Annotated in this window: 107 protein-coding genes (2 of these 107 cut by a window edge); 36 read left to right on the top strand and 71 right to left on the bottom strand. The window is 68.5% G+C overall.

What is annotated here, in order from left to right; genetic code table 11:
* The 5 genes from ACAM58_RS16250 to ACAM58_RS16270 all read right to left on the bottom strand — a co-directional run.
* On the bottom strand, window positions 1-1,139 hold the 5' portion of the coding sequence (locus ACAM58_RS16250) for an MFS transporter (protein ID WP_012748455.1). Its footprint begins 52 nt before the window's first position; 1,139 of the gene's 1,191 nt are visible here — the first part of the coding sequence; the start codon lies at window positions 1,137-1,139; the stop codon falls past the left edge of the window.
* Window positions 1,139-2,251: a chorismate synthase gene (aroC, locus tag ACAM58_RS16255; protein WP_012748456.1), complete on the bottom strand. Its 1,113-nt coding sequence runs from the start codon at window positions 2,249-2,251 to the stop codon at window positions 1,139-1,141. Before aroC ends, ACAM58_RS16250 begins: the two co-directional genes overlap by 1 nt.
* Window positions 2,252-2,283: 32 nt before the next feature.
* Window positions 2,284-2,469, bottom strand: coding sequence for a hypothetical protein (locus ACAM58_RS16260; protein ID WP_012748457.1), 186 nt, complete (start codon window positions 2,467-2,469; stop codon window positions 2,284-2,286).
* Window positions 2,470-2,548: 79 nt separating this feature from the next.
* A complete protein-coding gene (locus tag ACAM58_RS16265; protein WP_012748458.1) occupies window positions 2,549-3,019 on the bottom strand; it encodes an SRPBCC domain-containing protein in 471 nt (156 codons plus the stop codon).
* Complete coding sequence (locus tag ACAM58_RS16270; protein WP_018905554.1) at window positions 2,908-3,354, bottom strand: helix-turn-helix transcriptional regulator; 447 nt, start codon at window positions 3,352-3,354, stop codon at window positions 2,908-2,910. The genes ACAM58_RS16265 and ACAM58_RS16270 overlap by 112 nt, the downstream gene beginning before the upstream one ends.
* A gap of 128 nt (window positions 3,355-3,482) precedes the next feature.
* Here ACAM58_RS16270 and ACAM58_RS16275 point away from each other — a divergent pair, with 128 nt between their 5' ends.
* On the top strand, window positions 3,483-3,905 hold the full coding sequence (locus ACAM58_RS16275) for a cupin domain-containing protein (RefSeq protein WP_012748460.1): 423 nt from the start codon (window positions 3,483-3,485) through the stop codon (window positions 3,903-3,905).
* Window positions 3,906-4,083: 178 nt separating this feature from the next.
* On the top strand, window positions 4,084-4,665 hold the full coding sequence (locus ACAM58_RS16280) for a GbsR/MarR family transcriptional regulator (protein ID WP_012748461.1): 582 nt from the start codon (window positions 4,084-4,086) through the stop codon (window positions 4,663-4,665).
* Window positions 4,666-4,676: 11 nt separating this feature from the next.
* Here the strand turns inward: ACAM58_RS16280 and cydX are convergent, their stop codons facing one another.
* The 12 genes from cydX to ACAM58_RS16340 form a co-directional block, all read right to left on the bottom strand.
* Window positions 4,677-4,826: a cytochrome bd-I oxidase subunit CydX gene (gene cydX, locus ACAM58_RS16285; RefSeq protein ID WP_012748462.1), complete on the bottom strand. Its 150-nt coding sequence runs from the start codon at window positions 4,824-4,826 to the stop codon at window positions 4,677-4,679.
* Between the two features lie 14 nt (window positions 4,827-4,840).
* Window positions 4,841-5,995, bottom strand: coding sequence for a cytochrome d ubiquinol oxidase subunit II (gene cydB / locus ACAM58_RS16290; RefSeq protein WP_012748463.1), 1,155 nt, complete (start codon window positions 5,993-5,995; stop codon window positions 4,841-4,843).
* Window positions 5,992-7,596, bottom strand: coding sequence for a cytochrome ubiquinol oxidase subunit I (locus tag ACAM58_RS16295; protein ID WP_012748464.1), 1,605 nt, complete (start codon window positions 7,594-7,596; stop codon window positions 5,992-5,994). The genes cydB and ACAM58_RS16295 overlap by 4 nt, the downstream gene beginning before the upstream one ends.
* Window positions 7,597-7,646: 50 nt before the next feature.
* On the bottom strand, window positions 7,647-9,353 hold the full coding sequence (locus tag ACAM58_RS16300; protein WP_012748465.1) for an ATP-binding cassette domain-containing protein: 1,707 nt from the start codon (window positions 9,351-9,353) through the stop codon (window positions 7,647-7,649).
* Complete coding sequence (gene cydD, locus ACAM58_RS16305; protein WP_369663095.1) at window positions 9,350-11,056, bottom strand: thiol reductant ABC exporter subunit CydD; 1,707 nt, start codon at window positions 11,054-11,056, stop codon at window positions 9,350-9,352. The genes ACAM58_RS16300 and cydD overlap by 4 nt, the downstream gene beginning before the upstream one ends.
* 161 nt (window positions 11,057-11,217) lie before the next feature.
* Window positions 11,218-12,330 (bottom strand): acyltransferase, encoded by a 1,113-nt coding sequence (locus ACAM58_RS16310; protein WP_012748467.1) that lies wholly within the window; start codon window positions 12,328-12,330, stop codon window positions 11,218-11,220.
* A 50-nt stretch (window positions 12,331-12,380) separates the two neighbouring features.
* On the bottom strand, window positions 12,381-13,343 hold the full coding sequence (locus ACAM58_RS16315; RefSeq protein WP_012748468.1) for a nitronate monooxygenase family protein: 963 nt from the start codon (window positions 13,341-13,343) through the stop codon (window positions 12,381-12,383).
* Window positions 13,344-13,424: 81 nt separating this feature from the next.
* Window positions 13,425-15,215, bottom strand: coding sequence for an acyl-CoA dehydrogenase (locus tag ACAM58_RS16320; RefSeq protein WP_012748469.1), 1,791 nt, complete (start codon window positions 15,213-15,215; stop codon window positions 13,425-13,427).
* A gap of 74 nt (window positions 15,216-15,289) precedes the next feature.
* Entirely contained in the window at window positions 15,290-16,222 is a 933-nt protein-coding gene (locus ACAM58_RS16325) for an electron transfer flavoprotein subunit alpha/FixB family protein (RefSeq protein ID WP_012748470.1), read from the bottom strand.
* A gap of 13 nt (window positions 16,223-16,235) precedes the next feature.
* Entirely contained in the window at window positions 16,236-16,985 is a 750-nt protein-coding gene (locus ACAM58_RS16330) for an electron transfer flavoprotein subunit beta/FixA family protein (protein WP_062361769.1), read from the bottom strand.
* 139 nt (window positions 16,986-17,124) lie between these two features.
* Complete coding sequence (locus ACAM58_RS16335) at window positions 17,125-18,405, bottom strand: mechanosensitive ion channel family protein (protein ID WP_012748472.1); 1,281 nt, start codon at window positions 18,403-18,405, stop codon at window positions 17,125-17,127.
* 39 nt (window positions 18,406-18,444) lie between these two features.
* Window positions 18,445-19,398, bottom strand: coding sequence for a histone deacetylase family protein (locus ACAM58_RS16340; protein WP_012748473.1), 954 nt, complete (start codon window positions 19,396-19,398; stop codon window positions 18,445-18,447).
* A gap of 86 nt (window positions 19,399-19,484) precedes the next feature.
* Here ACAM58_RS16340 and ACAM58_RS16345 point away from each other — a divergent pair, with 86 nt between their 5' ends.
* Genes ACAM58_RS16345 through ACAM58_RS16365 form a run of 5 tightly spaced genes read left to right on the top strand, consistent with a single transcriptional unit; the run spans window position 19,485 to window position 25,245 of the window.
* The gene (locus ACAM58_RS16345; protein ID WP_012748474.1) at window positions 19,485-20,405 is read left to right on the top strand and encodes a MoxR family ATPase; all 921 of its coding nucleotides are present in this window, start codon (window positions 19,485-19,487) and stop codon (window positions 20,403-20,405) included.
* Window positions 20,406-20,430: 25 nt separating this feature from the next.
* Entirely contained in the window at window positions 20,431-21,402 is a 972-nt protein-coding gene (locus tag ACAM58_RS16350) for a DUF58 domain-containing protein (RefSeq protein ID WP_012748475.1), read from the top strand.
* Between the two features lie 46 nt (window positions 21,403-21,448).
* On the top strand, window positions 21,449-23,470 hold the full coding sequence (locus ACAM58_RS16355; protein WP_012748476.1) for a transglutaminaseTgpA domain-containing protein: 2,022 nt from the start codon (window positions 21,449-21,451) through the stop codon (window positions 23,468-23,470).
* 52 nt (window positions 23,471-23,522) lie between these two features.
* Complete coding sequence (gene mltB, locus ACAM58_RS16360) at window positions 23,523-24,614, top strand: lytic murein transglycosylase B (protein WP_012748477.1); 1,092 nt, start codon at window positions 23,523-23,525, stop codon at window positions 24,612-24,614.
* 4 nt (window positions 24,615-24,618) lie between these two features.
* Window positions 24,619-25,245 (top strand): hypothetical protein, encoded by a 627-nt coding sequence (locus ACAM58_RS16365; protein ID WP_012748478.1) that lies wholly within the window; start codon window positions 24,619-24,621, stop codon window positions 25,243-25,245.
* 31 nt (window positions 25,246-25,276) lie between these two features.
* On the opposite strand, the gene ACAM58_RS16370 is transcribed toward ACAM58_RS16365, so the two are convergent.
* The 16 genes from ACAM58_RS16370 to glpD all read right to left on the bottom strand — a co-directional run bounded on the left by ACAM58_RS16370 (window position 25,277) and on the right by glpD (window position 41,351).
* Entirely contained in the window at window positions 25,277-25,780 is a 504-nt protein-coding gene (locus ACAM58_RS16370; protein WP_012748479.1) for a hypothetical protein, read from the bottom strand.
* Complete coding sequence (locus tag ACAM58_RS16375; RefSeq protein WP_012748480.1) at window positions 25,777-26,856, bottom strand: beta-ketoacyl synthase N-terminal-like domain-containing protein; 1,080 nt, start codon at window positions 26,854-26,856, stop codon at window positions 25,777-25,779. Before ACAM58_RS16375 ends, ACAM58_RS16370 begins: the two co-directional genes overlap by 4 nt.
* Window positions 26,853-27,131, bottom strand: coding sequence for an acyl carrier protein (locus ACAM58_RS16380; protein WP_012748481.1), 279 nt, complete (start codon window positions 27,129-27,131; stop codon window positions 26,853-26,855). The genes ACAM58_RS16375 and ACAM58_RS16380 overlap by 4 nt, the downstream gene beginning before the upstream one ends.
* The gene (locus ACAM58_RS16385) at window positions 27,128-28,285 is read right to left on the bottom strand and encodes an ABC transporter permease (protein ID WP_012748482.1); all 1,158 of its coding nucleotides are present in this window, start codon (window positions 28,283-28,285) and stop codon (window positions 27,128-27,130) included. Before ACAM58_RS16385 ends, ACAM58_RS16380 begins: the two co-directional genes overlap by 4 nt.
* A gap of 9 nt (window positions 28,286-28,294) precedes the next feature.
* On the bottom strand, window positions 28,295-29,203 hold the full coding sequence (locus tag ACAM58_RS16390; protein WP_012748483.1) for an ABC transporter ATP-binding protein: 909 nt from the start codon (window positions 29,201-29,203) through the stop codon (window positions 28,295-28,297).
* Between the two features lie 338 nt (window positions 29,204-29,541).
* Complete coding sequence (locus ACAM58_RS16395; RefSeq protein WP_012748484.1) at window positions 29,542-30,522, bottom strand: BtrH N-terminal domain-containing protein; 981 nt, start codon at window positions 30,520-30,522, stop codon at window positions 29,542-29,544.
* Window positions 30,519-30,914, bottom strand: a complete 396-nt coding sequence (locus tag ACAM58_RS16400; RefSeq protein ID WP_012748485.1) for a hypothetical protein — start codon at window positions 30,912-30,914, stop codon at window positions 30,519-30,521. Before ACAM58_RS16400 ends, ACAM58_RS16395 begins: the two co-directional genes overlap by 4 nt.
* 2 nt (window positions 30,915-30,916) lie before the next feature.
* Window positions 30,917-32,050 (bottom strand): beta-ketoacyl-ACP synthase III, encoded by a 1,134-nt coding sequence (locus tag ACAM58_RS16405; protein WP_012748486.1) that lies wholly within the window; start codon window positions 32,048-32,050, stop codon window positions 30,917-30,919.
* Window positions 32,040-33,020 (bottom strand): dialkylrecorsinol condensing enzyme, encoded by a 981-nt coding sequence (locus tag ACAM58_RS16410; RefSeq protein WP_150106791.1) that lies wholly within the window; start codon window positions 33,018-33,020, stop codon window positions 32,040-32,042. The genes ACAM58_RS16405 and ACAM58_RS16410 overlap by 11 nt, the downstream gene beginning before the upstream one ends.
* 163 nt (window positions 33,021-33,183) lie before the next feature.
* Window positions 33,184-34,917, bottom strand: a complete 1,734-nt coding sequence (locus tag ACAM58_RS16415) for an ABC transporter substrate-binding protein (RefSeq protein ID WP_012748488.1) — start codon at window positions 34,915-34,917, stop codon at window positions 33,184-33,186.
* Between the two features lie 114 nt (window positions 34,918-35,031).
* A complete protein-coding gene (locus ACAM58_RS16420) occupies window positions 35,032-35,340 on the bottom strand; it encodes a DUF2160 domain-containing protein (protein ID WP_012748489.1) in 309 nt (102 codons plus the stop codon).
* Between the two features lie 15 nt (window positions 35,341-35,355).
* Complete coding sequence (locus tag ACAM58_RS16425) at window positions 35,356-36,168, bottom strand: carbohydrate ABC transporter permease (RefSeq protein ID WP_018907388.1); 813 nt, start codon at window positions 36,166-36,168, stop codon at window positions 35,356-35,358.
* A 328-nt stretch (window positions 36,169-36,496) separates the two neighbouring features.
* Window positions 36,497-37,387, bottom strand: coding sequence for a carbohydrate ABC transporter permease (locus tag ACAM58_RS16430; protein ID WP_018907389.1), 891 nt, complete (start codon window positions 37,385-37,387; stop codon window positions 36,497-36,499).
* 145 nt (window positions 37,388-37,532) lie between these two features.
* Entirely contained in the window at window positions 37,533-38,603 is a 1,071-nt protein-coding gene (locus ACAM58_RS16435) for an ABC transporter ATP-binding protein (RefSeq protein ID WP_062366553.1), read from the bottom strand.
* 1 nt (window position 38,604) lies between these two features.
* Window positions 38,605-39,678, bottom strand: a complete 1,074-nt coding sequence (locus tag ACAM58_RS16440) for an ABC transporter ATP-binding protein (protein WP_369663096.1) — start codon at window positions 39,676-39,678, stop codon at window positions 38,605-38,607.
* Complete coding sequence (gene glpD, locus ACAM58_RS16445) at window positions 39,678-41,351, bottom strand: glycerol-3-phosphate dehydrogenase (RefSeq protein WP_369663097.1); 1,674 nt, start codon at window positions 41,349-41,351, stop codon at window positions 39,678-39,680. Before glpD ends, ACAM58_RS16440 begins: the two co-directional genes overlap by 1 nt.
* A 121-nt stretch (window positions 41,352-41,472) precedes the next feature.
* Between glpD and ACAM58_RS16450 the strand changes: the two genes are divergently transcribed.
* Together ACAM58_RS16450 and glpK are read left to right on the top strand one after the other, a co-directional pair.
* Entirely contained in the window at window positions 41,473-42,240 is a 768-nt protein-coding gene (locus ACAM58_RS16450) for a DeoR/GlpR family DNA-binding transcription regulator (protein ID WP_012748495.1), read from the top strand.
* Between the two features lie 365 nt (window positions 42,241-42,605).
* Window positions 42,606-44,099, top strand: a complete 1,494-nt coding sequence (gene glpK, locus ACAM58_RS16455) for a glycerol kinase GlpK (protein WP_369663098.1) — start codon at window positions 42,606-42,608, stop codon at window positions 44,097-44,099.
* 3 nt (window positions 44,100-44,102) lie between these two features.
* On the opposite strand, the gene ACAM58_RS16460 is transcribed toward glpK, so the two are convergent.
* On the bottom strand, window positions 44,103-44,564 hold the full coding sequence (locus ACAM58_RS16460) for an SH3 domain-containing protein (RefSeq protein ID WP_369663099.1): 462 nt from the start codon (window positions 44,562-44,564) through the stop codon (window positions 44,103-44,105).
* A gap of 35 nt (window positions 44,565-44,599) precedes the next feature.
* Between ACAM58_RS16460 and ACAM58_RS16465 the strand changes: the two genes are divergently transcribed.
* A complete protein-coding gene (locus ACAM58_RS16465; RefSeq protein WP_369663100.1) occupies window positions 44,600-46,444 on the top strand; it encodes a phosphoethanolamine transferase in 1,845 nt (614 codons plus the stop codon).
* A gap of 24 nt (window positions 46,445-46,468) precedes the next feature.
* On the opposite strand, the gene ACAM58_RS16470 is transcribed toward ACAM58_RS16465, so the two are convergent.
* The 3 genes from ACAM58_RS16470 to ACAM58_RS16480 form a co-directional block, all read right to left on the bottom strand.
* Window positions 46,469-47,425 (bottom strand): alpha-E domain-containing protein, encoded by a 957-nt coding sequence (locus ACAM58_RS16470; RefSeq protein ID WP_012748499.1) that lies wholly within the window; start codon window positions 47,423-47,425, stop codon window positions 46,469-46,471.
* Window positions 47,426-47,436: 11 nt separating this feature from the next.
* On the bottom strand, window positions 47,437-48,930 hold the full coding sequence (locus ACAM58_RS16475; RefSeq protein WP_012748500.1) for a circularly permuted type 2 ATP-grasp protein: 1,494 nt from the start codon (window positions 48,928-48,930) through the stop codon (window positions 47,437-47,439).
* A gap of 91 nt (window positions 48,931-49,021) precedes the next feature.
* Window positions 49,022-51,475, bottom strand: a complete 2,454-nt coding sequence (locus ACAM58_RS16480; RefSeq protein WP_369663101.1) for a DNA internalization-related competence protein ComEC/Rec2 — start codon at window positions 51,473-51,475, stop codon at window positions 49,022-49,024.
* 140 nt (window positions 51,476-51,615) lie between these two features.
* Between ACAM58_RS16480 and ACAM58_RS16485 the strand changes: the two genes are divergently transcribed.
* The 4 genes from ACAM58_RS16485 (at window position 51,616) to ACAM58_RS16500 (ending at window position 59,461) form a co-directional block, all read left to right on the top strand.
* Window positions 51,616-55,158 carry a DUF2126 domain-containing protein gene (locus ACAM58_RS16485; RefSeq protein WP_369663102.1) on the top strand — a complete coding sequence of 1,181 codons (3,543 nt, stop codon included), beginning with the start codon at window positions 51,616-51,618 and terminating at the stop codon, window positions 55,156-55,158.
* 84 nt (window positions 55,159-55,242) lie between these two features.
* The gene (locus ACAM58_RS16490; protein WP_369663103.1) at window positions 55,243-57,978 is read left to right on the top strand and encodes a circularly permuted type 2 ATP-grasp protein; all 2,736 of its coding nucleotides are present in this window, start codon (window positions 55,243-55,245) and stop codon (window positions 57,976-57,978) included.
* Window positions 57,979-58,025: 47 nt separating this feature from the next.
* Entirely contained in the window at window positions 58,026-59,006 is a 981-nt protein-coding gene (locus tag ACAM58_RS16495; protein ID WP_012748504.1) for a transglutaminase family protein, read from the top strand.
* The gene (locus ACAM58_RS16500; RefSeq protein ID WP_012748505.1) at window positions 59,003-59,461 is read left to right on the top strand and encodes a RidA family protein; all 459 of its coding nucleotides are present in this window, start codon (window positions 59,003-59,005) and stop codon (window positions 59,459-59,461) included. Before ACAM58_RS16495 ends, ACAM58_RS16500 begins: the two co-directional genes overlap by 4 nt.
* Before the next feature lie 25 nt (window positions 59,462-59,486).
* Here the strand turns inward: ACAM58_RS16500 and ACAM58_RS16505 are convergent, their stop codons facing one another.
* The 11 genes from ACAM58_RS16505 to ACAM58_RS16555 all read right to left on the bottom strand — a co-directional run bounded on the left by ACAM58_RS16505 (window position 59,487) and on the right by ACAM58_RS16555 (window position 69,589).
* Window positions 59,487-60,146, bottom strand: coding sequence for an aspartate/glutamate racemase family protein (locus ACAM58_RS16505; protein ID WP_369663104.1), 660 nt, complete (start codon window positions 60,144-60,146; stop codon window positions 59,487-59,489).
* Between the two features lie 44 nt (window positions 60,147-60,190).
* A complete protein-coding gene (locus ACAM58_RS16510) occupies window positions 60,191-61,645 on the bottom strand; it encodes an MFS transporter (RefSeq protein ID WP_369663105.1) in 1,455 nt (484 codons plus the stop codon).
* A gap of 208 nt (window positions 61,646-61,853) precedes the next feature.
* Window positions 61,854-62,690 (bottom strand): MurR/RpiR family transcriptional regulator, encoded by an 837-nt coding sequence (locus ACAM58_RS16515; RefSeq protein WP_012748508.1) that lies wholly within the window; start codon window positions 62,688-62,690, stop codon window positions 61,854-61,856.
* A gap of 50 nt (window positions 62,691-62,740) precedes the next feature.
* Window positions 62,741-63,769 (bottom strand): LacI family DNA-binding transcriptional regulator, encoded by a 1,029-nt coding sequence (locus ACAM58_RS16520; protein ID WP_012748509.1) that lies wholly within the window; start codon window positions 63,767-63,769, stop codon window positions 62,741-62,743.
* Window positions 63,770-63,893: 124 nt separating this feature from the next.
* Window positions 63,894-64,880: a 2-hydroxyacid dehydrogenase gene (locus ACAM58_RS16525; protein ID WP_369663106.1), complete on the bottom strand. Its 987-nt coding sequence runs from the start codon at window positions 64,878-64,880 to the stop codon at window positions 63,894-63,896.
* A gap of 2 nt (window positions 64,881-64,882) precedes the next feature.
* Window positions 64,883-65,836 carry a sugar kinase gene (locus tag ACAM58_RS16530; RefSeq protein ID WP_369663107.1) on the bottom strand — a complete coding sequence of 318 codons (954 nt, stop codon included), beginning with the start codon at window positions 65,834-65,836 and terminating at the stop codon, window positions 64,883-64,885.
* 10 nt (window positions 65,837-65,846) lie between these two features.
* Complete coding sequence (locus ACAM58_RS16535; protein ID WP_369663108.1) at window positions 65,847-66,590, bottom strand: sugar phosphate isomerase/epimerase family protein; 744 nt, start codon at window positions 66,588-66,590, stop codon at window positions 65,847-65,849.
* A complete protein-coding gene (locus ACAM58_RS16540) occupies window positions 66,590-67,345 on the bottom strand; it encodes an amino acid ABC transporter ATP-binding protein (protein WP_369663109.1) in 756 nt (251 codons plus the stop codon). Before ACAM58_RS16540 ends, ACAM58_RS16535 begins: the two co-directional genes overlap by 1 nt.
* A 32-nt stretch (window positions 67,346-67,377) precedes the next feature.
* Window positions 67,378-68,184 (bottom strand): transporter substrate-binding domain-containing protein, encoded by an 807-nt coding sequence (locus ACAM58_RS16545; protein WP_012748514.1) that lies wholly within the window; start codon window positions 68,182-68,184, stop codon window positions 67,378-67,380.
* A gap of 50 nt (window positions 68,185-68,234) precedes the next feature.
* Entirely contained in the window at window positions 68,235-68,888 is a 654-nt protein-coding gene (locus ACAM58_RS16550; RefSeq protein ID WP_307596546.1) for an amino acid ABC transporter permease, read from the bottom strand.
* Window positions 68,889-68,917: 29 nt separating this feature from the next.
* Complete coding sequence (locus tag ACAM58_RS16555) at window positions 68,918-69,589, bottom strand: amino acid ABC transporter permease (protein WP_012748516.1); 672 nt, start codon at window positions 69,587-69,589, stop codon at window positions 68,918-68,920.
* Between the two features lie 135 nt (window positions 69,590-69,724).
* Between ACAM58_RS16555 and ACAM58_RS16560 the strand changes: the two genes are divergently transcribed.
* Window positions 69,725-71,425, top strand: coding sequence for a hypothetical protein (locus tag ACAM58_RS16560; protein WP_369663110.1), 1,701 nt, complete (start codon window positions 69,725-69,727; stop codon window positions 71,423-71,425).
* Between the two features lie 4 nt (window positions 71,426-71,429).
* On the opposite strand, the gene ACAM58_RS16565 is transcribed toward ACAM58_RS16560, so the two are convergent.
* Together ACAM58_RS16565 and ACAM58_RS16570 are read right to left on the bottom strand one after the other, a co-directional pair.
* Entirely contained in the window at window positions 71,430-71,960 is a 531-nt protein-coding gene (locus ACAM58_RS16565) for a cysteine hydrolase family protein (protein ID WP_307596548.1), read from the bottom strand.
* 72 nt (window positions 71,961-72,032) lie between these two features.
* A complete protein-coding gene (locus tag ACAM58_RS16570; protein WP_012748519.1) occupies window positions 72,033-73,625 on the bottom strand; it encodes a triacylglycerol lipase in 1,593 nt (530 codons plus the stop codon).
* Between the two features lie 198 nt (window positions 73,626-73,823).
* Here ACAM58_RS16570 and ACAM58_RS16575 point away from each other — a divergent pair, with 198 nt between their 5' ends.
* On the top strand, window positions 73,824-74,927 hold the full coding sequence (locus ACAM58_RS16575) for an MBL fold metallo-hydrolase (RefSeq protein ID WP_369663111.1): 1,104 nt from the start codon (window positions 73,824-73,826) through the stop codon (window positions 74,925-74,927).
* A 12-nt stretch (window positions 74,928-74,939) separates the two neighbouring features.
* On the opposite strand, the gene ACAM58_RS16580 is transcribed toward ACAM58_RS16575, so the two are convergent.
* From ACAM58_RS16580 to ACAM58_RS16600, 5 genes are read right to left on the bottom strand one after another with little or no spacing between them, the layout of a single operon-like run.
* On the bottom strand, window positions 74,940-75,128 hold the full coding sequence (locus tag ACAM58_RS16580) for a hypothetical protein (RefSeq protein WP_012748521.1): 189 nt from the start codon (window positions 75,126-75,128) through the stop codon (window positions 74,940-74,942).
* Window positions 75,128-77,533 (bottom strand): DNA topoisomerase IV subunit A, encoded by a 2,406-nt coding sequence (gene parC / locus ACAM58_RS16585; protein ID WP_028256241.1) that lies wholly within the window; start codon window positions 77,531-77,533, stop codon window positions 75,128-75,130. The genes ACAM58_RS16580 and parC overlap by 1 nt, the downstream gene beginning before the upstream one ends.
* Window positions 77,534-77,579: 46 nt before the next feature.
* Complete coding sequence (locus ACAM58_RS16590) at window positions 77,580-78,701, bottom strand: kelch repeat-containing protein (protein ID WP_028256240.1); 1,122 nt, start codon at window positions 78,699-78,701, stop codon at window positions 77,580-77,582.
* Between the two features lie 43 nt (window positions 78,702-78,744).
* Window positions 78,745-79,632 carry a transglycosylase SLT domain-containing protein gene (locus ACAM58_RS16595; protein WP_049809385.1) on the bottom strand — a complete coding sequence of 296 codons (888 nt, stop codon included), beginning with the start codon at window positions 79,630-79,632 and terminating at the stop codon, window positions 78,745-78,747.
* A 26-nt stretch (window positions 79,633-79,658) separates the two neighbouring features.
* On the bottom strand, window positions 79,659-81,656 hold the full coding sequence (locus ACAM58_RS16600; protein WP_369663112.1) for a DNA topoisomerase IV subunit B: 1,998 nt from the start codon (window positions 81,654-81,656) through the stop codon (window positions 79,659-79,661).
* Window positions 81,657-81,834: 178 nt separating this feature from the next.
* Between ACAM58_RS16600 and ACAM58_RS16605 the strand changes: the two genes are divergently transcribed.
* From ACAM58_RS16605 to ACAM58_RS16630, 6 genes are all read left to right on the top strand, one after another.
* On the top strand, window positions 81,835-83,058 hold the full coding sequence (locus ACAM58_RS16605; protein ID WP_012748526.1) for an MFS transporter: 1,224 nt from the start codon (window positions 81,835-81,837) through the stop codon (window positions 83,056-83,058).
* 23 nt (window positions 83,059-83,081) lie between these two features.
* Complete coding sequence (locus ACAM58_RS16610; protein ID WP_012748527.1) at window positions 83,082-83,222, top strand: hypothetical protein; 141 nt, start codon at window positions 83,082-83,084, stop codon at window positions 83,220-83,222.
* A 5-nt stretch (window positions 83,223-83,227) separates the two neighbouring features.
* Complete coding sequence (locus ACAM58_RS16615) at window positions 83,228-83,797, top strand: class I SAM-dependent methyltransferase (RefSeq protein ID WP_012748528.1); 570 nt, start codon at window positions 83,228-83,230, stop codon at window positions 83,795-83,797.
* A 79-nt stretch (window positions 83,798-83,876) separates the two neighbouring features.
* Complete coding sequence (gene dapA / locus ACAM58_RS16620) at window positions 83,877-84,767, top strand: 4-hydroxy-tetrahydrodipicolinate synthase (protein WP_012748529.1); 891 nt, start codon at window positions 83,877-83,879, stop codon at window positions 84,765-84,767.
* A 145-nt stretch (window positions 84,768-84,912) separates the two neighbouring features.
* Window positions 84,913-86,007 carry an outer membrane protein assembly factor BamC gene (gene bamC / locus ACAM58_RS16625; RefSeq protein ID WP_012748530.1) on the top strand — a complete coding sequence of 365 codons (1,095 nt, stop codon included), beginning with the start codon at window positions 84,913-84,915 and terminating at the stop codon, window positions 86,005-86,007.
* A gap of 5 nt (window positions 86,008-86,012) precedes the next feature.
* Window positions 86,013-86,789 (top strand): MBL fold metallo-hydrolase, encoded by a 777-nt coding sequence (locus ACAM58_RS16630; protein ID WP_012748531.1) that lies wholly within the window; start codon window positions 86,013-86,015, stop codon window positions 86,787-86,789.
* A gap of 81 nt (window positions 86,790-86,870) precedes the next feature.
* On the opposite strand, the gene ACAM58_RS16635 is transcribed toward ACAM58_RS16630, so the two are convergent.
* From ACAM58_RS16635 to ACAM58_RS16645, 3 genes are all read right to left on the bottom strand, one after another.
* Window positions 86,871-87,146 carry a hypothetical protein gene (locus tag ACAM58_RS16635; RefSeq protein WP_012748532.1) on the bottom strand — a complete coding sequence of 92 codons (276 nt, stop codon included), beginning with the start codon at window positions 87,144-87,146 and terminating at the stop codon, window positions 86,871-86,873.
* Between the two features lie 93 nt (window positions 87,147-87,239).
* Window positions 87,240-87,755 (bottom strand): hypothetical protein, encoded by a 516-nt coding sequence (locus ACAM58_RS16640; RefSeq protein WP_012748533.1) that lies wholly within the window; start codon window positions 87,753-87,755, stop codon window positions 87,240-87,242.
* Window positions 87,745-88,890, bottom strand: a complete 1,146-nt coding sequence (locus tag ACAM58_RS16645; protein WP_012748534.1) for a cupin domain-containing protein — start codon at window positions 88,888-88,890, stop codon at window positions 87,745-87,747. Before ACAM58_RS16645 ends, ACAM58_RS16640 begins: the two co-directional genes overlap by 11 nt.
* A gap of 14 nt (window positions 88,891-88,904) precedes the next feature.
* Here ACAM58_RS16645 and ACAM58_RS16650 point away from each other — a divergent pair, with 14 nt between their 5' ends.
* The gene (locus ACAM58_RS16650) at window positions 88,905-89,429 is read left to right on the top strand and encodes a peptidylprolyl isomerase (protein WP_012748535.1); all 525 of its coding nucleotides are present in this window, start codon (window positions 88,905-88,907) and stop codon (window positions 89,427-89,429) included.
* 78 nt (window positions 89,430-89,507) lie between these two features.
* On the opposite strand, the gene ACAM58_RS16655 is transcribed toward ACAM58_RS16650, so the two are convergent.
* The 4 genes from ACAM58_RS16655 to coaBC form a co-directional block, all read right to left on the bottom strand.
* Window positions 89,508-90,008, bottom strand: a complete 501-nt coding sequence (locus ACAM58_RS16655; protein ID WP_012748536.1) for a glycine zipper 2TM domain-containing protein — start codon at window positions 90,006-90,008, stop codon at window positions 89,508-89,510.
* A 174-nt stretch (window positions 90,009-90,182) separates the two neighbouring features.
* A complete protein-coding gene (dut, locus tag ACAM58_RS16660; RefSeq protein ID WP_012748537.1) occupies window positions 90,183-90,629 on the bottom strand; it encodes a dUTP diphosphatase in 447 nt (148 codons plus the stop codon).
* A gap of 2 nt (window positions 90,630-90,631) precedes the next feature.
* On the bottom strand, window positions 90,632-91,081 hold the full coding sequence (locus tag ACAM58_RS16665; RefSeq protein ID WP_018905901.1) for a hypothetical protein: 450 nt from the start codon (window positions 91,079-91,081) through the stop codon (window positions 90,632-90,634).
* Window positions 91,081-92,304 (bottom strand): bifunctional phosphopantothenoylcysteine decarboxylase/phosphopantothenate--cysteine ligase CoaBC, encoded by a 1,224-nt coding sequence (coaBC, locus tag ACAM58_RS16670; protein ID WP_028256232.1) that lies wholly within the window; start codon window positions 92,302-92,304, stop codon window positions 91,081-91,083. Before coaBC ends, ACAM58_RS16665 begins: the two co-directional genes overlap by 1 nt.
* Window positions 92,305-92,427: 123 nt before the next feature.
* On the opposite strand from coaBC, the gene ACAM58_RS16675 reads away from it, so the two are divergent.
* From ACAM58_RS16675 to ACAM58_RS16710, 8 genes are all read left to right on the top strand, one after another.
* On the top strand, window positions 92,428-94,107 hold the full coding sequence (locus ACAM58_RS16675; protein WP_012748540.1) for a CTP synthase: 1,680 nt from the start codon (window positions 92,428-92,430) through the stop codon (window positions 94,105-94,107).
* Window positions 94,104-94,961, top strand: a complete 858-nt coding sequence (gene kdsA, locus ACAM58_RS16680; protein ID WP_012748541.1) for a 3-deoxy-8-phosphooctulonate synthase — start codon at window positions 94,104-94,106, stop codon at window positions 94,959-94,961. The genes ACAM58_RS16675 and kdsA overlap by 4 nt, the downstream gene beginning before the upstream one ends.
* Window positions 94,958-95,248 carry a DUF1330 domain-containing protein gene (locus ACAM58_RS16685; protein ID WP_012748542.1) on the top strand — a complete coding sequence of 97 codons (291 nt, stop codon included), beginning with the start codon at window positions 94,958-94,960 and terminating at the stop codon, window positions 95,246-95,248. Before kdsA ends, ACAM58_RS16685 begins: the two co-directional genes overlap by 4 nt.
* Before the next feature lie 34 nt (window positions 95,249-95,282).
* On the top strand, window positions 95,283-96,566 hold the full coding sequence (gene eno / locus ACAM58_RS16690) for a phosphopyruvate hydratase (RefSeq protein ID WP_012748543.1): 1,284 nt from the start codon (window positions 95,283-95,285) through the stop codon (window positions 96,564-96,566).
* A 17-nt stretch (window positions 96,567-96,583) separates the two neighbouring features.
* A complete protein-coding gene (gene ftsB, locus ACAM58_RS16695; protein WP_012748544.1) occupies window positions 96,584-96,862 on the top strand; it encodes a cell division protein FtsB in 279 nt (92 codons plus the stop codon).
* Window positions 96,863-96,961: 99 nt separating this feature from the next.
* Window positions 96,962-97,588 (top strand): nicotinamide riboside transporter PnuC, encoded by a 627-nt coding sequence (pnuC, locus tag ACAM58_RS16700; protein WP_369663113.1) that lies wholly within the window; start codon window positions 96,962-96,964, stop codon window positions 97,586-97,588.
* Window positions 97,585-98,286, top strand: coding sequence for an AAA family ATPase (locus ACAM58_RS16705; protein WP_369663114.1), 702 nt, complete (start codon window positions 97,585-97,587; stop codon window positions 98,284-98,286). Before pnuC ends, ACAM58_RS16705 begins: the two co-directional genes overlap by 4 nt.
* A gap of 3 nt (window positions 98,287-98,289) precedes the next feature.
* A complete protein-coding gene (locus ACAM58_RS16710; RefSeq protein WP_062366497.1) occupies window positions 98,290-99,255 on the top strand; it encodes a hypothetical protein in 966 nt (321 codons plus the stop codon).
* Window positions 99,256-99,309: 54 nt separating this feature from the next.
* Here the strand turns inward: ACAM58_RS16710 and ACAM58_RS16715 are convergent, their stop codons facing one another.
* Both ACAM58_RS16715 and ACAM58_RS16720 read right to left on the bottom strand, forming a co-directional pair.
* Window positions 99,310-100,317, bottom strand: a complete 1,008-nt coding sequence (locus ACAM58_RS16715; protein ID WP_012748548.1) for an Hsp33 family molecular chaperone HslO — start codon at window positions 100,315-100,317, stop codon at window positions 99,310-99,312.
* A 123-nt stretch (window positions 100,318-100,440) separates the two neighbouring features.
* On the bottom strand, window positions 100,441-100,965 hold the full coding sequence (locus ACAM58_RS16720) for a gamma carbonic anhydrase family protein (protein ID WP_278876574.1): 525 nt from the start codon (window positions 100,963-100,965) through the stop codon (window positions 100,441-100,443).
* A gap of 37 nt (window positions 100,966-101,002) precedes the next feature.
* Between ACAM58_RS16720 and ACAM58_RS16725 the strand changes: the two genes are divergently transcribed.
* Window positions 101,003-101,815 (top strand): ferritin-like domain-containing protein, encoded by an 813-nt coding sequence (locus tag ACAM58_RS16725; protein WP_369663115.1) that lies wholly within the window; start codon window positions 101,003-101,005, stop codon window positions 101,813-101,815.
* A gap of 9 nt (window positions 101,816-101,824) precedes the next feature.
* On the opposite strand, the gene ACAM58_RS16730 is transcribed toward ACAM58_RS16725, so the two are convergent.
* From ACAM58_RS16730 to ACAM58_RS16755, 6 genes are all read right to left on the bottom strand, one after another.
* Window positions 101,825-102,301: a MaoC family dehydratase gene (locus tag ACAM58_RS16730; RefSeq protein WP_012748551.1), complete on the bottom strand. Its 477-nt coding sequence runs from the start codon at window positions 102,299-102,301 to the stop codon at window positions 101,825-101,827.
* Window positions 102,302-102,340: 39 nt separating this feature from the next.
* Entirely contained in the window at window positions 102,341-103,474 is a 1,134-nt protein-coding gene (locus ACAM58_RS16735; RefSeq protein WP_369663116.1) for an acetyl-CoA C-acyltransferase, read from the bottom strand.
* A 93-nt stretch (window positions 103,475-103,567) separates the two neighbouring features.
* Window positions 103,568-104,158, bottom strand: a complete 591-nt coding sequence (locus ACAM58_RS16740) for a TetR/AcrR family transcriptional regulator (protein ID WP_028256225.1) — start codon at window positions 104,156-104,158, stop codon at window positions 103,568-103,570.
* Between the two features lie 44 nt (window positions 104,159-104,202).
* Window positions 104,203-105,159 carry a tripartite tricarboxylate transporter substrate binding protein gene (locus tag ACAM58_RS16745; protein WP_028256224.1) on the bottom strand — a complete coding sequence of 319 codons (957 nt, stop codon included), beginning with the start codon at window positions 105,157-105,159 and terminating at the stop codon, window positions 104,203-104,205.
* Window positions 105,160-105,205: 46 nt separating this feature from the next.
* Window positions 105,206-106,117, bottom strand: coding sequence for a site-specific tyrosine recombinase XerD (gene xerD / locus ACAM58_RS16750; protein WP_062366489.1), 912 nt, complete (start codon window positions 106,115-106,117; stop codon window positions 105,206-105,208).
* Window positions 106,118-106,186: 69 nt separating this feature from the next.
* A complete protein-coding gene (locus ACAM58_RS16755; RefSeq protein WP_012748556.1) occupies window positions 106,187-107,161 on the bottom strand; it encodes a tripartite tricarboxylate transporter substrate binding protein BugE in 975 nt (324 codons plus the stop codon).
* Between the two features lie 106 nt (window positions 107,162-107,267).
* Here ACAM58_RS16755 and ACAM58_RS16760 point away from each other — a divergent pair, with 106 nt between their 5' ends.
* Window positions 107,268-108,185, top strand: a complete 918-nt coding sequence (locus ACAM58_RS16760) for an AEC family transporter (protein ID WP_369663117.1) — start codon at window positions 107,268-107,270, stop codon at window positions 108,183-108,185.
* Here ACAM58_RS16760 and queG read toward each other — a convergent pair.
* Window positions 108,182-109,270 (bottom strand): tRNA epoxyqueuosine(34) reductase QueG, encoded by a 1,089-nt coding sequence (queG, locus tag ACAM58_RS16765; RefSeq protein WP_018905885.1) that lies wholly within the window; start codon window positions 109,268-109,270, stop codon window positions 108,182-108,184. The genes ACAM58_RS16760 and queG overlap by 4 nt on opposite strands.
* On the opposite strand from queG, the gene tsaE reads away from it, so the two are divergent.
* The 3 genes from tsaE to ACAM58_RS16780 all read left to right on the top strand — a co-directional run.
* Window positions 109,256-109,765, top strand: a complete 510-nt coding sequence (tsaE, locus tag ACAM58_RS16770; RefSeq protein ID WP_369663118.1) for a tRNA (adenosine(37)-N6)-threonylcarbamoyltransferase complex ATPase subunit type 1 TsaE — start codon at window positions 109,256-109,258, stop codon at window positions 109,763-109,765. The two genes, queG and tsaE, sit on opposite strands and share 15 nt — an antisense overlap.
* The gene (locus ACAM58_RS16775) at window positions 109,762-111,318 is read left to right on the top strand and encodes an N-acetylmuramoyl-L-alanine amidase (protein WP_369663119.1); all 1,557 of its coding nucleotides are present in this window, start codon (window positions 109,762-109,764) and stop codon (window positions 111,316-111,318) included. Before tsaE ends, ACAM58_RS16775 begins: the two co-directional genes overlap by 4 nt.
* A 130-nt stretch (window positions 111,319-111,448) precedes the next feature.
* Window positions 111,449-111,595: the 5' portion of a glycine zipper domain-containing protein gene (locus tag ACAM58_RS16780; protein WP_018905882.1), read on the top strand. It continues 147 nt past the right edge of the window; only the first 147 of its 294 coding nucleotides appear in the window; its start codon is at window positions 111,449-111,451; its stop codon lies beyond the right edge, outside the window.

Genomic DNA, 111,595 nt, shown 5'->3' on the forward strand with positions numbered 1-111,595 from the left:
AGGCTCCCCACCGCCGCCAGCACAGCCGCCAGCGCGAACATGGTCCGGTACCCCAGCTCCTGCGCCACCGCACCACCGAGCAGCACGCCCAGCACACCACCGAACCCGTAGCCGATCACGGTGAAGAGCGCCTGCCCCCGCCCGCGCAGCCGGCCTGGAAAGCGGCGCGACACCACGGCGATACACGTCGTGTGGTGCGCCGCAAAGCTCAGCGCATGCAGCCATTGCGCGACGACGAGCGCCGCGATCGAGCCGCCCAGCCCGGCCGTGAGGCCCAGCCGCGCCACGGCGGCAATGCCGCACACCAGCATCCAGCGCGGCATCGGCAAGAGGCCGATGAGCCGCCCCTGCAGGAAGAACCAGACGATCTCGGCCACCACCGACAGCGCCCACAGCAGGCCGATGACGCTCTTGCCGTAGCCCAGCGAATCGAGGTACAGCGAGAAGAAGGCATAGACCGAGAAGTGCGACATCACCTGGAAGAACAGCGATGCGAAGAACCACCGCACCGCCGGAATGCGCAGCACCGGGCCGATCGGCTCCCTGGCCGCGTCGTGCGCCGCCACCGGCTCGCGGATGTCGGGCAGCTTCATGGTCGCGATCAGCACGACAGCCAGCGTGCCCGCGGCCCAGGCCGGAAAGTGCTTCATGCCGAAGCGCTCGAACCATTCGCCCGCAAAGAACACGGTCACCAGGAAGCCGGCCGAGCCGCAGAGCCGGATGCGCCCGTAGCGCCCCCAGTCGCCCGCCACCAGCTGCGCCATGGCGGCTTCGGTGAGCGACATCATCGAGCTTGTGTGGGTGAACATCACCAGCAGCACCAGCGCCAGCCACCAGGCGCCGCCATGCCACCAGAGCCCGAAGGAGCTGGCGAGCGCCACCGCGGCGCTGAAGCGCAGCAGCTTCACGCGCTGCCCCGTGTGGTCGCTGAGCGCGCCCCAGGCATAGGGCGCGAACACGCGCGTGATCGACTGCACCGAGGCCAGCAGGCTGATCGTGAAGATCGGCAGCCCCAGGTCCTTGAGCCACAGCGGCAGGTACGGGTTGAAGAAACCGATGTGCGCGAAATAGCTGGCCGACAGACCAGCGAACGCCAGCAGGTGGCCGCGCCCGGCGGCCACAGGCGGCGCGGTAGACACTAGAGAAAGGACGCCTGCGGCGAGGCGGATTCCGGCTTCTCGGCTTGCGTTTGCACATCGCCGCACTGCGCGCGGTTGCGCAGCACGTGCTCCATGACCACCAGCGCAAGCATGGCCTCGGCGATGGGCGTCGCGCGAATGCCGACGCACGGATCGTGGCGGCCCTTGGTGACCACCTCGACCGGGTTGTTGTGGATGTCGATGGACTGGCGCGGGCTGATGATCGAGCTGGTGGGCTTGATCGCGATGCTCACTTCGAGGTCTTGCCCCGAGCTGATGCCGCCCAGGATGCCACCCGCGTTGTTGGTGACGAAGCCCGTGGGCGTGATCGAATCGCCGTGCGTGGTGCCGCGCTGCGTGATGCTCTCGAAGCCGGCGCCGATCTCCACCGCCTTCACGGCGTTGATGCCCATCATCGCGTAGGCGATCTCGGCGTCGAGCTTGTCGAACAGCGGTTCGCCCAAACCGATGGGCACGTTGCCGGCCGTGACGCGGATGCGCGCGCCGCAGGAGTCGCCGGCCTTGCGCAGGCGGTCCATGTAGGCCTCGAGCTCGCTCACGTCGGCCATCGGCGCGAAGAAGGGGTTGGCGGGCACGTGGTCCCAGCTCTCGAACGGAATGGCGATCTCGCCGATCTGTGTCATGCAGCCGCGAAACACCATGCCGTATTTTTCGGCCAGCCACTTCTTGGCGACCGCGCCCGCCGCCACCATGGGCGCCGTGAGCCGCGCCGAAGAGCGCCCGCCGCCGCGCGGATCGCGGATGCCGTATTTCTTCCAGTAGGTGAAGTCGGCGTGGCCGGGGCGGAACTGCTGGGCGATCTGGCCGTAGTCCTTGCTGCGCTGGTCGGTGTTCTGGATCAGCAGCGCAATCGGGGTGCCGGTGGTCTTGCCTTCGTAGACGCCGGAAAGGATCTGCACCGCGTCGGGCTCGTTGCGCTGGGTGACGTGGCGGCTGGTGCCGGGGCGGCGGCGGTCGAGGTCGCCCTGGATGTCGGCCTCGCTCAGTTCCATGCCCGGCGGGCAGCCGTCGATGACGCAGCCGATGGCCGGGCCGTGCGACTCGCCGAAATTGGTGACCGCGAAGAGAGTTCCGAAGGTGTTGCCGCTCATGGTGGGGATTATCCCTACAAAGCGGCGGCCACTCAGTCCGTCGTGTTTTCCGTGCGCCTGATGAGCGTGCCCAGCTGCAGTTCGATGGCAAAGAGCCGTTCGTTCAGCACGGCAGTCTGCAGCCGTATGGCCTCGACGATGGCCTTGGTCTGCGGGTCCGAGGTGTTGTCGGCCAGTTCCGCCAGGTCGTGCAGCTTCTTGCGAAGTTCGTTGCTCATGGGAGGCTCCGTTCGTCGTCTCGTCGTGGAGGCCCCAGTATGGGTCTTCGCCAGCGCGCCGGCAATGCGTGAAAGCCGCTCAGGCGCCCTGCTGCTGCCCTGCCAGCCACTTCCCGAGCTTGCCCATGGCGCCGGTCCAGCCATGGCTGTGCCCGTCGCGCGCGGCCTCGTCGAAGAACTGCTCGTGCAGCAGGACCAGTTCGCAGCCATTGCCGTCGGGCTCGATGCGCACCGTGACGCGCGACTCGCGCTCCGGCGTGCTGCGCCAGGCCCAGCTGAAGACCAGCTTGCGGTTGGGCACGAGCTCCAGGTAGGTGCCGCTCACGTCGTGCGTCTGGCCGTCGGCCGCGCGCATGGCCACCCGAAAGCGCCCGCCCACGCGCAGGTCGACTTCGGCCAGCGGCACGGCAACGATTTCCTCAGGGCCGAACCAGGCCTTCAGCGCTTGCGGGTCGGTCCACGCGCGCCAGACTTTTTCGGGGGCGACGGGGTAGTGCCTGCGGAGGGTGAGCGAGGGTCGCTCGGTGGCGGGGGCGGCAGCTTTTGCCATTCGGTCTCCTCTTGGTGGTAGAGAAAGCGCGCCAGTGCATCGAGGCGCCCGGTCCAGAATTTCTCATAGCGCGACAACCACACGGCAGCCTCCTGCATGGGGCGCGGCGAGAGCTCGCAGCGCACGATGCGGCCCTCTTTCGTGCGCGAGATGAGCCCGGCGTCCTCCAGCACCCGCAGGTGCTTCATGAAGCCGGTCAGCGACATGCCATGCGGCTCGGCCAGCTCGGTCACGCTGAGGCTGCGCTCGCCCAGGGTCTCCAGCACCGTGCGGCGCGTGGGGTCGGAGAGCGCGGCAAAGACGGCGTCGAGCGTGGCATTGTCTGAGTGAACCATGTGGTTGAGTATCCGGCCGCACCGCGGGGGCGTCAAGCGATGCCCGCATCAGCCCTTCGCAGCGGATGCCTTTGGGAACGCTTTATGCGTGCCGCACCATCACCACCACTGCCGCGAAGGAGCGCCCCATGCTGGACCGAACCGCCACCCAGTTCTCCCACGTCAAGCCCGGCGACACCGAGTACGTCTCGGGCGGCCTGCGCGATTTCTTCCTTTACCGCGACCTTGGCATTGCCGAGGCCACCAACGGCAAGGTCATCGCGCACCTCGTCAAGGCCAACATGGCACCGGAAACGGGCACCGGCTGGCACCGCCACGAGGCCGACTTCCAGATCGTGATCATGCTCAAGGGCTGGGCCCGCTTCATGTACGAGGACAAGGAAACGCGGGTCGAGGCCGGCGACGTGGTGCACCAGCGGCCGGGCATCCGGCACTTCCTGTTCGACTACTCGCCCGACATGGAATACCTGGAGATCGTCTCGCCGGCCGACTTCAAGAGCATCGACGTCGAGCCGGTGTGCGAGATTCCGCCGCCGACGCCGTGGGTCTAGGGGCGCTCATCTGGGAAAGGGGCGGTACAGCGCGCAGTCGGGGTTCAAGCGCACGCCGAAGTCGGACGCGGCAACTGATGGATCGGGAATTCACCTTGGCGGGACGAAACACATCCTTCTGTGCCGGAAAGATTCAGTCTTTCTTGAAGCTACAGCAATTCGCAACGAAAATCTGCGGATGCCCACCGCCACCCTTCCCCCGCTCAGCCGCCAGTTCGTCGCCCACTTCGGCGAGATGGGCAGCAAGTGGGGCATCAACCGCACCGTCGGCCAGATCTATGCGCTGATCTTCATTTCCGAGCATGCGCTCAATGCCGACGAGATTGCCGAGCTGCTGGAGTTCTCGCGCTCCAACGTGAGCATGGGCCTGAAGGAACTGCAGGCGTGGCGGCTGGTGCATCTGCGCCATCAACCGGGCGACCGGCGCGAGTATTTCGAGGCGCCGGCGGATGTGTGGGAGATCTTTCGCGTGCTGGCCGAGGAGCGCCGCCGCCGCGAGATCGAGCCGACGCTTTCGATGCTGCGCAACGCGCTGCTCGAATCGCCCGCAAGCGATGCCGAGCGCCACGCGCAGGAGCGCATGCGCGAGATGCACGACCTGATCGACCGGCTCATGAAGTGGTTCGACGACGTCCAGCGGCTCGCGCCCGAAACCGCGATGCAGCTGATGGGCATGGGCGCCACCGTGACCAAGGTGCTGAGCCTCAAGGACCGCATCACCGGCAGCACGCCCAAGAAGAAAAAGCCGGCCGCCGGCTGAGCGGCCTTTTGTCAGAGCCGCTCCTGCCCCTGCGGCGCTTCGGGCAGCGCGAGCTTCTCCTTGCGAATGGCGTCGTCGTCCATCAGTTCGTACCACATCGCGTTGAGAACAGCGAAGGCGGCCGCCAGCGGCAGGCCGAGAATCCAGGCGAAGTACCACATATTTTTTGCTCCGTTCAGTACGCGTGTCCGCTCTCTTCGCGGATCGCCTTTTCGTCGACCTTGCCCCACAGCACGTGGTAGACCCAGGTGGTGTAGGCCACGATGATGGGAATGAAGATGCCCGTGACCACCAGCATGATGAAGAGCGTGAGGTGGCTCGATGATGCGTCCCACACCGTGAGGCTCGCGCGCGGGTCGATCGACGACGGCAGGATGAACGGGAACATCGATGCGCCCACGCTCAGGATGATGCCGGCAATGCCGAGCGCGGCCGCCAGCAGCGCGAGCACGGGCCGGCGCAGCAGCAGGCCCCCGAGCGCCCCCAGCAGGCCGGCAAAGCCCGCCGCCGGCGCGGCCATGGTCCAGGGATGGGCCGCATAGTTGGCAAGCCATGCACCTGCGTGCAGCTCGACGGTCTTCAGGAGCGGATTGGACGGCCCCACCATCTGGGCCGCGCTCGTGATGCGGTAGCCGCCGATGGCCGAGGCCATCCACATGCCCGCCAGCGCATACAGCGCGATGCCGGCCACCGCGGCAACGCTGCCATAGAGGCGCGCGCGCTCGGCCACCGGGCCCGCGGTCTTGAGCTGCAGCCACGCCGCGCCGTGCGCGACCATCATCGCCACCGACACCAGCCCGCACAGCAGCGCGAACGGATTGAGCAGCGCGAAGAAGCTGCCGTCGTAGTGGATGTGCATGTCCGCCGCGAAGCGGAACGGCACGCCCTGCAGCACGTTGCCCACAGCCACACCGAAGATCAGCGCGGGCACCAGGCCGCTGAAGAAAAGCACCGCGTCCCAGCGCGCGCGCCAGGCCGGCTCCTCGCGCTTGCTGCGGAACTTGAAGGCCACGGGCCGCAGGATGAGCGCCGTGAGAATCACGAACATCGCCAGGTAGAAGCCCGAGAACGACACCGCGTACAGCTGCGGCCAGGCCGCGAAGATCGAGCCGCCGCCAACGATCAGCCACACCTGGTTGCCCTCCCATACCGGGCCCACGCTGTTGATGACCAGGCGACGCTCGAGGTCGGTGCGCGCGGCAAACGGCAGCAGGATGCCGCTTCCCAGGTCGAAGCCGTCAGTCACGGCAAAGCCGACCAGCAGCACGCCGATCAGCGCCCACCAGATGATTCGAAGCGTGTCGTAGTCGATGAGTTGATGCAGGATCATGAGGAACTCCCTGGCGCCGCCATGGCGCGAACTGGCGGAACATGGGACCGGGCTTCGCCGACATCGGGTGCATGCTCGGCCTCCGGCCCCTTGCGTATCACCTTGAGCAGCAGCTTCATCTCGATGATGAAGAGCGTGGTGTAGATCGCGATGAAGCCGCCAAGCGTGATGAGCAGCGTCTTCACGCCCAGGTTCGACACCGCCACCGCCGTTGGCAGCACGCCTTCGATCACCCAGGGCTGGCGGCCGAACTCGGCCACCAGCCAGCCGGACTCGATGGCGATCCACGGCAGCGGGATGGCCAGCACCGCGGCCCTGAGCAGCCAGCGGTGGCGGTCGAGCCGGCGCCGCGCCGAAAGCACGAAGAAGGTGGCCGTCAGCACGATCAGCAGCATGCCGATGCCCACCATGATCCGGAACAGCCAGAACAGCGGCGCCACCTGCGGCACGGTGTCCCATGCGGCCTTGGCGATCTGCTCGGGCGTGGCGTTGCGCGGGTCGTCGACATAGCGCTTGAGCAGCAGCGCATAGCCCATGTCGGTGCCGCCGTTCTCGAAGGCATCGCGCACGCCCTGCGGCACGGCTTGCGTACTGCCGGCGGCGCGGATCTGCTGCAGCGCGTCGTAGGCCTTGATGCCTTCGCGGATGCGCACCTCGGCGCGCTTCACGAGCTCGTCGATGCCGGGGATCACGGTATTGAGCGAGCGCGTGCCGATCAGCCCCATCACCGCCGGAATATGGATGGCGTAGTGCGTCTCGCGCGCTTCCTGGTCGGGGAAGCCGAAGGCGGTGAACGCCGCAGGCGCGGGATGCGTCTCCCACATGGCCTCGATGGCGGCGAGCTTCATCTTCTGGTGTTCGGTCGACAGGTAGCCGCTCTCGTCGCCCAGCACCACCACCGACAGCGACGCCGCCAGGCCGAACGAGGCCGCGACCGTCATCGAGCGCTTGGCCAATTCGAGGTGGCGGCCCTTGAGCACGTACCAGGCCGACACGCCGAGCACGAACACCGCCGCGCACACATAGCCCGCCGACACGGTGTGCACGAACTTGGCCTGCGCCACGGGGTTGGTCAGCACCGCGAAGAAGTCCGTCACCTCCATGCGCATGGTCTGCGGATTGAAGGCCGCGCCCACGGGGTTCTGCATCCAGCCGTTGGCAATGAGGATCCACAGCGCCGAGAAGTTGGAGCCGATGGCCACGGCCCAGGTCGCGACCAGGTGGCCCACCTTGGAGAGCTTGTCCCAGCCGAAGAAGAACAGGCCCACGAAGGTGGCTTCCATGAAGAAGGCCATCAGCCCCTCGATGGCCAGCGGCGCGCCGAAGATGTCGCCGACGTAGTGGCTGTAGTAGCTCCAGTTCATGCCGAACTGGAACTCCATCACCACGCCGGTGGCCACGCCCATCGCAAAGTTGATGCCGAACAGCACGCCCCAGAACTTGGTCATGTCGCGCCAGATCACGCGGCCCGTCATCACGTAGACGGTTTCCATGACCGCGAGGATGATCGACAGCCCGAGCGTCAGCGGCACGAACAAAAAGTGGTAGAGCGCCGTGGCGGCGAACTGCAGGCGCGATAGCGCAACGATGTCGAGGTCCATGGGGGCTTCCTTTTTGTGTTCCCTGTTTTTGGTCTTTGGCTTCTGTCGGTTCAGTCGGGCCGCAGCGCGTCGAGCGCGGCGTCGAAGGCGGGGCTGCCGCGCCGCAGTTCGGCAACGATGCGGCCCTGGCGCATGCACACCAGGCGGTCGGCCAGCGCGGCCTCGCGCCGCAGGTGCGTGGCGATCAGCAGCGTGCGCGGGCCGGCCTCTGCGTACAGGCGCTGCAGCACGTCATGTGCGATGGCGGCATCCAGCGCCTCGGTGGGCTCGTCGAGCAGCCAGAGCGGCACCGGGCGCAGCAGCAACCGCGCGAGCGCGAGCCGGCGCGACTGCCCGCCCGAAAGGCCCAGGCCGCCTTCGCCCAGCGCGGTATCGAGTCCGGCGGGGAAGGAGTGCACGTCACTGGCGAGACCGGCCGATTGCAATGCGTTCCACAGGCGGACGTCGTCCGCGGCGGGATCGGCGAGCCGGAGGTTGTCTCGCAGGCTGTCCTGGAAAAGTTCGGTGCGCTGGGTCAGGAGGCAGGCCGGCTCAGCGTTGACGCTGCCGGCCAGCGGCGCTACTTCTCCGGCAATCACCGCGAGCAATGTCGACTTGCCCGCACCGCTCGCGCCGACGAGCGCCACGCGTTCGCCCGGCGCGATGGCCAGCGAGACATCGTTCAGCGCGGGAATGCCGCTGCCGAAGTGCGCCGCACTCAGGTGGGCCAGACTCACCGCCCAAGCCGCGCCGGGTTCAACGACGGCGACACCCGGTCGCGCTTCGTCAGGCGCCAGGCGCGGCGCGAGGCGCCCGACCGCGAGCCAGGTGCGGCCGGCATCGAGCGCGCCGCGCCGCAGGGCCGCGAACGGCTCCGTGGCCGTCAGCGCCACGAGCAGCCCGAGCGCCGCGGCAGGCGCGCCGATGGCGCCCTCGCCCACGAGCACACCCACCGCCAGCAGCACGCCCACCAGTGTCAGCGTGCCGGCCACGTTGTAGGCCGCGCCGGCCGAAGTCTCGAGCCTGTTCAGCGCGAGGTCGGCCTTGGCCAGGCGCGCATCGGCATTCATCAGTGCTTCGCGCTGCGCATCGGCACGCCCCGCCATCACCAGGTCGGTCTGGCCCGCGACGAGGTCGACGGTGCGCGCCCGCAGCGCCTCGATGCCATGCGCGCGGCGCACCGCCGGACGCCGGGCGCGCCGCGCGATGAACAGCGCCAGACCCCAGCCGGCGGCCACCAGCCACAGCAGCAGCGCGAGCCCCACGCCGGCGTGCATGAACCCGAGCACCACGCCCGCGAGCAGCGCCGCGCCCAGCGCCGCGGCGGCGGGCACGAGCAGCCGCAGGTAGAGCGACTCCAGCGCATCGATGTCGGAAGTCAGCCGGAACAGGAGCCGCGATGGCCGCATCGCCAGCTGGAGCGCCGCGCCGGGGCGCGCCCAGCCGCGGAACAGGCGCACGCGCAAGGCCGCGAGCACGCCGAAGCTTGCGTCGTGCGTGACCAGGCGCTCGCCGTAGCGCGATGCGGTGCGCCCGAGCGCCAACAGCCGGATGCCGGCCGAGGGCATGAACACGTCGAAGGTGAAGGCCGTGGCCGCATGCAGGCCCGCGAGTGCCGTCGCGGTGATGAACCAGCCCGACAGGCCGAGCAAGGCCATGCCCGCCAGCACGGTGGCCGCCGCCAGCACGCCGCCCCACAGCAGCGCGCGGGGCTGCGCCGCCAGGAACGGCCGCAGCACCAGCCGGAGGTCGCGCCAGCCACCCTGGGAACTGCTCATGCGGCGCGCTCCAAGGCGGCATCGGCCGGCTCGGCATCGAGACGGACCGAGCGGTTCATGCGCGCCGCCAGCACCGGGTCGTGCGTGGCGACGACCAGGGTCTTTCCGCGGGCCAGGGCCAGCAGCGCGTCGGCCACCTGGGTGGCGGTTTCGGTGTCGAGGTGGGCGGTGGGCTCGTCCACCAGCAGCAGGTCCGCATGGGGGTGGACCGCGATGCGCGCCAGCGCCAGGCGCACCGCCTCGCCGCCCGACAGGCCGATGCCGCCCTCGCCCAGCGCCACGCCCGGATGCGCCTGCGCCACCGTCTCGAGGGAGGCGAAGCGCATTGCCGCCGCAACCTGCGAGGCGCCCACGCCCGCGCGCCCGAGCGCGACGTTGGACTCGACCGAGCCCGCGAACACATGCGGCCTCTGCCCCATCCAGGCGATGCGCTGGCGCAGCGCACCCGCGGTGTGATCGGACAGCGTCACGCCGCCGATGGAGATGTCGCCGTGCGCGGCCGGCAGCAGCCCCGCCAGCAATGACAGCAGCGCGGTCTTGCCCGCGCCGCTCGCACCAGTGAGCGCCACGTGCTCGCCGGCCCCGATGCGCAGGTCCAGACCATCGAAGACCTTGCGCTCTTCGGCCGGCCACGCGAAATGCAGGTCGCGGATCACGATGGCGGGTGCGGAGCCCACGCGTGTCGCGCCTGTTGCGGCACGTGCAACCGGGGCCTGCGCTCCAGGCAGGGGCAATGCGCGCCTTTGCAACGCGTCGAGTGCCTGCAGTGCCGCCTCGCCGGCCGCGCGGTCATGCCAGACCGCCGAGAGTTCGCGCAGCGGTTCGAAGAACGCCGGCGCAAGCAGCAGGATGAACAGCCCTTCCCCCAGGCTCAACTGGCTTCCCCAGGCGCCAAAGCCCAGGGTGCCCAGCAGGTGGAAGCCGACGTAGGCCGCCACCATGGCCACACCCAGCGCCGAGAAAAGCTCCAGCACCGCCGACGAGAGAAAGGCGATGCGCAGCACCGCCATGGTCCGTTCCCGCAGCGCCTCTGCCGCCTGCGCGAGCCGCCCGGCGGCGGCATCCACCGCATCGAGCGCGCGCAGCGTGGCCAGCCCGCGCAGGCGGTCGAGCAGGAAGGCGTTCATGCCGCCCATCTCGACCATCTGCGCCTCGCTCGCGGCCTTGGCGCGCCAGCCGACGATGGCCATGAAAAGCGGAATCAGCGGAGCGGCAACCAGCAGCACGAGCGCCGCCACCCACGAAAGGCTGGCCACCGCCGCCAGGATGACGATGGGAACCACCGTGGCGCGCCAGCGCGCGGGCCGGTAGCGCACGAGATACGGCACCAGCGCTTCGGCCTGCTCGGCCAGCACGCTGGCCGCGCGCCCGGACTCGGCACGCTCGCGGTCCAGCGGCGAACCGGCCGCCAGCGCCCGGGCAGTCTGGGCACGCAGGGCCGAGAGTTGCGCCCGCGCGTGTCCGAAGATGCGTCGCGCGCCCCATGCCTCGCAAACGGCCCGCAGCACGCCCAGCAGCAGGATGCCGCAAGCCGGCCACTGCACCGCCGCAATCCCCTGCCCCGAGGCCAGCCCCTGCACGGCCATGGCCAGCAGCGCCGCCTGCGGAATCCACGTGAGCGCCGCCACGCCTTGTACGAGGCTTGCGGCGTCCGGCCGCGCAAAAAGCTGCAGCGGCGGCCGTGGCGGAGGATGCTTGATCATTCCTTGATATTTTGTATTTTCAGTATTTACTGAATTTTCGCAATCTTATCAAAGGCGGAGAAACCCTGAAGCAGCCGGGAGCGTGACCGCTCCGGCGCCCTCTTGCAACCATTTCAGTGAAAACGGCCGGCGCGCTGCGCTGCCGGCGCGGGCGGCTCAGGTCAGAACGAGACGAGCATCCCGCTGACCAGCAGGCCCGCGAACAATGCCGCGACCACGCGCCACGACGCGGGCCGCAGCTCGACCCTGCGGTGCAGCAATTGCGCGGCTGCCACCGACAGCCCGAAGGTGGCGGCCAGGCCCAGCGCATCGAACCAGGCGGGGTGCGGCCCCATCTGCGCCGCCGCCGCATTGGTGGCCAGCAGCACCGGAAAGTGGATCAGGAACAGCGAATACGACATGCGGCCCAGGCGCTGCAAGGGCATGGCCGCATCCGGCCGGCGACCGAGCGAAAGCCAGTCCCGGCGCTGCGCAACGGCAATCAGCAGCGCGCTCACCAGCGCGGTGGCGATGCGGCTGCGCCAGTCGACCGCGAGCGCGCCCGCGCCGGTCAGCGCGAGCAGCACGATGGCACTGCGCCAGGTGCTCGCGCGCGTCGCGCGTCCGATCCAGAAGGCCAGCATGCCGAGCCCGTAGGCACCGAAGAAATAGAACGCCGTGCCGTCGAGATCGGCATTGCGGTTGAAGAGCAGCAGCGAAGCGGTGGCCACCGCCAGCACCAGCGCCACGGGAATCCAGCGCTCGTACGAAGCCGCTGCAGCCGCCGCCGGCGCCCGCCGCAGCATCGCGGGAAGCCCCATGAGCGCCAGCGCCAGCACGAACAGCTGGAAGTCGATGGCCACGTACCAGACGCCCGTGGACAGTGCCTCGTAGCCCAGCAGGTCCTGCATCAGCAAGCCGTGCGCGAGCAACTGGCCGATGCTCGGCGCGGCCGGCACGTCGTCGCCCACCATCCAGGGGCGCACCAGGGCCGCCACCAGCACCGACACCGTGAGCGCCGCCAGGTAGGGCATGACCAGCCGGCCGTAGCGCTGCAGGATGCGCGCCATCGGCCGCTCCACGCGCAGCAAGCCGTCGGGCGCCAGGCTGGAAGCCGCAAGAAAGCCGGCAATCACCAGGAAGACCTGCACCGCGAGCCGGCCGTCACTGGCCAGCCAGCCCAGCAATCCGGGCGCCAGCAGGAAGGCGCCCACCGGCATCGCGCCGTAGCGCGACAGGTGGTGCCCGACGATCACCGCGCAGGCCAGGCCCTTGGCGATGTCGAGCAGGGGCATCCGCCCGCGCTGTGCGGGCAGCCCGGCAGGCGCCGGGTCGCACGCGCCGCTCAAAGGGCGAGCCGCTGCCTGGCTTGCTGGTACTCGCGCTTGAGCTTCTCGATGAAGGCCGCGGCGCTGGCCACTTCGGTGACGGCGCCGATGCCCTGGCCCGAGCCCCAGATGTCCTTCCAGGCCTTGGCCTTGCTGCCCTCGCCGCCGCCGAAGTTCATGGTCTTGACGTCGCCTTCGGGCAGGTTGGCCGGGTCCATGCCGGCCTTGACGATGCTCGGCGCAAGATAGTTGCCGTGCACGCCGGTGAAGAGGCTGGAGTAGACGATGTCGTCCGAGTTGCCGTCGACGATCGCCTGCTTGTATTCCTCGCTCGCGCGCGCCTCCTCGGTGGCGATGAAGGCGGTGCCGATGTAGGCGAAGTCGGCGCCCATGGCCTGCGCCGCGAGCACCGCGCCGCCGGTGGCGATGGAGCCCGACAGCGCGATGGGGCCGTCGAACCACTGGCGGATTTCCTGCACCAGCGCGAACGGGCTCTTCACGCCCGCATGGCCGCCAGCCCCGGCCGCCACGGCAATGATGCCGTCGGCGCCCTTCTCGATCGCCTTCTGCGCGAACTTGTTGTTGATGATGTCGTGCAGCGTGACGCCGCCGTAGCTGTGCACCGCATCGTTCACGTCGGTGCGCGCGCCCAGCGAGGTGATGACGATCGGCACCTTGTACTTCACGACCATCTCCATGTCGTGCTCGAGCCGGTCGTTGCTCTTGTGCACGATCTGGTTGATGGCAAAGGGCGCGGCGGGCTTGTCGGGGTTGGCCTTGTTGTAGGCCGCGAGCTCCTCGGTGATCTCGGCCAGCCAGTCTTCGAGCTGCGCCGCGGGGCGCGCGTTGAGCGCCGGCATCGAGCCGACCACGCCGGCCTTGCATTGCGCGATCACGAGCTTGGGGTTGCTGATGATGAACAGCGGCGAGCCGATGATCGGCAGCGGCAGGTTCGCGAGCACGGGGGGCAGCTTGGACATGTCTTCTCCGGGAATGGGGTTCGGTTTTATATAAGAGGAAGGCCCGCATCGCCCGTCAGCTGGGCGACACGGGGCCGTGGGTCAGAAGGCGTCGAGCGCCAGTGCCGTGACGCTCTCGGCGCCATCGACGATGCTGTCGCGCAGCCCGGGCACCCTGTTCAGGATGTGCTCGGCATAGAAGCGCGCGGTCGCGATCTTGGCCTGCATGAAGTCCACGTCGACACTGCGCGACGCCAGGTCCGCTGCAATGATCAGCGAGCGCGCCAGCTGCCAGCCGGCCACGAGGTTGCCCGCGAGCATCAGGTAGGGCACGCTGCCCGCGAACACCGCGTTGGGCGACGCCTTGGTCTGGCCCGCGACGAAGTCGACCACTTCGATGAAGGCTTCGCGCGCAGGCTTCAGGCGCTTGAGGACGGCGGCCGCGGCGGGGCTGCCGCTCTTGGACAGCTCGGCTTCGGTCTTCTCGATCTGCGCGGCAATGGCCTTGGCGGTCTGGCCGCCGTCGCGCGCGGTCTTGCGGCCCACGAGGTCGTTGGCCTGGATGGCGGTGGTGCCCTCGTAGATCGTGAGGATCTTGGCGTCGCGGTAGTACTGCGCCGCACCGGTCTCCTCGATGAAGCCCATGCCGCCATGCACCTGCACGCCGAGCGAGGTCACTTCCAGGCTCATCTCGGTGCTGTAGCCCTTCACGAGCGGCACCATGAATTCGTAGAAGGCCTGGTTCTGCTTGCGCGCCTCGGCATCGGGGTGGTGGTGCGCGGCGTCGTACGCGGCCGCGGCCACCGAGGCCATGGCGCGGCAGCCTTCGGTGTAGGCGCGCATCGTCATCAGCATGCGCTTGACGTCGGGGTGGTGGATGATGGGCGCGCTCGCGTTCATCGAACCATCGACCGGGCGGCTCTGCACGCGGTCCTTGGCGTAGGCCACGGCGTGCTGGTAGGCGCGCTCGGCAATCGCGATGCCCTGCATGCCCACGGCATAGCGGGCCGAGTTCATCATGATGAACATGTACTCGAGGCCGCGGTTCTCCTGGCCGACGAGATAACCCACGGCACCGCCATGGTCGCCGTACTGCAGCACGGCGGTGGGCGAGGCCTTGATGCCCATCTTGTGCTCGATGCTCACGCAGTGCACGTCGTTGCGCGCACCCAGCGACCCGTCCTTGCCGACGAGGAACTTGGGCACCACGAACAGGCTGATGCCCTTCACGCCTTCGGGCGCGCCGGTCACGCGTGCGAGCACCAGGTGCACGATGTTCTCGGCCATGTCGTGCTCGCCGTAGGTGATGAAGATCTTGGTGCCGAAGACCTTGTAGGTGCCGTCGGGCTGCGGTTCGGCGCGGCTGCGCACCAGCGCAAGGTCGCTGCCGGCCTGCGGCTCGGTGAGGTTCATGGTGCCGGTCCACTGGCCGCTCACGAGCTTTTCGAGGTACACCGCCTTGAGCTCGTCGGAGCCGGCCGTGAGCAGCGCCTCGATGGCGCCGTCGCTCAAGAGCGGGCACAGCGCGAAGCTCATGTTGGCCGAGTTGAGCATTTCGCCGCAGGCCGCGCCGATGGTCTTGGGCAGGCCCTGGCCGCCGAAGTCCGCCGGATGCTGCAGGCCCTGCCAGCCGCCCGACACGTACTGCGCGAAGGCTTCCTTGAAGCCCGGCGTGGTCGCGACCTGGCCGTCCTTGAAGGACGAGGGGTTGCGGTCGCCCTCGATGTTCAGCGGCGCGACCACGTCCTGGTTGAAGCGCGCGCATTCCTCGAGCACGGCCTGCGCGGTTTCGAGGCCGGCGTCCTCGAAGCCCGGCAGCCTGGCGATCTCGCCGATGTTGGCCAGGTGCTCGATGTCGAACAGCATGTCCTTGAGGGGGGCGGTGTAGCTCATGTCTTGTCTCCAGATACAGCGGATACGAAAAGGGCATCGCGAACGATGCCCTCCGGCTCAGTGCAGCGATGCGATCAGAGCGCCTTCACCAGTTCCGGCACCGCCGTGAACAGGTCGGCCACCAGCCCGTAGTCGGCCACCGAGAAGATCGGCGCCTCTTCGTCCTTGTTGATCGCCACGATCACCTTGGAGTCCTTCATGCCGGCCAGATGCTGGATCGCGCCCGAGATGCCCGCGGCGATGTACAGCTGCGGCGCGACGATCTTGCCGGTCTGGCCCACTTGCCAGTCGTTGGGGGCGTAGCCCGCGTCCACCGCGGCGCGGCTCGCGCCCAGGCCCGCGTTGAGCTTGTCGGCCAAGGGCGTCATCACTTCGGTGAACTTCTCGGCGCTGCCCAAGGCCCGGCCGCCCGAGACGATGATCTTGGCGGCGGTGAGTTCGGGGCGGTCGCTCTTGGTGACTTCGCGGCCCACGAAGCTGGACTTGCCCGAATCGGCCACGCCTTCGGCCGTTTCAACGCTCGCGCTGCCACCGGTGGCGGCTGCGGCGTCGAAGCCGGTGGTGCGCACGGTGATCACCTTGGTGGCGTCGCTGCTCTGCACGGTGGCGATGGCGTTGCCGGCGTAGATCGGGCGCTCGAAGGTGTCGGGGCTTTCGACCTTGGTGATGTCGGAGATCTGCGCCACGTCGAGCTTGGCGGCCACGCGCGGCGCGACGTTCTTGCCGTTGGCAGTCGAGGGGAACAGGATGTGGCTGTAGTTGGAAGCGATCGCCAGCACCTGGGCGGCGACGTTCTCGGCCAGGTTCTCGGCCAGGCTGGGGCTGTCGGCCACGATGACTTTGCTGACGCCCACGATCTGCGCAGCGGCCTTGCCGGCTTCGGCGGCATTGGCACCGGCGACGAGCACGTGCACGTCGCCGCCGCAGGCCAGGGCCGCGGTCACGGTGTTGAGGGTCGCGGGCTTGACGGTCGCGTGGTCGTGTTCGGCAATAACAAGTGCGGTCATGTCGTTGTCTTCCTCAGATCACTTTGGCTTCGTTCTTGAGCTTGTCCACCAGGGTCGCGACGTCAGGCACCTTGATGCCGGCGCCGCGCTTGGGCGGCTCGCTGACCTTGAGGGTCTTCAGGCGCGGCTTCACGTCCACGCCCAGGTCTTCGGGCTTGAAGGTGTCGAGTTGCTTCTTCTTGGCCTTCATGATGTTGGGCAGCGTCACATAGCGCGGCTCGTTCAGGCGCAGGTCGGTGGTGATGACGGCCGGCAGGCTGAGCGTGATGGTCTCCAGGCCGCCGTCGACTTCGCGCGTGACGGTGGCCTTGCCATCGGCCACTTCGACCTTGGAGGCGAAGGTGGCTTGCGGCAGGTCGGCCAGCGCGGCGAGCATCTGGCCGGTCTGGTTGGCGTCGTCGTCGATGGCCTGCTTGCCCAGGATGATCAGCTGGGGCTGTTCCTTGTCGACCAGGGCCTTCAGCAGCTTGGCCACGGCCAGGGGTTGCAGCTCTTCGGTGGTCTCGACCAGGATGCCGCGGTCGGCACCGATGGCCATGGCGGTGCGCAGGGTTTCCTGGCACTTGGCATCACCGCAGGAGACGGCGATGACTTCGGTGACCACGCCCTTTTCCTTCAGGCGCACGGCTTCTTCCACGGCGATCTCGTCGAAGGGGTTCATGCTCATCTTGACGTTGGCAATGTCCACTCCGGTGCCGTCGCTCTTCACGCGCACCTTGACGTTGTAATCGACGACCCGTTTGACAGGCACTAGAACCTTCATTGACTTGACTCCATTGGGATTGCAAAAAGGGGGCTTCGAGGGCAGCCGGTCATTTTAGGGTCCGGCCTTTGCCGCACCTGCGCCCATGGCGACTTGGCACCGCTGTGCAACAAAAAAGAACGACCGTGCTTTTTCGTGATTATACGGCAGCCTCGCGCGTGGCGGAAACGCCCGGCGGCAGCGACTCCACCCGCAGCACGCGCTGCGGATAGGGAATGTCCACGCCCGCGCTGCGCAGGCCCTCGAGAATGGCGATGTTGATGGCCGAGCGCACGTTGTCCTTGCCCTTGTCAGGGTCGGCCACCCAGAAGTTCAGCGTGAACTCCAGCCCGTCGGGCGCGAAGCTGGCGAGATAAGTCACGGGCTCGGGGTCGGTCATCACCCGGGCCTGGGCCTTGGCCGCCGCGCACAGGATGGCCTGCACCTGCGCCACGTCGCTGTCGTAGCCCACCACGATGCTGGTCGTGATGTTGAACTTGCGGTCCGCCATCGAGAGGTTCTCGACGCGGCTGGTAATGAGCGACTCGTTCGGCACGATGGCCTCGCGCCCGTTGCCCGCGCGGATGAGCGTGTAGCGGGTCTTGATGTCGGTGATGCGGCCCTCGAAGGTGTCGACCTTGACGTTGTCGCCGATGCGGATGGAGCGCTCCAGCAAGATCACGAAGCCGCTCACGTAGTTGGCCGCCAGCTTCTGCAGCCCGAAGCCCAGGCCTACGCCCAGCGCGCCGCCCAGCACCGAGAGCGCCGTCAGGTCGACCCCCACCGCCGACAGCGCGAACAGCAGGCCCACCAGCAGCAGGATGGCGCGCACCGCGTTCGAGGCCACCTTGCGCATCGACAGGTCGGTCACGGCCTCGCGCAGGATGCGCTTCTCGATGGTGGCGGCAATCCACAGCGCGATCACCAGCACCAGCCCGGCCGACAGCACGCCCTGGATGATGGTCTGCAGGCTGACGCTCGTCTTGCCGAAGGCCAGCGTGATGCCGTCGAGCTCGGCCAGCACCGGCGGCAGCAGCCCGACGATCCAGAGGATGGCGGCCATCCAGGCGAGCCACGAGATCGTGCGCTCCAGCAGCCGCACCAGGTTGGAGGCGGGAAAGACCGCCCGCATCACGCGCGCGAACAGCCGGATGACCGCCAGCGACAGGAACACCGACACCCCGATGCGCAGCACCAGTACGGGCTGGTAGCCGCTCACCAGGCGCCGGGCCAGCTCGGCGAAGACCAGCGCCAGCAGCGGGAACAAGAGCCCGTCGAAGGTGCGCTCGCCGAACCAGATGGAATCCTTCGGCTGGTCGCGCCCGAACCAGCGGGTGGCCACCCAGGCCAGGACCACGCAGGCGACCAGTGCCGCCAGCTCGATGCCCAGGCCGCGTGCGTCGACCTGGCCCAGGCGTTGTGTGAAATCGTTGAAATTCATCTCTTGGAAAAACAGGGCGCGGTGTGTGCGCCGGCGGCTCTACAGATCGGCAAGGACGCGGATATGGGCTTCGACGCTGCGCGCGAGGGCGTCCAGGTTGTAGCCCCCTTCGAGCATCGAGACGATGCGGCCCTGCGCATGGCGCCGCGCGACGTCCCGCACGCGGCCGGTGATCCAGGCGAAGTCGTTCTCGGTGAGGCCGAGCTGGCCCAGGTCGTCCTCGCGGTGGGCGTCGAAGCCCGCGCTCACGAAGATCATCTCGGGCGCGAATTCCTCGAGCCGGGGCATCCAGGCGGCCTCGATCAGCTCGCGCACGTCCATGCCCCTGGTGTAGGCCGGGATCGGCAGGTTGAGCATGTTGGAGGCCGGGTGCTCGGTGCCGCTGTACGGATAGAACGGATGCTGGAAGAAGCCCACCATCAGCACGCGCGGATCGTTCGACAGGATGTTCTCGGTGCCGTTGCCATGGTGCACGTCGAAATCGACGATGGCCACGCGCTCCAGCCCGTGCACCTCGAGCGCATGCCGCGCCGCAATGGCCACGTTGTTGAGGAAGCAGAAGCCCATGGCCTGTTCGTAGCAGGCGTGGTGCCCGGGCGGGCGCACCGAGCAGAACGCGTTGTCGACCTCGCCCGCCATCACCGCGTCGGTGGCGGCAATGGCGGCGCCCGCGGCGCGGCGCGCGGCCAGCAGGGTGAAGCGGTTCAGAATGGTGTCGGGGTCGAGCTGCGCATGGCGGGGGCCGCCCGCCGGCTCGTCTGCCACCAGGCGCTGGTGCAGCGATTCGAGGTGTTCGAGATGCGCCTCGCTGTGTGCGCGGGTGATCTGGGCCAGGGTGGCCAGCGGCACGTCGCGGTGTTCGAGGGCATCGCCCACGCCGGTGAGCAGCAGCCTGTCCTCGATGGCGTCGAGCCGTTCGGGACATTCGGGGTGGCCCCGGCCCATGTCGTGCTTCCAGCAATCGCGATGTGTGAAGTAGCCGGTCTTGCCCATGTGTTTGCCGTGTCTCTGTCGTATCTAGACCTCACACGGCATGGGGCCGCGCAGTCTTACGGTATCGTTTGCATATGGATACAAATATGGACGTTGCTGCGAAGCTTGCCACTTTGCTGAGTCAGCTTAACACGGTGATCGTGGGCAAGGAGCCCCAGGTGCGCGACTGCGTGGCCTGCCTGCTCGCGGGCGGGCACCTGCTGATCGAGGATGTGCCGGGCGTCGGCAAGACCACCCTCGCCCATGCGCTGTCGCACACCTTCGGGCTGCAGTTTTCCCGCGTGCAGTTCACCGCCGACCTGATGCCGGGCGACCTTTCGGGCGTAGCGATCTACGACCGGGGCCAGCAGGCCTTCGTCTTCCACCCCGGGCCGATCTTCGCGCAGGTGCTGCTGGCGGACGAAATCAACCGCGCCAGCCCCAAGACGCAGAGCGCGCTGCTCGAGGCCATGGAAGAAAAGCAGGTCACCATCGAAGGCGAGACGCGGCCGCTGCCCACGCCCTTCTTCGTGATTGCCACGCAGAACCCGCAGGACCAGCTCGGCACCTTCGCCTTGCCCGAATCGCAGCTCGACCGCTTCCTCATGCGCATCTCGCTGGGCTACCCCGACCGCGCCGCCGAACGCGAGCTGCTCTCGGGCGCCGACCGCCGCGAAATGCTGGCCACCCTGCCCGCGCTCCTGACCGCGGGCGAGCTCACTGCGCTGCAGCAGCGCGTGCAGCAGGTGCATGCGGCCGAGCCGCTGCTGAACTACGTGCAGGACCTGATCGCGGCCACGCGCTCCGGCCGCTGGTTCCTGCAGGGCCTCTCGCCGCGCGCCGGCATTGCCGTGCTGCGCGCCGCCAAGGCGCAGGCACTGCTGGCCAACCGCAACTACGTTGCGCCCGACGACGTGCAGTCGATCCTGCCGCAGACCATTGCGCACCGCCTCACGCCGGTGGGCGACGCGGGCCGGGGCGCGGTGGAGCAGGTGCGCGCGATGATCGCGGACGTGCCGCTGCCGTGAAAACAAGCACGCCCGCCGGCCGCCGATGATCGCGTCGCTACGCTCGCGCATCGACGGCTGGTTCCTGTCGCGCCGGCCGCCTTCGGACACGCTCGAGCTCACGCAGCGCAACGTCTACATCGTGCCCACGCGCGCCGGCTGGACGCTGGGCGCCACGCTGCTGGTGCTGCTGATCGCGTCGATCAACTACCAGCTCAACCTCGGCTACCTGCTGACCTTCCTGCTCGCGGGCAGCGTGGCCGTGGGCATGCACGTGAGCCACGCCACGCTGCGCGGCCTGGCCATGCACATGATGGCGCCGGAGGCGCACTATGCGGGCGCCGCCGCGGTCTTTCGCGTGGTGCTGCACAACACGCGGCGCAGCGTGCGCTACGGCATCGGCATGGCCGTTCGCGGCAGCGGCCAGTGGGCCTGGACCGACGTCCCGGCCGAGGGCAGCGCCACCGTCGAGATCGCCTTCAAGCCCGAGCGGCGTGGGCTCCATCCAGTGCCCACGCTCACCGCCGAAACGCGCTTTCCGCTTGGCACCTTCCGCGTCTGGACGGTGTGGCGCCCGGCCGCGAAGATGCTGGTCTATCCCGCGCCCGAGGCGCATCCGCCGCCGCTGCCGCCGGGCGAGCCGCTGTCGGGCCCGGCCGCCACCTCGGCCGCGCTGCGCGCGCAGGCCGCCGGCGAATACGACGGCCTCCGTGCCTACCGGCGCGGCGATCCACTCAAGCTCGTGGTCTGGAAGAAGGCGGCCCGCGCGCAAGCCACCGGCTCGGAAGACCTGGTGAGCCGCGACACGCAGCAGACGCAGCGCGAAGAACTGTGGCTCGACGCCCAGGCCACCCAGCTGGCCGACACCGAAGCCCGGGTGTCGCGGCTGTGCGCCTGGGTGCTGATGGCGGACCGCGTGGGCGTGGACTACGGCATCCGCGTGGCCGCGCGCGTGGTGCAGCCCTCGCAGGGCGAAGCCCACCGAAGAGCCTGCCTGGAGGCGCTGGCGCTATGTTGAATCATCCGAACGCCGCTCGTTCTTCTCCAGGCCGGGAGCCGCGCACATGAACAAGTTCATGCGCGAGATCTCGGCGCTGCCACGGGACGCCCGGGACACGCTGTTCCTGCTTGCGGTGATTGCGCTCATCGTGCTGCCGCAGGCCGCGAACCTGCCCTGGTGGTGCACCGCCATCACGGCGATGGTGCTGGTGTGGCGCAGCACGCTCGCCGTGGAGGCCCGTCCGCTGCCGGGCAAGTGGGCGCGCGTGGGCCTGCTGGTGCTGGCGCTGGCCGCCACCTTCGCCACCCACCGCACCCTGCTGGGGCGCGACGCCGGGGTCACGCTGATCGTGATCCTGCTCGCGCTCAAGACGCTGGAGCTGCGCGCGCGCCGCGACGCCTTCGTCATCTTCTTCCTGGGCTTCTTCGCGATGCTCACGAACTTCTTCTACTCGCAGTCGCTGATGACCGCGGTCGCCATGCTGCTGGCGCTGCTGGGCCTGCTCACCGCGCTGGTCAATGCGCACATGCCGGTGGGCAAGCCGCCATTGATGCAGGCCGCGCGCACCGCCAGCTGGATGGCCCTGGCGGGCGCGCCGATCATGCTCGCGCTGTTCCTGCTGTTTCCGCGCTTTGCGCCGCTGTGGGGCACGCCCGCCGATGCGATGGCCGGGCGCACGGGCCTGTCGAACACCATGCGCGTGGGCACCATTGCCGAACTCGCGCTCGACGACAGCATTGCGGCGCGCATCAAGTTCGACGACAACCGCGCGCCGCCCCAGAGCCAGCTGTATTTCCGCGGTCCGGTGCTCGCGCAGTTCGACGGGCGCGAGTGGAGCGCGCTGCCGTCCTGGGCGCGCGGCGCGCCGCCATCGGGCAACCTGCGCACCAGCGGCCCGCCGGTGCGCTACGAGGTCACGCTCGAGCCCAACCACCGCCCCTGGCTGCTCACGCTCGATGCGGCGCCCACCGCACCGCAGGCGCCCGGCTATGAAGTCACGGGCACGCCCGACCTGCAATGGGTGGCGACCCGCCCCATCTCCGATCTCGTGCGCTACCGCGCCGAGAGCTACACGCAGTTCCACAGCGGCCCGCTGCGGCAGACGGCCGCGCTGCGGGCCTACCTCGCGCTGCCGCCCGGATCGAACCCGCGCACCGCCGCGCTCGCCGCGGAAATGCGCGCCCAGCCCGCGCTGGCCAGCGGCGGCACCCAGGCCTTCATCCGCGCCGCACTGCAGCGGCTGCGCACCGGCGGCTACAGCTACACGCTGGAGCCCGGCGTCTACGGCAACGACACGGCCGACGAGTTCTGGTTCGACCGCAAGGAAGGCTTCTGCGAGCACATCGCCTCGGCCTTCGTGGTGCTGATGCGCGGCGCGGGCATTCCAGCACGCATCGTGACCGGCTACCAGGGCGGCGAACTCAATGGCGTCGACAACTACTGGATCCTGCGCCAGAGCGATGCGCACGCCTGGGCCGAGGTCTGGGAGGACGGCACCGGCTGGGTTCGCGTCGACCCCACGGGCGCGGTGTCGCCGGGCCGGGTCGGCCAGCTGCAGCGGCTGGTGCCGCAGCCGGGCCTGTTCGCCGGCGCCATCGGCGCGATGAGCCCCACGCTGGCGCAGAACCTGCGCGCCGCCTGGGAAGCGGTGAACAACGGCTGGAACCAGTGGGTGCTCAACTACACGCAAAGCCGCCAGCTCAACCTGCTCAAGAGCATCGGCTTCAACGCGCCGAGCCTCGAGGACCTGGCCTACGTGCTGCTCTATCTGCTGGTGGGCGCAAGCCTTGCCGGCGCGGCATGGACCCTGTGGGAGCGCAGCCAGCACGACCCGTGGCTGCGCCTGCTCGGCCAGGCACGCGCGCACCTCGCCAAGGCCGGGCTCCAGTTGCCCGACACCGCGCCGCCGCGCCAGATGGCCGCCCAGGCCGAGGCGCGCTTCGGCCCGGCGGCACAGGCCGTGCGCGAATGGCTGCTGAAGCTCGAAGCCCAGCGCTACGCCCCGGCCTCGCCGGCTTCGCTCGCGGCGCTCCGGGCCGAGTTCCGGCGCCTGGACTGGCCGGCCGTGCCCACCGCGCGGCGCTGAGGCCGCACGCGTCCCGCCGAGGCGGGCTCGCGCGGACGGCACAATCGGCGCCATGCGATTTTTTCTTCCCGCGCCGCGCCGCGCCGCCGCCGTCGCCCTCCTCGCCGCCTGCTGCGCAGGGTCCATCGGGGCGCAGGCCCAGAAAGCTCCCAGCGCCCGCAGCGTGAAAACCGTGGCCGGCAGCACGCCCTACGCCACGCGCGACGACGCCATGCGCTTTGCCGACGAGGTGGCCGAGCGCCGCGGCCTCGACCGCGAATGGGTGCGCGCCACCATCGGCAGCGCGCGCTTTTTGCCCAACGTGCCGCGCCTGATGCTGCCCGGCCCGGCCGGCACGGTGAAGAACTGGCAGGCCTACCGCAGCCGCTTCATCGATGCGACGCGCATTGCCGCTGGCGTGCGCTTCTGGCGCAACAACGCCGGCACGCTCGCGCGCGCGGAGGCGATGTATGGCGTGCCGGCCGAAATCATCGTGGGCATCGTCGGCGTGGAGACCATCTACGGCCGCAACATGGGCAGCTTCCGCGTGATCGATGCACTGGCCACGCTGTCGTTCGACTTTCCGCAGGCCCATCCGCGCGCGGCCGAGCGCGAGGCCTTCTTCCGCGGCGAGCTCGAGAGCTTTCTGAGCACCGAAAGCCGCACCGCCGACAACCCCCTGCTGCCCGTGGGCAGCTATGCGGGCGCCATGGGCATGCCGCAGTTCATGCCCAGCAGCATCGCCAAGTACGCGGTCGACTTCGACGGCGACGGCCGCATCGACCTCGTCGACAACCCCGCCGACGTGATCGGCTCGGTGGCCAACTACTTCAAGGCCTTCGGCTGGACGCCCGGCATGCCCGCGACCTACCCGGTGCACTTCGAGGAGGCCCGCCTCAAGAAGGCGCTGCTGCTGGCGCCCGACATCCTGCCGAGCTTCAGCACCGACAGCTTCGTGGCGGCCGGAGCCGTTCCCGAAGGCGAGGGCCTGCGCCACAAGGGCCTGCTCGCGCTGATCGAACTGCAGAACGGCGCCGACGCAGAGCCGACCTACGTGGCCGGCACGCGCAACTTCTACGTGATCACGCGCTACAACTGGAGCAGCTACTACGCGATGTCGGTGCTCGACCTCGGCCGGGAGGTCAAGGCCGCCATGGAGCCATAGCCCGATGGCGCCCGAGGCACTGCGGAACCACTGGAACGCTGCCTGGCGCGCGCTGGGCGTGGCCGCTGCCGACGAGGCGCTCGGCATCGAGCTGCAGCGCCGCTACGGCGAGCCGCAGCGCCGCTACCACACGCTGCAGCACCTCGGCGAATGCCTGGCCTGGTTCGAGCGCGAGAAGGAAGCGGCCGAGCACCCCGGTGAAGTGGCGCTCGCGCTGTGGTTCCACGACGCGGTCTACGACGTGCATGCGCACGACAACGAGGCACGCAGCGCCGATTGGGCGCGCAGCGCCATCGTCTCGGCCGGTGCTCCGGCCGAGGCCGCAGAACGCGTGCATGCGCTCGTGATGGCCACGCGCCACGATGCCGTGCCCGAAGGCCGCGACGCCGAACTGCTGGTCGACATCGACCTGTCGATCCTCGGCGCGGATCCTGCACGCTTCGACGAATACGAACGGCAGGTGCATGCCGAATATGCCTTCGTGCCCGACGAGGTACGCCGGCCGCGCCGCCGCGCGATCCTTCAGCGCTTTCTCGCGCGCGAGGCGATCTACGCCACGCCGCGAATGCATGCGCTGCTGGAGGCAAGGGCTCGCGCCAACCTGGCACGGTCGATCGCGGCGCTGGCCTGATCGCCCGGTTCCGGAGCGGCTTTGCGGTGCTTCAGGCCGGCACCAGCCGCCACCATTCGGAGCGCGGCTTCTCGCCATTGCGCTCCTCTTCCACCACACCGACCAGCAAGCCGGCGCTTGCGGCGCCGAGCTTCGAGAGCTGCAGCAGCTGCTGCGGATCGCGGCACAGCGCAAAGCTCGCGTCGCCCTGCCATTCGAGGCAGCGGCCGACCTCCGCCAGCATCAGCGCGGGCTGGCCCTGCATGAAGGTGAACGGCATCAGCATGCCGGCGTCGAGTTGCGCCAGGCCCGCATGCGTCGCGCCCCAGGCGCCGCGCAGGCTCGATACGCGCAGGCGGGCACCCGCAGGCAAGGCTGCCTCGCCCGCGGCGTCGAGGCAGCGCCGCGCCCCGAACATCGCAAGCTCGGTCCAGAGCCCGACGCGCCGCGGCCGCCGGCCGAGCCGGTGCGCGAGCTGGTCGCGCCAGTCCGCAGGCAGCGGATCGGCCGAGAAGTGCGCGACGGTGCGCCATGCGGGGGCGGAACCGGCGTTCATCGGCCATCCTCCAGCACCAGCGAGGCGTGCCCGCCGCCGAACCCGACCACGTTGAAGAGGATGTTGCGCAGCCCGGAAGGCGCCCGCGTGCTCAAGGCGATGCCGAGTTCATCGTCGATGGCATAACCAGCGGACGGCCACACGCCACTCTCGATGCAGGCGACAAGCAAGGCCAGCTCGGCGGCACCCGAGGCGCCCAGCGTGTGGCCGATCGCCGACTTGAACGACACCAGCGGCGGCAGCGGATCGAAGACCTCTTTCAAGGCCAGCGCCTCGATCGCATCGTTGGCCGGGCTGCCCGCGGCCTGCACCTTGACCAGGCCGATGTCCTGCGGCCGCAGCCCGCTCTGCGCCAACGCTTGATGGCACATCGCAAGCACCGCGCTGGCCTCGGTGCCCGAGGGATTGCGCCCATCGACCACGTTGGCCCCGCCCGCAATGCGCCAGCGCGCCGCGCGCGAACCGAGCCGCAATGCGGCCACCGCCTCGCCGAGCACCAGCCCGTTGCGCCCGGCGCCGAAAGGCCGCGCGCCATCCGGCGAGAGCAGCTGCATCGCGCCGAAGCCGGCCACCGTGAAGCGGTTGCCGAGCTCGGCGCCGATCACCAGCGCCTCGTCGGCCTGGCCGCCTCGGATCAGGTCGCAAGCCGCGAGCACCGCATTGAGCGCCGAGGTGCAGGCCGTGGAGATGGTGAAGACCGGCCCCTGCCAGTCGAGCGCAGCGGCCACGAGGCCCGCAAAGTCCTGCAGGTCGCCGCCGAGCCGCAGGTCCTGCACCGTGTGCTCCATGCCACCGATGTCCAGCGAGGACGATGCGACGAAGAGCGGCCCGGACCGCGCTGCCGCTGTTCCTTCGCACGCCTGTGCGGCCACGCCGCGCACGACGCGCGCGAGCCGCTGCCGCCAGTCGCCTTCCTGCGGCGGCAGCATGTGGACCGGCCACTGCACGCCTTCCGAAACCGCGACCGGTACAGGCGGAACGCCGCCGCGTGCCAGGGCCTCCACGGCGGTCGGAAGATCGTTGCCCAGCGTGCAGGCCAGGCCCATGCCGGCAAGGTACACGCTCCTGACGCTCATGCCTTGCCCGCTTGCACCAGGTGGTCGGCCAGATGGACGACGGACGTGAGCGCACGGCGCGTTTCCTTGCTGTCGGGCATGCGCACGCCGAAGCGCTGCTGGATCGTCATGGACACCTGCAGCGCGTCGAGCGAATCGAGGTCGAGCCGGGCCTCGGGCCCGAACAGCGGCTCGTCGTCGCCAAGGCCGCCCGGCGGCGCGTCCTTTTCGACGGCCTCGAGCACCATGGCCTTCAGGCTGGCGATGAATTCAGCGGAATGGAAATGGGTGGTCACGATGCGCGCCTGCGAAACAGAAAGACGGCAAGAAGGAACATGGCCGCCGCAAACACCACGAGCCGGCCGACCTGCGGCAGCGTCTCGGCCACGCCGCCGCCGCGCAGCAGCACGGTGAGCAGCGCCTCCAGCCCCCAGTTCATCGGCGAGATCTCGACCAGCCGCTGCATGAAGCCCGGCATCACGAACTTGGGCACCATGATGCCGCCCGCCGCCGCCATCAGCACGTTGACCATCGGCCCGATGGTGGCGGCCTGCGCATGGCTGCGCACCGCGCAGGCCAGTGCCAGCGACAGGCTCACCGCGGCCAGGCTCACGGCCGCCAGCGCCAGCACCAGCGCGCCCCAATGGATGCCCGCGAGCGAAAGCGCGTCGCCGCCGATCAGCGGCATCAGCCAGATGCCGGCGGCCAGCATCAGCACGGCCTGCAGCGCATTGACGCCCAGGTAGGGCAGCGCCTTCGACATCAGCAGCATGACGCGCGACACGCCCAGGCTGCGCAGCCGGCCTAGCGCACCCGAGCTGCGTTCCTGCACGAACAGGCTGGAGAGCGAAGCGACCACGAAGAACATGCCGAACACCAGCCACGCGGGCACGTTCTGCTGCACCGAAGTGGGCCGCGGGCCGGCGGTGGCAAAGCGCTCGGCGTTCACCAGCGCCTGGATCGAGGCACCCGGCGGCGGGCCCGAGGTGCCGGGCACCGCGAGCGCCAGGCGCGCCTTCAGTTCGCCGGACGCGCCGACGAGCTCGGCCCGCAGTGCGTTGAACAGGTTGGCGTCGATGCCCGGCTCCGTCAGAAGCCGGATGTGGGCCTGGGTCGACAGCGCGGCCGATTCGAGTTCCGCCGACAGGCCGGGCTCCAGCACGATCACGTACTTGAGCGCGCCGCTTCGCAGCTGCGCCTGCCAGTCGGCATCGAGCGCCCTGGGCGCGCCGTGGCTGCGCTGCCAGATCTGCTGCAGCCATTGCGCGGGTGTCTCGGTGTCGCGCCGGTCGACCGCATAGCTCAGCTCCGCGAGCGGCGGGCGGTAGATGTCCTTCAGCGTGAGCGACATCAGCACGATGAAGACCATCGGCATCAGGAACAGCGCCGCCAGCCCGTGCATGTCGCGCACGAGTGCGAGCAGTTCCTTCTTGATGAGCGCGAGGAGCATGGTGCTTCTTCAGTCGCGCAGCGAGCGATGGGTGAGCGCCATGAAGAGCTGCTCGAGATCGTGGCGGCCGAACTCGGCGTGGCGTACTTCGATGCCTTCGGCCTCCAGCGCCTGCAGCACGGGGCCGGGCCCGGTGCCTTCGCGCAGGTGAATGCGCCAGTGCACGCCGCCCTGCTCCACCGTGCCGAAGCGCGAGAGCTTCTGCGCGTCGAGCCCGTCGGCGGCCAGCGTGAGCAGCATGGCGCTCTTGGACAGCAGTTGCTCGAGCGAGCCTTCGCGCAGTACGCGGCCATGGTCGAGGATGGCCACGCGATCGGCAATGGCCTCGATCTCTTCCATGTAGTGCGAGGCATAGATCACCGCCGCGCCCTGCTGCGCCAGGCTCTTGATGGCATCGAGGATGAAGGCGCGCGACTGCGGATCGACGCCCACCGTGGGCTCGTCGAACAGCATCAGCTCGGGCTCGGGCAGCAACGCGATGGCCAGGTTGAGGCGGCGCTTGAGGCCGCCCGAGAGACGTTCGGCGCGCACGCCGGCAAACTGTTCGAGCTGCGCAAAGTGCGTGCAGGCCTCGATGCGCGCCTTCTTGCGCGCACCGGCCAGGCCGCCCGCCGCGGCAAAGCATGCGAGGTTCTCGGCCACGGTGAGCATCGGATAGAAGGCCTGGTCCTGCGGCGCCACCGCGATGCGCGTGGGTGCCTTGGCGCGCACCTGCTGCAGCGGCTGGCCGTCGATGAGGATCTCGCCCCACTGCACGGCGAGCGCGCCCGACAGATGCGAGATCAGCGTGGTCTTGCCCGCGCCGTTGGGGCCGAGCAGGCCCATGACACAGCCCCGGGGCACCGCAAGCGAGACGTCGGTCAGCGCGGCCGCGTCGGCGTGCGGATAGCGGTGGCCTAGGTTCTTCAGTTCCAGCATCGGGCTGTGTCTTGTTCGGGAGGCTGCTGTTCGGGGTGCGCTCCCGCCGACGGGGTACCTTGCTCCGCGAATGTCCTCCGGCCTTCGGCCTCCCCCTTGATTTCGCTGCGCAAGGCACCCCATCGACGAGAGCGTTGGACAGAGCGGTGGTTGATCAGCGATACACACAGAGCGTGCCCTGGTGCACAGGGCATCGGGTGCTCCCCGCAGCGAAATAAAGGAGGAGCCGAAGGCGGGGGACATTCGCGGAGGGGAGTACCCGGTGGCCTGTGCACCCGCCCTGAACAGCAGCGCCCCGAATGCCCTCCAACGCGACTCATGGAAGAACAAGCTCCCATTCAGGCAACAGCGGCCCTGAGGTCGCGAAAGAAGGTTTCTTCCTGCTGCGCCTGCTCGCGCAGCTTGCCGGCCAGCGCCGCGGGATCGACCGGCTCGCGGCCCTTCACCATGCGCGCGGCCTTGAGTGCAAACGCACGCCAATCGTCGCCGATGGAGATCAGCCGCTCGGACATCTGCTGCAGCTGCGGCTTGTCGAGCAGCTGCGCCGCCTCCTGCAGGAAGCCCGCGTAGATGAAGCGGAAGCCCGCCCCGCCCGTGCCGATTTCTTCCTGCATGCGCACCACGTGGCCGATGAAGTCGACGCTGCGTGGATCGCCCGGCGACAGCTTCTGCATGCGGCTGGCCAGCGTGCGCATGCCGCGCACGCCGACGATCGGAACCGGCGCGAGCATGGTGCGCACCGTCTTGCGGATCGCCTTGGTCACCGACGCCGCATCGACCGTCTTGCGCTCGATGGCCTGCGGGTAGTACATGAGGCCCTTGGGCGCGAGCACGCCCTTGGCGAAGCGCGCTCGCGAAAGATCGGCGCTGGCGCAGCGCACCGGCTCCTCGAACACCGGGTCGCTGATCAGGTAGTCGTCGCCGTCCTTGCCGTACACCAGCAGGTTGTGCGCGTTGAAGTGGAAGCGCATGTTGGGCGGAAAGTACGGCAGCCAGTAGACCGAGGTCTGCAGCCCCACGATCTGCCCGCCCGCGAGCAGCGCATCGAGGCGCTGCGCGCCGGCCTCGGCGCTGCGGAAGGTCTCGAAGCGAAAGCGCGCGGCCATCGGTGCCAGCAGGCCCTTGATGATGGCCTTGGGCGGCATGCGGTACGAGATGAGCGGCAGGCCCGAGAGCTTGATGAACGGCAGGTAGGCGAAGGACAGCGCCGACGACAGGCCGAGCGCCATGCTCTCCGTCATGGGCACGCCGTGGTGGCGCATGAGGTTCGAGATGACGCCGCTTTCGCAATGCGCCGCTTGCTGGTGTTCGAATTTCACGGCAGGCCCTGCAAGGTGGAAACGGGAAGCCCCAGCGCCTCCGAATAGCGCGCCAGGTGTTTCTGGGGCAGCGCCGCGAAGTGCTTTGGCTTCAGGTGGCGCCGCACGCGCCATTGCCAGAAGCCGCTGGTCTGCGAGAGCAGCGCCACGTCCATGCGGCGCTCGTACATCCAGTATTCGAGCGGCGACGCAAGCCCGCGGGCCACGCGCTCCTTCGCTTCGCGGGCCTGCTCGACCAGCACGTCGACCGCATGGCTGGTGACGATTTCCTCCGCCTCCCAGCCGCGCGAGCGGGTGGTGACCACGCGGCCCTGCGCGTCGCGCGCATACATGAGCTTGGCGTGGCCGTCGAGCGTGGCGTTGCCTTCTTGCGGAACAGCGTCGAGGTCCATGGCTAGATGGCTTCCAGGTAGATGAAGCCGCTCGAGAAGCGGCCGCTTTCGGGCACGAACATCAGCAGCTTGTGGCCGGGCTTGATGCGGCCCGAGCGGAACAGTTCGTCGAGCATGATGTAGGGCGACGCCGACCCGGTGTTGCCCTTGGTCGCAAGATTGCTGAACCAGCGCTCGCGCGGAATGGCAAAACCCATCTGTTCGAGGCAGCGGCTCACGGGTTCGACGAAATAGCCGGACGACAGGTGCGGCAGGAACCAGTCGACGTCCGCTGCCTTCAGGCCGCGCTTCTCCACGATGGCCGCGAGCGGCTCGCCCAGCGTGGCGCGCACGATGTTCTCGTTGAGCAGGCGCACGTCCTGCTTGACGGCAAAGGTCGATTCGCGCCGCCAGTCTTCGGGATCGGTGCGCGCCCAGCCGTCGAGCCCGCCCTCGGCATTCTTGTCGGCGCCCGCATACATGCACACCGGCAGTTCGTGCGCGGCCGAAGACAGGTCGATCCATTCCACGCGCAGCGACAGCGGGCCGCGCGGCTCGCGCTCGAGCAGCACGGCGCCGGCGCCGTCGGAAAGCATCCAGCGCAGGAAGTCCTTTTCGAAGGCGAGTTCGGGCCGCTCTTCGAGCGCCTGGAGCTTGTGTTCGAGTTCGGCTTCGAACCTGGAGCCGCGCATCACGGCCGAGGCCAGTTCCGACCCGGTGGCCACCGCGCGCCGCGCATCGCCCGAGCGCACCGAGAGCCAGGCGTGCTTGAGTGCCGTGGTGCCCGCCAGGCAGATGCCCGCGCAAGCCACCACTTCGAGCCGCGGCCACCCGAGCTCGCCGTGCACCATCACCGCGTGGTTGGGCATGAGCTGGTCGGGCAGCGAGGTGCCGGTGGCGAGGCAATCCACCGGGCCGATGTCGCCGAGCGCCCGGATGGCCTCGGCCGTGAGCTGCGCATTGCTCATGGCGAGCCGGCCGGTGGCCCGGTCGATCGCGTAGTGGCGCGACTGGATGCCGTTGCTGCGAAGGATCAGCCGCCGCGCGCGCGAGGCCTTGCCGCCGATCCGGCCGAGCACGTCTTCGATGTCTTCGTTGCTGACCGGGGAAAAGGGCAGGAAGGCGGCGGTGCGGGTCAGGAAGACTTCAGTCGTCATAAAGGGGAGAACGGTCCGTGGCCGAGCCCGAAGGGCGTTCGAAGCGCGCCGTCATTTTAGTCAGCCACCCCTTGAACAACGGCCGCAGCAGCGCCTGCAGGCTCAAGCTCACCGGCACGACCGTGACAATGAGCACGAGCAGGAACACCACGTAGAGCAGCAGCAGCGGCTTGCGCTGCCAGGCGCCGGGCCGGCCCGCCGCCATGATCAGCTTGCCCCAGAGGAAAAAGCTGCGCGTGCCGGCCTTTTCGCTCACGAGAAGCCGCGCATCGGCCTGCACCGCGCCCAGGCCCGCGAGCAGCGGCTGCGATCCGCGCTCCCGGTCGCCGTGCAGCGCCTCGCGCAGCGCCCGGCCGAAACGGCCCGCGCCCTGGATCTGCGCATCGCTCAGCCCCGCGTCGGGCATGCCCCAGAAACCGCGCTTGCGTCCCCAGATCAGCCAGGCCGGCGTGGTGAAGAAGGTGGCGAGCGTCGGGCCGGGATCGGTGAGCACCACGTTGTCGATCAGGCGCGCGCCCACCGCGTCGAGCAGGCCCTTGAGCTTCTCGTGGGCCAGCAGCCACATGTTGCGGCAGGCAATGACCGTGACCACCGGCTTGCCCGCGAGCAGGCGCCGGGCCAGCGGATGCTTGAGAAAGGCGACGACCGGCTGCGACGGCGCCAGGAACCACACCTGGTAGGGCAGGATGACCAGGTCGAAATCCTCGTCACCCGTGAGCGAGAGCGGCGCCAGCGGCGGCGGCTTCATGTGGGCCGACTCCGGGAACGCGTCGAAGAAGGCCAGGAAGGGCCAGGGGAACGGGAAATCCGCCAGCGGACGCAGGGTTTCGACATGCACGGAAATCCCCGGATCGGCCCTGAGCGGCGCGACGATCTGCTCGGCGACGCTGCCGAGCTGGCCGGTCTGCGAATAGTGGATCATCAGGACACGCTTGATGCGCGCGGCGGGGCTGGAAATGCTTGAGTTCACGTGCTGGGGCAAGGCGAGGGCCGTCGAATGTAAGCCAACCGTAGCACTGGCGCATCTGCCATTGGTCATGCCGTCGCGTCGGCCCCACGAATGAGCGAAAAAAAGGCCGCACCCTTCGGCGCGGCCCTTCGTGGAACGCTGCTGTCTGCGGGAAAGCAGCCGCTCAGCGCACCTTGCCTTCCTTCCAGGCCGTCAGCAGCTTGTTGTAGTCGATGGTCTCGCCCTTGGGCTTCTCGTTGGCCAGCTTCTTCCAGGGCGCGTGGTCGTCGCTCAGGTACTTGGCCGGGTCGCCCTTCGGGTTGAGCTTGGGCGCGCACTTGGCCATGCCGGCGCGCTCGAGGCGGGCCATCACGTTGTCCATCTCGTCGGCCAGGTTGTCCATGGCCTTCTGCGGGGTCTTCTCGCCCGTGACGGCCTCGGCCACGTTCTTCCACCAGAGCTGCGCGAGCTTCGGGTAGTCGGGCACGTTGGTGCCGGTGGGCGTCCAGGCCACGCGCGCCGGGCTGCGGTAGAACTCGATCAGGCCGCCGTACTTGTTGGCGTTCTGGGTGAAGAAGTCCGAACGGATGTCGCTGTCGCGGATGAAGGTCAGGCCGGTGATCGACTTCTTCAGCGACGTGGTCTTGGCGGTGATGAACTGCGCGTAGAGCCAGGCCGCCGCCGTCTTGTTGGCGTCATGGCCCTTGAAGAAGGTCCACGAGCCCACGTCCTGGTAGCCGTTCTGCATGCCCTGCTTCCAGTACGGGCCGTTCGGGCCGGGGGCCATGCGCCACTTGGGCGAGCCGTCTTCGTTCACGACCGGCAGGCCCTTCTTGGTCATGTCGGCCGTGAAGGCCGTGTACCAGAAGATCTGCTGGGCGATCTGGCCCTGCGCCGGCACCGGGCCCGATTCGCCGAAGGTCATGCCCATGGCTTCCTTGGGCGCGTACTTCTTCATCCAGTCGATGTACTTGGTGAGCGCGTACACGGCAGCTGGCGAGTTGGTGGCGCCGCCGCGCGAGACGGCCGCGCCCGTGGGCGTGCACTTGTCCGCGGCCACGCGGATGCCCCATTCGTCGATCGGCATGCCGTTGGGAATGCCCTTGTCGGCGGCGCCCGCCATCGAGAGCCACGCATCGGTGAAGCGCCAGCCCAGCGACGGGTCCTTCTTGCCGTAGTCCATGTGGCCGTAGATCGGCTTGCCGTCGATGTTCTTCACGTCGACGCTGAAGAACTCGGCGATGTCCTCGTAGGCGCTCCAGTTGAGCGGCACGCCCAGGTCGTAGCCGTACTTGGCCTTGAACTTGTCCTGCAGGTCCTTGCGCGCGAACAGGTCGGCGCGGAACCAGTAGAGGTTGGCGAACTGCTGGTCTGGCAGCTGGTAGAGCTGGCCGTCGGGCGCGGTGGTGAAGCTGGTGCCGATGAAGTCCTTCAGGTCGAGGCCGGGGTTGGTGTACTCCTTGCCCGCACCGCCCATGTACTCGGTCAGCGACATGATCTTGCCGTAGCGGTAGTGCGTGCCGATCAGGTCGGAGTCGGACACCCAGCCGTCGTAGATCGACTTGCCCGACTGCATGGAGGTCTGCAGCTTCTCGACCACGTCGCCTTCCTGGATCAGGTCGTGCTTGACCTTGATGCCGGTGATTTCCTCGAAGGCCTTGGCCAGCGTCTTCGATTCGTACTCGTGGGTGGTCAGCGTTTCGGAGACGACGGACACCTCTTTCACGCCCTTGGCCTGAAGCTTCTTGGCGGCTTCGATGAACCATTTCATTTCTTCCATCTGCTTGTCCTTGGACAAGGTCGATGGCTGGAATTCGCTGTCGATCCATTTCTTGGCTTCGGCCTCGCCCGCCGATGCCGCACCGTGCGCGGCGAACATCGCCGCTGCCAGTGCCAATGCCGTGTAGCGCATCTTCATGAAAATTGTCTCCTCGGTTGGTGCTTCCCCGGTGTTGTGTCCGATCACGGCTCCGGGGAGGCGGAGAGCCGGAACGCTGTGTGGAAAAAAACGAAGCAGGCTGTCTTCGGCCGCTCAGCCCTTGCGCATCACCAGCGCGAGCAGCCCCATCGACAGCACGAAGCTGATCCAGATCGAGGGCTCGGCTTCCAGGCTCATCCATTCCTGGAACTTGCCGGCCAGGCCGATGAAGACCAGGTTCACATAGGCCGCGGCCAGCAGCCCGATGAAGAGCCGGTCGCCGCGCGTGGTGGCAATCGGCAGCCAGCCGCGCCGCATGGTGGTGGGCGACTTGAACTCCCACACCGTCATGCCGACCAGCATGAGCGCGATGCAGATGAAGAAAACGGCCACCGGGGTGGTCCAGACCATCCAATCGAACATGTTTCCGCCCTCCTCCTAGACCCGACCCATCGCAAAGCCTTTTGCGATGTAGTGGCGCACGAACCAGATCACGATCGCACCCGGCACGATGGTGAGCACGCCCGCGGCGGCCAGCGTGGCCCAGTCCATGCCGGAGGCGCTCACGGTGCGGGTCATGGTCGCGACGATGGGCTTGGCGTTCACGCTGGTGAGCGTGCGCGCAAGCAGCAGCTCGACCCAGCTGAACATGAAGCAGAAGAACGCCGCCACGCCCACGCCGGCCTTGATGAGCGGCAGGAAAATCTTCACGAAGAAGCGCGGGAACGAGTAGCCGTCGATGTACGCCGTCTCGTCGATCTCGCGCGGAATGCCGCTCATGAAGCCTTCGAGAATCCACACCGCCAGCGGCACGTTGAACAGCAGGTGCGCGAGCGCCACGCCCAGGTGGGTGTCCATCAGGCCGACGGTGCTGTAGAGCTGGAAGAACGGCAGCAGGAACACCGCGGGCGGGGTCATGCGGTTGGTCAGCAGCCAGAAGAAGACGTGCTTGTCGCCGAGGAACGAATAGCGCGAAAACGCATACGCCGCCGGCAGCGCCACGGTGAGCGAGATCACGGTGTTGATGGCCACGTAGATCAGGCTGTTGATGTAGCCCGAGTACCACGACTCGTCGGTGAAGATGCGCGCGTAGTTGGCCCAGGTGAGCTCGTGCGGAAAGAACGAGAAGCTGGAGACGATTTCCTCGTTCGTCTTGAAGCTCATGTTGACCATCCAGTAGATGGGCAGCAGCGCGAACAGGATGTACAGCACCAGGAAGATGCTGCGCTTGCGGAATCTCTTATCGTTCATGTCGGTTGCTCCATTTGTTTTTGTTCTTGTTGCTGTTGTTCTTGGCGCTGCCGTTCAGGGCGCGTGCACAGGCCACCGGGTACTCCCCTCCGCGAATGTCCCCCGGCCTGCGGCCTCCTCCTTGATTTCGCTGCGGGGAGCACCCGATGCCCTGTGCACCAGGGCACGCCGCTGGTGTATGGCTGATCAACAACTGCTCTGTCCAACGCTCCCGTCGATCGGGTGCCTTGCGCAGCGAAATCAAGGAGGAGCCGAAGGCGGGGGACATTCGCGGAGCAAGGTACCCCGTCGGCGGGAGCGCGCCCTGAATAGGAGGACCAGGAACAAATCATTTCTCGACCTCCACTTCCTGCGTCCCGACCCGCTGCATCCAGTTGTAGAGCACGAAGCAGAACAACAGGATGATCAGGAAATAGATCAGCGAGAAAGCAGCCGCCGGACCCAGGTCGAACTGCCCCACCGCCTTCTGCGTGAGGTACTGGCTCAGGAAGGTGGTGGCGTTGCCCGGCCCGCCGCCCGTCAAGACGAAGGGCTCGGTGTAGATCATGAAGCTGTCCATGAAACGCAGCAGCACCGCGATCATCAGCACGCCGCGCATCTTCGGCAGCTGGATGTAGCGGAACACCGCGAACTTGCTCGCGCCGTCGATGCGCGCGGCCTGGTAGTAGGCGTCGGGAATCGAGCGCAGGCCGGCAAAGCACAGCAGCGCCACCAGCGGCGTCCAGTGCCACACGTCCATCACCAGCACCGTGAGCCACGCGTCCGCCGCGCTGCCCGTGTAGTTGTAGTCGATGCCCAGCTTCTGCAGCGCATGGCCCAGCAGGCCGATGTCGGCGCGGCCGTAGATCTGCCAGATGGTGCCGACCACGTTCCAGGGAATCAGCAGCGACAGCGCCACCACCACCAGCACCGCCGAAGACTTCCAGCCCTTGGCCGGCATCGACAGCGCCAGGCAGATGCCCAGCGGAATCTCCACCAGCAACACCGACAGCGAAAAGCCCAGCTGGCGCCACAGCGCCTGGTGCAGTTCGTCGTCGCGCATCACCGAGGCGAACCACTCGGTGCCGACGAACACGCGCCGGTCGGGTGAGATGATGTCCTGCACCGAATAGTTGACCACCGTCATCAGCGGCACGATGGCCGAGAAGGCCACGCAGATCAGCACCGGCAGCACGAGCCACCAGGCCTTTTGATTGATGGGCTTGTTGGTTGCGTTCATGGCTTGGCTCCTTCCCCTTCCGGGGGAAGGTTGGGATGGGGGCAGACGGAGCGCCCGATGGTGGCGCCGCTTGCCCCCACCCCGGCCCTCCCCCGGAAGGGGAGGGAGAAAGACAAAGGCACCAGGCTGTTTGTGATCGGGGTGTTCATGCCACCAGCTCCTCGTCCTTGTAGTAGCAGGTGTGGGTGTCGAGCACCCGCAGCCACACGGTGTCGCCCACTGCCGGCGGCTGGTCGTCCGAGTGCAGCCGCACCTTGACCACGCCGCCGTCGACCTCGGCGCTCAGCATGGCGTGCGTGCCGACGTCCTGCACCTGCTTCACCACGGCCGGCACGGCGCCGGCGGCGCCCGCGTTCGACAGGCGCAGGTACTCGGGCCGGATGCCGATCTTGAGCGCGCCCTGCGGCAGTTCGCGCGTCGGCACGAGCGGCGTGCCCGCCACCTCGAGCGCGCCGTTCGCGCTCTTCGCCGAAAGAAAGTTCATGCCCGGCGAGCCGATGAAGTGGCCGACGAAGGTATGCGCCGGCCGCTCGAACAGCGCCTCGGCGCTGCCCACCTGCACGGCCTTGCCGCGCGTCATCACCACCACCTCTTCGGCGAAGGTGAGCGCCTCGACCTGGTCGTGCGTCACGTAGATCAGCGTGAGCTTGAGCTCGCGGTGGATCTGCTTGAGCTTGCGGCGCAGCTGCCACTTGAGGTGCGGATCGATCACCGTCAGCGGCTCGTCGAACAGCACCGCCGAGACGTCGCTGCGCACCAGGCCGCGGCCGAGCGAGATCTTCTGCTTGGCATCGGCCGCGAGGCCCGAGGCGCGCTGGTTCAGCTGCCCGCTCATGTCGAGCATTTCGGCAATCTCGCCCACGCGCTTCCTGATCTGGTCTTCGGGCACCTTGCGGTTGCGCAGCGGAAACGCAAGGTTCTCGGCCACGGTCATGGTGTCGTAGATCACCGGAAACTGGAACACCTGCGCGATGTTGCGTTCCTGCGGCGTGGCGCGCGTCATGTCGCGGCCATCGAAGGTCACCGTGCCCTGCGACGGCACCAGCAGGCCCGAGATGATGTTGAGCATGGTCGTCTTGCCGCAGCCCGAGGGCCCGAGCAAGGCGTACGCGCCGCCATCGCGGAAGCTCATCTTGAGCGGCAGCAGCGCATAGTCGCTGTCCTGCTTCGGGTTGGGGCGGTAGGCGTGGGCCAGGTCGAGATCGATGCGTGCCATGTCAGCTTCCTTTGCGCCATGCCGGCGCGAGCGCCAGCTTTTCGCCGGCATCGAACACATAGGCCTGCGAAGCACTGAAGTACAGCGTGATCGCCGTGCCCAGCTCGAAGCGGTGCACGCCGGTGAGCTGCGCCACCAGCTCGCCGACCGCCGTCTCCACGTGCACGAAGGTGTCGGAGCCCGAGATCTCGGCCAGCTCCACCTTGCCGGGCAAGGCGATGTCGCCCTCCCCCGCGTCCACGTTCAATGCACTCGCGCGCAGGCCGACGGTGACCGCGCCCGAAACGCTTTCAGGCACCGCCAGCGCCAGCACCGGTCCGCCTGCGAGTTGCACGCGGCCGGGCGTTGCGGTGCCGGCCAGCAGATTCATTGGCGGATCGCTGAAGGCGCGCGCCACGCGCAGCGATTGCGGCGCGTGGAACACCTCGGCGGTCGGGCCGTATTGCAGCAACTCGCCCTCGTCCATCACGGCCGTGTAGCCGCCCAGCAGCAGCGCCTCGCCGGGTTCGGTGGTGGCGTAGATGACCGTCGAATCGCCGGTGGCAAAAAGCTGCGTGAGCTCTTCGCGCAGGCCTTCGCGCAGCTTGTAGTCGAGGTTCACCAGCGGTTCATCGAGCAGCATCAGCGGCGCGTTCTTGGCCAGCGCGCGCGCCAGCGCCACGCGCTGCTGCTGCCCGCCCGACAGCTCGGCCGGCAGGCGGTCGAGGAACATGCCGATGTGCAGCTTGTCGGCCAGCGCCTTCACGCGCGCCTCGATGTTGGCCTCGCCGCGCAGCTTGAGCGGCGAGGCGATGTTGTCGGCCACGGTGAGCGACGGATAGTTGATGAACTGCTGGTACACCATGGCCACGTTGCGCTCGCGCACCGGCATGCCGGTCACGTCCTTGCCGTCGACCAGCACGCGGCCGGTGCTGGGCGTGTCGAGCCCCGCCATCAGGCGCATCAGGCTGGTCTTGCCGGCCTGCGTGGCGCCCAGCAGCACGGTGACCGCGCCGCTTTGGGGCGCAATGCTCTGTTCGTAGAGCCAGGTCTGCGCGCCGACCTTCTTGGTGACGCGCTCCAGAGTCAATTGCATCAGCGCTCCCCGTTGATCATGTAGCTGTTGTTGGTGGTGCGTGCCTGCAGCCAGGCGGCCACCTGCCGGCGCTCTTCGGCCGTGTAGCGCAGGCCGAGCTTCGAGCGGCGCCAGAGCACGTCGTCGGCGCTCACGGCCCACTCGTTCTCTTGCAGGAAGCGCAGTTCGCGCTCGTGGAGGCCGGGTGCCACGGCTTCGCCCATGTCTTCCATGGACTTGGCGTCGCCGAGCAGCTCGGCCACGCGCGCGCCGTAGGCACGTGCCAGGCGACGCGCGAGCTTGGCGTCCAGCCATGCATGGCGCGCCTGCACCGCGGCCACGAAGCGTTCGAAATCGTCGTCGGGCCGCGTGGCGGCGCCGATCCATGCGGAAAGATCGCCGCCGGCCAGGAAGGCGCCATCGGTCCAGGGCGGACGCTGCGCGCTCGACTGGCCGAGCATCTTGCCGACCTCGTCGGCCGCGTCCTCGGCCAGCTTGCGGAAGGTGGTGATCTTGCCGCCCCACACCGACAGCAGCGGTGCCGCGGTGGTGTTCGACTCGAGCATGTAGTCGCGCGTGACGGCCGACGGATCGCCCGACGCATCGTCGAGCAGCGGGCGCACGCCCGAATAGGTCCAGACCACGTCGGCCGGCTTCACGGGCTTGTCGAAATAGCGGCTCGCCTGCATGCAGAGGTAGGCGATTTCTTCCTCGGCGATGCGCGCGGCGCCGGGATCGTCGCCATTCAGCTCGATGTCGGTGGTGCCGATCAGCGTGAACTCGTCCTGGTAGGGAATCGCGAAGATGATCCGCTTGTCGGGGTTCTGGAAGATGTAGGCGTGGTCGTGTTCGAACAGGCGCGGCACCACGATGTGGCTGCCCTTGACCAGCCGCAGGTGCCGCGTGGCCAGCGGCTCGCCCTTGGCCGACTGCGCCACGCCGCGCAGGAACGATTCCGCCCACGGCCCCGCGGCATTGACCACGGCGCGGGCGCGCACCGTGCGGATGCCGCCGTCCGCGGCCTCGAGCGTGGCGGTCCAGCCATCGGCGTCGCGCTGCGCATGCACGCAGCGGGTGCGCGTGAGCACTTCGGCGCCGCGGGCCCTGGCATCGACGGCGTTGAGCACCACGAGCCGCGCATCGTCGACCCAGCCGTCGGAATAGACGAAGCCGCGCTTGAACTGCGGCTTGAGCGGCGCGCCGGCCGCATGGCTGCGCAGGTCGATGCTGCGCGAGCCCGGCAGCACTTCGCGCCTGGCGAGATGGTCATACAGGAAGAGGCCGATGCGGATCATCCAGGCCGGCCGCATCGACGGGTCGTGCGGCATCACGAAGCGCAGCGGCCACATGATGTGCGGCGCGCTCTTGAGCAGCACTTCGCGCTCCTGCAGCGCCTTGCGCACGAGCGAGAACTCGTAGTACTCGAGGTAGCGCAGGCCGCCGTGGATCAGCTTGGTGGAGGACGACGAGGTGTGCGAGGCGAGATCGTCCTTCTCGCACAGCACCACGCGCCAGCCCCGGCCGGCCAGGTCGCGCGCAATGCCGCAGCCGTTGATGCCGCCGCCGACGATCAGCACGTCGCAATCGGTTGCCGGCGAAGGCGGATTGGAGGAGAAATCGCTCACAGAAGATGGGCCCGTTGGTTCATGACTTTGGTCACGGAAGGGCGCCATTGTATTTTCGCGTCTTTTCATTTGGATTCCTTTTGGCGCGATTTTCCTCCGAGTTTTCCCTTAGTTGGATTCGTTTTCTTTCGTTTTAAAGTGGCGCGGCCTGTACTCTCTGGAGAGTCTTCACGCTTTCCACGACGCCTCTGTGAACTCCAATCCGCGCCAGATCAATCTTCTCGATACCGTGCGCACGCGCGGCTCGGTCACCGTCGAACAGCTGGCCGACATGCTGGGTGTCACGCTGCAGACGGTGCGGCGCGACGTGCAGCGGCTGGCCGACCAGGGGTTGCTCACGCGCTTTCACGGCGGCGTGCGCGTGCCGAGTTCCACCACCGAGAACATCGGCTACCAGCAGCGCGAAACGCTGCACGCGGAGGGCAAGGCGCGCATCGCGCGGCGCGTGGCCGAGCTGGTGCCCAACGACTGTTCGCTGATCCTCAACATCGGCACCACGACCGAGGCCATCGCCAAGGCGCTGCTGCGCCACACGGGCTTGCGCGTGATCACCAACAACCTGAACGTGGCGACGATCCTGAGCGGCAACACCTCGTGCGAGGTGATCGTGGCGGGCGGTTCGGTGCGCCCGCGCGACCGCGCGATCGTGGGCGAGGCGACGATCGATTTCATCCGCCAGTTCAAGGTGGACATCGCGCTGATCGGCGTGTCGAGCATCGAGCCCGACGGGTCGCTGCGCGACTTCGACCTGCGCGAGGTGAAGGTGGCGCAGACCATCATCGCGCAGGCACGCGAGGTGTGGCTGGCGGCGGATGCGAGCAAGTTCAACCGGCCCGCGATGATCCAGCTGGGCACGCTGTCGCAGATCGACCGCCTCTTCACCGACGCGGAGCCGCCGGCGCCTTTTGCCGATCTGCTGCATGCGGCGCAGGTTCGGCTCGAGATTGCACGCGATTGAAAATGCAAGCGTGCTTTTCTGTCCTTCCCTTTGGGCGTTGGGTGCTGTCTTCAGGGCGCGCTCCCGCCGACGGGGTACCTTGCTCCGCGAATGTCCTCCGGCCTTCGGCCTCCCCCTTGATTTCGCTGCGCAAGGCACCCCATCGACGGGAGCGTTATGCGGAGCGGTCGTTGATCAGCGATACACCAGCAGCGCGCCCATGTGCACAGAGCATCGGGTGCTCCCCGCAGCGAAATCAAGGAGGAGGCCGCAGGCCGGGGGACATTCGCGGAGGGGAGTACCCGGTGATCTGTGCACGCGCCCTGAACAACAAGAACAACAGCGCCAAGAACAAATGACATGACCCGACGAGGACCATTCAAGCCATGACCTACCTGCTCGCCCTCGACCAGGGCACCTCCAGCTCCCGCAGCATCGTGTTCGACCGCGAAGGCCGCATCGTCGCCATCGCGCAGAAGGAGCTCACGCAAATCTATCCGCGGCCCGGCTGGGTCGAACACGACCCGATGGAGATCTGGCACAGCCAGCTTGCCACCGCGCGCGACGTGCTCGCCAAGGCCAAGGTCCAGCCCGCGGACATCCACGCCATCGGCATCACCAACCAGCGCGAGACCACCCTGCTGTGGAACCGCAAGACCGGCCAGCCCGTGCACCACGCCATCGTCTGGCAGGACCGGCGCGCCGAGCCGATGTGCGCGCAGCTGCGCGACCAGGGCATGGCCGCCACCATCCAGGAGAAGACCGGGCTCGTCATCGATGCCTATTTTTCCGGCACCAAGCTGCGCTGGCTACTCGACAACGTGCCCGGCGCGCGCGCCCAGGCCGAGCGCGGCGAGCTCGCCTTCGGCACCGTCGACAGCTGGCTCATGTGGCAGCTCACCGGCGGCAAGGTGCACGTGACCGACGTGAGCAACGCCTCGCGCACCATGCTCTTCAACGTGCACCGCAACGAATGGGATGCCGACCTGCTCAAGGCGCTCGACATTCCCGCTGCGCTCATGCCCAGCGTGCAGCCGTCGAGCTCGCACTTTGCCGACACCGACGCCGCCCTGCTCGGCCGCGCGCTGCCCATCGGCGGCGTGGCCGGCGACCAGCAGAGCGCCCTCTTCGGCCAGGCCTGCTTTGCGGCCGGCATGGCCAAGAACACCTACGGCACCGGCTGCTTCCTGCTGATGCACACCGGCGGCGAATTCCAGCCCTCGCACAACGGCCTGCTCGTGACCAGCGCCGCGCAGACCAGCGCCACGCCGCAGTACGCGATGGAAGGCAGCGTGTTCGTCGGCGGCGCCGTGGTGCAGTGGCTGCGCGACGGCCTGAAGGCCATCAAGGGCAGCGCGGAAGTGCAGTCGCTCGCCGAAAGCGTGCCCGATGCGGGCGGCGTGATGATGGTGCCGGCCTTCACCGGCCTGGGCGCGCCCTACTGGGACGCCGATGCGCGCGGCACCATCACCGGCCTCACGCGCGGGACCACGGTGGCGCACATCGCGCGCGCCGCGCTCGAGAGCATCGCCTACCAGAGCGCCGCGCTGCTGCAGGCCATGAGCCGCGATGCGGTGGCGGCCGGCGGCACGCCCGTCGCCGAACTGCGCGTGGACGGCGGCGCCAGCGTGAACGACCTGCTGATGCAGTTCCAGGCCGACCTGCTGGGCATTCCCGTGGTGCGGCCCGAAGTGATCGAGACCACCGCGCTCGGCGCCGCCTACCTGGCGGGCCTGTCGACCGGCGTCTACAGCGACGCGCGGCAGCTCTCGAAGCTGTGGAAGGTGGAGCGGCGCTTCATGCCGACCATGGGCCGCGCGCAGGCCGAGGAATCGATGGCGCGCTGGGAGCGCGCGGTGCGGCAGGCCACGGCGACCTGAGGCCTACCAGCCCCACACCAGGCGCCGCGCCACCCAGCCGGTGCCGCCGCCTTCGTGCCGGACCTTGACCCAGTCGCCGCGGCGCTCGAGCGTGCGCAGCACGTCGCCATACGCTGCCCGCTTCACCACCGGGCTGCGCGTGCTCGGCGACCTGCGCAGCACGGCCACCTTGGCCTTCACCACGTGGTGCGGCGTCTTGCTGGTCATCGGGCGGTAGACCCATGCCTTGTCGTTCTCGAAGTCGCTGACCCGCAGCCAGTCGCCCTTGCGGCCGATGACGCGGAACGGGTAGCCCTTGCCCACGGTCCAGTGCGCTTCGTAGCGCTGGCCGGGACCGGTGCGCATGTTCAGGGTGTTGGCCGCGGAACTGACCATCTGCCGCTCGGCGGCGGATGCAGACGGCAGTGCCACCCACGAGAGAACGAATGCGAGGAGCAGCGCGGGCAGTCGGCTGGATCTGAACATGGAGGGAGGGTTCCTTTCTATCGGGCTTCACGAAGATGTCCGGCGATGCCGGGCGAGCCCGTCTGGGCCTGCGAGGCGCAATAAGTTCCGTGGGGGATATCCCGCAGCGCCGCAGCAAAGACCCCGTTGCAGCCCGGACACTGGCAGGCAGCGCACACGCCGCGGGGCAAAATGCGCCCGCCCTCTCGACCTCCCGCTTTGCACGATTGACCACCCTCCACTCCGAAGCGTCCGCTGTCCGGAACGCCTCGCACCCCCTGCTCGCCTGCGGCGCGGTCGGTGCCACGCTGCTGGCATTCATCGTGCTGGGCCACGACGGCCGGCGCATCGCGCAGCTCGCGGTGCTCGCCGCGCCGATGGTGCTGTGGCTCGCGTGGCCGCTGCGCAGCGTGCGGCTGCGGCGCCTGCGCGCGGCGCTCGTCTGGCTCTGGGTGATGGGCTTCGCGCTCGACGGCGTGGCGCGCGCCTACCTGCTCGACACCTACCAGGCCGCGCCCGACGGCGCGATGGTGCTGGGCGCCGCGGCCAACACCAGCGTGCGCGAAAGCACCGAATACCTGAGGATGCACTGGCGGTCCGCCGTCGTCTGGTCGGCGGCGCTGGCGGGGGCCGCGGTGCTCGCGGGCATGTTCGTTCGGCGCGGTGCGGCGGCGGTTTCAGCTTCGGCGGCGCCGGGTGTGCGCCAACGCCTTCCGTTCTGGCTGAGGTCGCTGGTGCTCATGGTGCTGCTGCTCGCCTGCCTGGCCTATGCGAGCAAGCCGTGGCGCCGGCTGCATCCCGCGCTGTTCTGGTCCCAGTGGTCGCATTCGGTCCAGGCGCTGCGCGCCGCATGGGCCGACCAGCAGCAGGTGCGCGACCGCATGATGGCGCAGGCCAAGGCGATCGCGCCCGTGCCGCTGGAGGCCGGCCCGTCGACGGTGGTGCTGGTCATCACCGACAGCATCAACCGCGACAACATGGCGCTCTACGGCTACGGCCGCCCCACCACGCCGCGCCTGCTGGCGCACAAGGCGCAGGCCGGCGACCAGATGGCCGTGCTGCGCAATGCGTGGTCGGCGGACGCGAGCACCCTGCCCGCGCTGCGCAACCTGTTCCACTTCGGCTTGCCCCACACGGAGAACGGCGAGAACCCGCCGCACCTGCTGGCGCTGGCACGCGCCGCGGGCTACAAGGTCTGGTGGATCAGCAACCATGACGACCTGGCCATCGAGCAGCAGCATGCGCGCTTCGCCGATGTGGTGGACATGGTGAACCGCACGCCCGGCCGCGCCAGCGCCTCGCTGGACGGCGAGATCCTCGACTGCGTGCAGGAGGCGCTGCAGGATGCGGGCACCGACCGCAAGCTGATCGTGGTGCACCTGATGGGCGCGCACCCGCACTACAGCCTGCGCTTTCCCGAGAACGCCAATCCCTTCGACGACGACGTGGATGCGGTCGAGACCGGCCTGGTGAAGAACGGCCGGTCGGCCTGGGTGCGCCGCTTCCGGCAGGAGTACGACGCCGCGCTGCTGTACCACGACTTCGTGGTGTCCGAGCTTTTGCAGCAGACGCGCAGCGCGGGCAAGCCGCATGACTATCGCGCCTGGATCTACCTGTCGGACCACGGCCAGGAAGTGGGGCATGGCAGCGACCGTGCGGGCCACAGCCCTTCGACCGCTTCGGGCTACCGCATTCCGGCGGTGATCTGGCGCAACCGGCAGCCGCTGCCGGACGGCGCCGCGCAGCAGCAGCCCTTTCGCGCCGACTGGGCGGCCTGGACGCTGATGGACCTGCTCAAGATCCAGTGGCGCGGCCAGGTGCCCGAGCGCAACGTGCTGGACCCGGCCTACCGCTGGCAGCCTCCGAAGATCCCGGTGGCCGTCGAGTCGTTCTCGCGCTGAGGAAGGGCCGCCGGGGCTGCCCGCTCAGTGCGCCGGCACCAGGAAGTCCTGGCTGATGCGCCCGCCGAGCTCGTTCACCCGGTCGAGGAACTGCGTGAGGTAGGCATGCAGCCCGGTCGCAAGGATTTCGTCGACGCGCGCGTACTGCAGGTCAGCCAGCAGCTTGCCGGCGCGGCGCTGGGTTTCGGCGCTCTGCTCGTTCTGCACCTTGGCGAGGTTGTTCACCACTTCGACCAGGCTCGCATGCAGCGAGCGCGGCATGTCGGCGCGAAGAATGAGCAGCTCGGCCACGCGCTCGGGCTTGATCACGTCGCGGTACACCTTGCGGTACACCTCGAAGGCCGAGACGCTGCGCAGGATCGCGCTCCAGTGATAGAAGTCGTACTCCTGGTCTTCTTCCGTGGCGGTGCCGAAGAACTCGCTGTTGAGCGCGTGGAACTTCACGTCCACCAGCCGCGCGGTGTTGTCGGCGCGCTCCAGAAAGGTGCCAAGGCGCGAGAAGTAGAACGCCTCGTCCTGCAGCATGGTGCCGAGCGTGACGCCGCGCGACAGGTGCGAGCGGAACTTGACCCATTCGAAGAACTGGGCCGGGTCGCGCTCGAAATCGCCGGCGCGCAGCATGCGGTTGACCTCGAGCCAGGTGGTGTTCTGGGTTTCCCAGGCCTCGGTGGTGAGCGCGCCGCGAACCGCCCGCGCATTCTCGCGCGCGGCCTTGAGGCACGAAAGGATGGAAGACGGATTGCTCTCGTCCTTGACCATGAACTCCATCACGTCGTGCGGCGTGATCTGCTCGTACTTCTTGTTGTACGAAGGCAGCAGCTCGCTGATGGACAACACGCCCTGCCAGCCGTACTTGGCCACTTCGGCCGACTGGGGCAGCAGCGAGGTCTGGTAGTTGACGTCGAGCATGCGGGCGGTGTTCTCCGCGCGCTCGGTGTAGCGGGACATCCAGTAGAGGTGATCAGCGGTGCGTGACAGCATCTTTTGTGCTCCTACGATTGGCTTTGCGACTGTGCCGCCTTGTTGGGCCTGGGCGCGCGGTCGGCTTCGAGGATCCAGGTGTCCTTGGTGCCGCCGCCCTGCGATGAATTGACCACCAGCGAACCCTCCTTGAGTGCCACGCGCGTGAGGCCGCCGGGCACCATCTGCACCTCGCTGCCCGAAAGCACGAAGGGGCGCAGGTCGATGTGGCGCGGCGCAATGCCGGCGTCGACGAAGGTCGGCGAGGTCGACAGGCTCAGCGTGGGCTGCGCGATGTAGCCGTCGGGCTTGGCGATGACGGCCTTCTTGAAGTCCTCGATCTCGGCCTGCGTGGCGGCCGGGCCGATCAGCATGCCGTAGCCGCCGGCGCCGTGCACCTCTTTCACGACCAGGTCCTTCATGTTGTCGAGCGTGTACTGCAGCTCGTCCTTGTTGCGGCACATGTAGGTGGGCACGTTCTTCAGGATCGGCTTTTCGCCGAGGTAGAACTCGACCATCTTGGGCACGTAGGGGTAGATCGACTTGTCGTCGGCCACGCCGGTGCCCACGGCATTGCAGATGACGACGTTGCCTTCGCGGTAGGCGCGCATCAGGCCCGCGCAGCCGAGCGTGGAGGTGGGGCGGAAGACCTCGGGGTCGAGGAAGTCGTCGTCGACGCGGCGGTAGATCACGTCGACGCGCCGCGGCCCGCGCGTGGTGCGCATGTAGACGAAGTTGTCCTTCACGAACAGATCCTGCCCCTCGACCAGTTCCACGCCCATCTGCTGGGCGAGGAAGGCATGCTCGAAGTAGGCGCTGTTGTACATGCCGGGCGTGAGCACCACCACCGTGGGCTCGGCCGTGGCGGGCGGTGCGCTGGCGCGCAGCGTTTCCAGCAGCAGGTCGGGGTAGTGCGCCACGGGCGCGATGCGGTTCTGGTTGAACAGCTCGGGGAAGAGCCGCATCATCATCTTGCGGTTTTCCAGCATGTAGCTCACGCCGCTGGGCACGCGCAGGTTGTCCTCGAGCACGTAGTACTCGCCGTTGCCCTGGGCATCGGGGGCGCGCACGATGTCGATGCCCGAGATGTTGGAGTACACGTTGTGCGGCACGTTGACGCCCATCATCTCGGGGCGGAACTGCGCGTTGTTCAGGATCTGCTCGGCCGGAATGATGCCGGCCTTGATGATTTCCTGGTCGTGGTAGACGTCATGCAGGAAGCGGTTGAGCGCCGTCACGCGCTGCACCAGCCCCTTTTCCATGCTCTCCCACTCGTGGGCCGGAATGATGCGCGGCAGCAGGTCGAACGGTATGAGCCGCTCGGTGCCGGAACCGTCCTCGTCCTTGGCGCCGTACACCGCAAAGGTGATGCCGACCCGGCGGAAGATCATTTCCGCCTCTTCGCGCCGCGATCGCATCACCTCGCCGGGTTGCTTCGCAAGCCATTGGTCGTAGCGCTTGTAGTGCTGTCGGATTGCAGCCCCCGCATAGGGCAACTGCTCATACATCTCGTCGAATTTGTGCATGGAACGACCAATCTCCTTGAGCCATAGCTTAGCAAGTTCGAGGCCAGTGAAAGCCCTATGTTGAGGCGAAACACCGCGCCGCCGCCCGCTTTCACGGCAGGCGGTGGTGCCAATACCGGGCATTGCGCTCCCGTTCGCAGCCGACTTCGCCCGGTTCCCGGCTGCGCCACAGCACGGCGCCGCAAGGCACGCTCTCGACCAGCTTCACGCCCTGCGCGGCATAGCGCTCGACCACTTCCGGGGCCGGATGGCCGAAACGGTTGCGGTAGCCCGCCTGGACCAGCGCGATGCGCGGGCGCACCGCCTCGAGGAACGCGGCGCTCGACGAGCTCTTGCTGCCGTGGTGCGGCGCGAGCAGCACGTCGGCGCGCAGGTCGGCCGCGCGCGACACCAGCGCCGCCTCCTGCAGGCGCTCGATGTCGCCGGCCAGCAGCACCGTGGCGCCGCCGTTGGCGATGCGCAGCACGCAAGAAATGGCATTGGGCTTGGTGAACGACAGGTAGTCGCCCGCCGCCGGATGGAGGATCTCGAAATCCACGCCGTCCCAGCTCCAGCGCTGCCCCGCCTCGCAGCGCCGGGCCGGCCGCACCGACTGCAGCGGGTGCGCGGCTTCGATCGAGCTCGACAGCGCCGCCTGCGGCTGCATCGCGAGCACCGCGGGCGCGCCGCCGGTGTGGTCGCTGTCGCGGTGGCTCAGCACCAGCATGTCCAGCCGCTCGTCGAAGGCGCGCAGCAGCGGCACGAGCACGCGGTGGCCGGCGTCGCTCTCGAGGCTGTAGCGCGGACCCGCGTCGTACAGCAGGCTGTGCGTTGCGGTGCGCACGAGGATCGCGTTGCCCTGCCCGATGTCCGCAGCCAGCAGCTCGAACTGCCCCGCGGCCGGCCGGGGCGCGTGCCAGAGCAGCACCGGCAAGAGGAGCGGCAGGCCCAGCGTGCGCAGCGACCACGGCAGCCGCATCGCAAGCAGGACGCCGCCCGCCACGCCGCAGGCCGCCATCCACACGGGCGGCGCCGCCATCGAGAGCGTGGCGTACGGCAGTGCGGCCAGCCAGCGCAGCAGCAGGGCCAGCGCCTGCACGGCCCAGGCGGCAAGATCCCAGAGCGGCGGCGCCACCGCCCCCAGCATCGCCAGCGGCGTGACCACCAGCGTGACCCAGGGGATCGCCACCGCATTGGCCAGCAGCCCCACCACCGACACCTGCTGGAAAAGCAGCAGGCTCAATGGCGTCAGCGCCAGCGTGATCACCCACTGCTCGCGGAAGAAGGCCAACAGCCGGGCCGACCGGCCCGCCGCCTCCTCGGCCGGCCGCATGAAGCCGGTCGCGAACAGGATGCCGACCGCCACGAAGCTGAGCCAGAAACCGGCCTGCATCAGCGCCCACGGGTCGACGGCCACCACCACCGCCGCGATCAGCAGCCAGACATGGGGCCATGGCCAGCGCCGCCCCGTGAGCCGCAGCAGCGCCGCGGTCGCGAGCATCCAGACCGTGCGCTGCGAAGGCACGCCCCAGCCGCTGAAAAGCGCATAGAGCCCGGCCAGCAGCACGCCACCGGCCAGCGCGGCCTGCGGCGCGGGAACGCGCAGCATCAGCCGGCCGCTGCGCCGCCACAGCGCGCCCACCGCGTGCGCGGCAAGCCAGGCGAACATGGTGATGTGCAGCCCCGAAATCGACATCAGGTGGGCCACGCCGGTGGCGCGGAACACATCCCAGTCGCTGCGGTCGATGGCGCCCTGGTCGCCGGTCACGAGTGCGGCGATGACGCCGGCCTGCCGCGCGTCGGCCACGCGCTCGAACACCGCATCGCGCACCGCCTCCCGCGCACGCTCGATCGGATGCAGCCATGTGGATTGCAGGTGTGCCGGTGCGGCATCGCGGGCGCCGGTTCGCACATAGCCGCTGGCATGCACGCCCTGCTCCCAGAGCCACAGTTCGCTGTCGAAGCCGTGCGGATTGAGATTGCCGTGCGGCGCCTTGAGCCGCACGGTGAGGCGCCAGCGCTCGCCCGCATGCAGCGCGGCCGCGTCGCCGGCCGTGGCTCGGCCTTCCGTCGCGCGCCCCCAGAGAGAGCTGTCCTCGCGGTACCAGCCGAGCGCGATGCGCGCCGGAACGCGTGGCGCAGCCCCGGCGCGCCCATCCGCCCAGCGCGCCGACTCCACATCAAGCCGAAAGCGCGTGCCGCCCTCGTTGCGCTGGGGCATCTGCGCGACCACGCCCACCACCTGCAGGTCGCGGCCTTCGAGGGCCGGGTCGAGCGCGCCCGCTGCGTAGACCGCCGCGCGCCAGCCCGCGAGCCCGCCGGCGGCAAGCGCACCGCAGGCCAGCGCAAGGGCCATCGCAAGCCCTGCCGGCATGCGCCACGCACGAAGCGGCCATCGCCATCGGCGCGACAGTGCCGCCAGCCCCGCAAGGCCCGCGAAGAGCAGCGCCGCATAGGCACCCGCGCTCCACAGCCGCGGCTGCTGCAGTTGCAAGGCCGCGCCGAGCAGCGATCCGCCCAGCGCAGCAAAGGCCCACGACGCCGCCGCGGCACGTGCCGGCCTCACCGGCCAACTCCAGAACACATGATGCAAACCCTCCCCATGCTCGCGCTCAGTGGCGCGTTAATTGCTTTGCTTCTGGGCTAGTATGCGTCTCACAAGAGACATCTTTTCGATGCAATCTCGCAGTACTGCACACAAAACGCATGTCCATTCACGCCGCACTCCACCACGTCACCCACTACAAATACGACCGCCTGGTGCAGTTGGGCCCGCAGGTCGTGCGCTTGCGCCCCGCGCCGCACTGCCGCAGCAACGTCATCTCGTATTCGCTGCAGGTCGAGCCGGCCGAGCACTTCGTCAACTGGATGCAGGACCCGTTCGCCAACTACCAGGCGCGGCTCGTGTTTCCCGAGAAGACGCGCGAGTTCAAGGTCACGGTCGACCTGGTCGTCGAGATGGCGGTCTACAACCCCTTCGACTTCTTCCTCGAGCCGCAGGCCGAGAACTTCCCGTTCAAGTACACCGCCTCGCAGGCCGAGGAACTCGCGCCCTATCTCGTCACCGAGGAACCCACGCCGCTGCTGGCGGCTTACCTCGACAAGATCGAGCGCAAGGAGCAGCGCACCATCGACTTCCTGGTCGGCCTCAACCAGCAGGTGCAGCAGGACGTCAACTACCTGATCCGCATGGAGCCCGGCGTGCAGGCGCCGGAAGAAACGCTCACCAGCGGCAGCGGCTCCTGCCGCGACTCGGGCTGGCTGCTGGTGCAGCTGCTGCGCCATTGCGGCCTGGCCGCGCGCTTCGTCTCGGGCTACCTGATCCAGCTCACGCCCGACGTCAAGGCGCTCGACGGCCCGAGCGGCACCACGGTCGACTTCACCGACCTGCACGCCTGGTGCGAGGTCTTCCTGCCCGGCGCGGGCTGGATCGGCCTGGATGCCACCTCGGGCCTCCTGGCCGGCGAAGGCCACATCCCGCTCGCCTGCACGCCCACGCCTTCGAGCGCCGCGCCCATCGAAGGCGGGGTGGACGAAGCCGAGGTCGACTTCGGCCATGAGATGAAGGTCACGCGCATCTACGAATCGCCGCGCGTGACCAAGCCCTACACCGAGGAGCAATGGGCCGAGGTGCTCGCGCTCGGCGACGCGGTCGATGCGCGGCTGAAAGCCGGCGACGTGCGCCTCACGATGGGTGGCGAGCCCACCTACGTGGCCACCAGCGACCGCGACGCGCCCGAGTGGAACACCGATGCGCTCGGCCCCACCAAGCGCGGCTATGCCACCGAGCTCGTGCACAAGCTGCGCGCCGAGTACGGCCAGGGCGGCTTCCTGCATTTCGGCCAGGGCAAGTGGTACCCGGGCGAGCAGCTGCCGCGCTGGGCGCTGTCGATCTTCTGGCGCGCCGACGGCCAGACGCTCTGGCACGACCCCGAACTCTTCGCCGACGAGCGCGTGCCCACGCACTACACGAGCGAAGACGCGCGCCGCTTCACCACCGTGCTGGCGCACAAGCTCGGCATCACCGAACGCTACGTCCAGCCCGGCTACGAAGACGTCTACTACTACCTCTGGCGCGAACGCCGCCTGCCGGTCAACGTCGACCCCTTCGAGTCGAAGCTCGACGACGAGCTCGAGCGCGTCCGCCTGCGCCGCGTGTTCACGCAGAAGCTCGACGCGGTCATCGGCTACATGCTGCCGCTGGAACCCGCCAACGCCGATGCCGACGCGCCCGCGCTCGAAGGCCCGGGCTGGAAGACCGGCCCCTGGTTCCTGCGCGACGACCGGCTCTACCTGATCCCGGGCGATTCGCCGATGGGCTACCGCCTGCCGCTCGATTCGCAGCCCTGGGCCAGCAAGGGCGACTACCCCTACCTCGTCGAGCGCGACCCCACCGCGCCGCGCGCCGCGCTGCCGAGTTCGGCCGACTACCGCGCGCGCTATGCCGTGCCGGCCGGCGGCGCAGCGGGCGCCGACCTGGGCGCCGTGCCTTATGCCTTCGGTGCGCCGCCGGTGGTGCCTGCGGCCCTGCGCATGCAGGCGCCGGGCGAGGCAGCCGCAGCAGGCACGGCCGCGGGCGGCGATGCCACCGCAGCCGACGACGCAGCAGCAGCCACCCGCTCTTCCGCCACGCCGTCCACGCGCCAGCCGGTGCGCGGCGAATCGGCCCACTGGGTCACGCGCACCGCGCTGTGCGTCGAAGTGCGCGATCCGCGCCGCGCCAACGGCCCCGCGGCCGAGAAAAAGGGCAGCGCCTCGGGCGTGCTCTATGTCTTCATGCCGCCGCTCGCGCGCCTGGAGGACTACCTCGACCTGGTCGCGGCCGTCGAAGCCACCGCCCAGCAGCTCGGCATGCGCATCGTGATGGAAGGCTATCCGCCGCCGCGCGACCCGCGCCTGAAGACGCTGGCCGTCACACCCGACCCGGGCGTGATCGAAGTCAACATCCATCCGGCCCACAACTGGAAGGAACTGGTCGCCCACACCGAGTTCCTCTACAACGCCGCGTTCGAGACCCGCCTCTCGGCCGAGAAGTTCATGACCGACGGGCGCCACACCGGCACCGGCGGCGGCAACCACTTCGTGATGGGCGGCGCCACGCCGGCCGACAGCCCGTTCCTGCGCCGGCCCGAGCTGCTCGCGAGCCTCTTGCTCTACTGGCACAACCACCCGTCGCTGAGCTACCTGTTCTCGGGCATGTTCATCGGCCCGACCAGCCAGGCGCCGCGCGTGGACGAGGCGCGCAACGACCAGGTCTACGAACTTGAAATCGCGCTGAAGGAAATCGCGAGAAGCCGCGAGATCCACGGCCAGAACATGCCGGCCTGGCTGGTGGACCGCACGCTGCGCAACATCCTGATCGACGTGTCGGGCAACACCCACCGCAGCGAGTTCTGCATCGACAAGCTCTACTCGCCCGATTCGAGCACCGGCCGCCTCGGCCTGCTGGAGCTGCGCGCCTTCGAGATGCCGCCGCATGCGCGCATGAGCATTGCGCAGCAGTTGCTCATTCGCGCGCTGGTGGCCCGCTTCTGGGACGAGCCGTACAAGGCGCCCGTCACCCGCTGGGGCACCGAGCTGCACGACCGCTTCCTGCTGCCGACCTTCGTCAAGATGGATTTCGACGACGTGATCAGCGAGATGCGCCAGGCCGGCTTCGCCTTCGATGCCGACTGGTTCGCGCCGCACCTGGAGTTCCGCTTTCCGCTGGTGGGCCAGGTGCAGGCCATGGGCGTGGAGCTGTCGCTGCGCAATGCGCTGGAGCCGTGGCACGTGATGGGCGAGGAAGGCTCGGCCGGCGGCACGGTGCGCTACGTCGATTCGTCGCTCGAGCGCATCGAGGTGCGCGTGACCGGCCTGAACGAAAGCCGCCACGTGATCACCGTCAACGGCAAGGTGCTGCCGCTGCAGCCCACGGGCACCGTCGGCGAATTCGTGGCGGGCGTGCGCTACAAGGCCTGGAACCCGCCGTCGGCGCTGCATCCGAGCATCGGCGCCCATGCGCCGCTCACCTTCGACATCGTCGACACCTGGATGAAGCGCTCGCTGGGCGGCTGCCAGTACTTCGTGGCCCACCCGGGCGGGCGCAACTACGACACCTTCCCGGTCAATGCCTACGAGGCGGAAAGCCGGCGCATGTCGCGCTTCACGCAGATGGGCCACACGCCGGGGCTGATGCGTACGCCGCCGGCCACCATCGAGCTCGCGGGCAGCCGCGAATTCCCGTTCACGCTCGATTTGCGGCGCTGACAGGGGTTTGAAAAGCCCGCAAGAGGACATTCAGCACATCGCCCGTCATCCGGCCGGTGACGGCAATGTGACAATCCACCTCCTGTGGAACCCCTGAACGAATCCCTGTTCGATGCCCAGGCGCTGGAATTTCCAGCCGCCCTGGCGTCGGCGCTCGCGCCGGCCGCCCTGCCCGGCCACTTCGACGAACTGCGCGGGCAGGCCACGCCCGCGGTGCCCGCGCGGCCGGCCGCGGGGGCAGCGCCCTTGGCGCCGATGCCGCCCATGCTCTACGACGCTGCGGCGCAGCCGCCGGGTCCGTCGCAGGCTCAATCACAGACACAAACTCAAACCCAGATCCTTCAGCCCGCCCCCGGCGACACCCCGCCGCTCACGCCCGCCTGGAACGCCTTCTTCGAGCAGCTCGGCCCGGGCGGATTCAACGACCTGCCACGGCGCGCGGTCAGCCTCGAGCGGCAGATCCGGGACAACGGCGTCACCTACAACGTCTATGCCGACGCCGACGGTCCGCAGCGGCCCTGGTCGCTCGACCTGTTCCCGCTGATCGTCTCGCCCGAGAGCTGGGCCCAGATCGAGACCGGCGTGCTGCAGCGCACGCGCGTGCTCGACCGCGTCATGGCCGATGTCTACGGCCCGCAGCAGCTGCTGGCCGAAGGCCTGCTGCCGGCGGCGCTGGTGCACGGCCATCCCGGCTACCTGCGCGCGATGCACGGCGTGAAGCCGCCGGGCGACACATGGCTGCACATCGCGGCCTTCGACCTCGCCCGCGGGCCCGATGGCAACTGGTGGGTGGTGTCGCAGCGCACCCAGGCGCCCTCGGGCCTGGGCTACCTGCTCGAGAACCGGCTGGCCATCACGCGCCAGTTTCCGCAGGCGTTCGAGGCCCTGCAGGTGCAGCGCCTGGCCGCCACCTACAGCGCCATGATGGACGGCCTGCAGCGCATGTGCCCGGCCGGCGTGCCGCCGCACATCGCGCTGCTGACGCCCGGCCCCTACAACGAGACCTACTTCGAGCATGCGTACCTCGCGCGCTACCTGGGCCTGACGCTGGTCGAGGGCAGCGACCTCACGGTGCGCGACCAGCGCCTCTACCTCAAGACCCTGCAGGGGCTGCGGCCGGTGCACGGCCTCATCAAGCGGCTGGACGACCAGTTCCTCGACCCGCTCGAGCTGCGCCCCGATTCCACGCTGGGCGTGCCGGGCCTGCTGCAGGCGATTCGCGCCGGCAACGTGCTGGTGGCCAACATGCCGGGCTCGGCCTTCCTCGAGTCGCCCGCGCTGCTGGGCTTCCTGCCCGGGCTCGCGCGCCGCCTCATCGGCGAAAAGCTCAAGCTGCCGGCGCTGCCGACCTGGTGGTGCGGCGAGCGCGCCGCGCTCGAGGCGGTGCTGCCGCAGCTGGGCGACTGCGCCATCAAGCCCACCTATCCCGGGTCGGACGGGCAGACCAGCTTCGACGCGGTGCTCGGCAGCAAGCTCAGCCGGCGCGAGCTCGACGAATGGGCCGGCCGCATCGTGCGCGAGGGCGAGGCCCACACGGTCCAGAGCTACCTGCCGCTGTCGCAGATGCCCACCTGGGCCAACGACATGGGCCCCGGCCACATCGCGCCGCGCGCGATGCTGCTGCGCGTCTTCGCGGTGAGCGATGGGCCGCAGTCCTGGCGCGTGCTGCCGGGCGGGCTGGCGCGGCTGGCGGGCCGCGATGCGCAGATCGCCTCCATGCAGCGCGGCGGCAGCAGCGCCGACGTGTGGGTGCAGACGCACGGCGAGGTCGACCGCACCACGCTGCTGCAGCCGCATGCCACGCCGGCCTCGCTCGCGCGGCACCGTGCGCCCGTGACCAGCCGCGCGGCCGAGAACATGTTCTGGCTCGGCCGCTACACCGAGCGCGCCGAAAACGCCGTGCGCCTCGCGCGCCTCACGCTCAACCTGCTGGGCAGCGAAGACCAATCGTCGCGCCCGCTGCTCGACTGGCTGCACCGCATGGCGCTGCGCAATGCGCTGGTGCCGGCCGAGGCGCCGAGCGCGCCGCAGTCGCGCCGCGTGTTCGAACGCGCGCTGATCGCCGAGCTCGGCGACGTGGCGCGCGGCGGCAGCGTGGGCTTCAGCCTGCGCTGCATCCGGCAGGCCGCCGCCGCCGTGCGCGAACGGCTCTCGCAGGACACCTGGAACCAGATCGTGCGCGCCGAGGCCGACTTTTTGCGGCGCGCGGCCGAGCAGGCCGGCGAAGGCAGCTTTGCCACCGGCGCCGCGCTGCGCGCGCTCGAATCCGCCAGCACCGCGCTCGCCGCCATGACCGGCGCGCAGACCGACCGCATGACGCGCGACGACGCCTGGCGCCTGCTGTCGATCGGCCGCCACATCGAGCGGCTGGGCTTTCTTGCGAGCGCGCTGGAGGCCGGTTTCGAGAACGGCGCCGTGCACGAAGTGAGCGGCTTCGAAGCCATGGTGGCGCTGTTCGACAGCACCATCACCTTCCACGCCCGCTACCAGCAGCGGCGCGACGTGGCCACGCTGGTCGACCTGCTGGTGCTCGATGCCGAGAACCCGCGCTCGCTGGCGTGGGTCACGCAGACGCTGCGCGGACGCATCGCGCGCCTGGCCGGCAGCGCGCCCGGCAAGCTCACCGCGCTGTCGTACGAGCTGCCCGACCCCGCCGCCTGGACGCTCGAGCATCTCTGCGCGGCCGGCGCCGAGGCCGACTACCCGGCGCTGGTGCAGCTTCTGGCCAGTTGCGAGACGGCGGCCTACCATGTGTCCGACGCCATCGGCACGCGCTATTTCACGCTCACCTCGGAATCGCTGCGCTCGGTCGGCGCCTGAGGCGGGACGGCCCGCGCCGCTTCGCACTGCAACCCCACAGGACCCTCATGCTCCTTCACGTCACGCACGAAACCCGCTACGAATATTCGCCCGCGGTCGAAACGGCGCAGCACCTGGCCCACCTGAAGCCGCTGGCCACCGCCTCGCAGCGGCTCGTGAGCCACAAGCTCGCGATCGAGCCGCCGCCCGCGCAGCGCAGCGAAGTGCCCGACGTCTACGGCAACACGCGCGCCTTCTTCGCGCTCGAGGCCACGCACGACAGCCTCGTCGTCACGGCCGAAAGCGTGGTCGAGACCGGGGCGCCGCAGCTCGCGCCCGGTATTGCGCGCGAGCTGCCCTGGGAGGCCGTGCGCGAGCGCTTCCGCTACCGCAAGGACGCCACCTTCGACCCGGCCTCGGAGTTCGTGTTTCCATCGCCCTACGTGCCGCGCCACGACGACTTCGCGGCCTATGCGCGCGCGAGCTTCGCACCCGAGCGGCCCACCTTCGACGTGGCCATGGACCTGACCGAGCGCATGTACCGCGACTTCGCCTACGACGCCGACAGCACCGAGATCAACACGCCCGCCGCCGAGGCGCTGGCGCAGCGCAAGGGCGTGTGCCAGGACTTCGCCCACATCATGATCGCGTGCTTTCGCGTCATGGGCCTGCCGGCGCGCTACGTGAGCGGCTACCTGCTCACGCAGCCGCCGCCGGGCCAGCCGCGGCTGGTGGGCGCCGACGCCTCGCACGCCTGGGTGTCGGTCTACCTGCCGGGCGAAGGCGACGGTCCTGAAAGCACCGGCGGCTGGGCCGATTTCGACCCCACCAACGGGCGCCAGCCCGGCGAAGACTACGTCGCGCTCGCCATCGGCCGCGACTACTCCGACGTCTCGCCGATGCGCGGCGTGCTGCACGGCGGCGCACGCCACACGCTCAAGGTGGGCGTGACGGTGCGTCCCATCGAGGAGCTGCGCGCGCAGGCCGAAGAGGCAGCGCAGTCACAATCACAGACTCCATCGCAACCCACTGAAAAGGATCTTCAATGAGCGTTTACGACAAGCTTTCCAGCCTCGGCATCACCCTGCCCCCGGTCGCTGCCCCCGCCGCGGCCTACGTGCCCTTCGTGCGCACCGGCAACCTCGTGTTCCTCTCGGGCCACATCGCCAAGAAGGACGGCAAGGTCTGGGCCGGCCAGCTCGGCGCGAACATCGGCACCGAAGAAGGCAAGCAGGCCGCGCGCGCCATTGCCATCGACCTGCTCGGCACGCTGCATGCGGCCGTGGGCGACCTGAACAAGGTCACGCGCATCGTCAAGGTCATGAGCCTGGTCAACTCCGTGGGCACGTTCACCGAACAGCACCTCGTGACCAATGGCGCGAGCGAATTCTTCGCCGAAGTGTTCGGCCCCGAAAAGGGCGCGCATGCGCGCAGCGCGTTCGGCGTGGCGCAGGTGCCGATGGGCGCCTGCGTCGAGATCGAGCTGATCGCAGAAGTCGGCTGATCTTCTTTCGTTGCCTCGCACCGCCTCAGGGCGTGACCGCGAGCTTCAAACAAAGCAGCCGCATCGCGGCGCCGATCGGCGCGATCACCGGCACCTTGAACCGGGGCGTCAGCGCGAGCGCCGCCTGCCCGAGCGGACCGCCGCCGATGATCACGGCCTCGGCACCATCGTCGGCGATGCAGCGCTGAACGGCCTGCGCCAACGCTTCCTCGAGCGCGCGCGCATCGGCCGCGAGCGTGCGCGGATCGCCCTGCGTGAGGCGGATGCCGCTGAACTGCGCGCGCAGCCCGAGCGCGGCGGCGCGCGCCTCGATGGGCGCCGCGAGATCGGGCGTGATGGTGGCGATGCCGAAGCGCCGGCCGCCCTCGCCCGCCGCGAGCATCGATGCCTCGGCGATGCCAACCACGGGCACGCACGCGTCGCGCCGTACCAGCTCCACGCCAGGGTCGCCGAAGGCGCTGACGATCACGCCGTCCCAGCGCTCGCCCGCCGCCGTCTGCCACACCTTCAGCACTTCGGCCGCAGCTGCGTCCAGCTCGCGTTCGTTGACGATCATCGGCGGGCCCTGGGTCGCCGTGCGGCCCGTCACGCGGCAGCCGGCGGGGGCTTCGGCCGATGCGATCCCGACCATCATGTCGGTGGTCGCGGCGGACGCGTTGGGGTTGATGAGCAGGATGTCTGGCATGCGGAAGGACGCTTTCTTCTTTGGGAGATCGGTTGTTGCGCGGCTCAGTTCGAACGCGCCAGCGACGCTGCCGGCGTCCCGTCGCCAGGCTCGGCCTCGCCGGCCAGCGGCAATGCATCGGGCGACCGGCCATAGGTCTCGGGCACGCACTGCACGCTGGCAACGAACACCGCGTACATCGCGGCGGCCAGGCCGAACACACCCACCAGCCCGAAGGCGTCGAACAGCCGGCCCGCCACCAGCGGCATCAGCGCGCCCGCGGCGGTGCCCGTGGCCAGGATGAAAGCGGTGCCGAAGGCGCGCACGCGCGTCGGATACAGCTCGGGGGCGAAGATCCAGATGGTGGTGTTGAGCAGCAGCACGAAGAACTGGAACACCGCGCCCGCGACCAGGATCACGGCGATGCTCTTGGCCACGAAGCCGATGGCCAGCGCCGCGAGGCAGGCGCACACGGCGCCGGCCGTCAGCACCCGCTTGCGCGGAAAGTGAAAGCCCAGCAGCGAGGCCGCAATGGCGCCCAGCAGGCTGCCGCCCTGCATCACCATCGTGAACATCAGGCTCTTGGACATGCTGTAGCCCAGCGTCACGAGGATGGTCGGCATCAGCGTGAGCACCGAGATCTGCGCGCCGTAGGTCATCCAGATCGTGATGCACAGCGCAGCGGTGCGCCGCGCCAGCGCGCCGCGGAATATTTCGGTCACGCGCACCTTCGGCCGTGCGGCCTGCGCGCCCATGCGGTCGTCGGTGATGTATTCCCGCTCGGCCGCCAGCTTGCCCGACAGCCGCCCCGAGGCCAGCCGCGAGAGCACCGCGTTGGTCTCCCTGACGCGGCCCTGCGACAGCAGGAAGCGCGGCGTCTCGGGGATGAAGCGGCGATAGAACGCGCCAAGCAGAGCCGGCACCATGAGGCAGGCGAACAGCCAGCGCCAGGCGTTGTCGCCCGGGAACATCCAGAACACCAGCAGGCCGAAAGCCGGCGCAAGAAAGTTGCCCAGCCCGCCGGCGCCCACGTTCACCAGCCCCACGGCCGTGCCGCGGAACTTGGTCGAGCAGAACTCGGCCAGCATGGTCACGGCAATGGCGATCTCGCCGCCCAGCCCGAAGCCCACCACCGCGCGGCCCAGCGCCATCACCGTGAAGTTCGGTGCCATCGCGCAGATGCCCGCACCGAGCGTGAACAGCAGCAGGTCGATCGACAGCATCACGCGGCGCCCGTAGCGGTCGGCAATGAAGCCCGAGACGATGCGCCCGGTGGCTGCGCAGGCGAAGGTGACGGTGTTCAGGAAACCGATGTCCGATGCACTCAGCCCCCACTGCTCGCGCAGCATGGGGCCGACGATGCCCACCGCGTTCTGCTCGAAGGCATCGAACAGGCAGCCGATGAGGATCAGGAAGATGATCGTGTGGTGCGAACGCGTGACGCCGATGGTGTCGAGCGCGCGATCGAGCTCGGCGACTCGGGGCGAGTCGGGCCCGGAGGAGAGTGCAGGTCCAGCCATGGAAAACCCCTTGAGAAAGGATTGAAGTGCTCGTTTGCGCGTCGCAGCCCGGTGTCGCGGAACGCATGGTAGGCGGCAACGCACCTGAATGGCATATGGATTTCACCTACTTGGTGCAATTGAAATCCAAATTTCATCCAGTCACAAGCCTGCGCAAGCTTCGTGCCCGTTTTTTTCGGCTTCGACAGCCGGGTGCCAGCTCAGCCCCTCAGAGCTCGCCGTTTTCCTCGTGCCCCAGCTCGATCGCCGCCAGCCGCTTGCGGCCGGCCGAACCGGCAGCCTCGACCACCATCGTGGCGATCAGGTCGCACACGCCCATCACGGCCGCGTGGTTGTCCAGCAGCCCCGGGCCGCGGCAGTCGCATTGCAGCGACCAGGTGGCATCCGCGAAATCAGGCGAGGCGCGGTCGCTGATGTAGACGATCTTCGCGCCGGCGCGGTGCGCGGCCGCCAGCAGGGTGTCGAGCTGGCGGGTCTGCCGGCGCAGGCCGAACACGATCACGCAGTCGCGCTCGCCCAGCCCCGCCAGGTGCTCGGCCAGCGTTTCGCCCGGTCCCGGGATGGCCGTGACGCGCGGCACCACCTGGATGATCTGCCAGCGCAGGTACAGCGCGAACGCATGGCTGCTGCGCGTGCCGAAGATCAGCACCTGCCCCGCGCCGATGATCGCCTTCACGATCTCGGCCATCTGCCGGTCGTCCAGGCGCTCGAAGGTGTTCGCGAGGTTGGCCTGCGACTGCTGGAAGTGCGTGGCCACGAGATGGCCGCGCTTGGAGGCTTCGGTGGCGTTCTGGAACAGCGGGGAGCCGGTCTGCTTTTCTTCCCGCACGTGGCGCCGTGCCTCTTCATAGTTCTCGTAGCCGATGCGCCGGATGAAGCGGCTCACCGTGGAAGGCGACACGCCCGCGAGTTCCGCGAGTTCATTGCCCGCATAGCTGGCCAGTTCGCCGGGAAACTCCAGGACGAAATCGGCAAGCTGGCGTTCGGTTGCGGGCAACTGGTCGAGCTGGCTGCGAACGCGGCGGACGAAGGAATCGGCGGACATGGGTGGGCGGTGGGAAGCGTCGCACGATGATGCCACGCCGCCTCGCGGCGCTACGGCTGTGCCTGCGACGAGCCCCGCACCACCAGCTGCCCCGGCAGCAGCAGCTGGCGCGGTGCGGCATCGAGCCCGCGCAGCCGCTCGATCAGGCAGGTGGCGGCCGTGCGGCCGATGGCGTCGGTCGGCTGCGCCACGGTGCTCAGGCCGGGGCCGATCAGCGAGGCCCATTCGGGATCGTCGAAGCCGACGAAGCCCAGGTCCTGCCCGAACTGCCAGCCCAGCCGCGCCATCGACTGCGCGATGCGCAGCGTGACCACCGCATTGCCCGCGACCACGGCCGCGCGGCGCCCCCGTTTGGCGCGCTGGCGCAGCGCACGCAATGCCTCGTCGAGCGCATCGCCGTCGCCCTCCACGCTTTCGAACACCTCGCCCGCCACGCGCGGCTCGTGCGCGGCCACGCAGGCACCGAAGGCGGCCGTGCGTTCGCGCCGCGAGCTCACGCCCTTCTGCGGCTCGGTCACGTAGAGCAGTTCGCGGTAGCCGCCCTCGACCAGGTGGCCGCAGGTGTCGCGCATGGCCGAATGGTTGTCGAGCGCGACGAAGTCGGTGTGCATGCCGGTGTGGCGGCGGTCCACCAGCACCGCGGGCTTGCCGTGCAGCGTGACCGCGTCGACCACGTTGCTGCCGCGGCCCAGGGTGTTGAGAATGAAGCCGTCGACCTGGTAGCCCGCGAGCGCATCGATGGCCTCGCGCTCGCGTTCGCTCTCGTTGCCCAGGTTGAACAGCATCACCAGGTAGCCCGCGTCCTGGCAGGCCTTCTCGGCACCGCGCAGCACGGCCACCGAATAGGGGTTGGTGATGTCGGCCACGATCAGGCCGATGAGGCGCGAGCGCCCATGGCTCAGCGCCTGCGCCATCGGGCTCGGCGTGTAGGCCAGTTTGGCGATGGCCGCTTCCACGCGCGCCGCGATGTCGCGGCTCAGCAGGCGCTCGCGGTGGTTGAGAAAACGCGAGACGGTGGCCTTGGAAACGCCGGCCGCCTCGGCGACGTCGGCGATGGTGGCGCGGCCGCTGGGGTTCATGGATTGGCTCCTTCCCCTTCCGGGGGAAGGTTGGGATGGGGGCAGGCAGGGCGCTCGATGGATGCGCCGCGGGCCCCCACCCCGGCCCTCCCCCGGAAGGGGAGGGAGAAAATCCTCGGGGAGATCACGCCGCCGCCGTGTCGTACGGCGCCGTCGGCTTCTCGCCCGCCAGCACCTGCAGCAGGTTGGTCGTCGCGAGTTCCGCCATGGCGTGCCGCGTCTCGTGCGTGGCCGATCCGATGTGCGGCAGCGGCGTCACGCGCGGATGGGTGCGCAATGGCGAATCGGCGGGCAGCGGCTCCTTCGCGAACACGTCGAGCCCGGCCGCGCGCAGCGTGCCGTGGTCGAGCGCGTGCAGCAGCGCTTCTTCGTTGACCGTGGCGCCGCGGCCGCCGTTGATGAAGGACGCACCGGGCTTCATGCGCGCGAAGAAGGCCGCGTCGATCATGCCGCGCGTGGCATCGGTCAGCGGCAGCATTGCCAGCACGATGTCCGAGCGCGCGAGCAGATCGTCGAGCGGCGTATGCGTGGCGCGGCCCTGCAGCTCGGGCGCCTGTGCAGCCAGGTCGACCGGGCGGCGCGCGTGGTAGAGCACCGGCATGCCAAAGCCCAGCGCCGCGCGCCGGGCCACGGCCTGGCCGATGCGGCCGAAGCCGAGGATGCCGAGCGTCTTGCCGTGCACGTCGGTGCCGAAGAGTTCGTCGCCGATGTTCTTGGTCCAGCGGCCTTCGCGCACCATGGTCGAGAGCTCGACGACGCGGCGCTGCGTGGCCATCAGGATCGCGAACACCGTGTCGGCCACGGTCTCGGTCAGCACGTCGGGCGTGTGGCACAGCACGATGCCGCGCTTGTGCAGTTCCGCCAGCGGGTAGTTGTCGACGCCGACCGATATGCTCGAAATCACCTGGAGCTGCGGCGCCGCGTCGAGCAGCGCCGCATCGACCGTGTGGCTCGCGCCGATCAGTCCATGTGCGCTGGGCAGCGCAGCGGCAAAGGCCTCGGGCTCCTTGCGCGGATCGGCCACGGTCACATGGTGCGCCGCCTGCAGGCGCGCCAGCTGGTCTTCAGGCAGGGGCCGGAAGACCAGCACGTTCTTTTTTGTCGTCGTCATGGTCAGAGTCCTGCTTCTTCGAGTTGCCCGCGCGTCGGCAGGCCTTCGGTGTCGCCCAGCACCTGCACCGCGCGCGCGCCGATCCAGGCGCCGCGGCGCACGGCCTCGGGCACGCTCCTGCCTTCGAGCAATGCGCTCACCACGCCGGCTGCGAAGCCGTCGCCCGCGCCCACGGTGTCGATCACTTCCTTCACCGGGAAGCCGTCGACATGCCCGGTGCCCGCCACGTCGCTGTCGTAGTAGGCGCCGGCTGCACCGAGCTTGACGACCACGAGCTTCGCGCCGCGCTGGCGGTAGAACTTCGCCACGTCTTCGGGCTTGTCATGGCCGGTCAGCAGCAGGCCTTCCTCGATGCCCGGCAGCACCCAGTCGGCGCGCGAGGCCAGCTCGTTGATCCAGTGGCGCATGGTCTCGGTCGACGGCCACAGCGTGGGCCGCAGGTTGGTGTCGAACGAGATCGTGCGGCCGGCCGCGCGCATCACCTCCATGGACTTGAGCGCGGCCTGCAGGCTGGTGTCGGAGATGGCCGCGAACACGCCCGTGGCATGCAGGTGGCGCGCCGAGCGCAGCCAGGCCTCATCGATATCGGCCGGACCCATCTGGCTCGCGGCCGAGCCCTTGCGGTGGTATTCGACCGGCGGATCGCTGCCGTCGGTGACGCGGCCCTTGAACTGGAAGCCGGTGCGCTGCGCCGGATCGCAGATGACGTGCGAGCAGTCGATGCCCTCGCCCTTCATCGCCGCGATCAGGTAGCGCCCCATCGAATCGGTGCCCAGGCGGCTGGCCCAGCCCACCTTGAGCCCCAGGCGCGAGAGGCCGATGGCCACGTTGGTCTCTGCGCCGGCGGTGCGCTTGTGGAACGCCTGCGCGTCCTCCAGCGGGCCCGGCCGGTCGGCCACGAGCAGCAGCATGGCTTCGCCGAACAGGGCAACGTCGAAAGCGGTGGGTTCTGTCATGTGTGTCTCCCTAGCCTCGCGCGGCGCGGATGAAGTCGACCTGCGCGCGCACGACGGCCGGCAGGTCGTCGCCCGCCAGAGGATATTCGATGGCGTGCGGCACATCGGCAGGCAGCGCGCGCAGCACCGCGCGCCACGGCGCGGCCGAGTCGGCCAGCGGCACCGCCACCCACTTGTGCGGCAGCCGCTGCGCGCCCTTGCAGTGCACGTAGCGCACGCGGCGGCCCAGCGCCTGCGCGGCCTGCAGCGGGCACTCGCCGAGCCAATGCCAGTTGCCCATGTCGAAGGTCATGCCGAGTTCGACACCGGCGTGGTCGGCCGCATCGAAGAAGGCCTGCAGCGCGGGCAGCGTGCCGGCGCGCACGGTCTGGTCGTTCTCGATCAGCAGCTCGACACGGGTTTCCGCAAGCTGCACCTTCAGGCCCCAGAGCGAGCCGTGCGAAGACGCGCGAAAGTCGCCGATCGACATCTTGAGCCGCCGGGCGCCGAGCCTGGTTGCGGCCGCGATGCCGCGTGCCAGCGCAGCGCTATCGAGCCAGCCGCCTTCAGCCCAGAGCCCCTCGGGGCTCGAATACACCGAGGCCAGGCCGGCCAGCGAAGGCAGCTCCGCGTCGGCGTTGCGCAGCATCTCGCCGCGCACCTCGACCGAATCGGCACCGGCCTCCAACGCCATCTGCGCACACCAGAGCTGGCCATGCCTGCCCACCTCGGCCGCACCGAAGGACGACAGAGAAATCAATACCTGGAAGGACATCAGTGGGCCTGGTGCGAACTCAGGATCTGGCCGAGGAACTGGCGCGTGCGCTCGTCCTTCGGGTTGCCGAAGAATTCCTGCGGCGGCGCCTGCTCGACGATCTTTCCGTCGGCCATGAAGATCACGCGGTCGGCCACGCTGCGGGCAAAGCCCATCTCGTGCGTCACGCACAGCATGGTCATGCCGTCTTCGGCCAGGCCGATCATGGTGTCGAGCACTTCCTTGACCATCTCGGGGTCGAGCGCCGAGGTGGGCTCGTCGAACAGCATGATCTTGGGCGACATGCACAGCGCCCGCGCAATCGCCACGCGCTGCTGCTGGCCGCCCGAGAGCTGGCTGGGGTACTTGCTTGCCTGCTCGGGAATGCGCACGCGCGTGAGGTACTTCATGGCCACCTCTTCGGCCTGCGCCTTCGTCATGCCGCGCGAGCGCATCGGCGCGAGCGTGCAGTTCTCCAGGATGGTGAGATGCGGGAACAGGTTGAACTGCTGGAACACCATGCCCACTTCGGCGCGCACCGCGTCCACGTTCTTGCCGCCTGCGGTGAGCTCGATGCCATCGACCACGATGCGGCCCTTCTGCACCGTCTCGAGCCGGTTGATGCAGCGGATGAGCGTGGACTTGCCCGAGCCCGAGGGCCCGCAGATCACGATGCGCTCGCCCTGGCGCACCGACAGGTCGATGCCGGTCAACACCTGGAATTCACCGTACCACTTGTTGACCGCTTCCATGCGGATGATCGATTCCGTCGTCATGCCAGGATTCCTTCTTCTTCAGCCTTCGAAGCTCACTGCATCTTGGGCAGGTCGGCCTGCAGCCACTTCTGGTAGAGCTTGTTGAGCTCGCCGTTGGCGGTGTTCTTGGCGACGAATTCGTTCACCGCCTTGGTCAGCTCTTCCTGGCCCGGACGCATCGCGATGCCCATCGACTGCTGCACCAGCGTGAACTTGTTCTCGTAGGTGCCGGCGGGCACGCGCTTGGCGATCTGCGCGGCCACGGTCACCGAGCAGCCGATCGCATCGACCTGGCCCGAGATCAGCGCCTGCATGGCCGAGGCGTCGTCGTCGAAGCGGCGGATCTCGGTGCCTTCGGGCGCGGCCTTGGTCACGGCCACGTCTTGCGTGGACGCACGGGCCACGCCCACGCGCAGGCCCTTCAGGTCGCCGGCCGCCTTGATGGGCGCCTTGGTCGCGCCGTACAGCACGATGGTCGCGGCCGCGTAGGGCTGCGAGAACTGCACCTGCTTGGCGCGCTCGGGCGTGATGGCGAGCGAGGCGACCAGCAGGTCGACCTTGTTGGTCAGCAGGAAGGGAATGCGGTTCGGGCCGGTCACCGGCACGATGTTGGCCTTGACGCCCCAGTCCTTGGCCAGCAGCCTGGCGACGTCGGCGTCGTAGCCGTCGGGCTGGTTCTGCGCGTTGGTGGTGCCGTAGGGCGGAAAGTCGACCAGCATGCCGATGGTGATCTCGCCCTTCTTCTTGATGTCGGCCACGGACTGTGCCGAGGCGAAGGGTGCGAACACGGTGAGCGCGGCGCCCAATCCCAGGGATGCAAGTGCTGCCAGCGCTGCGCGGCGGGTGGTGGTACGGGTCATGGAAAGTGTCTCCTGGATAAAGAAGGAAGCAATGTGAAAGGGAAAAGGAATCAGCGGGCCAGCGCCCGCGCGCGCTTGCGCTCCATGCGCGCCGCGAGCAGCGACAGCGGCCAGCAGATCGCGAAGTAGATAGCGGCCACCACCGAGAACACGACCAGCGGCTGGAAGGTGGCGTTGTTGACGATCTGCCCGGCGCGCGTGACCTCGACGAAGCCGATGATCGCGGCGAGCGACGTGCCCTTGATGATCTGCACCACGTAGCCCACCGTGGGCGCGAGCGCGATCTTGAGCGCCTGCGGCAGCACCACGTCGCGCATGCGCGCCGCGTACTTGAGGTTGAGCGCCTGCGCCGCCTCCCACTGGCCGCGCGGAATGGCCTCGATGCAGCCGCGCCAGATCTCGCCGAGGAAGGCGGCGCTGTTCAGGATGAGCGCAACACCGGCCGCCACCCAGGGGTTGATGTCCAGCCCCAGCACCGGCGCGCCGAAGAACACCAGGAACAGCTGCAGCAGCAGCGGCGTGCCCTGGAAGATCTGGATGAAGGTGGTCGACACGCCGCGCGCCCAGGGCGACTCCGACGTGCGCATGAGCGCGATGGCAAGCCCCAGGATCGCGCCGCCCACGAAGGCAATGGCCGACAGCGCGAGCGTCCACTTGGCCGCTTCGAGGATGAAAAGGAATTCGGGAAAGCCGAAGGTACGCATGGTTTTTTCCTGCTCCGCTCTGGGGCCTGCTACCGGCGGTCCGGGTAGTTGAGCGTGCGCTTGTAGATCAGCTTGAACATCGCCGAGAAGGCCAATGCCAGCGCAAGATAGATGGCGGCCACCACGATGTAGATCTCGAAGCTGCGGAAGGTCTGCGACTGCAGGTTGGCGGCCACCGAGGTCAGGTCGTCGGCCGAGATGACCGACACCACGGCCGAACTCAGCATCAGCAAAATGAACTGGCTCGTGAGCGCCGGGTAGATGGCCTTGAGCGCGGGCTTGATGATCACGAAGCGGAAGATCTCCCAGGGCTTGAGGTTGAGCGCCCTGCCCGCCTCGATCTGCCCCTTGGGAATCGACTCGATGCCCGCGCGGATGATTTCCGTGGCGTAGGCGCCCAGGTTCACCACCATGGCCACCAGCGCGGCCGTCTGCGGCGACCAGCGCAGCCCGATGGCCGGCAGCGCAAAGAAAAAGAAGAACAGCTGCACGAGGAACGGCGTGTTGCGGATCACCTCGATGTAGGCGTTGACGACAAAGCGCAGCCAACCGGGCCCCGAGGTCTTGCCCCAGGCGCAAAAAATCGCGACCACCAGGCCCAGCAGCGTGGCCACGAGCGAGAGCTGGATCGTGATCCAGGTGCCCTTGAGCAGCAGCGGCCAGGCAGCGAAGACGGCGTCGAATTGAAACTGGTAGTTCATGGGTGGGGCGAGCACGGCGTGGCCGTGCGCATGCCTCGAAAGCAATGCTTGCAGCTTATATGAAACCGGTTTCAGGCCAAGCCAGGGATTTCCCTAGGTCAGTGTTTTGACAGCCCTTCTGCCTACACTCGCGCGATGCTGAATACATCCGAGGCCATCGCGTCCGCAGAGGTGCTTGCACCTCCTGCCGTGCAGCATTTCAGGCAAGCCCTGCTCTGGCCGCTGCGGCTGGTGCCGGCGCCCGACGCCAAGCCCACGCACCACGGCCCCTGGCATGTGCTGCGCGAGATGGGCGAGGCCTCGCCCTGGCGCGAGGAGATCGACGAATACACCGGCGACAGCAGCCGCTTCCACGAGCGGCACTACAACGAGTTCGTGAGCTTCCTGCCCTACGTGCAGCGCTTTCTCTACGGCGAGGGCCGCTCGAAGAACAAGGACGGCACGGGCACCGGCAGCGACGGCGATTCGCCGATGCGCATCTTCCGCCGCCACGACATTGCGGCCGTGCGCGTGGTGGCGCAGCAGGGCGACGCGCCGATCACGCTCGACGTGGTGCATTGCGACCTGTACTTCTTCTTCGACATCGACGTGGTGCTGCTCAACCTCGAGGTCGGCGCCAACCACCTGAGCCTTGCACAGGCGCAGGACCTGCTCTACCGCTTCGGCCGCGCCTACCCTGCGGGCTGGAACGCCGAGGGCGGCGCGCTGCATTGCATGGCCAGCGTCGAATGGCTGGCCGCCGACGGCCGCGTGCTCGCGCGCTCGGATGCGCAGCAGCGCGAAGCCTTTCTCTCGCACGTGGCCCAGCACCGCGCGCCGCGCATCTCGGCCCACTGGGCCTACCTGATGCAGCCGCTGGTGAGCGACCATTCCGACGAGCCCGGCGCGCTGCGCTACCGGCAGATCGAGTACTACCGCATGCCGCTGATGGCCTACCTTTCGCTCGACGATCCGAAGCGCCTCTCGCGCAACGACTTCATCCGGCTCGGCCTCGTCACCGGCGCGGCCGAGGCCGATGCGGCGCAGCATGCCCACCTGCCCTACGCGGAGCAGCACCTGGCCGACTTCGAGCACCGCTACTGCTACGACCGCTTCTGGGTCGATGCCGGCGCGGCGCCCAACACGCGCTACCTGTGCAACGGCCATGCGCTGATCGTGGTGGGCGATGCACGCTCCGAATTCTTCTGCTGCCGCGACCGCGGCGTGCTCGCGCAGTTCCGCCACCAGCACTTCCTGCTGTTCCTGATCGCGCATTTCCAGAAGGCGGCGCTGCTGATGTTCTCGGACCAGCTGGTCGAGGCCCTCAAGCGGCTCGACATCCACAGCACGCCGAGCGTGAAGCAGTTCAAGCGCGCGATCCGCTCGAGCTTCGAGCGCTTCCTGCGCTTCACGCACCGCTACTGGTTCCACGAGATCTCGGAGCAGGCGCAGGTGCGCGCGCTCTCCCACATGTGCACCGCGCACCTCGGGCTCGACCCGCTCTACGACGAGGTCAAGGCGCGCATCGCCGACATGAACACCTACCTGGATGCCGACAGCCTGCGCCGGCAGGCCAGCACCGTGGTGCGGCTCACGGTGGTCACGCTGTTCGGCCTGATCGGCACGGTGACCACGGGCTTCCTCGGCATGAACCTGCTGGCCGAGGCCGACGCGCCGCTGTGGCGCAAGGCGCTCTGGTTCGGCGTGGTGTTCGTCTTCACGACCTGGCTCACGATCTACACGATGGTGAAGTCGCAGCGGCTGTCGGACTTCATCGACGCGCTGTCGAACGACCGGCTGAGCTTCAAGGGCAAGCTGGCCGCGCTCGCGCGCGTGTGGCGGCGCGGAGCGGACTGAACGGTCAGAACACGATCTTCGCGCTGGGCACCGCGCGGATCGGCACGCCGAAGCTCGTGATGTCCGACAGCGTGGCGTTGTGGTGGGCGCGGATGAAGTCGCCGGTGGCGTGCGGCTTGTCGTGCGAGGTGTGCGCGTCGGCCGCAAGCACGACCTCGTAGCCGAGCGCTGCGGCGCGGCGCGCGGTGGTGTCCACGCAGAACTCCGACGAGTAGCCGCAGACCACCACGCACTGCACCGCATGCCCCGCGAGCCATGCCTGCAGCGGCGTGCGCAGGAACGAATCGGGCGTGGCCTTGCGGATCTTCGTGTCGTCCGGACCGACCTCCAGCGCGCTCGAAAGCTGCCAGCGCTCGGAATCGAATTCGAGGTCGACGGCGTTCTCGTGCTGGATGAACGCCACCGGCACGCCCGCGGCACGCGCACGCGCGGTGAGCTCGTTGATGCGCTGCGCGACCTCGGCGGCCTCGTGGGGCCGCGGCAGGTCGTCATAGAGGCCACGCTGCATGTCGATGACGAGAACGGCAGTTTTCATGGGGGAGGAGGAGAAGGCAGGATCCTGGACCGCCCCGAGTATGACGCCGGCACCCGCCGGACGACGCGCCCCTCAACTCCAGGCGCTCACCTCCAGCCGCACCTTGCCGCTGATGCCGGGCGCCGCCGGTGCCGCGCCCAGGCTCGAAAGCGGCACGATGAACTGCAGCTTGCCATCGGCCAGCTGCTTGGGGCTCATCGGCAGCGAGGCCTGCCCCGCGGTGTCGGTCTGCCAGCCGTACTTCACGTTCCAGTTCTGCGCCGGGTCGTCGGGCTGCGGCGGCGCGATCTCGATCACCAGCGTGTCGCGGAACAGCGAGCTGCCTTCGTAGTGGCCGTCGAGCCAGAACTTCTTGTTCACCTGGTAGTCGGGCACGCGCACGCCGAGCGTCATCGCATAGGCCAGCGTCGGCCGGTCCTGCTTCACGCGCGCCTTGTTGGCAAGGAACACGGTCGAGAGATAGATCGAGCGGCGCTCGGGCTTTTCGGGGTCGGTCAGTTCCTTGTGCGTGCGGCAGGCGGGCGAGTCTTCCTCGGCCACGCGCCGGCTCAGGTACCAGCGCTTGCCGCGCGGCGCGGCCAGCAGTTCGACCTGGTAGAGCGCGTCGACGTCGGCGTCCTTGGGCAGGTCCGGCGGCAGGGTCACGCCATCGACCTCGAACCAGAGATCGACGCGCACGTCGCCGAACAGGAAGCGCACGAGGTTCTGGTAGGCCTCCTCGGAGTTGACGATGCCGAAGTAGCCCGAGTGCGAACGAAAGGCGTAGGCGGTGGCCACCGGCTTGCTGCGCCTGGCCTCGTCGATGGACCAGAGCGAGGCGTTCTCGATGCGCACCAGCCCGTCGCTGCCGTGGCCCGCGAACATGCGCGAGAGGCCTTTGGCGGCCTCGTAGTCGCCGCGGTTGGAGCCCACCATGCAGAAGAAGCGTTCGGGCGGAAACGCGGCGGCCGGCAGGTAGTCCATGCGGCCGTCGACCGGCGCCGTGTCCATGAACTCCGACATCCGCTCGCGGTTGAAGGTGTTCATCTCGTTGGCCGTGAGCCAGGCCGGCACGTTGATGCCGCCCATGTCGATGCCGTTGTGCGGCGTGGCGTAGGTGAACACCTTGTCGACGCAGGCGCGCGCCGCCGCATCGCCGAGCGCCGGGTTCTGCAGGAAGGCCCGCACCACCAGCCCGCCCATCGAGTGCGCCACCAGGTAGCAGCGGAAGTCGGCCGGCGAGAAAGCGGCTCCTTCGCGCAGTGCCACCAGGTCGCGCACGCGAAGGATCAGCTTGCTCAAGCCCTGCGCGTAGATCTTCACGTCGCGCGACTTGCCGTCGCCCAGCAGCTCCGAGCCGCCGTCGTAGTAGCGGTAGATGACGATCGATGCGGCCGGAATGCCGTCCACGTCCTTGCCGGTTTCGTCGGGCGAAGGCTTCCAGTCGTTGTCGAGGATATCGAGGCCGTTCTGGTAGACGCTCTGGTACTGGAAGTCGGCCAGGAGGCGCACCACGGGCGATTCGAAGACGAACTTCTGCGCCGGCGCATCCTTCTTCACGGTGGCGCGGTAGACGGTGGAGCCCACGTTGAATCCGCAGAACGGATCGGCCGCGGTGTCGTCGCGCTCGGCCTCGGTCATGGCGTAGCCGCGCACGTAGATGATGGGATAGCGGTTGCTGCTCATGGTCTGGTCGCCTCCTTGAAGCCCGCGGAACGTGGCGCGCTTCAGTGTGCCGCGCGATGCCGCAGGCGGCCATAGAACGCATGGCATACGACGAGCGGCGCGGAAATGTCCCTGTGCGCCGAATGTTTCTGCCGCTGAAACCATTGGTGGCGGGGCGGCGGCTAAGCTCGCGCCGCAAAAACCGGACAACACCTCGCCATGATCTCCTTTCTGAAGCGCCGCCTTCGCAGCTATGGCACCTCGCTCTTCGCGGCGAGCTGCGCGCTCGTCGCGGGCTGCACCAGCAACAGCGGATGCGAGGCGCGCTACGACGCATCGCCGCAGTTCAAGGGCTGCAGCTTCCAGAACCCGCCGAACCCGGACGTGCTGCCTTCGGCCAGCGGCTGGCGGATCTGGTCGCGCTTCATCGTCGGCGACAAGGTGGGCACCGTGCCGGTCGACCCGATCCCGGTGCGCATGCTGTCCACCGCCGACCTGGAGGCGCTCGACCCCAGGGCCAACCACGTGGTGCGGCTCGGCCATTCGTCGCACCTGCTCAAGCTGCAGGGCAAGTACTGGCTGATCGACCCCGTGTTCAGCGAGCGCGCGTCGCCGTTCACCTTCGTCGGTCCCAAGCGCTTCCACAAGCCGCCGCTCACGCTCGAGCAGTTGCCACCGATCGAAGGCCTGATCCTCTCGCACGACCACTACGACCACCTCGACGTGGCCACCATCGAGTACCTCGCGCTGCGCGTGCAGCGCTACTTCGTGCCGCTGGGCGTGCGCGCGCGGCTGGTGGCCATGGGCGTGCCTGCGGAGCGCGTGACGGAGCTCGACTGGTGGCAAGGCAGCGAGCACGACGGCGTCAAGCTCACCGCCACGCCGGCGCAGCACTTTTCGGGCCGGACGCTGACCGACCGCGACCGCACGCTGTGGGCTTCATGGGTGGTGCAAAGCGGCGAGCAGCGCATCTTCTACAGCGGCGACTCGGGCTACTTTGCGGGCTTCAAGCAGATCGGCGAGCGCTTCGGCGGCTTCGACCTGGCGCTGATGGAAAACGGCGCCTACGACGCCTACTGGCCGGCCGTCCACATGACGCCCGAGCAGAGCGTGCAGGCCTTCGAGGACCTGCGCGGCAAGGTGCTCTATTCGGTGCACAACAGCACCTTCGACCTCGCCTTCCACACCTGGCACGATCCGCTGGACCGCATTGCCGACCTGTCGCAGGCCAAGAAGATCGAGCTCGCCACGCCGGTGATCGGCGAAGTGCTCACGGTGGGAAAGGCCCGCACCAACGAGCGCTGGTGGCAGGGCCTGCGCTGAGGCGAAAAGGCGCTAGCCGCGTTCCTTGCGCTCGCGCGCCCGGCGCTGCTGCCGGGTCTCGCCGGCCTGCGCCGCGATGCGGTCCTTCTCGCGCTGCTTGGCCCCGCGCTTCAGGCGCATGCGCCGGCCGAACCAGAAGCTTGCAAGGCCCGTGATCACCGCGATCACGAGGCCGATGATGCTGATGTCGATGCCGCCCATCACAGCACCCGCACGATGCTCGTCGGCTTGAAGCCGAGGTCGGCCGCCTTGCCCTTGCGCGCTCGGCTGCCGCGCGCATTGTTGAGCGTGCGGATTTCCAGGGTTTCATCGCGCTCCTTGCCGCCGCGGCCGATGCCTTCGATCTTCACGCTGCGCGTGTAGGCCGCGGCACCCGCCAGCGTGTCCTTGGCGTCGAGGTCGATCAGCGTGAGCCCACGGCCGCCCTTGGGCAGGCTCTTGAGCTCGGCGATGTCGAAGGTCAGGATGCGGCCGCCGGTCGAGGCGCAGGCCACGTGCGTGGCGGCCGGCATCGGCTCGGCGCCGCTCGCCCCGCCTACCAGGGACGGGCGGCACAGCTGCTCGCCCTCGCCCACGTCGATGAAGGCCTTGCCGCCGCGCTGGCGCGACATCATGTTCTCGACGGTGGCAATGAAGCCGTAGCCACCGGTGTTGGCCAGCAGCACGCTGGCGCCCACCGGGCCCGCGAAGAAGTGCGTGACGTGCGTGCCGGCATCGAGCTCGATCAGCGTGGTCACGGGCTGGCCGTCGCCGCGCGCACCGGGCAGCGAGGCCACGGGCACGGTGTAGACGCGCACGCTCTTGTCCTTGGCCGAGCCGAACACCAGCAGCGTGTCGACGCTGCGGCATTCGAAGGCGCCGTAGAGCGCATCGCCCGACTTGAAGCTGTACTCTGGCGCGGCCGAGCCGTTGGCGCCGTTCGCCGCGGCCTTCTCGCTCGCCCAGCCCTTCTGCGCGCGGACCCAGCCCTTCTGCGAGACGATCACGGTCACAGGCTCGTCGACCACCTTCACTTCGGCCACGGCGCGCTTCTCGGCCTGGATCAGCGTGCGGCGCGGGTCTTCGAAGGTCTTGGCATCGGCCTCGATTTCCTTCACCAGCAGGCGGCGCAGCGCGGCCGGGCTGCCGAGGATGTCCTCGAGCTTCTTCTGCTCCGTGCGCAGCTCGTCGAGTTGTTGCTGGATCTTGATGGCCTCCAGCCGCGCAAGCTGGCGCAGCCGGATTTCAAGAATGTCTTCCGCCTGGATTTCGCTGAGATTGAAGCGCGCGATCAGCGCAGCCTTCGGATCTTCGGCCGCGCGGATGATCGCGATCACCTCGTCGATGTTGAGCAGCACCAGCTGCCGCCCCTCGAGGATGTGGATGCGGTCCATCACCTTGTTCAGGCGGAACCGCGAGCGCTTCTCGACGGTGACCTCGCGGAACGCGATCCACTCGTTGAGCATCTGGCGCAGCGACTTCTGCGTGGGCTTGCCGTCGATGCCCACCATCGTGAGGTTGATCGGCGACGAGGTTTCGAGCGAGGTCTGCGCAAGCAGCGTGGTGATGAACTCGTCCTGGCTGATGCGCGAGGTCTTGGGCTCGAACACCAGGCGCACCGCGGCGTCCTTGCTGGACTCGTCGCGCACCACGTCGAGCACCGAGAGCATCGCGGCCTTGAGCTGGGTCTGGTCGGCGGAGAGCGCCTTCTTGCCGGCCTTGACCTTCGGATTGGTGATTTCCTCGATTTCCTCGAGCACCTTCTGCGTGCTGACGCCCGGCGGCAGCTCGTTGACCACCAGCTGCCACTGGCCGCGCGCGAGGTCCTCGATCTTCCAGCGCGCGCGCACCTTCAGCGAGCCGCGGCCGGTGCGGTAGGCGTCGGCGATGTCGGCCGGGCCGCTGATGATCTGCGCGCCGCCCGGGTAGTCGGGGCCGGGCACGATCTGCAGCAGCTCCTCGTCGCTGAGCTTGCCGTTCGACTTGATCAGCGCCACGCAGGCATCGGCGATCTCGCGCAGGTTGTGGCTCGGGATCTCGGTGGCCAGGCCGACCGCGATGCCGCTCGCGCCGTTGAGCAGCGTGAAGGGCAGCCGCGCGGGCAGAAGGCGCGGCTCCTCGGTGCTGCCGTCGTAGTTGGGGATGAAGTCGACCGTGCCTTCGTCGATCTCGTCGAGCAGCAGGCTGGTGATGCGCGCGAGGCGCGCCTCGGTGTAGCGCATGGCCGCGGCGCCGTCGCCGTCGCGGCTGCCGAAGTTGCCCTGGCCGTCGACCAGCGGATAGCGCTGCGAAAAATCCTGCGCCATGCGCACCAGCGCGTCGTAGGCGGCCTGGTCGCTGTGCGGGTGGAAGCGGCCGAGCACGTCGCCGACCACGCGCGCGCTCTTGACCGGCTTGGCGCCCACGGTGCCGTTGGCGCCGCCGAAGCCCAGGCCCATGCGCGACATCGAATACAGGATGCGCCGCTGCACCGGCTTCTGGCCGTCGGACACGTCGGGCAGCGCGCGGCCCTTGACCACGCTGAGCGCGTATTCGAGGTAGGCGGTCTGTGCGTAGTCGGCCAGTGTGAGGGTGGTGTCGCCGTCGGTGGGACCCTGGAGATCGAGCGGAGGTTGGGAGTCGTCCATGGAGAAGAGAGAAAGAAAAACAGTTGCGGGCCGTGCGCTTGCGCGTTCAGCCTAGTGTGAAAGCCTCGTGCACTGCGGACTGCACGGCGCCGCCGAGCACCGCGCCGCCGCCGGCCACGTAGATCCAGTCGCCGATCACCGCGGCGCCCACCGCATGGCGCGGCGTGGGCATCGGGGCATGGCGCTGCCAGCTGTCGGCCACGGGATCGTAGCTCTCCATCTGGCCGAACACCCTGGCCTGGCGCGGCACGCCGCCCACCAGGAAGCCGCCCTCCCCGCCCATCGCGAAGAAGCGGCCGCGGTACACCACGAGGCCGTGGCCCGAGCGCGCCGTGGGCAGCGGCGCACGCAGCTCCCAGGTGTCGCGCGCGGGCAGGTAGACGTGGTGCAGGTCGGTGTTGTATTCGAAGGTGTTGAAGCGCCCGCCGATCACGTGGATCTGGCCGCCGTGCGCCACGCAGCCCACGTGGTCGCGCGCACCGGGCAGCGGCTTGGCGGAGGACCAGCGGTCCGCCTTGGGGTCGTAGACCTCGTGCCAGCCCACGCTCGCGCGTTCGGCCGCAGGCTCGGAGGCGCCGCCGATCAGGTGCAGCACGCCGCCCTGCATCACCGCGGCCGCGGCGCCGCGCGGTCGCGGCAGCGGCGCGATGGCGCTCCAGCGGTTGGCTGCGATCTCGTACACGTAGGCGTTGGTGTCGGAGCGGCGGTTCTGCTCGACGAACCCGCCCAGGGCGTAGATCCGGTCGCCATCGGCCGCCACCGCCACGTGGTTGGCGCCGCGCGGCAGCGGTGCGCCGTCGAGCCAGCCGTCGGCCTTGGGGTCGTAGATGTGGTGGTAGTCGCGGTTGACCGCGCCCTCGCCATAGCCGCCGACCACGTGCATCCGCCCTTGCGCCGCAGTGGCCCAGGCCATCTCGCTGCGCGGAATGGGCAAGGCCGCGCGCTGCTCCCAGCGCCCCTGCGGGCCGGCCGGTGCGGGGCTGTCGGTGACGCGCTGTGCTTCCTGCTCGGGCGTCATGTGGTGCGGAACGCCGCCCTGCAGCCGCGCATAGGGCTCCTTCGACGAAGGCGCCGGCGGCAGCGTGTCGTGGGTGGCCGCGTGCTGCGCGCGCGCGGCCCCGGCCACCGCACAGGCGGCGGTCGCAAGGACGAAGCTTCGGCGGTGCATGAAGAAGGGCTCCTTCATCGGCGGGGAAAGGCGGGGCGGGCCATCAGGACACCGGAGCGTCCGGGCCGCTGTCCGGCACCGCCGATGGCTCGGGCGCATCGGGCATGGCCGGCATGGCGCCCGGCGAATCGGGCGGCATGTTGCCGCGGCCCAGGGCACCGCCCTTGGGCACCGTGAGTTCCATGCGGATGCGCCCCGGCGCCTTGCCGCCGCGCGCGCCGCCGCCCGCCATGGCCGAGCCCCCGGCCGACGGCTTGAGGTAGGCGTAGAGCTGCAGCACGGTCTGCACGTAGTTCTGCGTTTCCTTGTAGTTGGGGATCTTGTTGCCCGCGCGCTGCACCGCGCCCTCGCCCGCGTTGTAGGCAGCGAGCGCCAGCTCGATCTGGCCCGGGAACATGGCGATCAGGTCGCGCAGGTAGCGCGAGCCCGCGGCAATGTTGATGCGCGGGTCGAACAGCTTCTTCTCGATGGTGCTGCGCTTGTCGGCTGCGACGCCGTAGCGCTGCGCGGTGGCCGGCATGAGTTGCATGAGCCCCATCGCGCCCTTGGGCGAAACGGCCTGGGCATCGAAGCCCGATTCGGTGGCGATCAGTGCCTGCAGCAGTTCGTAGTCGATCGAATGCTTGTTCGACGCATCGCGCAGCGCGGCCTTGGCGGTCTTGTAGCTTGGCGAGGCTTCGAACAGCGCCAGCAGGGTTTGCGAGGCCTGCGGCACCTTTCCATCGAGCTTGCGCCCGCCGCGCGCGAACGGCGCCAGGCCCTGCGCGGTGTCGAAGCTCTGGCCGCGGCGAAAGAAGACCTGGTAGCGCTCGTCGATCTTTTCCGACGCGAAGTGCGCCACGCCCTTGCTGTCGATGTAGCCGTAGACGTCAGCGGCGTGCGCGAGCCCCTGCTGCGCGCACAGCAGCAGGGCCAGGAGCAACGGACGCATGAAATCTGGAATTTTCACGAGGGTGGTCAAACATCGATGTCGACATCGTCGGCGCGCAGTTCCATCAGTTCGCGCCGGGCGGCTGCCTCGCCCTTGCCCATGAGCTTGGTGATCTCGCCCTGGGTGGAGCTGAAGTCGAAGCGCCCCAATTGCACCTTCATCAGGCGTCGGGTATCGGAATTGAGCGTGGTTTCCCACAATTGTTCCGCGCTCATTTCGCCCAGGCCCTTGAAGCGGCTGATGCTCCAGGCGCCTTCGCGCACGCCATCTTTACGCAATTTGTCGAGCGTGGCCGTGAGTTCGCCCTCGTCGAGCGCATAGACCTTGGAGGCCGGCTTCTTGCCGCGCGCAGGCGCATCGACGCGGAACAGCGGCGGCTTTGCGACATACACGTGGCCGGCTTCGATGAGTTTCGGAAAGTGGCGGAAGAACAGCGTGAGCAGCAGCACCTGGATGTGCGAGCCGTCCACGTCGGCATCCGAGAGGATGCAGATCTTGCCGTAGCGCAGGCCGCTCATGTCGGGCGAATCGGTGGGGCCGTGCGGATCGACGCCCACGGCCACCGAGATGTCGTGGATTTCGGTGTTGGCGAACAGCCGGTCGCGCTCCACTTCCCAGGTGTTGAGCACCTTGCCGCGCAGCGGCAGGATGGCCTGGCTTTCCTTGTCGCGGCCCATCTTGGCGCTGCCGCCGGCGGAGTCGCCCTCGACCAGGAAGACTTCGTTGTGGCTGATGTCCTTGCTCTCGCAATCGGTCAGCTTGCCGGGCAGCACGGCCACGCCGGAGCCCTTGCGCTTCTCGACCTTCTGGCCGGCGCGCTGGCGCGTCTGCGCGGCCTTGATGGCCAGCTCGGCAAGCCTGCGGCCGTAGTCGACGTGCTGGTTGAGCCAGAGCTCGAGCGCCGGTCGCACGAAGCTCGACACCAGGCGCACGGCATCGCGCGAATTGAGGCGTTCCTTGATCTGGCCCTGGAACTGGGGGTCGAGCACCTTGGCGCTCAGCACGTACGAGGCGCGTGCGAACACGTCCTCGGGCAGCAGCTTCACGCCCTTGGGCAGCAGCGAGTGCAGCTCGATGAAGCCCTTCACCGCGGTGAACAGGCCGTCGCGCAGGCCGCTCTCGTGCGTGCCGCCGGCGCTGGTGGGAATCAGGTTGACGTAGCTCTCGCGCACCGGCTGGCCGTCTTCGGTGAAGGCCACGCACCAGTCGGCGCCCTCGCCCTCGGCGAAGTTGTCGGCGTTCTTGTCGGCGTGGCCGCTGCCTTCGAACAGCGGGATCACGGGGTCGCCGTTGAGCGTCTGCATCAGGTAGTCGCTCAGGCCGCCCTTGTAGAGCCACTGCTGGGTTTCCTTGGTCTTCTCGACCGTGAGCGTGACGCTCACGCCCGGCATCAGCACGGCCTTGCTGCGCAAGAGGTGGGTGAGCTCGGCCATCGGCAGCGCGGCGGTCTCGAAATACTTGGCGTCGGGCCAGGCGCGCACGGTGGTGCCCTGCTTGCGCTCGCCGGCTTCGAGCTTGCGCACCTGCAGCGGCTCGATCACGTCGCCGCCGCTGAAGGCCAGCCTGGCGACCGAGCCTTCGCGGTGGGTCGTGACTTCGAGCCGCTTCGACAGCGCGTTGGTCACCGACACGCCCACGCCGTGCAGGCCGCCCGAGAAGCTGTAGGCGCCGCCCGAGCCCTTGTCGAACTTGCCGCCGGCGTGCAGCCGGGTGTAGACCAGTTCGACCACGGGGGCTTTTTCTTCAGGATGCAGGCCGAAGGGAATGCCGCGGCCGTCGTCCTCGACGCTGACCGAGTTGTCGGCATGCAGCGTGACCTTGATCTTCTTGCCGTGGCCCGCCAGCGCCTCGTCGGCGGCGTTGTCGAGCACTTCCTGGATGACGTGCAGCGGGTTGTCGGTCCGGGTGTACATGCCCGGGCGCTGCTTCACGGGCTCCAGGCCCTTGAGCACGCGGATGGAGCCTTCCGAGTACCCGGAGGACGCGGACGATGAACTGGGGGGAGTCTTGGGGGGAGTCGCCATGGGGGCGGATTGTAGTCAGTCGCCGCCAAACAACTGGATACCCATACAGGCACGCGGCGCGTTCACGGCAGGGCGCGGGCTTTGATGCCTGTTGCGCATCAAAGCCGGCGCCACAAATCATCAATGGCCTTGGCCGCCAGCGCACCTGCCAAAGTGGCCAGTCGCTACATTCGACGCCATGCAAGCCTCTTCTCCCACTCTCTCGATCAAGCAGGTGCTGATCTGCGGCGCCATGATCGTCACGCTCTCCATGGGCATCCGCCACGGCTTCGGCCTCTGGCTGCAGCCGATCACGCAGGCGCAGGACTGGAGCCGCCAGACCTTCTCGTTCGCGCTGGCCGTGCAGAACCTGTCGTGGGGCATCTTCGGCGTGTTCGCGGGCATGGTGGCGGATCGCTTCGGCGCCTTCCGGGTGCTGATCGCCGGCACGGCCTTCTATGCGCTGGGCCTGCTGGGCATGGCGTATTCGCCCACGCCGCTGCTGTTCACGCTGAGCGCCGGCGTGCTGATCGGCGCGGCGCAAGCCGGCACCACCTATGCGGTCGTCTACGGCGTGATCGGGCGCCAGATCCCGGCCGAGCGGCGCTCCTGGGCCATGGGCGTGGCGGCGGCGGCCGGCTCCTTCGGGCAGTTCCTTTTGGCGCCGATCGAGGGGCTCTTGATCAGGCAGCTGGGCTGGCAGAGCGCGCTTGCGGCGGTGGCGATGCTGGCGCTGGTGATCATGCCGCTGGCCTTCGGCCTGCGCGAACCGCAGCGCGGCGCGCTCGCCGGGCACCGTGACCAGTCGGTGCTGCAGGCGGTGGGCGAGGCCTTCCGCTACCCGAGCTTCGGGCTGCTGATGGCGGGGTATTTCGTCTGCGGCTTCCAGCTCGCCTTCATCGGCATCCACATGCCGACCTACCTGCGCGACCAGCGCCTGCCAGCCGAGGTGGCGGGCTACGCGCTGGCGCTGATCGGGCTCTTCAACGTGTTCGGCACCTACACGGTCGGGCTGCTGGGCCAGAAGCTGGCCAAGCGCAAGATCCTGGCGGCCATCTACTTTGCGCGGGCGGTCTCGATCGCGCTGTTCCTCCTGGCGCCCATTTCGCCGCTCAGCGTGTACGTGTTCTCGGCGGCCATGGGCTTTCTCTGGCTGTCGACGGTACCCGCCACCAACGCGATCATCGCGGGCATCTTCGGCGTGGCGCACCTGTCGATGCTCAGCGGCTTCGTGTTCCTGAGCCACCAGGTCGGCTCGTTCATCGGCGTCTGGCTGGGCGGCTACCTGTACGACACCACGGGCAGCTACGACATCGTCTGGTACATCGCGATCGCGCTGGGCGTGTTCGCGGCGCTGATCAACCTGCCGGTGAAGGAAAGCGCCATCGCGCGCGGCGGCCGGCCGGCCGCCATGCCCGGCTGACCCTGGCCGTGGACAATGGCCCCATGACTCCGCAGATGCGCCACCGCCTCGTGCACGCCGGCTGGCTGGCCGCCGCGCTGGCGGCGCTGGGCGGCGTCTTTGCGCTCTACGTGCACCCGGATTTCCTGGTCACGCTGGTCGACCAGGTCTGGTCTTGTTTCTGATTGCTATGAAAGATGTAGCGCCTTCGCATGGCGGACCGGAGCCGTCGGGATGGATCGTGCGGTGGTCGCACCTGCTCGCCCCTGGGGCCACCGTGCTCGACGTGGCCTGCGGCCATGGGCGGCACATGCGGTGGTTCGCGGCGCGCGGGCATGCGGCGACGGGCGTGGACCGCTCGGCGGAAGCCGCCGAGGCCGCGGGCGCCTTCGGCCGCGTGCTGGTCGCCGACATCGAGGCCGGCCCCTGGCCGTTCGCGGGCCAGGCCTTCGGCGCGGTGGTCGTCACCAACTACCTGTGGCGCCCGCGCATGGCGGACATCGTGGCCGCGGTCGCCCCCGGCGGCGTGCTTCTGTACGAAACCTTCGCGGCCGGCAACGAGACGGTGGGCAAGCCCTCGCGCCCCGACTTCCTGCTGCAGCCCGGCGAACTGCTGGCCGCATGCAAGGATTTGCGCGTGGTGGCCTACGAGGACGGCTTTGTTGCCGAACCGGCGCGCTTCGTGCAGCGCATCGCGGCCATCCGCGCCGGCAATGCCGACGCCGGCCAGCCCCCGCGCCATCTGCTGCAGGGAAACTGAGCCCGCCGGGGCGGCCGTTTCCGGGAATGCCGGAGTCAGTAGAATCGGCGCTTTCGTCCACCCGACAGAGAGATTCCCCTTGGAGCAACTGACAGGCAGCATCGTCGCTCTCGCCACGCCGATGCACGACGACGGCAGTGTCGACTACCCCGCCCTTCGCCGGCTGATCGACTGGCACATCGACGAAGGCACCGATTGCCTCGGCGTGGTCGGCACCACCGGCGAATCGCCCACGGTCGACGTGGAAGAGCATTGCGAGATCATCCGCGTGGCGGTCGAGCAGGCCAAGGGCCGCGTGCCCGTGATGGCCGGCTGCGGCGCCAACTCGACCAAGGAAGCCATCGAGCTCGCCAAGTTCGCCAAGGGCGTGGGCGCCGATTCGCAGCTGCAGGTCGTGCCCTACTACAACAAGCCGACGCAGGAAGGCCAGTACCAGCACTTCAAGGCCATCGCCGAAGCCGTGGGCGACCTGCCCACCGTGCTGTACAACGTGCCGGGCCGCACCGTGGCCGATATGGCGCACGACACCGTGCTGCGCCTCGCGCAGGTGCCGGGCATCATCGGCATCAAGGAAGCCACCGGCAACATCGAGCGCGCGCAGTGGCTCATCCGCGACCTGCCCAAGAACTTTGCCGTCTATTCGGGCGACGACCCCACTGCAGTCGCCCTCATGCTCTGCGGCGGCCAGGGCAACATCAGCGTCACGGCCAACATCGCGCCGCGCAAGATGCACGAGCTGTGCGTGGCGGCCATCGCAGGCGATGTACGCCGCGCGATGCAGATCCAGTTCGAGCTGATGCCGCTGCACCGCCACCTGTTCGTGGAGCCCAACCCGATCCCGCTGAAGTGGGCCATGTCCAGGCTCGGGCTGTGCGGCGGCGCATTGCGGCTGCCGCTCACCGAGCTGGCGGAAACGAACCGGCCCGTGGTCGAGGCTGCCTTGCGCGCCACCGGCCTGCTCAAGGGCTGACCCTCCCCGCTTTTCTTCCCGACACCTCCCATCGCTTTCCCCTGCCGCATCGAGGTTACGCAACCTTTTGCCTGAACCGTGCTCAGAGAGTGCGGGCAAAGCGGCCCACAGATTGACCGAACCCATTCCAACAAGGAAGACGACGTTGAAGAACCTTTCGCACATTTCGCGAGCTGCATTGCTGGCCACCCTCGTTGTCAGCCTCGCCGCCTGCTCCGTTCTCGAGAGCGACAAGATCGACTACAAGAGCGCCGGCAAGGCCCCGACGCTCGAAGTCCCGCCCGACCTGTCGCAGCTCTCGCGCGAGAACCGCTATGCGGTGCCGGGCGGTGCGGTCACGGCCAACGCCTACCAGGCCGGTGCCGCCAATGCGCCGGGCATTCCCACCGCGGTGGCCAACATCGGCGACGTGCGCATGGAGCGCTCGGGCACGCAGCGCTGGATCGTCATCAACCGCTCGCCCGACCAGCTCTGGGATCCGGTGAAGGACTTCTGGCAGGAAAGCGGCTTCCTCCTGACCACCGAGCAGCGCAACCTCGGCATCATGGAAACCGACTGGGCCGAGAACCGCGCCAAGCTGCCGCAGGACATCATCCGCGGCACGCTGGGCAAGCTGGTCGACTCGGTCTACTCGACCGGCGAGCTCGACCGCTTCCGCACGCGCCTGGAGCGCACGCCCACGGGCACCGAGATCTTCATCAGCCACCGCGGCATGCAGGAGGTCTACAACAACAGCCGCCAGGACCAGACCGTGTGGCAGCCGCGTCCGAGCGATCCTGAGCTCGAGACCGAGTTCCTGCGCCGCCTGATGGTCAAGCTCGGCGTGACGCAAGAGCAGTCGAAGATCCTGGCCGCCACCACGGCGCCCTCCAAGACCGCGACCGTCGCCAACGTGAGCGGCCAGCCGGTCGTGCAGATCAACGAAGGTTTCGACCGCGCATGGCGCCGCGTGGGCCTGGCGCTCGACCGCACCGGCTTCACCGTGGAGGACCGCGACCGCAGCGCCGGCATCTACTACGTGCGCTACGTGACCCCGAACCCCGACAAGAAGGAGCCCGGCTTCTTCGGCAAGCTGTTCGGCAGCTCCGAGAAGAACGAAGCACCGATCAAGTTCCGCATCCTCGTGAAGGGCGGCCAGGGCGAGAGCACCACGGTCTCGGTGCTGAACGCGAACGGCGCGCCCGAAACCTCGGCGAACGCGCAGCGCATCGTCCAGGTCATCGCCGACGACCTGAAGTAAGCCGCATGCTCCGCTTCCGAAGCCTCGGCAGCGGCAGCACGGGCAACGCCGCGCTGGTGGAATCCACCAGCGGCGGGCGCACTTCGCGGCTCCTGGTCGACTGCGGCTTCGGCCTGCGGCAACTCGATATTCGGCTTGCCAAGGCCGGCCTCGAAGCCGGCGACATCGACGCGGTCTTCATCACCCACGAGCACGGCGACCACATCGGCTGCGCCCACTCGCTGTCGCGGCGCAGCCGCATTCCCGTCTGGATGAGCGAAGGCACCTGGCTGGCCACCGGGGCCCGCGATTTCGAAGGCCGGCTCAACCTGGCGCGGGACGATGCCGAGTTTGCGGTCGGCGACATCGCGGTGCGGCCTTTCACCGTGCCGCACGATGCGCGCGAGCCGCTGCAGCTTCGCTGCTCCGACGGCGCGCGCACGCTGGGCGTGCTGACCGACCTCGGCCATGCCACCGCGCATGTGCTGGCCCGCCTGAGCGGCGTGCATGCGCTGCTGCTCGAGTTCAACCACGACAGCGAACTGCTCGCCAATTCGGCCTATCCGGCCTTCCTGAAGCTGCGCGTTGGCGGCAGGCACGGACACCTGTCGAACGATGCGGCCGCGGAAATCGCACGCGCGGTGCGCCACGACGGCCTGCGCCACGTGGTCGCGGCCCATCTGAGCGAGCAGAACAACCGTCCCGACATCGTGCGGCGCCTGATGGCCGAAGCCCTCGGCGGGCACGAGGCCGAGATGCTCACGGCCAGTGCGTCGGAAGGCTCGCCCTGGCTGGACGTGTGATCGCGCGGCGTTGCTGTTGCGCGCCCCCATGCAAAAAGCCGCCACCAGGCGGCTTTTTGCTGGGTGAACGAACACCCGGGTCTATTGCTTCGGCGCTTCGTTCTTCTTGGCGGCCTCGGTCGCGGCATTGGCGGCGTCCAGCGCCGAGGATGCACCCGGCGAAGGCGTGGTTGCGGCCGACGGATCGGTGCTGGTCGACGGGGCCGGTGCGGCGGCGGGCGGCGGCGGGGCCGGTTCGGTCACCGGGGCGGGCGGGGGTGTCACAACCGCCGGCGCGGCGTCCTCTTTCTTTCCGCAGGCCACGAGTGCGGCAGCGGCGATCAACGAAGCGAGCAGGACGGACGATGACTTCTTCATGGAAACTCCTTTGGCAATGGATGTCAGAACGAAAAAATTCTAGACCCGCATCGCCGCCCGTTTGTGTCTCGCGGCCTCATTCGCGGCATTGGCTTACAAGCCCAGTGTCGACGCCGGAAAGGCGGCAACGCCCACTCGCCACGACTCATCGATTGTTTCACGCAGTTCGCGCCGCGCCCGCGGATCGAAGCCGCACAGGCCCCGGCTGCGCTCGGGATCGGTGCGTTGGACGAACCACCCGGGCGTCCAGATGGCGCTCGGCACCGCGGTGCTGCCCGCCTCCGCACGCACCGCGCGGCATTCGATGATGTGGCCCCACATGCGCCGCCACGCAACGAAGCGCGCATGTGAACGTTCGACCGCATCGAAGCGCTGCGCCAGCAGCACGAAGCGGCGGCCCGCGGCCGACCAGGCCTGGAGCGCGTCGATGCTGGCCCGCTCGCCGAGCGGCCAGTCGGCAAAGTCGGGGTCGCTGAAGACCAGCTCTTTCCACCCCTGCCGGGCTGCGTTCGACAGCGCGGCCCGCACCATGCCCGCGAAGGCTTCGGGGCCATCGAAGCGTCCCTCGGGCAAGGCCGGTGCGGCCGCCGCGAAACTCTCACTCGGCATGGGCCCACCCCGCTTCGCACCACTCGGCCAGCAGTGCGAGCGCACCGTCGCTCGCGCGCGCCAGTTCGCGCGGCCCGAGCGCGCGCCGGTCGGCCAGCCGCCGCATCAGCGTTGCATCGGCCCCGCCTGCCCGAAAGCTCTCGCCGTTGATGTAGAGGTGCCGCGCGTCGTAGAGCATGCGCGTGCGGCGGTCGAGCGCCACGGCGTGCAGTTCCGCCGGTGCCTCGGCGCCTTCAGAGTCGAACCAGACGTTGGCCTTGGGCTCGGTCAGCGATTCGCCCAGCGCGCGGTCGATGGCGTCCGGATCGCGCAGCGCGGCGTCGACCGCCTTGCGCGCAAAGGCCTGCAGCGCGGCCGGCATCGCGGCCGGCGCCTCGACCGCGGGCTGCGTCGGATCGCGGTAGCGCGCGAGCTCGGCCGGGCCCGCATCTTCGAGCGCCTCGGCATAGGCCTGCGCCACGCGCGCCAGCAGGTCGGCGCCAAGCTCCCCCACCGCGGACGACCGCAGGCCGATGGAGCAGGTCATGCAGTTGTCGCCGACCGCCACGCCGTCGTGCGCATAGCGCGGCGGCAGGTACAGCATGTCGCCCGGCTCGAGCACAAAGCTCTGCTCGGGCTCGAAGTTCTCGAGGATCTTGAGCGGCACGCCCTGCTGCAGGCGCAGGTCGCTCTGCCGGCCGATCGACCAGCGCCGCCTGCCCTGCGCCTGCAGCAGGAACACGTCGTAGCTGTCGAAATGCGCGCCCACGCCGCCCTGGTCGCTCGCATAGCTGATCATCAGGTCGTCCAGCCGCGCATCGGGCAGGAAGCGGAACTGCTGCAGCAGCGCATGCACGCCGTCGTGATGCAGGTCGACGCCCTGCACCAGCAGCGTCCAGGCCGGCTGCTTGCGCGGCGGCAGCGCGCGCCGCGCGAGCGGCCCGTGCCTGAGCGTCCAGCCGGCCTTGCCGTGGCGGATGAGGCGCGATTCGACGTCCTCGCGCTCGGCCAGGGCAAAGAGCGCGCTGCGCTCGATCGGTGGCACCATGGCGGGTATGGCCTGGCGCACCAGCAACGGTTTCTTCTGCCAGTGCCGCCGCATGAACTGCGCGGCGCTCAGGCCGCCGAGCAACGGCAGCGGTTGTGTAATCTCCATGGGAGAATTCTGCAATGGAAATCTCTGAACAATGCGTGGTCGGCCTGACCTGGACGATGAAAGACACCCTGGGCGAAGTTCTGGACGTGCTCGACGAACCGGTGGAATTCATGGTGGGAGGCGATGACCTCTTCGACGTGATCGAAGCCGCCCTGCAGGGCCACGAGCCCGGCGCACGGGTGCAATTGCAGCTCGAGCCCGAACAGGGCTTCGGCGACTTCAACGACCAGCTGCTCTTTCTGGAGCCGCGTTCGCTGTTCCCCGAAGGCACCGAGGAAGGCATGACCTTCGACGGCGCCGCCCTGCCCCCAGGCGTGAGCGACGCCATGCCCAAGGACGTGATCTACACCGTGGCCGAGATCTACCCGGACCACCTGGTGCTCGACGGCAACCATCCGCTCGCCGGCATCGCGATCCGGCTCGACATCACGGTGCGCTCGGTGCGCGAGGCCACGGAAGAAGAAGTCGGCCGCGGCACGGCGGGCACGGCCTTCTTCAAGGTGCCGCCCACGGCGCCCGGCAACGACCTGCTGCACTGACTGCCGGCTGAACAAACCGCCGAAGCAAGCAAAAAAAGCCGGGCATTGCCCGGCTTTTTGCTTGCTGCGGCGCACGGGCTACATGCGCGAGATCTGGCCGTTGTCGATGCGCACGCGGTCGCCGATGCGCAGGTCGCCCGGATGCTGCACGTCGAAGGCACGGTAGCCGCCGCGGTCGGTCTGCACCGAGATGCGGTAGCTCTCGTAGGCGCGCGGCCCGTTGGCCTGTCCCTCGATGGTGTTGCCCAGCAGCGCGCCGCCCACGATGCCCAGCGCGGTGGCCGCGGCGCGGCCGCTGCCGTGCCCGAACTGGTTGCCCACCACGCCGCCGAGCACACCGCCCGCCACCGCGCCGCCGCCGGTGGTGCCGGTGCCCCCGGTTTCGCTGCGCAGCACCTCGATGTTGGCGACGTGGCCGTATTCGACATAGGCCGCCTCCTGGTAGGGCACCGCCTGCGGCGGCGCCTGGTAGGGATAGCGCGTCGTGTGATAGACCGGCGCGGGAGCAACGCAGGCCGTGAGCGTGGCAAGCGCCACCACGGAAGCGGCAATGGAAATGAAGCGCGTTGAAATTTTCATGTTGAGAGGCTCCTCGGATAAATCGGCGCATCCCGATGCGCCAAAGCCTGTATCCAACGTCTTGCCCGCCGTGGGGATGACGCAGGACACACACCGAAACGTAGGAGCGCGCCGCGAACCGCCAGTTCCGGTCTTTACGGGCCCGACACGAAGCCGCGCAAAGACGGGGAGCGGTCAGTGCTTGCCGGTGGAGCCGTAGCCGCCTTCGCCGCGTTGCGAGGCTGCAAATTCTGTGACCACGCGAAACTGCGCCTGCACCACCGGCACGATCACGAGCTGCGCGAGCCGCTCCATCGGCTGGAGCACGAACGGTGTGTCGCTGCGGTTCCAGGCGCTGATCTTGAGTTCGCCCTGGTAGTCGCTGTCGATCAGGCCCACCAGATTGCCGAGCACGATGCCGTGCTTGTGGCCGAGGCCCGAGCGCGGGAGGATCAGCGCCGCATAGGCCGGGTCGGCCAGGTGGATCGCGATGCCGGTGCCCACGAGCTGCCAGCCGTTGGGCTCCAGCGTGATCGGCGCATCGAGGCAGGCCCGGAGATCGAGCCCTGCGCTGCCGGGCGTGGCATAGGCGGGCAATTGGTCCACCATGCGTGGATCGAGGATACGGACGTCTACTTTCACTTCTACTTGCCTTGCTTGTGTTGCTGTTCTCTTTGCTTGCGGGCGGCTTCCTCGAGCAGCTGCTGCCACTTGGCGACACCGGGTGTGAGCTTCAGTCCCTTGAGCTTGCTGGCGAGCCAGAAAGCCGCGCCCGCCAGGAACACCAGCACAACGAGGGAAACGCCGGCCGACCACAGCGCCAGCAGCACCACGGCCCCCACGGCGGCCATGAGCTTGAGCGCCATGGGCGCCAGCGCCCCGGCGCCTGGCGCGGAGGCATCTCCGTTCGACGATTCGCGCCGCTGGGCCGCGGCCGCTGCCGCGCCCTGCGCGCCCGGTGCGGGCGTGATGCCCACGTCCAGGCCGTGGTCGCCCTCGTGCGCCGCCCGCTTCGGCAGCGCGGCCTGGGCCGACAGCCGCTCGACGTAACTGGCGAAGTCGCCATTGGGCGGCGTGTTCCATTGGGGGTTCATCAGACTCTCCAGTCGGGCAGCCGGGCGGCGATCTCGGTCATGAGTTCGCGTGCCAGGGTGAGCTTGGGCGCACGCGGCAGTTCGCGCGTGCTCGTTGCGTCCACCAGCAGCAGTGCATTGTCGTCCTGCCCGAAGGTCAGCGGCCCGATGTTGCCGACCAGGAGCGGAATTCCCTTGCGCTCGCGCTTGGCCTTGGCGTGCTCGGCCAGGTTCTCGCTCTCGGCCGCGAAGCCCACGCAGAACAGCTTGCGGGCCTGCGCGCGTTCGCTCTTGGCCACCGCCAGCAGGATGTCGGCGTTCTCGACGAAATTGAGCACCGGCGTCTTGCCGCTGCCGTCCTTCTTGATCTTTTGCTCGCTATGGGTGGCGGGCCGCCAGTCGGCGACAGCCGCCGTCGCTACAAAAATGCTAGCGGTCTGCGCGGCGTGAAGGGTGGCTTCGAGCATGTCCTGCGCGCTGAGCACGTCGATGCGGCTCACCCCGCGCGGCGTCGGCAGGTGCACCGGGCCGGCCACCAGCGTGACTTCGGCACCGGCCTCGCGCGCAGCGCGCGCAATGGCAAAGCCCATCTTGCCGGACGAATGGTTGGTGATGCCGCGGATCGGATCGAGCGGCTCGAAGGTGGGGCCCGCGGTCACCAGCACCTTCTGGCCCGCCAGCAGCTTGGGCACGAAGAAGGCCGTGATGTCCTCGAGCAGCTGCGCCGGCTCGAGCATGCGCCCGTCGCCGGTCTCCCCGCAGGCCTGCCAGCCGCTGCCCACGCCCAGCACTGTGGCGCCGTCGGCCGCCACCTGCACCAGGTTGCGCTGGGTGGCGGGATGCGCCCACATCTCGCGGTTCATGGCCGGCGCGATCAGGAGCGGCACGCGGTCCATGGGTCGGGCGAGGCACATCAGGCTCAGCAGGTCGTCGGCCCGGCCCTGCACCAGCCGCGCGATGAAGTCGGCGCTGCAGGGCGCCAGCACGATGGCGTCGGCCTCGCGGCTCAGGTTGATGTGCGGCATGTTGTTGGGCTCGCGCACGTCCCACTGCGAGGTGTAGACGGTGCGCCCCGAGAGCGCCTGCATCGTGACCGGCGTGATGAACTGCTCGGCCGCCTCGGTCATCACGACCTGGACGGTGGCGCCCGCCTTCACGAACAGGCGGCACAGCTCGGCCGACTTGTAGCAGGCGATACCACCGGTAAGGCCCAGGACGATGTGTTTGCCGGCGAGATCTTGCATGAGTCATATTGTTGCTCACATACCGACAAGATCAGGAACGGGATGGCCTTGGGCCGAAGGGGCACAAAGGGGACACCTATAATCGCAATTTCCCACTGCCCGGATCTCTGGTCCGGAACTGGCATGACCAAATTTGTCTTCGTCACCGGTGGTGTCGTATCTTCCCTTGGCAAGGGAATCGCCTCCGCCTCCCTCGCCGCGATCCTCGAATCGCGCGGCCTCAAGGTCACCCTCATCAAGCTCGATCCGTACATCAATGTCGACCCCGGCACGATGTCACCGTTCCAGCATGGCGAGGTGTTCGTCACCGACGACGGTGCCGAGACCGACCTCGACCTCGGCCACTACGAGCGCTTCATCACCACGCGGATGCGCAAGGCCAACAACTTCACCACTGGCCAGATCTACAAGACCGTGCTCGAGAAGGAGCGCCGCGGCGACTACCTGGGCAAGACGGTGCAGGTGATTCCGCACATCACCAACGAGATCCAGGAATACATCAAGCGCGGCGCCGGCCTGGGCACCGCGCATGAGGTGGACGTGGCCATCGTCGAGATCGGCGGCACGGTGGGCGACATCGAATCGCTGCCCTTCCTCGAAGCCGTGCGCCAGATGAGCCTGCGCATGGGCCCGAACAACTCGGCCTTCGTGCACCTCTCCTACGTACCGTGGATCGCCGCCGCCGGCGAGCTCAAGACCAAGCCCACGCAGCACACCGCCAAGGAGCTGCGCGCCATCGGCATCCAGGCCGACGCGCTGCTGTGCCGCGCCGACCGCCCGATTCCCGACGACGAGCGCGCCAAGATCTCGCTGTTCTCGAACGTGCCCGAATGGGGCGTGATCTCCATGTGGGACGTCGACACCATCTACAAGGTGCCGCGCATGCTGCACGAGCAGGGCCTGGACGGCCTGATCTGCGACAAGCTGCGCATCAACACGCCGCCGGCCAAGCTGCAGCGCTGGGACGAGCTGGTGTACGAGGTCGAGCATCCGCAGCAGGAAGTCAGCATCGCGATGGTCGGCAAGTACGTCGACCTGTCCGACAGCTACAAGTCGCTGAACGAGGCGCTGCGCCACGCCGGCATGAAGAACCATGCGCGCGTGAAGATCGACTACATCGATTCCGAAACCATATCCCCGCAAGATGTCTCGCGGCTCGCCAAGTACGACGCGATCCTGGTGCCCGGCGGCTTCGGCCAGCGCGGCGTCGAGGGCAAGATCTCGGCCGCCCGCTTCGCGCGCGAAGGCAAGGTGCCCTACCTTGGCATCTGCCTGGGCATGCAGGTGGCCACCATCGAATACGCGCGCCACGTGGCGGGCCTCAAGAACGCCAACAGCACCGAATTCGACCCCGAAACGCCCTGCCCCGTGATCGCGCTGATCACCGAGTGGAAGGACGCCGACGGCACCGTGAAGACGCGCAACGAGAAGTCCGACCTCGGCGGCACCATGCGCCTGGGCGCTCAAAGCTCCGACGTCTCGGCCGGCACGCTGGCCCACAGCATCTACGGCGACGTGGTGACCGAACGCCACCGCCACCGCTACGAAGCCAACGTCAACTACCTCGACGAACTGCGCGCCGCCGGCCTGGTCATCTCGGCGCTGACGCAGCGCGAGCACCTGACCGAGATCGTCGAACTGCCGCAGGACGTGCACCCGTGGTTCATGGGCGTGCAGTTCCACCCTGAATTCAAGTCGACGCCGTGGAGCGGCCATCCGCTCTTCAATGCCTTCATCAAGGCGGCGCTCGACCACAAGGCCCGGAGCGCGGGCGGCGCAAAGAACCTGAAGGCTGTGGCATGAAACTCTGCGGATTCGACATCGGGCTCGACCAGCCTTTCTTTTTGATTGCCGGCCCCTGCGTGGTCGAATCCGAGCAATTGCAGATGGACACGGCCGGCACGCTGAAGGAAATCACTTCCTCGCTGGGCATTCCGTTCATCTTCAAGAGCAGCTTCGACAAGGCCAACCGCTCCTCGGGCACCAGCTTTCGCGGCCCGGGCCGCGAGAAGGGCCTGGAGATCCTGGCCAAGGTGAAGCGCGAGCTCGGCCTGCCCGTGCTGACCGACGTCCATACCGAGGACGACATCACCGAGGCCGCCAAGGTGGTCGACGTGCTGCAGACGCCCGCCTTCCTGTGCCGCCAGACCGACTTCATCCGCGCGGTGGCGCAGTCGGGCAAGCCGGTGAACATCAAGAAGGGCCAGTTCCTTGCGCCGCACGACATGAAGAACGTGATCGACAAGGCGCGCGCTGCCGCCAAGGAAGCCGGCCTGCCCGAAGACAGCTTCATGGCCTGCGAGCGCGGCGCGAGCTTCGGCTACAACAACCTGGTGTCGGACATGCGCTCGCTCGCGATCATGCGCGAGACCGGCGCGCCCGTGGTGTTCGACGCCACCCACTCGGTGCAGCTGCCGGGCGGCCAGGGCACGACCTCGGGCGGCCAGCGCGAAATGGTGCCGGTGCTCTCGCGCGCGGCCGTGGCCGTGGGCGTGGCCGGCCTTTTCATGGAAACGCACCCCGATCCCGCCAAGGCGCTGAGCGACGGCCCCAACGCCGTGCCGCTCAAGCACATGAAGGCCCTGCTCGAGACGCTGCTGGCGCTCGACCAGGTCACCAAGAAGAACGCATTTCTAGAGGACGTCTTTCAATCATGAGCAGTGGTTATGTCATCGCCCACGTCGAGGTCACCAATCCGGCGCAGTACGAGGAATACAAGAAGTGGTCGAGCGCCGCGATGCAGGCGCACGGCGCCGAGGTGTGCGTGCGCGGCGGCCAGGTCGAAGTGCTCGAGGGCGATTGGACGCCTTCGCGCCTCGTCATCCTGAAGTTCCCCAGCTTCGAGAAGGCCAAGGCCTTCTACGAAACGCCCGAATACCTGAAGGCACGCGAAGCCCGTGCCGGCGCCGCGGTGATGCGCATGGTCGCTGTCGAAGGCCTTTGATCAATCGAATCGAGACTGAAAGAAAGAGAAACGCATGAGTGCAATCGTAGACATCGTCGGCCGTGAAATCCTCGACAGCCGCGGCAATCCCACCGTCGAGTGCGACGTTCTGCTCGAATCGGGCACCATGGGCCGCGCGGCCGTGCCCTCGGGCGCATCGACCGGTTCGCGCGAAGCCATCGAGCTGCGCGACGGCGACAAGAAGCGCTACCTCGGCAAGGGCGTGCTCAAGGCGGTGGAGAACATCAACACCGAGATCTCGGAATCCGTGCTCGGCCTGGACGCCAGCGAGCAGGCCTTCCTCGACCGCACGATGATCGACCTGGACGGCACCGACAACAAGGGCCGCCTGGGCGCCAACGCCACCCTCGCCGTCTCGATGGCGGTGGCACGCGCCGCGGCCGAGGAGTCGGGCCTGCCGCTGTACCGCTACTTCGGCGGCATGGGCGGCATGCAGCTGCCGGTGCCGATGATGAACGTCATCAACGGCGGCGCGCACGCCAACAACAGCCTGGACCTGCAGGAGTTCATGATCATCCCCGTGGGCGCGCCGAGCTTCCGCGAAGCCGTGCGCTACGGCGCCGAGGTGTTCCATGCGCTCAAGAAGATCCTGGGCGACCGCGGCATCAGCACGGCCGTCGGCGACGAAGGCGGTTTCGCGCCCAGCGTCGAAAGCCATGAAGCGGCCATCCAGCTGATCCTCGAAGCCATCGACAAGGCCGGCTTCGTGGCGGGCGAGCAGATTGCGCTCGGCCTGGACTGCGCCGCGAGCGAGTTCTACAAGGACGGCAACTACGTGCTCTCGGGCGAGAACCTCACGCTGTCGGCCGGCAACTGGGCCGACATGCTGGCCACCTGGGTCGACAAGTACCCGATCATCAGCATCGAGGACGGCATGCACGAAGGCGACTGGGACGGCTGGAAGCTGCTGACCGAACGCCTGGGCAAGCGCGTGCAGCTGGTGGGCGACGACCTGTTCGTCACCAACACCAAGATCCTGCAGGAAGGCATCGACAAGGGCATTGCCAACTCGATCCTGATCAAGATCAACCAGATCGGCACGCTGACCGAGACCTTCGCCGCCATCGAGATGGCCAAGCGCGCGGGCTACACGGCCGTCATCTCGCACCGCTCGGGCGAAACCGAGGACAGCACCATCGCCGACATCGCGGTGGGCACCAACGCGGGCCAGATCAAGACCGGTTCGCTCTCGCGTTCGGACCGCATCGCCAAGTACAACCAGCTGCTGCGCATCGAGGAAGACCTCGGCGACATCGCCAGCTATCCCGGCCGCGGCGCGTTCTACAACCTGAAGTAGCACGCGAAGCCGGCGGCATGCGCTCGCGCCTCGTTCCACCCATCGTGCTGTTGCTGCTGCTGGTCATCCTGCAGTGGCAGCTGTGGAACGGGCGCGGCAGCGTGCGCGACGTGGCGCAGCTGCAGTCCAAGCTGGCCGACCAGAAGGCGGCCAACGCCAAGGCCGTGGTCAACAACGAGCGGCTGGCCTCCGAAGTCAACGACCTCAAGATCGGCCTCGAGATGGTCGAAGAGCGTGCGCGGCAGGAGCTGGGCATGGTCAAGCCCAACGAAGTGTTCGTTCAGGTCACGCACTGAATATGGCCCCCACGCTCGGCACTGCGTGTCCTCGCTGCCCCCCGAGGGGGCCGCTCGCGCCTTGGGGCGGCCCGGCGGCGCTCGACGCCTGACGCGCTGATGCCCGAGTTCTTCTCGGCCCCCGCATTCGCGCTCTGGGGCTCACCGGTCAGCTGGCTCGAACTCGTGGCGGCGGTGCTGGCGGTTGCGATGGTCGGCTGCAACATGCGCGAGATCCATTGGGGCTGGCCGCTGGCGATCCTCAGTTCGCTGCTCTACGTGGCCGTGTTCGCGCAGGCACGCATCTACGGCGACGCCTCGCTGCAGGTGTTCTTCGCCGTGGTCGCGCTCTGGGGCTGGTCGCAATGGCTGCGCGGCCACCGCGCCGATGGCAGCGCATTGCGCGTGAGCCGGCTTTCGCCGCGCGGCGTGGCGCTGGCACTCGCGGCCTGCGCACTGGCATGGCCCGCGGTCGCGCTCTTCCTGCGCCGCTTCACCGACACCGACGTGCCCTGGTGGGACGGCTTCTCGACCGGGCTCAGCCTCGTCGGCCAGTTCCTGCTCGGGCGCAAGTTCATCGAGAACTGGCTGGTGTGGCTGGCGGTGAACGTCGTGAGCGTGGGTCTCTTCATCCACAAGGGCCTGTGGCTCACGGTCGGGCTCTACGCCGTGTTCGCGGTGCTCAGCGTGGCAGGCTTTCTTGCGTGGCGTGCGCGCATGCACGGCGGGGCGGCAGCGCGCGCATGACGCCCACCTTGCCGACCGGATGCGTGATTGCGCTGCTCGGTGCCGAGAGCACCGGCAAGACCGAACTCGCCCGCGCGCTCGCGCAACGCCTGCAGGAACGCGGCATTGCCACCACGCTGGTGGGCGAATACCTGCGCGAATGGTGCGAGCGCGAAGGCCGCACGCCGCGCCCCGACGAGCAGCGGGCCATTGCAGAGGAGCAGACGCGCCGCATCGAAGCCGCGGCCGCTTCGGGCGTGGTGGTGGCCGACACCACGGCCCTCATGACCGCGGTCTACAGCGAACTGCTGTTCGGCGACACCTCGCTGCATGCCGACGCGCTGGCGGCGCAGGCGCGCTGCGCGATCACCCTGCTGACCGCGCTCGACATCCCGTGGATCGCCGACCCGCTGCGCGATGGCGACCACGCGCGCGAACCCACCGATGCGCTGGTGCGTGCGGCGCTCGCGGGCGCGGGGCTTTCTTTCGCCGTGGTGCACGGCACCGGCAGCGAAAGGCTCTCCAATGCGTGGAACGCCATCAATTCCATTGCCGGCAGCGAAGGCCGGGCCCGCGCACGGAGCCGCCTCGAATCCAAACCCGCTTCCTGGTCATGGCCTTGCGAGAAGTGCTCAGACCCGGAATGCGAGCATCGGCTTTTCAGCGACCTGATCGGACGCCGCGACGACACGCCTTCAACCCCCAGCTCGGAGACCTGATCGATGTTCCCGCCTCGCTTCTCTCGCTTTTGCGGCTTCTTCCTTGCCGGGCTGCTGGCAACGGCTGCCACGGCCGCGCCTGTCGCCGCCACCGTGGAGAACGCCACCACGGCCACCGCCTGCGCCGAGGAAGACAACGTGTCGCTGGTGCTGCGCGGCGAAGGCATCCGGCGCATGCGCATCGAGGCGCTGCAGCCGGCCTACCTCGACAGCATCGGCAACGACGTCACCGCCCCCGACTTCTCGGGCTGCAACTTCGACGGCGGCGCGCATCCCACCGATCCCGCGCACAAGTTCAAGCCGCGCCGCGTGGTGCTGCTCGACGACGCGCAGTGGCGCATCGTCGGCATGACGCTGCCCAGCTTCTGGCGGCCGCAGCAGGTGCCGGTGCGCGTGGGCGCGCGCACGGACCGCGGCTTCCACATGCTGCAGATCTTCCGCAAGGAAGAGGGCAAGGCGCTCGAAGCGCTGGTGCTCTACCCGGCCGACGGCTACTGGCGCATCAAGCCGCTGCCGCAGGCGCGCTTCGGCGACGGGGTGTATGGCTCCTCGTTCCTGCTCGGCCCGGTCGAACAGGGCAGCCGGCCGGTGGTCGACATCGCATCGATCCGCATCGTGCCGAAGCCGCTGGCCATCCACCTGCGCTTCGTCGGCGGCGGCAGCGCCGTGGCCAAGGTGTCCGAGATCAGCCGCGAGCGCACCGCACTCGACGTGACGCTTTCCAAGCCCACGGCGAGCGCGCGGCCCTTTGCCGTGCTGCGCTCGATGTACGTGGCGCCCGACAACGCCGACGTGAGCGAGCTGCGCTGGCAGGAATCGCCCGAGGCCGCGGAGCAGGTGCTGCCGCTGCCCGACGTGAAGACGCTGAACGCCACGCAGGTGCGCTTCGGGCGCAGCCTGCCTTCGCGCCACAACACCAGCGCGCCCGACATCGCGTTCAGCGATTTCGACGGCAAGGTGCCGCGCTGAGCGGAGCGCGCGGCCGGCTCACCGGCGCGCCGAATCTCGCCCCGGTGAAAAGCGTTACTGGACGATCGGGCTGCCCGGGATCTGGTCCGTCGGCGGCCTGAAGATCTGCGCCGCATCGACCGCATCGAAGCGGTACTGCTTGCCGCAGAAGTCGCAGCCCACCTCGATGTCGCCGCGCTCGGCCAGGATCTCCTCGGCCTCCTCGACGCCGAGCCCGCGGATCATCTGCGCCACGCGGTCGCGGCCGCAGGTGCACGCGAAGTGCGGACCCAGCAGGCCCGCCTGCGGCTCGAAGCGCAGCAGCTTCTCTTCCCAGAACAGGCGGCGAAGAATGGTCTCGATGTCGAGCGTGAGCAGCTCGTCGCGCGTGAGGCTGGAAGCGAGGATCGAGATGCGGTTGTAGTCCTCGTTGCGGCCGATCTGGTCTTCGTTGGCCTGGTCGTGGTCCTTGCCGGAAGTGCCGGAAGTGCCCTCGAGGTTGCCCTCGCCCTTCACCGGCAGGCGCTGGATCAAAAGGCCCGCCGCCACCTGGTCGTCCGCCGCGAGCACCAGCGTGGTGTCGAGCTGCTCGCTTTGCAGCATGTAGTGCTGCAGCACGTCGCTGAGCCGGCCGAGCTTCTCGCCCTCCTCGTCGAACAGCGGCACCACGCCCTGGTAGGGCGTCGTGCCCGGCAGCTTGTCCTTGGGGTCGAGCGTGATGGCGCAGCGGCCCTTGTTGTTGACGTTGACCATCTCGGGCAGGCGCGCATCGGCCGGCAGGTCGCCGATCACCTTGGCGGTGGCACGCAGGCTCAGGTCGGGCTTGGCCTCGGCCACGGCCACCTTGACCGGACCATCGCCGAAGATCTGCAGGATCAGCGCGCCGTTGAACTTGATGTTGGCCTGCATCAGCGTGGCCGCGGCCGTCATCTCGCCGAGCAGTTCGGCCACCGGCGGCGGGTAGGCGCCGGTGGCGGTGTTGGAGGCGCGCCGCGCCAGGATTTCCTGCCACGCATCTGTCAGGCGCACGATCATGCCGCGCACCGGCAGGCCATCGAACAGGAATTTGTGCAGCTCGCTCAAAACATCATCCTTCTCTAAATAAGCAGTCTTCGCGCGGAATACCGCGGAACCGGCTCCGCCGGGCCGCTGGTATTGCCCCCTGCAAGGGGGTGGGAGGCCACACGAAGTGGGCAAGCCAGGGGGTTAGCCAATCCTCTTCAAGCCCTTCGCATAGCGAATGGCATTCTTGACGTAGTGATCGGAGCCGTGCCGCAGGCGCGCGGCGTCTTCGTCGCTGATCGTGCGCATCACCTTGGCGGGCGAGCCGAAGATCAGGGAGTTGTCGGGAAACTCCTTGCCCTCGGTCACGACGCTGCCGGCGCCAACAATCGAATTGCGGCCGATCTTCGCGTTATTCAAGACCACCGCCTGGATGCCGATCAGCGAGTTGTCGCCGATGGTGCAGCCATGCAGCATGACCTGGTGGCCGATGGTGACGTTCTCGCCGATGGTGAGCGGGCTGCCGGGGTCGGAATGCAGCATCGACATGTCCTGCACGTTGCTGTTGCGCCCGATGGTCATCTTCTCGTTGTCGCCGCGCAGCACCGCGCCGAACCAGATGCTCGCGTTGTCGCCCAACTGCACGTTGCCGATCACCTCCGCGCTATCGGCGACCCAGGCGCCGGTGCCGAGTTGCGGCGCAACGCCGTCGAGTTCATAGAGGGCCATCGTGGAGTCTCCGGGGGCAAAACCTAGAATTGTAGGGATGCACCCCCGATTGAGCGCGCTGGCCGCGCTGCGACTCACCGACCCTGAACAGAAAGTTGCGGCAACGCGCGCCACTGCTGCCCTGGCCGCTACCAATTCCATAGCGACCGACCCTCTGCGCGTCGTGGGCGATGACGTCGGCGTGCCGGGCCGCCCCGAACGGCCGCTGCGCGTGGCCGCCACCGCCGTGCAGAAGCGCTCGCCCTTCACGCCCGAAGGCCGCGCCGCGCTGATCCATTCGATCTGCCACATCGAGTTCAACGCCATCAACCTCGCGCTCGACGCCGTCTGGCGCTACGACGGCATGCCCGAGGCCTACTACCGCGACTGGCTGCGCGTGGCCGACGAAGAGGCGCAGCACTTCACGCTGCTGCATGCGCACCTGCAGGACATGGGCTGGCGCTACGGCGACTTCCCCGGGCACGACGGACTCTGGAGCATGTGCGAGAAGACCAGGGACGACGTGCTCGCGCGCATGGCGCTGGTGCCTCGCACGCTCGAAGCGCGCGGGCTCGACGCCACGCCGCTGATCCAGGCCAAGCTCAAGCGCGTGAACACGCCCGATGCGCTGCGCGCGGTCGAGATCCTCGACATCATCCTGCGCGACGAAGTGGGCCACGTGGCCATCGGCAACCGCTGGTACCGCTGGCTCTGCGAACGCGCCGGCCGCGACCCGGAGGCGACCTATCCAGAACTCGTGGCGCGCTACGAAGCGCCGCGCCTGAAGCCGCCCTTCAACCTCGAAGCCCGTGGCCGCGCGGGCTTCAGCGCCGAAGAGCTGCGCGCGCTCTCGGTCGGCGGCAGGGACTGAACGGCAGGCCTACGCGGGCCGGGCGTGCACGACCAGCTTGGGCGTGAAGTACTGGAGCACCTCGCCGCGCTGGTTGAGCGTGCGGCAGCGCATCGTGACCATCGCGCGGCCCGGCTTGGACCGCGATGGCGTGATGTCGAGCACCTCGCTCACCACGTGCAGCACGTCGCCGGGCCGCGTCGGCTTGGGCCACTGCAGCTCGCCGCCCGAGCCGATGATGCCTTCGGCCAGCGGAATGCCGCTTTCCACCATCAGCTTCATGGTGAGCGCCGCCGTGTGCCAGCCGCTGGCCGCGAGGCCGCCGAAGAAGGTGGTCTTCGCGGCCTCTTCATCGGTATGGAAGGGCTGCGGATCGAACTGCGATGCAAAGGCCTTGATCTGCGCCACATCCAGCGCATGTTCGCCGCTCTGGAAGCGGTCGCCGACCGACAGGTCTTCGAGGTAAAGCGCGCGCTTGGCGCCCGTGTCGTCAGGGAGTGCCGCCATGGGAGTTCCTTGTAGTGCCTGCGCGCATTCTCGAACTATTCAGATGCGCTCGAGAATCGTGGCAATGCCCTGCCCGCCGCCGATGCATTGCGTGGCCAGCGCATAGCGGCCGTTCTCGCGCGCGAGCAGCGACGCCGCCTTGCCCGTGATGCGCGCACCAGTCGCGCCCAGCGGATGGCCGATGGCAAGGCCGCCGCCGTCGAGATTGATCCTCGCCGCATCGAGGCCGAGGTCGCGGATGCAGGCCAGCGCCTGCGACGAGAAGGCCTCGTTGAGTTCGATCACGTCGAGGTCGGCGGCCTTGAGCCCGGCGCGCGCCAGCGCCTTGCGCGTGGCCGGAATCGGGCCGATGCCCATGATGGCTGGGTCGACGCCCACGGTCGCGAACGCGCGGATGCGCGCGAGCGCCTGCAGGCCGTGCTTCGCGGCGAAGGCATCGCTGGTCACGAGCACGGCGGCGGCGCCGTCGGTCAGCGGCGACGAGGTGCCGGCCGTCACCACGCCATCAGGACGGAACGCCGGCTTGAGGCCCGCCAGCGCCTCGGCCGAGGTGGCCGGGCGGATGCAGCCGTCGGCATCGACCACCTCGCCCGAGGCCAGGCGCACCGGCACGATCTCGCCCGCGAGCCGCCCTTGCGCGCGCGCAGCGGCGGCCTTGCGGTGCGACTCCACCGCAAAGGCCTCCTGGTCGGCGCGGCTCACGTTCCAACGCTGCGCAACGTTCTCGGCGGTCTCGCCCATCGAGATATAGGCATCGGTGTTTTCTTGCAGTTCGGGGTTGGGCGAGAAGTTGAAGCCGCCCTGCGGCACCATCGTCATCGACTCCACGCCCACGCACAGGAAGGCCTCGCCCATGCCCGCCTCGATCTGCGCCGCGGCAATGTGCACCGCCTGCATCGACGAGCCGCAGAAGCGGTTGACCGTCATGCCGCCCACCTCGTGCGGCAGGCCCGCGAGCAGGCCGACGATGCGAGCGAGATTGTTGCCCTGCGAGGCCTCGGGGTAGGCGCAGCCCAGGATGATGTCCTCGAGCAGCGCGGGGTCGAGGTCGGTGCGCTGCAGCAGGCCGCGAACCACGCCGGCGGCCAGCGTGTCGGGGCGCACCTCGGCAAGCGCACCCTTCTTCGCGAAGTGGAAAGGCGAGCGGGCATAGGCGGAAATGACGGCTTTCATGGAAACACTCCTTGGCGAAACCTACCATCCAATCGGTAGGCAACGAGGTCAAAAAATAGGCACGCGCCGCGTGCCCGCGAGGCCGCCCGGCGATCAGCCGGGCAAGGAACTCCTGAGCTGCGCAATGGCTTCGTCGAAGTCTTCGACGCGGCCCGTCATGCGCGATGCGAGCAGCGCGCCCTGGCACACCGAGAACACATAGGCCGCCTGCGATGCAAGCGATGCGCCCTTCTTCTGCCGGGCCGGCGCCAGTGCGCCCAGCACGCCCGTGAGCCACAGCACCTGGGTGTTGCGCAGTTCCTGCACGGCCTGGCGCAGTTCCTCGTCGATGCAATCCCAGCCGGGCGCCAGCGCCCCCGCGGGGCACATGCCCGAGCCTGCCTTGAGCGTGTCGCGGTACATGCGGAAATAGGATTCGAGCGCGTCCTTCGGCGTGCGCACCCGCGCCGCGTCCCAGTCCTTGAAGAGCTGCGTGGCCTGCCGGATCACCGCAATGCCCAGCGCTTCCTTGGTCGGAAAGTGGTGGTACAGGCTCGCCTTGCGGACGCCGACCGCATCGGCCACATCCTGGAAGCTGAAGCCCAGGTAAGAGCGCGTTTCGATCAGGCGGCGCGCCACCCCGAGGATCTGCTCCCGGGTGCTGCCGGCGGCGAGTGCGGTCGAGGGGGCGATGGCGCTGCTCATCTACCTACTATAAGGTAGGGAAATCGGGACCACAAGCCGCAGGGTCAATCGGCCTTGATGTTCGCGGCCTTCACGATGCGCGCATTGCCTTCGAACTCCGAGGCGATCTCCGCAGCGAAGGCCGCGGGGGTGCCGCCGGTCGGCACGTTGTCGGTGGCCGTGAGCTTGGCGCGCAGCTCGGGGCTGGCCAGGGCCTTGTTGATCTCGGCGTTGTACTTCTCGACCAATATGGGCGGCGTGGCCGCGGGCGCGAAGACGCCGAACACCGAATTGATGTTCGCGGCACTGAAGCCCAGCTCGCCCAGCGTGGGCACCTGCGGCAGGCTCTCGAGCCGCGCGGGCGCACCCACGGCCAGCGGACGCAGCTTGCCCGAGCGGATGTGCGAAGTGAGCGTGGGGCTCGCATTGCTCGAGAGAATCTCGAACTGCCCGCCGAGCGCATCGTTGAGCTGCTGGCCGCCGCCCTTGTAGGGCACGTGCGTGATATCGACGCCCGTGGCCGCCTTCACCTGCTCGAGCACGATGTGGCCGAGCGATGCCGGCCCCGAGGTGGCCCAGCGCACCGCGCCGGGCTGCGCCTTGGCATCGGCGATCAGCGCGCGGAAGTCGCGCGCCCTGCTGGCCGGCGTGGCGATCAGCAGCACCGGCGAATACATCACGCTCGCCACCGGCGCGATGTCCTTGAGCGGATCGAAGGGCAGCTTGCCGAGGTGCGGACTCAGCACCAGCGGGCTGATGGCCGAGAAGCCCAGCGTGGCACCGTCGGGTGCGGCCTTGGCCACGGCATCCATGCCGATGGCACCGCTGGCGCCGGCGCGGTTGTCGACCACCACCGTGGTGCCCATCTGCGCGGCGAGCCTGTCGCCGAGCGCACGCGCGACCACGTCGCTGACGCCGCCCGCGGGGTACGCCACGATGAGGCGGATGGTCTTGGGAATGGCCTGGGCCTGTGCGCCGCCGGCAGCGAGCAATGCCGCCGCGACCCAGATTCTTTTCTGCATGAACGAAGTCTCTTTGCTGTTGGTGAAGTGAAGGAACACCGCGCCTTCAGCCGCGCGGGTGGTGCTGCGCATGCAGCTGCTTGAGGCGCTCGCGCGCCACGTGGGTGTAGATGGTGGTCGTGGAGATGTCGGCATGGCCGAGCAGCAATTGCACCGCGCGCAGGTCGACGCCGTGGTTCAGCAGGTGCGTGGCGAAGGCGTGGCGCAGCGTGTGGGGCGACAGCGGCACATGGATGCCGGCCGCGGCGGCCTGCTTCTTCACGATGATCCAGAACATCACGCGCGTCATGCCTGCGCCGCGCGCGGTCACGAACAGGTCGGGCGTCTGCTGCCCGTCGAGGATGGCGGGGCGCGACTCGTCCAGGTAGCGCTCGATCCAGCGCCGCGCCTCGCCGCCGAAGGGCACGAGGCGCTCCTTGCTGCCCTTGCCGAGTACGCGCAGCACGCCGTCGTTGAGGCTCATGTCGATGACCTTGAGCGCCACCAGCTCGCTCACGCGCAGGCCGCTCGCATACATCAGCTCGAGCATCGCGCGGTCGCGCAGGCCAAGTGGGGTTTCCACGTCGGGTGCGGCCAGCAGGTCGTCCACCTGCTTTTCCGACAGCGTCTTGACGGCCCGCGGCATCTGCCGCGCGGGCGCGAGCCGGATGCTCGGATCGGCTGCGATGCGGCGCTCGCGCAGCGCCCAGCGGTAGTAGCGCTTGAACACCGTGAGCCGCCGGTTGGCCGAGGTGGCCTTGCCCCGGGTCGACAGGCGCGCGCCCATGTAGGCCTGCAGGTCGGACTCCTGCGCCGTGTCGAGCGCGCGGCCGCTGCGCTGGCTGCCCAGCCATTGCGCGAACAGCGCGAGGTCGCGGCGGTAGGCGGCCAGCGTGTTCTTCGACAGCCCGTCCTCGAGCCAGAGGGCATCGATGAAGTCGTCGATCTCGGGGGTTTGCGTGGCGGCGGCCTCTGTCATGCGCTGCAAGATATCAAAAAAAGAAAAGCCGCCCGTGGCGCGGGCGGCTTTGCGGAAGGAAAAAGCGGCTCAGTCGAGCTTGAGCTTCTGCTTCACCACCACCTGCTTGTAGACCTCGTATTCGGCCTTGATCTGCGCGGCGAACTGCTCGGGCGTGTTGGCGACGATCAGCGAACCGGTGTCCTCGATGCGCTTCTTCACGGCCGGGTCTTCCACCGCCTTCTTCACGCCGGCGCTGACCTTGTCGACCACTTCCTTCGGCAGGCCCTTGGGGCCGAGGATGCCGTAGTAGGCCATGCGGTTGACCGGCTCGAGCCCCACTTCCTTGAAGGTGGGCACGTTGGGCAGCGCGGCCAGGCGCTGCGGCGCCGACACCACGATCGGAACCAGCCGGCCGCTCTGGATGAAGGGCATGGCCGACGGGATGTTGTCGAACATGATCGGCACCTGGCCGGCCACCACGTCGTTGAGCGCCGGGCCCGCGCCGCGGTAGGGAATGTGCGTGACGAAGGTGTTGGTGAGGCTCTTGTAGAGCTCCATCAGCAGGTGGCCGATGCCGCCGGTGCCCGACGAGGCGTACGAGTACTTTCCGGGGTTCTTCTTGAGCTCGGCCACGAACTCCGCATAGTTTTTGGCCGGGAAGCTCGGGTTGACCGCAATGATGTTGGGCGTGGCCGCAATGTTGATGATCGGCGTGAAGTCGTTGATCGGGTCGTACGGCACCTTGGGGTTGATGGCCGGATTGGCCGCCGTGCTCGACACCGTGGCAACGCCGAGCTTGTAGCCATCGGGCGTGGCGCGCGCCGTTTCGGCTGCGCCCACGATGCCGCCGCCGCCCGCGCGGTTGATCACCACCACCGGCTGGCCCAGCACCTTGCCGAGCGGGTCGGAAATCACGCGCGCCACGATGTCGGTCGTGCCGCCCGGTGCAAAGGGCACGCTCAGCTCGACCGGCTTGTTCGGATAGCCCTGCGCGAAGCTCTGGCCCGCGGCCGCGACCAGCGCGGCGGCTCCCACCATGGCGCCCCATTGACGACGTTGCATCTATAACTCCTTGATTGAATGGTTGATGTCGAAAAACCAAAGCCCCGGATGCTAGCGGCTTCGCACCGCGCTCATGCTGTGGATTACCCATGGTCCGCCACGGTTTATGCTCGAAGCGGTGAACTTCGCACAGCTGCTCTTTCCGGATTTTTCGCTCATCGCCATCGGCTGGCTTCTTTGCCGCTACACGGCGCTCGACCGCCGCGTGTGGGACCAGGTCGAAAGCCTGGTCTACTACTTTCTATTTCCTGTGCTGCTGTTCCACTCGATCGTGCGCAGCCCGCTCGACTTTGCCGCCACCTCGAGCCTGCTCACCGCAGGCGTGGGCATCGGCTTGTGCGGCATCGCGATGGCCTACGCGCTGCCGTTCGTGCCCGGCCTCGGTTCGCACGTCGACCGTCGCGACCATGCGGCGAGCGCGCAGATCGGGTTCCGCTTCAACTCCTTCATCTGCCTGGCGCTCGCCGAGCGGCTGGCCGGTGCGCAGGGCCTGCTGCTGATTGCGGTGCTGATCGGCGTGTGCGTGCCGATGTTCAACATCGCGGCCGTCTGGCCGATGGCGCGGCATGCCGAGAGCGGCTTCGCGCGGCAGCTGGTGCGCAATCCGCTGATCGTCGCCACGCTGGCCGGGTTGCTGGCCAACGTGCTGGGCTTCACCGTGCCGAACTGGGCCACGCCCACGCTCACGCGCATCGGCGCCGCATCGCTCGCGCTCGGCCTGCTGGCCGCGGGCGCGGGCATGCAGTTCGCCACGCTGGGGCGCGGCAAGGTGCTCGCGGTGTCGGTGCTGTCCATACGGCACCTGTTCCTGCCGCTGGTGGCATGGGGCCTGTCGCTCGCGCTGCGGCTGGACGCGACGCAGGCCTCGGTGCTGATGGCGTTTTCCGCCGTGCCCACGGCCTCGAGCGCCTATGTGCTGGCGGCGCGCATGGGCTACAACGGACCGTACGTGGCGGGCCTCGTGACCCTGTCGACGCTGCTGGGCGTGCTGAGCCTGCCGTTTGCGCTGGCGCTGCCGCGCTAGGACGCGTTCGGCGTTTCGGGGCGCTGCGCCAGCGCCCACGCCACGTGCTCGCGCACCAGTTCGCTCGGGTCCGAGGCACGCGTGGCCAGGGCCTCTGCGGCGCCGCTTTCGCCCGCGCGCAGTGCGTTGCCAAGGGCCACGGCGATGTTGCGCAGCCAGCGTTCATGGCCGATGCGGCGGATCGGGCTGCCTTCGGTGAAGCGCAGAAATTCCTCTTCGCTCCAGGCAAAGAGCGCGGCCAGCGACTGGCCGGTGAGCCCCTCGCGCGCATCGAAGTCGGGCAGCGCGCTCTTCTTCGCAAACTTGTTCCAGGGGCAGATCAGCTGGCAGTCGTCGCAGCCGTAGATGCGGTTGCCCATCAGCGGCCGAAGCTCCAGCGGAATCGGCCCGCCGTGCTCGATGGTGAGGTACGAAATGCAGCGCCGCGCATCGAGCCGGTATGGCGCGACGATCGCCTTGGTCGGGCACACGTCGATGCAGGCGCTGCAGCTGCCGCAGTGCGCGGTGACCGGCTCGCTTTCGGGCAGCGCCATGTCGACGTAGATCTCGCCCAGGAAGAACATCGAGCCCGCGCTGCGGTCCAGCACCAGCGTGTGCTTGCCGCGCCAGCCCTGGCCGCTGCGGGATGCAAGCTCGGCTTCGAGCACCGGCGCCGAATCGGTGAAGGCGCGGTGGCCGAACGGGCCCACTTCCTCGGCGATGCGCTCGGCCAGCCGGGCCAGCCGCGCACGCATCACCTTGTGATAGTCGCGGCCGCGCGCATAGACCGAGACGATGGCTTCGCCGGGCCGCGAGAGGCGATCGAACTCCACGGCCTGCCAATCGTCGAGCGGCGTGCCGCGCGGCAGGTAGTCCATGCGCGCCGTGATGACGCTCACCGTGCCCGGCACCAGCTCGGCCGGCCGCGCGCGGCGCGTGCCGTGCGTTGCCATGTATTTCATCTCGCCATGGAACCCATGGGCCAGCCATTGCATCAGACCTTCCTCGGCGCTCGATAAATCGACGCCCGCGATTCCGATTTGGGAGAATCCGAGTTCCCGGGCCAATGCCTGAATACGAGCAACGAGTGGATGGCTGACGATCACTTGCCGATTGTAGAAACGCCGAAGAACGCCGGCCGCACGCTGCACTGGCGCAGCGAAGAAGACACCGACGCCTTCGCGCGCGCACTCGCGGCCTCGCCCGCGCTGCGCGATGCCTTCATTGCGCTGCACGGCGACCTCGGCGCCGGCAAGACCACCTTCGTGCGCCACCTGCTGCGCGCGCTCGGCATCGAGGGCCGCATCAAGAGCCCGACCTATGCCGTGGTCGAGCCGCACGAAGCGCCCGACGGCCTGGCCATCTTCCATTTCGATTTCTACCGCTTCAACGATCCGCGCGAGTGGGACGACGCCGGCTTCCGTGACATTTTCGCGGGTCCGGGCCTCAAGCTCGCGGAGTGGCCAGAGAACGCTGCCGGCCGCACACCAATTGCCGACCTCGCTATTAAAATAGAAGCAATGACAGACGACACACGCAGCGTGACCCTCCTGGCGAACACTCCCCGCGGCAGCACCCTGCTGACGCAGCTCGGCGCATGAAGGCCACCGGCCTCAAGCGGCGCGTGCTGCTGCAGGGCGGCAGCATCGCGCTGATGCTCGGCGTGCACCAGATCGCGCGCGGCGCCACCATCCTCGCAGTGCGCGTGTGGCCCGCGGCCGACTACACGCGCGTGACCATCGAATCCGATGCGCGGCTGCATTCGCAGCAGCTGGTGGTCGGCAGTCCGCCGCGGCTGGCGGTGGACATCGAAGGCATCGATCTCAACCCCGAGCTGCGCGACCTGGTCGGCAAGATCAAGCCGGGCGACCCGTACATCAACGGCCTGCGCGTCGGCCAGAACGCACCCAAGGTGGTGCGGATCGTGTTCGACCTCAAGCAGGCCGTGGTGCCGCAGGTGTTCTCGCTGGCGCCCATTGCCGCGTACAAGCACCGGCTGGTGCTCGACCTCTACCCCGAAAAAGCCATCGACCCGATGGAAGCGCTGATCACCGAGCGCCTGCGCGAAGCGCCGCGCGGCAGCAGCGCCGGCGGCAGCAACGGTGCCGTGGCAAGCGCACCGTCGGTGCCGCCGCCGGCCGCGCCCTCCTCGGGCCTCGCGCCCGACGGCGGGCCGCCGATCCTCGTGCGGCCGTCGCCCAACGTGCCAGCGCCGATCCCCGCGCCCGGCAGCATCGCGCCATCTCCCGCCCGCCCGCCGGCCACGGCGGCCGGGCCCGCACCCGATCCGCTGGGCGAGCTGATGGCGCAGCAGTCGACGCGGCCCGGCCCCGTCGTGCCACCCGCGCCGCCCATTGCGCCTGCCGTACCCGTGGCGCCTCCCGCGCCCCTCGCGTCCGCGCGCGGCAGCGCCACCGCGAGCCGCACCGACCGCATCATCATCGTGGCGCTCGATCCCGGCCATGGCGGCGAAGACCCGGGCGCCATCGGCCCCAACGGCACGCGCGAAAAAGACATCGTGCTGCAGATCGCGCATCGCCTGCGCGACCGCATCAACGCGAGCAGCGTCAACGGCAACCCGATGCGCGCGTTTCTCACGCGTGACGCCGATTTTTTCGTGCCGCTGGGTGTGCGCGTGCAGAAGGCGCGGCGCGTGCAGGCCGACCTCTTCGTGAGCATCCATGCCGATGCATTCACCACGCCCGCCGCGCGCGGCGCGAGCGTCTTTGCGCTGAGCCAGAGCGGCGCCTCGAGCAGCGCCGCGCGCTGGCTCGCCAACAAGGAAAACGAAGCCGACAAGGTCGGCGGCGTGAACGTGGGGAACCACGAAGTGCAGGTGCAGCGCGCGCTGCTCGACATGAGCACCACGGCGCAGATCAACGACAGCCTCAAGCTCGGCGGCGCCATGCTCGGCGAGATCCGCGGCATCGGCGCGCGGCTGCACAAGCCCTCGGTCGAGCAGGCCGGCTTCGCGGTGCTCAAGGCACCCGATATCCCGAGCGTGCTGGTCGAAACGGCGTTCATCAGCAACCCCGAAGAAGAAGCCAACCTGCGCAGCGTCAGCTACCAGGAAAACCTTTCCGATGCGCTGATGCGCGGCATCCAGCGCTACTTTGCGCAGAACCCGCCGCTCGCGCGCAGCCGCCAGCTCTGAGCCCGCGCGCGCCGTGCCGTCCCACGCGGGCCGGCCCGTGGCAACGCACAGGCAGGCGCGGCAGGCTCCTACACGGGGGACCGGCGCCTTTTGTCCATCATGGCTCCATCACTCTAGAAAGGTGGACACCATGATGATGAAGGCACGAATCTGGATTTCCGCTGCAGCGGCAGGCGCGGTCATGGCGCTGGCCGGCTGCGCGTCCGGCCCCAACCAGAACCTGGGCACCGGCATCGGCGCGCTCGGCGGTGCGGCCGTGGGCCACGCCATCGGCGGC

Source organism: Variovorax sp. V116 (assembly GCF_041154435.1).
In the GTDB taxonomy this organism is placed as follows: domain Bacteria; phylum Pseudomonadota; class Gammaproteobacteria; order Burkholderiales; family Burkholderiaceae_C; genus Variovorax; species Variovorax paradoxus.

Bases quoted from the DNA above. Each gene is read 5' to 3' on its own strand.
- ACAM58_RS16630 (WP_012748531.1), top strand. From the start codon at position 86,013: ATGCTCCGCTTCCGAAGCCTCGGCAGCGGCAGCACGGGCAACGCCGCG.
- ACAM58_RS16425 (WP_018907388.1), bottom strand. From the start codon at position 36,168: ATGAACGATAAGAGATTCCGCAAGCGCAGCATCTTCCTGGTGCTGTAC.
- xerD (WP_062366489.1), bottom strand. From the start codon at position 106,117: ATGACAGAGGCCGCCGCCACGCAAACCCCCGAGATCGACGACTTCATC.
- ACAM58_RS16735 (WP_369663116.1), bottom strand. From the start codon at position 103,474: ATGAAAGCCGTCATTTCCGCCTATGCCCGCTCGCCTTTCCACTTCGCG.
- ACAM58_RS16550 (WP_307596546.1), bottom strand. From the start codon at position 68,888: ATGCGTACCTTCGGCTTTCCCGAATTCCTTTTCATCCTCGAAGCGGCC.
- kdsA (WP_012748541.1), top strand. From the start codon at position 94,104: ATGAAACTCTGCGGATTCGACATCGGGCTCGACCAGCCTTTCTTTTTG.
- ACAM58_RS16495 (WP_012748504.1), top strand. From the start codon at position 58,026: ATGCTCCTTCACGTCACGCACGAAACCCGCTACGAATATTCGCCCGCG.
- ACAM58_RS16580 (WP_012748521.1), bottom strand. From the start codon at position 75,128: ATGGGCGGCATCGACATCAGCATCATCGGCCTCGTGATCGCGGTGATC.
- ACAM58_RS16640 (WP_012748533.1), bottom strand. From the start codon at position 87,755: ATGCCGAGTGAGAGTTTCGCGGCGGCCGCACCGGCCTTGCCCGAGGGA.
- ACAM58_RS16650 (WP_012748535.1), top strand. From the start codon at position 88,905: ATGGAAATCTCTGAACAATGCGTGGTCGGCCTGACCTGGACGATGAAA.
- ACAM58_RS16510 (WP_369663105.1), bottom strand. From the start codon at position 61,645: ATGGCTGGACCTGCACTCTCCTCCGGGCCCGACTCGCCCCGAGTCGCC.
- ACAM58_RS16315 (WP_012748468.1), bottom strand. From the start codon at position 13,343: ATGTCCAAGCTGCCCCCCGTGCTCGCGAACCTGCCGCTGCCGATCATC.
- parC (WP_028256241.1), bottom strand. From the start codon at position 77,533: ATGGACGACTCCCAACCTCCGCTCGATCTCCAGGGTCCCACCGACGGC.
- ACAM58_RS16540 (WP_369663109.1), bottom strand. From the start codon at position 67,345: ATGACGACGGAATCGATCATCCGCATGGAAGCGGTCAACAAGTGGTAC.
- ACAM58_RS16505 (WP_369663104.1), bottom strand. From the start codon at position 60,146: ATGCCAGACATCCTGCTCATCAACCCCAACGCGTCCGCCGCGACCACC.
- cydX (WP_012748462.1), bottom strand. From the start codon at position 4,826: ATGTGGTACTTCGCCTGGATTCTCGGCCTGCCGCTGGCGGCCGCCTTC.
- ACAM58_RS16725 (WP_369663115.1), top strand. From the start codon at position 101,003: ATGCACCCCCGATTGAGCGCGCTGGCCGCGCTGCGACTCACCGACCCT.
- coaBC (WP_028256232.1), bottom strand. From the start codon at position 92,304: ATGCAAGATCTCGCCGGCAAACACATCGTCCTGGGCCTTACCGGTGGT.
- ACAM58_RS16280 (WP_012748461.1), top strand. From the start codon at position 4,084: ATGCCCACCGCCACCCTTCCCCCGCTCAGCCGCCAGTTCGTCGCCCAC.
- ACAM58_RS16385 (WP_012748482.1), bottom strand. From the start codon at position 28,285: ATGCTCCTCGCGCTCATCAAGAAGGAACTGCTCGCACTCGTGCGCGAC.
- ACAM58_RS16295 (WP_012748464.1), bottom strand. From the start codon at position 7,596: ATGGACCTCGACATCGTTGCGCTATCGCGCCTGCAGTTCGCCGCCACG.
- ACAM58_RS16515 (WP_012748508.1), bottom strand. From the start codon at position 62,690: ATGTCCGCCGATTCCTTCGTCCGCCGCGTTCGCAGCCAGCTCGACCAG.
- ACAM58_RS16430 (WP_018907389.1), bottom strand. From the start codon at position 37,387: ATGAACGCAACCAACAAGCCCATCAATCAAAAGGCCTGGTGGCTCGTG.
- ACAM58_RS16615 (WP_012748528.1), top strand. From the start codon at position 83,228: ATGAAAGATGTAGCGCCTTCGCATGGCGGACCGGAGCCGTCGGGATGG.
- ACAM58_RS16370 (WP_012748479.1), bottom strand. From the start codon at position 25,780: ATGAACGCCGGTTCCGCCCCCGCATGGCGCACCGTCGCGCACTTCTCG.
- ACAM58_RS16500 (WP_012748505.1), top strand. From the start codon at position 59,003: ATGAGCGTTTACGACAAGCTTTCCAGCCTCGGCATCACCCTGCCCCCG.
- ACAM58_RS16645 (WP_012748534.1), bottom strand. From the start codon at position 88,890: ATGGAGATTACACAACCGCTGCCGTTGCTCGGCGGCCTGAGCGCCGCG.
- ACAM58_RS16775 (WP_369663119.1), top strand. From the start codon at position 109,762: ATGAAGGCCACCGGCCTCAAGCGGCGCGTGCTGCTGCAGGGCGGCAGC.
- ACAM58_RS16555 (WP_012748516.1), bottom strand. From the start codon at position 69,589: ATGAACTACCAGTTTCAATTCGACGCCGTCTTCGCTGCCTGGCCGCTG.
- ACAM58_RS16320 (WP_012748469.1), bottom strand. From the start codon at position 15,215: ATGAGCTACACCGCCCCCCTCAAGGACATGCTGTTCGACATCGAGCAC.
- ACAM58_RS16720 (WP_278876574.1), bottom strand. From the start codon at position 100,965: ATGGCCCTCTATGAACTCGACGGCGTTGCGCCGCAACTCGGCACCGGC.
- ACAM58_RS16325 (WP_012748470.1), bottom strand. From the start codon at position 16,222: ATGACCGCACTTGTTATTGCCGAACACGACCACGCGACCGTCAAGCCC.
- ACAM58_RS16435 (WP_062366553.1), bottom strand. From the start codon at position 38,603: ATGGCACGCATCGATCTCGACCTGGCCCACGCCTACCGCCCCAACCCG.
- ACAM58_RS16730 (WP_012748551.1), bottom strand. From the start codon at position 102,301: ATGGCGGCACTCCCTGACGACACGGGCGCCAAGCGCGCGCTTTACCTC.
- ACAM58_RS16545 (WP_012748514.1), bottom strand. From the start codon at position 68,184: ATGACCCGTACCACCACCCGCCGCGCAGCGCTGGCAGCACTTGCATCC.
- ACAM58_RS16755 (WP_012748556.1), bottom strand. From the start codon at position 107,161: ATGCAACGTCGTCAATGGGGCGCCATGGTGGGAGCCGCCGCGCTGGTC.
- ACAM58_RS16330 (WP_062361769.1), bottom strand. From the start codon at position 16,985: ATGAAGGTTCTAGTGCCTGTCAAACGGGTCGTCGATTACAACGTCAAG.
- ACAM58_RS16565 (WP_307596548.1), bottom strand. From the start codon at position 71,960: ATGAAAACTGCCGTTCTCGTCATCGACATGCAGCGTGGCCTCTATGAC.
- aroC (WP_012748456.1), bottom strand. From the start codon at position 2,251: ATGAGCGGCAACACCTTCGGAACTCTCTTCGCGGTCACCAATTTCGGC.
- tsaE (WP_369663118.1), top strand. From the start codon at position 109,256: ATGGCTGACGATCACTTGCCGATTGTAGAAACGCCGAAGAACGCCGGC.
- cydB (WP_012748463.1), bottom strand. From the start codon at position 5,995: ATGATCCTGCATCAACTCATCGACTACGACACGCTTCGAATCATCTGG.
- ACAM58_RS16560 (WP_369663110.1), top strand. From the start codon at position 69,725: ATGCTGAATACATCCGAGGCCATCGCGTCCGCAGAGGTGCTTGCACCT.
- ACAM58_RS16340 (WP_012748473.1), bottom strand. From the start codon at position 19,398: ATGGGCAAGACCGGCTACTTCACACATCGCGATTGCTGGAAGCACGAC.
- ACAM58_RS16575 (WP_369663111.1), top strand. From the start codon at position 73,824: ATGATCTCCTTTCTGAAGCGCCGCCTTCGCAGCTATGGCACCTCGCTC.
- ACAM58_RS16570 (WP_012748519.1), bottom strand. From the start codon at position 73,625: ATGAGCAGCAACCGCTATCCCATCATCTACGTGCGCGGCTACGCCATG.
- ACAM58_RS16475 (WP_012748500.1), bottom strand. From the start codon at position 48,930: ATGCACAAATTCGACGAGATGTATGAGCAGTTGCCCTATGCGGGGGCT.
- ACAM58_RS16440 (WP_369663096.1), bottom strand. From the start codon at position 39,678: ATGCAATTGACTCTGGAGCGCGTCACCAAGAAGGTCGGCGCGCAGACC.
- ACAM58_RS16665 (WP_018905901.1), bottom strand. From the start codon at position 91,081: ATGAACCCCCAATGGAACACGCCGCCCAATGGCGACTTCGCCAGTTAC.
- ACAM58_RS16335 (WP_012748472.1), bottom strand. From the start codon at position 18,405: ATGAATTTCAACGATTTCACACAACGCCTGGGCCAGGTCGACGCACGC.
- ACAM58_RS16420 (WP_012748489.1), bottom strand. From the start codon at position 35,340: ATGTTCGATTGGATGGTCTGGACCACCCCGGTGGCCGTTTTCTTCATC.
- ACAM58_RS16685 (WP_012748542.1), top strand. From the start codon at position 94,958: ATGAGCAGTGGTTATGTCATCGCCCACGTCGAGGTCACCAATCCGGCG.
- ACAM58_RS16600 (WP_369663112.1), bottom strand. From the start codon at position 81,656: ATGGCGACTCCCCCCAAGACTCCCCCCAGTTCATCGTCCGCGTCCTCC.
- ACAM58_RS16265 (WP_012748458.1), bottom strand. From the start codon at position 3,019: ATGGCAAAAGCTGCCGCCCCCGCCACCGAGCGACCCTCGCTCACCCTC.
- ACAM58_RS16610 (WP_012748527.1), top strand. From the start codon at position 83,082: ATGACTCCGCAGATGCGCCACCGCCTCGTGCACGCCGGCTGGCTGGCC.
- ACAM58_RS16345 (WP_012748474.1), top strand. From the start codon at position 19,485: ATGGACGTTGCTGCGAAGCTTGCCACTTTGCTGAGTCAGCTTAACACG.
- ACAM58_RS16375 (WP_012748480.1), bottom strand. From the start codon at position 26,856: ATGAGCGTCAGGAGCGTGTACCTTGCCGGCATGGGCCTGGCCTGCACG.
- cydD (WP_369663095.1), bottom strand. From the start codon at position 11,056: ATGATCAAGCATCCTCCGCCACGGCCGCCGCTGCAGCTTTTTGCGCGG.
- ACAM58_RS16485 (WP_369663102.1), top strand. From the start codon at position 51,616: ATGTCCATTCACGCCGCACTCCACCACGTCACCCACTACAAATACGAC.
- ACAM58_RS16745 (WP_028256224.1), bottom strand. From the start codon at position 105,159: ATGCAGAAAAGAATCTGGGTCGCGGCGGCATTGCTCGCTGCCGGCGGC.
- ACAM58_RS16635 (WP_012748532.1), bottom strand. From the start codon at position 87,146: ATGAAGAAGTCATCGTCCGTCCTGCTCGCTTCGTTGATCGCCGCTGCC.
- ACAM58_RS16300 (WP_012748465.1), bottom strand. From the start codon at position 9,353: ATGAGCAGTTCCCAGGGTGGCTGGCGCGACCTCCGGCTGGTGCTGCGG.
- ACAM58_RS16270 (WP_018905554.1), bottom strand. From the start codon at position 3,354: ATGGTTCACTCAGACAATGCCACGCTCGACGCCGTCTTTGCCGCGCTC.
- ftsB (WP_012748544.1), top strand. From the start codon at position 96,584: ATGCGCTCGCGCCTCGTTCCACCCATCGTGCTGTTGCTGCTGCTGGTC.
- ACAM58_RS16655 (WP_012748536.1), bottom strand. From the start codon at position 90,008: ATGAAAATTTCAACGCGCTTCATTTCCATTGCCGCTTCCGTGGTGGCG.
- ACAM58_RS16525 (WP_369663106.1), bottom strand. From the start codon at position 64,880: ATGACGACGACAAAAAAGAACGTGCTGGTCTTCCGGCCCCTGCCTGAA.
- glpK (WP_369663098.1), top strand. From the start codon at position 42,606: ATGACCTACCTGCTCGCCCTCGACCAGGGCACCTCCAGCTCCCGCAGC.
- ACAM58_RS16740 (WP_028256225.1), bottom strand. From the start codon at position 104,158: ATGAGCAGCGCCATCGCCCCCTCGACCGCACTCGCCGCCGGCAGCACC.
- ACAM58_RS16520 (WP_012748509.1), bottom strand. From the start codon at position 63,769: ATGAACCCCAGCGGCCGCGCCACCATCGCCGACGTCGCCGAGGCGGCC.
- glpD (WP_369663097.1), bottom strand. From the start codon at position 41,351: ATGAAAAGACGCGAAAATACAATGGCGCCCTTCCGTGACCAAAGTCAT.
- ACAM58_RS16760 (WP_369663117.1), top strand. From the start codon at position 107,268: ATGCTCGAAGCGGTGAACTTCGCACAGCTGCTCTTTCCGGATTTTTCG.
- pnuC (WP_369663113.1), top strand. From the start codon at position 96,962: ATGCCCGAGTTCTTCTCGGCCCCCGCATTCGCGCTCTGGGGCTCACCG.
- ACAM58_RS16470 (WP_012748499.1), bottom strand. From the start codon at position 47,425: ATGCTGTCACGCACCGCTGATCACCTCTACTGGATGTCCCGCTACACC.
- ACAM58_RS16705 (WP_369663114.1), top strand. From the start codon at position 97,585: ATGACGCCCACCTTGCCGACCGGATGCGTGATTGCGCTGCTCGGTGCC.
- mltB (WP_012748477.1), top strand. From the start codon at position 23,523: ATGCGATTTTTTCTTCCCGCGCCGCGCCGCGCCGCCGCCGTCGCCCTC.
- ACAM58_RS16605 (WP_012748526.1), top strand. From the start codon at position 81,835: ATGCAAGCCTCTTCTCCCACTCTCTCGATCAAGCAGGTGCTGATCTGC.
- ACAM58_RS16465 (WP_369663100.1), top strand. From the start codon at position 44,600: ATGTCCGGCGATGCCGGGCGAGCCCGTCTGGGCCTGCGAGGCGCAATA.
- ACAM58_RS16595 (WP_049809385.1), bottom strand. From the start codon at position 79,632: ATGCGTCCGTTGCTCCTGGCCCTGCTGCTGTGCGCGCAGCAGGGGCTC.
- ACAM58_RS16710 (WP_062366497.1), top strand. From the start codon at position 98,290: ATGTTCCCGCCTCGCTTCTCTCGCTTTTGCGGCTTCTTCCTTGCCGGG.
- ACAM58_RS16530 (WP_369663107.1), bottom strand. From the start codon at position 65,836: ATGACAGAACCCACCGCTTTCGACGTTGCCCTGTTCGGCGAAGCCATG.
- ACAM58_RS16400 (WP_012748485.1), bottom strand. From the start codon at position 30,914: ATGGACCTCGACGCTGTTCCGCAAGAAGGCAACGCCACGCTCGACGGC.
- ACAM58_RS16415 (WP_012748488.1), bottom strand. From the start codon at position 34,917: ATGAAGATGCGCTACACGGCATTGGCACTGGCAGCGGCGATGTTCGCC.
- ACAM58_RS16390 (WP_012748483.1), bottom strand. From the start codon at position 29,203: ATGCTGGAACTGAAGAACCTAGGCCACCGCTATCCGCACGCCGACGCG.
- ACAM58_RS16405 (WP_012748486.1), bottom strand. From the start codon at position 32,050: ATGACGACTGAAGTCTTCCTGACCCGCACCGCCGCCTTCCTGCCCTTT.
- ACAM58_RS16675 (WP_012748540.1), top strand. From the start codon at position 92,428: ATGACCAAATTTGTCTTCGTCACCGGTGGTGTCGTATCTTCCCTTGGC.
- ACAM58_RS16275 (WP_012748460.1), top strand. From the start codon at position 3,483: ATGCTGGACCGAACCGCCACCCAGTTCTCCCACGTCAAGCCCGGCGAC.
- ACAM58_RS16355 (WP_012748476.1), top strand. From the start codon at position 21,449: ATGAACAAGTTCATGCGCGAGATCTCGGCGCTGCCACGGGACGCCCGG.
- ACAM58_RS16535 (WP_369663108.1), bottom strand. From the start codon at position 66,590: ATGTCCTTCCAGGTATTGATTTCTCTGTCGTCCTTCGGTGCGGCCGAG.
- ACAM58_RS16590 (WP_028256240.1), bottom strand. From the start codon at position 78,701: ATGCACCGCCGAAGCTTCGTCCTTGCGACCGCCGCCTGTGCGGTGGCC.
- eno (WP_012748543.1), top strand. From the start codon at position 95,283: ATGAGTGCAATCGTAGACATCGTCGGCCGTGAAATCCTCGACAGCCGC.
- ACAM58_RS16350 (WP_012748475.1), top strand. From the start codon at position 20,431: ATGATCGCGTCGCTACGCTCGCGCATCGACGGCTGGTTCCTGTCGCGC.
- ACAM58_RS16460 (WP_369663099.1), bottom strand. From the start codon at position 44,564: ATGTTCAGATCCAGCCGACTGCCCGCGCTGCTCCTCGCATTCGTTCTC.
- ACAM58_RS16310 (WP_012748467.1), bottom strand. From the start codon at position 12,330: ATGCCCCTGCTCGACATCGCCAAGGGCCTGGCCTGCGCGGTGATCGTC.
- ACAM58_RS16365 (WP_012748478.1), top strand. From the start codon at position 24,619: ATGGCGCCCGAGGCACTGCGGAACCACTGGAACGCTGCCTGGCGCGCG.
- ACAM58_RS16260 (WP_012748457.1), bottom strand. From the start codon at position 2,469: ATGAGCAACGAACTTCGCAAGAAGCTGCACGACCTGGCGGAACTGGCC.